We start from the raw sequence: 115343 nt of genomic DNA on the forward strand, positions 1-115343 counted from the left end.
AAATGCAAAAACCCCCGCCTTTTGGGCGGGGGTTTCTGGCTTAGGGAGCCTGACGATTACCTACTTTCACACGGGAATCCGCACTATCATCGGCGTAGAGTCGTTTCACGGTCCTGTTCGGGATGGGAAGGGGTGGGACCGACTCGCTATGGTCATCAGGCAAAGAGGGTTGTTCTGCTGGCGTGGCCAACAGAACCAATCTTGGAAGAAGCAGTAATTTCGTTGGGTTGTGAGGTTGTATCTCACACATACGCGGTAGTTCAACCGCTGTACGTCGAGTGCCTTGCACTCGACGTTCGACATTCGTAAAGCGCTGAAGCGCTAACGACTGTCGAAACAGACTTGTTATAGGATCAAGCCTTACGGGCAATTAGTATCAGTTAGCTGAACGCATTACTGCGCTTACACACCTGACCTATCAACGTCCTGGTCTCGAACGACCCTTCAAGGGGATCTAGTCCCCAGGGATATCTCATCTTAAGGCGAGTTTCCCGCTTAGATGCTTTCAGCGGTTATCTCTTCCGAACATAGCTACCCGGCGATGCCACTGGCGTGACAACCGGTACACCAGAGGTTCGTCCACTCCGGTCCTCTCGTACTAGGAGCAGCCCCCTTCAAATATCCAACGCCCACGGCAGATAGGGACCAAACTGTCTCACGACGTTTTAAACCCAGCTCACGTACCTCTTTAAATGGCGAACAGCCATACCCTTGGGACCGGCTACAGCCCCAGGATGAGATGAGCCGACATCGAGGTGCCAAACACCGCCGTCGATATGAACTCTTGGGCGGTATCAGCCTGTTATCCCCAGAGTACCTTTTATCCGTTGAGCGATGGCCCTTCCATACAGAACCACCGGATCACTATGACCTGCTTTCGCACCTGCTCGACTTGTCGGTCTCGCAGTTAAGCACGCTTATGCCATTGCACTATCAGCACGATTTCCGACCGTACCTAGCGTACCTTCGTACTCCTCCGTTACGCTTTGGGAGGAGACCGCCCCAGTCAAACTGCCTACCATGCACTGTCCCCGACCCGGATCACGGGCCAAGGTTAGAACCTCAAACAAACCAGGGTGGTATTTCAAGGACGGCTCCACCGAAACTAGCGTTCCGGTTTCATAGCCTCCCACCTATCCTACACAGATCGGTTCAAAGTCCAATGCAAAGCTACAGTAAAGGTTCATGGGGTCTTTCCGTCTAGCCGCGGGTAGATTGCATCATCACAAACACTTCAACTTCGCTGAGTCTCGGGAGGAGACAGTGTGGCCATCGTTACGCCATTCGTGCAGGTCGGAACTTACCCGACAAGGAATTTCGCTACCTTAGGACCGTTATAGTTACGGCCGCCGTTTACCGGGACTTCAATCAAGAGCTTGCACCCCATCATTTAATCTTCCGGCACCGGGCAGGCGTCACACCCTATACGTCCACTTTCGTGTTTGCAGAGTGCTGTGTTTTTATTAAACAGTCGCAGCCACCAGTTTATTGCAACCCCTTCACCCTCCTGGCGCAGGCCAGTCAAGCTACAAGGGCGTACCTTATCCCGAAGTTACGGTACCAATTTGCCGAGTTCCTTCTCCCGAGTTCTCTCAAGCGCCTTAGAATACTCATCTCGCCCACCTGTGTCGGTTTGCGGTACGGTCATCGTTAGACTGAAGCTTAGAGGCTTTTCTTGGAACCACTTCCAATTGCTTCGCTCCCGAAGGAGCTCGCGCCACACCCTTGAATTGCGCACCCGGATTTGCCTAAGTGCCTTCTCCAATGCAGCGACCGGGACTTCCAACACCCGGACAACCTTCCGCGATCCGTCCCCCCATCGCATCTAACAATGGTGCAGGAATATTGACCTGCTTCCCATCAGCTACGCATTTCTGCCTCGCCTTAGGGGCCGACTCACCCTACGCCGATGAACGTTGCGTAGGAAACCTTGGGCTTACGGCGAGGGGGCCTTTCACCCCCTTTATCGCTACTCATGTCAGCATTCGCACTTCCGATACCTCCAGCACCCTTTACAAGGCACCTTCGCAGGCTTACGGAACGCTCTCCTACCATGCGAGCAAAGCTCGCATCCGCAGCTTCGGTATATAGCTTAGCCCCGTTACATCTTCCGCGCAGGACGACTCGATCAGTGAGCTATTACGCTTTCTTTAAAGGGTGGCTGCTTCTAAGCCAACCTCCTGACTGTTTTAGCCTTCCCACTTCGTTTCCCACTTAGCTATATTTGGGGACCTTAGCTGGCGGTCTGGGTTGTTTCCCTCTTGACACCGGACGTTAGCACCCGATGTCTGTCTCCCGTGATTGCACTCTTCGGTATTCGGAGTTTGCTATGGCGGGGTAATCTGCAATAGACCCCCCAACCATGACAGTGCTCTACCCCCGAAGGTGAGACACGAGGCACTACCTAAATAGTTTTCGGAGAGAACCAGCTATTTCCAAGTTTGTTTAGCCTTTCACCCCTATCCACAGCTCATCCCCTAACTTTTCAACGTTAGTGGGTTCGGACCTCCAGTACGTGTTACCGCACCTTCATCCTGGCCATGGATAGATCACTTGGTTTCGGGTCTACGCCCAGCAACTGAACGCCCTATTCGGACTCGCTTTCGCTACGCCTGCCCTATACGGTTAAGCTTGCTACTGAACGTAAGTCGCTGACCCATTATACAAAAGGTACGCCGTCACCCCTTTCGAGGCTCCGACTGTTTGTATGCATGCGGTTTCAGGATCTATTTCACTCCCCTCCCGGGGTTCTTTTCGCCTTTCCCTCACGGTACTGGTTCACTATCGGTCGATCACGAGTATTTAGCCTTGGAGGATGGTCCCCCCATCTTCAGACAGGATTTCACGTGTCCCGCCCTACTTGTCGCACACCTAGTTCTTTCATACTGTTTTCGCCTACAGGGCTATCACCTGCTATGGCCGCACTTTCCAGAGCGTTCGGCTAACAATACAAATAAAGAGTGCAAGGCTCATCCCATTTCGCTCGCCACTACTTTGGGAATCTCGGTTGATTTCTTTTCCTGCGGTTACTTAGATGTTTCAGTTCACCGCGTTCGCTTCGCATGACCTATGTATTCAGTCATGGATACTCCAAAAGGAGTGGGTTTCCCCATTCGGACATCTACGGATCAAAGCTCGTTTGCCAGCTCCCCGTAGCTTTTCGCAGGCTACCGCGTCCTTCATCGCCTGTGATCGCCAAGGCATCCACCACATGCACTTGTTCGCTTGACCCTATAACGAGTCTGTCTCGTTATAGGTTGAGTTCTCGCGTTGTGCCGTATTCCAAAATCGAGTCGAACATAGAGTTCGAATCATCTTGAGATACATCGATACAATCACAACCCGGATAGTTTCCACGTCCATCTCAAGACGCTTCTGCTATCCAAATTACTTACTTCTTCCAGATTGTTAAAGAACGACAGCCGATACTTTCGTACCGCTCTGACTGGCTCAATCGCCAATGAGAAAAACTCGAACCAAACTTCATTCGAATGTTTGTCATTGAGGATTATCGAAAGCGGCCGGCATTATAACCGATTAAACCGCTAACAGACAGTCTTTCTGTCTTTATCAACAGCCGATAAGCGTGAGCGCTCAATTTTGCGAGAAGCTCTGGAAAGGAGGTGATCCAGCCGCACCTTCCGATACGGCTACCTTGTTACGACTTCACCCCAGTCATGAATCCTACCGTGGTGACCGTCCTCCTTGCGGTTAGACTAGCCACTTCTGGTAAAACCCACTCCCATGGTGTGACGGGCGGTGTGTACAAGACCCGGGAACGTATTCACCGCGGCATGCTGATCCGCGATTACTAGCGATTCCAGCTTCATGCACTCGAGTTGCAGAGTGCAATCCGGACTACGATCGGTTTTCTGGGATTAGCTCCCCCTCGCGGGTTGGCAACCCTCTGTTCCGACCATTGTATGACGTGTGAAGCCCTACCCATAAGGGCCATGAGGACTTGACGTCATCCCCACCTTCCTCCGGTTTGTCACCGGCAGTCTCCTTAGAGTGCTCTTGCGTAGCAACTAAGGACAAGGGTTGCGCTCGTTGCGGGACTTAACCCAACATCTCACGACACGAGCTGACGACAGCCATGCAGCACCTGTGCGCCGGTTCTCTTTCGAGCACTCCCGCCTCTCAGCAGGATTCCGACCATGTCAAGGGTAGGTAAGGTTTTTCGCGTTGCATCGAATTAATCCACATCATCCACCGCTTGTGCGGGTCCCCGTCAATTCCTTTGAGTTTTAATCTTGCGACCGTACTCCCCAGGCGGTCAACTTCACGCGTTAGCTACGTTACTAAGGAAATGAATCCCCAACAACTAGTTGACATCGTTTAGGGCGTGGACTACCAGGGTATCTAATCCTGTTTGCTCCCCACGCTTTCGTGCATGAGCGTCAGTATTGGCCCAGGGGGCTGCCTTCGCCATCGGTATTCCTCCACATCTCTACGCATTTCACTGCTACACGTGGAATTCTACCCCCCTCTGCCATACTCTAGCTTGCCAGTCACCAATGCAGTTCCCAGGTTGAGCCCGGGGATTTCACATCGGTCTTAGCAAACCGCCTGCGCACGCTTTACGCCCAGTAATTCCGATTAACGCTTGCACCCTACGTATTACCGCGGCTGCTGGCACGTAGTTAGCCGGTGCTTATTCTTCCGGTACCGTCATCCCCCGGCTATATTAGAACCAAGGATTTCTTTCCGGACAAAAGTGCTTTACAACCCGAAGGCCTTCTTCACACACGCGGCATTGCTGGATCAGGCTTTCGCCCATTGTCCAAAATTCCCCACTGCTGCCTCCCGTAGGAGTCTGGGCCGTGTCTCAGTCCCAGTGTGGCTGGTCGTCCTCTCAGACCAGCTACTGATCGTCGCCTTGGTAGGCCTTTACCCCACCAACTAGCTAATCAGCCATCGGCCAACCCTATAGCGCGAGGCCCGAAGGTCCCCCGCTTTCATCCGTAGATCGTATGCGGTATTAATCCGGCTTTCGCCGGGCTATCCCCCACTACAGGACATGTTCCGATGTATTACTCACCCGTTCGCCACTCGCCACCAGGTGCAAGCACCCGTGCTGCCGTTCGACTTGCATGTGTAAGGCATGCCGCCAGCGTTCAATCTGAGCCAGGATCAAACTCTTCAGTTTAAACCTGTTACTGTTTTCGGTTCTTTCGAACCGGTCGCTCACTCAAAGCTGACAGGAATATGAATCACTTCATAAACCTGACTTACTTTAGTGTGAGACTCTTGATACTTTCGCTATCTGATCCGAAGATCAGCTCGCTTCCATCAAGCGCCCACACTTATCGGCTGTTAATTTTTAAAGAGCATTTCTGCGAGAAACCTGAAGTTTCTCAGCAGCGCTGCGTTTTCAGCAGCAGAGAAGCGAGATTATGAACCGTCTTTTTCAGTCAGTCAACAACTTTTTGAACTGCTTCGTTGCGGCGACTGCGGTTTAATTTCGTGTGCACTGGAGTCGCTACAACCGATCCCAACCGCACCGCTTCCCTTCTTCCTCCGCGCTGCGTTTCCGTTAGCGCGAAAGAGGCGTGATTCTATGCACCTGCCCCGGTCTCCGCAAGCACTTTGTGAAAATATTTTTACAAGCGGGCCCGGGACCGTCGAGCCGCCCCCCACGGGTGGCCACGGAAGCCGCTCGACTCGATCCGGGCGAGATAGCGTTTGAGCGACCTCGCCCGCATCGAGCGTAACGCTGCGTCGCTCACCTCCCCACCATCGCCCTCACCACCCCATCCCGCCGAATCAACCCGTGATACAGCGCCGCCGCAAAGTGTGCGAGGAACGTCACGAAGAACAGGTAAGCCAACACCCGGTGCGCAACCCTGAGCCAGGCAAACGTCACCGCGTCGGCCGAGACCAGCGCCGGCAACTGCACGCCGCCACCCAGCGTCACCGGATACCCGCCCGCCGACAGCATCGCCCATCCGATCAGCGGCATCGCCAGCATCAGCGCGTACAGCGCGATATGCGACCCATGCGCGGCAAGCTTCTGCCACCAGGGCAGATCCTCGGGCAATGCGGGCGGTTTCGACACGAACCGCACCACGATCCGCACGCAAACCAGCACCAGCACGGCAATCCCCAGCGGCTTGTGCAACGCCACCAGGAAATCGTGCCGCCCGGAAACCGACGCCACCATCCCCACCCCGATGAACAGCATCGCGACGATCATCGCGGCCATCACCCAATGCAGCAGCCTCGCCGGCAAGCTAAACGTCGTCGTAGCCTTCATCATCGTCCCTCCGCACTCAGTCGCGCCGCGCCGGCCACGCCGGCCTCTTCACTCGTCCGGCGCAGATACGAATCCGCATACGCCGCGGACCGCGCCGCCAGCAACGGATCCCCCGACACCTGAATTCCCTGCGGCAGCACCGTCGGGTCGTAATTCACGTCCCGGCACGGCCCGCTGTCCTGCGGCTCCACGCGATCGAGCACGAGCGTCCCCGCGTCGATCGTCGTCCGCTGCGCGGGCCAGGCCTTCGTCGCGTCGTCCACCGGGTCGCCGGGCTCGGCCAGCGTGACCAGCAGCTTCCACTTCTGCGCACCGTCCGCGATGCGCCGCGTCAGGTCCTGCTGCAACACGTTCGGATCCGCGGCCGTCGCGACGTCGCCGGCGCCCGTCATCTGCTCCGGCACGACGCGCCACCGCACCGCCTGGCGCTTGCCGGCAGCATCGACGAAGTAGAACGCGTTCAATCCGTAATAGCTTTCGGTGACGTAGCTCGCGCTCGGCTTCGCACCCTTCACCCATGCGCGGAACGCTGCCGTCTCCGGATGCGCGCCGAAAAACGCCTTCACCTTCGCCGGATCGGGCTTGCCCGTCGCCGGATCCGGCCGGGTCGCCAGCAACTGCGCGTAGAACGCCTTCGGCGTCGCCACCGGAAACACAGGCATCGCGTTCATCCCGGTCCGCCATTGCTGGCCGTCCGGTGCGGTGAGCTTCAGCGCGAGGCTGCGGATCGGCACGCTGCTGTCGGGCGCATACGGATTCCCGCCCGGCAGCGCGAAGCGCCCGACCACCGGCGTGCGCACCGCCTTGAAGAACGGCGCGACCGAATACGCGCTCGCGGCGCCGTTGCCTTCGAAGTAACCGGTCACGCACACGCCCTTCGCGTGATTGCGCCGGAAGCCTGGATGCTCGCCGCCGGCCGTCTGCAGCGCGTCGACGAGCCGGTGCGGGGTCAGACGCGCCGGCGCAAGCCAGCCGCCGACATACCCGAACGCCACGGCCACGCCGGCCACCGCGCCGCCGATCACGGCCCAGCGCCACCACCCGCGCCCGGGTTCGCTCGGCGGCGAAGAAGAGGAAGATTGCTTCATGGATGCACTCCCGATCGTCTGATCATTGTCGAACGCGTGTAGGACGCCACCCGCGCCGCTTTATTCCATGAAGAAATTTTTCGTATGCTGACGGAATAAGCGACGCCGACCGGCGTCCTACGCGGCATCTCCACGCTTATCGGCTCGCGCCCCGGCCATGCCCTCAAACGCCCCCGACGACGACGCATTGCGCGAACTCATCCCCAGGCTGCGACGCTTCGCGCTCTGGCTGGCGCGCGACGTCCACGCCGCCGACGATCTCGTCCAGTCGACGCTCGAGCGCGCGCTGTCGCGCTGGGCAAGCCGCCGCGACGACGCGTCGTTGCGCAGCTGGCTCTTCACGATCCTTTACCGGCAGTTTCTCGACGGCAAACGCAGCGCGAAGCGCTACGCATGGCTGCTCGGCCGCATTCGCGACGACGACGAAGCGCACTGGCCGTCCGCCGAACGTGAGGTGGCCGCACGCGCGACGCTCGAGGCGTTCGGCCGGCTCTCCGACGAGCAGCGCAGCCTGCTGCTGCTCGTCGCGGTCGAGGGCTTCACGTATCAGGAAGTCGCCGACCTGCTCGGCGTGCCGATCGGCACCGTGATGTCGCGACTCTCCCGCGCACGCCAGGCGCTGCGCCAGCTCAGCGACGGGGAACTTCCCGCTCCTTCTCTCCGCGTGATGAAATGAACCACCTCCGTCCCGACGAACATGATCTCCAGGCCTATGTCGACGGCCAGCTCGACGACGACGCGCGCGCCGCGGTCGAGCGATATCTCGCGCTGCATCCGGAGCGTGCGGAACAGGTAAGGCAATGGCAGCAGGATGCGCAACGATTGCGGGCCGCGCTCGAGAGCGTGCGGATGCCCGGTCACAATCCTGAGCTCGATCCAGCTGCGATTCGGGCGAAGCGTGTGGAGCGCTCGCGGATGCGATTCGCGATGGCGGCTTCGTTCGTGTTCTGTATCGGGCTGGGGACGTTTGGCGGGTGGCAGGCGCATGGATGGAACGCGCCGCCTCCGATCGCGCCGATGAGCGATGCGGTCGAGGCTTACCGGATGATGGTCGTCGATCAAGCCGCGAAGGTGGATTTTCGGCCAACCCGTGCGGGAGATTTGCAAGGGTGGCTCACCAGACGCGTCGGCGCGTCGGCGCGGCTGCCGGATTTGAGTGCGGCCGGGTTCAGGCCGGTTGGCGGGCGGCTGTTTACGACGGACAGCGGAGCCACTGCCGCGATGGTGCTCTATGAGGACGATGCCGGGCGGACACTGAGCTTCTATCTCCGGCCGGCGGAATCGAAACACCGGCTGCTGTCGGCCGGGCAACGCGTGGATGGGCCGTTGCTCGCGCGGTACGGGTCGGTGAACGGGCTCAATTTCGCGGTGGTCGGGCCGGCCGGAAGCCTCGCGGAGAAAGCGATCGCGCAGGCGCTCGATCAGCAGACTTGAGCGGTACGACGCGCGCGCGGCTGGTGATCGGTGGGCGGCCGTCGACGCCCCGAATGATGCGGCTTCTGACTTGAGCGTGCTTACTGTCACCACTCGCTTGCACAGCGTTTCGACTGACTTTCGCGGTTTGTTGTCCACACCGAAACAACACCGGCACCCTCGCCCTTTTGGAATCACAGGGTTTCGAGTCGCTGCGGAACGGGATATCCACATCAATCATGTCGACACCGCGCGCGGTCATCGGTCGACTCGCTCATCTTCGGCCTGCACAGTGTTTCGGATTGTTTTGGCGTGCAATATCCACAACCGCAAGGTACCGCGAACATCTGAACCGAATTCGATTACCTTATCCGTCGAGCGCACAGGCCTTCGAGTGATTTGACTTCTCGATATCCACAAGGCATCCACGACGACGGACCGCACCAGCACCGTCCGCATCGTCTGCTCTGTTCCGGCAAAGCCCTGCCAGACAAGACATTCGGGCTAACGTTGCCGTCTTCAGGCCGAGCAGCGTCGCGATATCGAGCTGGACGGAACCCCGATTGACCTTGTCGAAATTCAACCTGGTCATCTCTCTCCCCGAGGCACTCGTCCTCCTACCCTTCTTCCTGCCTTGCAATCAATTCCCTCAGGCATTCAGCACAAGTTGCCGTCAATTACCCGATAGCGGATTCCACCGACTCGTCATCGTCGAACCGATAGACGCCGCCCCCTCATGCTTCCCGCCCAACGCCAGAATTTTCGTCTCTTCGGATTCGAGCATGTAGCCCGGAAATTCGATTTCATCACGCACCAGCGTCGATGGCACGACCCGGTGCCCACTCTTGCCGTTGCTACGATCGTTGACGAGATCGGACACGGCCCGAGTCACGAGCTCACCTCCGACATGTCCGTGGTATGAACAATTCACCAGCGGCATCATTTCACCTTTGCCTTGAAACCCAGCTTTCCGAGATACCTCATCTGACCCAAGGGTCCCGCGGAACATGGCGTGCCGACTCGATAGCGATGATGGTAGTACAGGTGAGCATCCACCTCCGAGACCGGCCTTCAGCGCTCGCGTTTCTCTGACCAGCTAATCAGGCGTTGCGGGATCCGGAAGACCCTGCGCCGCGTCGTGACGTCCGTCATGTCGCACGACGATGACGTGATTGTCATAACGGATCCTCGTACAACCGCGGCCACATCGGCCATGAGCCCCGGTACGCGGCCAGCAATATCCACCACCAGCGGTTCATCGACGAGGCCTGTCGAGAACCTGGCGACTTTACAGATGCGAGCGTTCGGGCTGGTCACTGGCTTCGACTTCGCGTGATTCATCCACCGCGCGCAGTGCATATCCTTCCCGGATCACAGTCGACGGACTGTGCTTATCCAAAGGTGTTAACAGGGTTCGTATATATACGTAGTGATAGTTAACAAGCCCACCGCTCCACAGTGGATAACTTCCGTAACACCATGAATTTTCAACATGAAGCAGAATGCATAACCACAGGTGATGCACAGGAAAATCGCTGTGCATCACAGAACAACTTTCCGCCGATTCACAGCCGCGGCGACATATCCTCAATCGTTCCACTGTGAATCCAGAGGCTTGCCCGACGGTTATCCATAGCGCGCTGTGGATAAGTTGCGGCGCCGGTCCGCCCGCTATCGAACCATGGCAATCAGATACAGCCCGCCGAGGATCATGGCGACGCCTCCCCATTGCGCGTACGACACACGCTCGCCGAAGAACAAGATTCCAGCCAGAAAGACGAGCACGAACGTGAGCACGGTAAACGGATATACGACGGTGAGCCCGGCCTTGCTCAACGCGAAGATCCAGAGCACCGTGCCCGCGCCGTAGCAAAGCAGCCCGCAGTGGGGATCAACCCGGATGCGATCGCAATTCGCTTCGCGCACGGTGCGCCGCCCATGCGCGCCATGCTCGATCGAATAAATTTCACAAAAGGGACTTGCGCACCTCCAAAACCCTCTCTATAATTCGCGGCTTCTTAGGCTCGTAGCTCAGTTGGTTAGAGCACCACCTTGACATGGTGGGGGTCGTTGGTTCGAATCCAATCGAGCCTACCAACGAACAAAAGAAGGGGTCTGGCAGCACGCATTGCCTACAGGCAATCCGGCTCGCCAACATACAAACGCCACGCGGCAACATCGCGTGGCGTTTTTCTTTTTGCGGCACGAAATCGTGCATGCCTGGGCGATGCGTCGTGCGGCAAGCAGCGGGTAATCGGCAAGGCAGGGCGTAGAGCACCCGCTCGTCGAGCATCAATGCAGATGCTTCAACTTGTCAGGATTCCGCACGACATAGATCGCGACGATTTTCCCGTCTTCGATCTCGAGCGCCGTGGTCTGCAGCTCGCCGTCGGCCTCCAGCGTGACGAAACCCGGCAACCCGTTGATGAACCCGGCCCGCACGAGCTTCGACGCATGCGTGGCGAACAGTTCGGCCAGGTATGCGTGAACCTTCATCACGCGCTCGAAGCCGAACACCGGCTTGCCCGCGGCCGCGCGCTTGCCGCCGCCGTCCGAATGCAGGCTCACGTCCTCGGCGAGCATCGCGCCGAGCGCGCGCATGTCGCCGCTGCGTGACGCCGCGAAGAACGCCTCGGCCAGTTCAATTCCGCGCTGCTTCTCGACATGAAACCGCGGCCGCGCCTCGCGCACATGCGTGCGCGCCCGCGCGGCGAGCTGCCGGCATGCGGCCGGGTCACGCTGGATCGTCGTCGCGATCTCGTCGAACTCGAGGCCGAACACGTCGTGCAGCAAAAACGCCGCACGTTCGAGCGGCGACAGCCGTTCGAGCGCGAGCATCAGCGGCAGCGTGACGTCCTCCTGTTCATCCTCCTCGACGACTGGCTCCGGCAGCCACGGGCCGATATAGGTCTCGCGCTGGTGCCGTGCGGACTTCAGCTGATCGAGGCACATGCGCATCACCATGCGGCGCAGGAACGCCTCGGGCACGCGCACCTCCGTGCGATCGACGCCCATCCAGCGGATGAACGCCTCCTGCACCATGTCCTCGGCGTCCGCGACGGAACCGAGCATCCGGTACGCGACGCGGATCAGCGTGCGACGCAGCGGATCGAAGCTCGCCGCTGCGTCGGCCCGGTCTTCGGCGCTGCCCGCGGCCGGATCGAGGCTGGTCATCAGGCCACCATCTTCGCGGCAGCGGCTTTCGCTTCAGCCGGATCGATCCACAGCCCGAAGCCGACGGCCAGCCGGTTCCAGCCGTTGATCACGTTGATCATCACCGTGAGTTTCACCTGCTCCTCCTGGCTGAAGTGGTCGTTGAGCGCCGCATACGCGGCTTCGTGCGCGCCATGGCCCTCCGACAGCCGCGTGAGCGCGTCGGTCCAGCCGAGCGCCGCGCGTTCGCGGTCGGTGTAGCAGGGCGCTTCGCGCCACGCGGCCAGCAGATTGATGCGCTGCTCGGTCTCGCCTTGCTCGCGGGCCTCGACGGTGTGCATGTTAAGGCAGTTCGCACACGCGTTGATCTGCGACGCGCGGATCTTGACCAGCTCGATCAGCGTCGGCTCGAGGCTCCCGGCAGCGGCGACCGATACGGCCATCCAGTTCTTCATCAGCGCGGGGGCGGCGGCGAACGGATTGAGTTTCGCAGTCATGGTTCCTTCTCCTTTCGTGTGGGTTCCGGCGATATGACGAGCGAGGCCCCCGCGCGTGTGACATCGGCGCGAAAAATTTTTCAAAAGCCGGGAAGCGCACGGAGGGCAGGGCAGTCGAACATCGCACCGACGGCCGTGATGCCAGCGTGCGGATCGGGGCCGATATCGACCGCATGGCGCCGTTGCGCCGGTGAACGCGGGTCGTCGACCTTTCATGCGTGCCGCGCGACTGTCACGAGGCGGCGGTAATGCCGACGCGCAGGCATGCCCATTGCGATCGCCTGCCGGGCCCCGCCATCACGGGCATCGACGGTTCGCCAACGTCGCCGCTCGAAGCGCGAGTGCTTTCATTTGTCTTTCGCACTTGTTTCGCCCGAAATCCGATTCGCGACGTTCACATTTCTGGCCCATACTGTTCTGCACGGGCAGATGATGTGACGCCGCACCAGCGGCCCGGCGCGCGCGCCGGCTGCCCGACATCGCAGCAATGAAGGTCGCACGCCAGCCGCGCGCATCCGAGCGCAAGGCTTTCCTTTTTCCGGCAACGCAACGCAGCGAATCGCGACGTGGACGGTAAACCGATGAGCCTCCTTGCATCCCAGCTTCAGCGCCGTTATCAGGACGTGCGCGCCCATAGTGTCGCGTTGACGGCGACGCTATCCGCCGAAGACCAGGCCGTGCAGTCGATGCCCGACGCGAGTCCGGTGAAATGGCATCTCGCGCATACGACCTGGTTCTTCGAAACCGTCGTACTGATGCGCCGCGTGGATGGCTACGCGCCATTCGACGACGCATTCCAGTTCCTCTTCAATTCCTATTACGAAGCGCTCGGCCCGCGCCATCCGCGGCCGCAGCGCGGGCTGCTCACGCGTCCGTCGCTCGACGAGGTGAGTGCGTACCGTCAGTACGTCGACGACGCGATGCTGCGCGCGCTCGACGGCGCCGATCCGACGATGCTCGCCACGATCGCGCCCGAGATCGAACTCGGCCTGCATCACGAACAGCAGCATCAGGAACTGATCGTCACGGACATGCTGCATGCGTTCTCGTGCAACCCGCTCAAGCCTGCGTTCCGGCCGCTCAATCGCGCCGATGGGCACGCGGCCCTGGCCGCGGGCGATGCCGGCCCGTTGCGCTGGCTGCATCAGCCGGGCGGGCTCGTCGAGATCGGCCACGACGGCGACGCGTTCTCGTTCGACAACGAACGGCCGCGCCATACGGCGCTCGTGCGTCCGTACGAGATCGCGAACCGTCTCGTGACGAATGCGGAATTCGCGGCTTTCGTCGCGGACGGCGGCTACGCCCGCCCTGAATACTGGCTGTCGGACGGCTGGGCGACGGTGCAGCGGGACGGCTGGCGAGGGCCCGCGTACTGGATTCCGGACGACGACGGTGGGCCGGAAGCCGTACACGCATGGCGCGCGTTCGGTCTGCACGGCGTGGAGACGCTCGCGCCCGATGCGCCCGTGTGTCACGTGAGCTTCTACGAAGCGGCCGCGTACGCGGAGTGGGCCGGCGCACGTCTGCCGACCGAATTCGAATGGGAAGCCGCATTCGGCGCGGATGGTATTCAGCAGATGCTCGGGCACGTGTGGCAGTGGACCCGTTCGTCCTACGAGCCGTATCCGGGCTTTCGGCCGCTCGCGGGAGTCGCCGCCGAATACAACGGCAAGTTCATGGTCGGCCAGCAGGTCCTGCGCGGCAGCAGCATCGCGACGCCGCCGGGGCACGAACGGCCGACGTACCGCAATTTCTTTCCGCCGGCCGCGCGCTGGCAATTCACGGGAGTGCGACTTGCGCGAGACGTCTGATCTGACGGCCACGAGCGGTGGCCTGCAACCCGCCCGCGATTCGCGGCCGAGCGCGTTCGAGCGCGACCTGATCGACGGACTGTCGCGCACGCCGCGCAGCATTTCGCCGAAATACTTCTACGATGCGGCCGGGTCGGCATTGTTCGACAGCATCTGCGAGCTGCCCGAGTACTACCCGACGCGTACGGAACTCGGCATCCTGCGCGATCGCGCGGCCGAGATCGTGCGGCGCGTCGGCCCGCATGCGGACATCGTCGAATTCGGCGCGGGCTCGCTCGAGAAGATCCGCGTGCTGCTCGACGCGTGTGCGGACAACTACGCGAACGCGCCGGCGCGCTACGTGCCGATCGACATCTCGGCCGACTACCTGCACGGCGCCGCGGCGCGGCTGCGTGACGCGTATCCGTGGCTCGACGTCGCGCCGATCGCGGCCGACTACACGAAGGCCGAGCAACTGGCCGAACTGACGGAGACGCCGCGCCGGCGCATCGGCTTCTTCCCCGGCTCGACGATCGGCAACTTCTCGCCGGAGGAAGCCGACGCGTTCCTGCGCGACGCCGCGCGGCTGTTGCGCGGCGGCGGCCTGCTGGTCGGCGTGGATCTCGTGAAGGACGAGCGCACGCTGCATCGCGCGTACAACGACGCGCAGGGCGTGACCGCGCGGTTCAACCTGAACCTGCTCGCCCGCGCGAACGCGGAACTCGGCGCGGACTTCGATCTCGACGCGTTTTCGCATTGCGCGTTCTACGACCGCGAACGGCAGCGCATCGAGATGCATCTCGTCAGCGATATCGCGCAAACGGTGCACGTGCGCGGCCACGCGTTCCGCTTCGAGGCGGGCGAGCACATCCACACCGAGAACTCGCACAAGTTCACAATCGGCGGCTTCCATGCGATCGCGCGCCGTGCGGGCTTCGAGCCCGACACCGTGTGGACCGACGCGGATAGCCTGTTCAGCGTGCACTGGCTGCGCAGCGTCGACGATATCCGCGCGTAACTTCGTTCGATTCGCGTGCGGCGAGCGGCGCCGGCGCGTTTTCCGGCAAAAATTCCCACCTTTACCGATTCGATGCGCCGTTGCAACGGCGTGTCGAATCGCCCGCCACCCCTGTCCTGCAACGCTTTGCGCCCCGCCGTAAACGTCCGTTACCGGTCTCGCAGACCGGTTTCACCTGTGTCGGCGCCCGATGCCTAGACTCCGAACCGTAGTCACATGACGCACGACACGTGCAGGGAGTCGCGAAATGAGCAAGAAACTTATCCTCGGTGCAGTTCTCGGTGTAGCGGCGCTGGCAGCTTCGGGCGTCGCATCGGCCCACGTCGACCTGTCGGTCGGGATCGGTGTGCCAGGCGTCTATGCGGCGCCCGAGCCGGTCTACGTCGCGCCGCCGCCGCCGGTGATGTACGCGCCGGTGGGCTATCGCGACGACGACTGGCGTGCGCGTCAATGGCGTGAACACGAGTGGCGTCGCCGTGAATGGCGCGAGCACGAGTGGCGCGAGCGCGCCTGGCGTGACGGCGACGGCTGGCGCGGCCGCTGGAACTGAACCGGGCGGCCGGCTCACGAGAATACTGATCACGACGACAAGAGGAGAGTGATCGCATGATGCCCATTCGACACATCAGGTCGTGCGCAGCGGCCGCCGTCGTTGCGCTCGCAACGATCGGCAGCGCGCACGCGGCAGGCTGCATGAAGGGCGCGGTGGTGGGCGGCGTCGCCGGCCACTACGCGGGACATCACGCCGTGGTCGGTGCGGTCGGCGGCTGTATCGTCGGCCACCACATGGCGAAGAAGCACGAGCAGGAGATGGCGGCGCAGCGCAAGGCCGCCGCGCAGGGCGTGCAGCCGGCGCAGTAAGCGCGCTCACCGGCGGAAACGGCGCGACAGCGCCGTTCCCGCCTTTCATCTTGCTTCGTCCGACGACGGCCGGCCGCGCATTCCGCGCACGCATCCGGCATGTCGCACATTGATCCGACGAATGCGCATCACGCGCACCGTTACGATCATTTACAACGTCGAGTCGCGCGGAAATCGCGTGTTCCTAGAATGCAATCATCCGAACACGCTCCAGGGAGCAAACAATGAAAACGCAACGATATCTGTCCGTACTGGCCGCCGCGCTCCTCGCACTCGGTGCCGTTTCCGCGAATGCCGCGGCCGGTGGCAACGGTGGGGGCAACGGCGGTGGTCATGGCGCTGGCGGCATGGGCGGCAACGCCGGCGGCATGTCCGGCGGCCATATGAGCGGCGAAGCGCTGAGCAACTCGAACGGCTTCCGCTCGGGCGACCGCGACAAGGGCCTCGCGCGTGCAGCCGACCGCTCCGACACGATCGCCGATCGTGCAGGCACGCAGCCGGGCCACGGTCATGGGCACACGCACGGCCATACCGCGCATGCGTCGACGTCCACGCATCACGCACATCGCAACGCGTTCGGCCGCACGCTGTAACTGCGGCGCACGCATGTTGAGGAAGGGCGCTTCGGCGCCCTTTTTTCATGGCGGTGGCGAAACGGAGGTGTCGCGCGCCGGCGTCGCATCGACCCCGATTTGCAACCACCCGTAACGACGCGCACGAACCCGCGAGGATACGAATCGCTTTCATTCGGATGACAAACGGATTCGCCGTAACCGGATCGATGAAATGAAAAAAGGGCGGCTCGTCGCCGCCCTTCGTTTCAGCGTCCCGCGCCCGCCAGGGGCGCGACGGCTGCAACCGGCTCGAACAACGCATCGGCCTGCCTGACGCGCACGAACCGCGCGGCCTCTCCGCCGTCCACCAGCGCACGGAAATGCGCCTCGCCGCACACGAGCTTCGCGCGCTCGTGCTCGCTCGTCACGTCGCCGTCGGCATTCGGCGTATCGACGACGAAATACAGCCGCTCGCCGCCGTCCTGCTCCGCGAGCACCGCCCAGTCCGGGTGATAGCTGCCGAGCGGTGTCGGCACGCGGAACCACGCGGGCAGTTTCGCGTACAGCTTCACGCCGTCGTGCGCTTCGAGCGCATCGGCGAATGCACGCTCCGCGTCGGTCTCGCACACGACGGCCTCGTGGATCGACTTGCGCGCATCGGGCCGCAGGTTGCGCAGGTAGCCGGTCAGCGCCTCGCTCTCGAACGACTCGAGCGCATGCACGTGGCGCTCGCCAAGCTTGCGGTACGCGATGCCCGCAACCAGCGCGAGCCGCTTGCAGCGGTTGATCGCATCGGCTGCCAGCGCGATGAACTGCTGCGGATTCACGCGGAAGTCGTCGAGCCGGCCGCTGTCGGCCAGAATCGTCGCGAGAGAGCGGCGCGTGAGCTGCGTGCGGTCCTGCAGTTCGGTGAGCAGGTCGGGAAGCGGCAACTCGCCTTCGTCGATCAGCACCGTGCCGGCGCCCGCCACCTCGATCGCTTCGATGCCGGCCTTGCCGATATCGATCTCGGCCTTGCGCCACTGCAGCCGTGCGCGCGCGATGTCCGGCGCGTCGCGCAGCGCGGCCGTGCAATCGCGCACGAGCTTCGCGTTGTCGAACTCGACGCTGTACACGGTGCGATGGCGGATGCGGTCCCACAACGCCCGGAAGTCGTCGCCGAACACGACGGCCTTGCCCGACGCATCGCGCCGCAACGCGATCGCGCGACGCTCGTCCGCATTGCGCACCGCGAAGCGGCCCGACAGCTTGCGCAGCGTCGCGACGATCGGCGCGCGCAGCGACTCGAACGCGTCGGGCAGCACGAGCGCGCTCTGGCGCAGCGCATCCTTCAGCCGGTCGAGCACCTTGCCCTGCGCGTCGACGTAGCCCTGCTCATGCAGATGCGTCCACAGCGCGCGCGACAGCTCGATGCCGAGCGCGTGCGCGGGCCCGTCGCCTTCCTGCACCGGCAGTGCCGCGAACTGGTGTTCCTCGACGATCCCGAAACGAATGCCCGTATCGGCCTCGATTTCCTTCTGCAGGTTCTCCGCGAACGACTCGTAGCGCTCGGTCGCGATCACGGTGAGCGTGTTCACGCCCGGGTCGCGCACGCGTTCGCCGTCCTGGTCGACCGCGAGGCGCAGCCCGCGGCCGAGCGTCTGGCGCCGCTCGCGTTCGGTCTGGATGTCGCGCAGCGTGCAGATCTGGAACACGTTCGGGTTGTCCCAGCCTTCCTTCAGCGCCGAGTGCGAGAAGATGAACTTCAGCGGCGTGTCGAACGACAGCAGCGCTTCCTTCTCGCGCATGATGAGGCCGTATGCGCGCTCCGCGTTCTCGCGCGCCGCGGCGCTGCTTTCGCTCGTGTCGGTCCAGCCGCCCTTGCGGTCGATCGAGAAGTAACCGTTGTGCGCGCGCTCGACTTCGAGCGCGACGTCGACGCCGTCGAACAGCGCACGGTAGGCCGGCACGCGCGCCGCGCGCGCATATTCCTCTTCGAAGATCAGCGCGTAGTCGCCCTTCACGGGCATCCCGTTCTCGTCGTAGCGGCGATAGCGCTCGACCGAATCGACGAAGAACAGCGACAGCACCTTCACACCACGCTCGGCCAGACGCAATTCCTTGTCGAGGTGCTCGCGGATCGTGCGGCGGATCATCTCGCGCTGCACGGCGAGCGTGTCGATGTCGCCGAACGCCTCGCCGAGCGACAGGAACGCCTCGCCTTCCGGATGGCGCAGCTCGACGTATTCGGCACCCTTCACCGCATGCACTTCGCCGATCCGCAGCCCCGCGTACAGCGCGCGCTTGGTCAGGCGTTCAAGATCGTCGCCGTCGGTCGCCGACACGATCTGGCGCTTCACGCCGGCCGCGGTCGCGACGTCGAGCTCGATGCGCGCGCTGATCGCGCCGCGCCGGTTCGACACGCTGACAAGCCGCACGTACGGCTTGTTGTGCGCGTCCTCGACGATCGCCGACGCGATCTCGATCTGCTTGACGAGCTTGCGCTCGTACGCGTCGACCGCGTCGAGCCGGTACACCATGTGGTGGCGGTCGACGTGCGTCGCCGAATAACGCAGCGTGCAGAGCGGCGCCATCGCGGCGAGCGCTTCGCGCCCGCGCCCCTCGAGCCCGCCGTCGACGCTTTGCGGCTCGTCGACGATCACGATCGGCCGCGTCGCGCGGATGAGGTCGATCGGCTTCTCGCCGCCGGTCTTCTCGCTGTCCTTGTAGAGGTTGTTGATCTCTTTCTTGTTGATCGCGGCGACCGTCATCACCATGATCTGGATCGCCGCGCTCGCCGCGAAGTGGCGCACCTGGCCGAGCTTCGCGGAGTCGTACAGGAAGTAGTCGTACGGCACGCCCGCGTACAGCGCGCGGAAATGGTCCTCGGTGATCGAAAGCGTCTTGTGCACGCCTTCCTTGATCGCGATCGACGGCACGACGATCACGAACTTCGTGAAGCCGTAGCGGCGGTTCAGCTCGAAGATCGTGCGCAGGTACACGTAGGTCTTGCCGGTGCCGGTCTCCATCTCGACGGTGAAGTCGCGTGAGCCGGGCAAGCCGGACGGCGGCAGCCCGCCGCGCAGCTGCACGTCGGCGAGATTGCGTGCGAGCGCGTCGTCGGTCAGCGACAGCCGGTTGCCGACGCCTTGCTCGGACACCGCGAAGCCGAGCGAGCCTTGAGCCGCGGCCGTGGTGCCGGGCGCGGCGTTCGCGAGCACGCTGAAGTCGCCGCGATACGATTCCTGGCCGCGAAACAGGTCGCAGACGGCGTCGATCGCCTCGCGCTGGTAGTCGAGATCCGCTTCGAAATGCAGCCGCATCACAGGCTCCGCACGCGCTTCACGCCATGCTGTTCGAGCAGCGCGGCGAGATTGAGCTTCGCGACGTCGTCGACGAAGCCGCTGTCGCGGAACAGGCACGTGACATCGCGCGTCGCGCCGGTCGCGTCGAGCAGTTCGACGATGCCGTCGGCGAGCGGGCCCGCGTCGTCGCGCGAAATGCGCGCATCGAAGCACGCGACGATCGAGCGGCCGATCACGTGCACGGTCTTGCCTGCGACCTGGTGATGCTCGACCGGCGTGCACAGGTCGAGGCCGAGCTTCAGCGTCAGCTCGGCGAGCAGGTCGTCCTCGCTGCGGCCGGTCTTCACGTGCTCGACGGACGCGAAGAGCGCATGGTCGAAGTCGTCGCGGCGCGGATCCCACTCGATCACGTTGGTCGTGTCGAGCCGGTACACGCGAAAGCCCAGGTCGCCATAGCTTTCCGGATAGTCGCGCGCCACTTGCTGGGCCGCGCGGCGCAGGCGCTCCTTCGTGATTTCGGCGAGCGTCGGCGGCTTCTTCAGCTTCGCGCAGAAATCGGCGGCCGCCAGCTGCGTCTTGTCGCGGCGGTCGAGCGCCTCGGGCAGTTGCACGAGGATGTAGCGGCGTGCGCCGCCGTCGGTCGCGTTCACCTGCATCACCGCGTGGCCGGTCGAGCCGGAGCCGGCGAAGCAGTCGAGCACGATATCGTCGCCGCGCGTGCACCAGCCGATCACGGCCGCCGCGAAATCGACCGGCTTCGGCTGGTCGAACGGGATGCCGAGCGTCTTCAGCAGCGCGTCGTCGGAGCCGGCGAACGGCAGCACCGACGGCACGTTCTCGTACATGTTCTCGTCGAGGTAGTAGATCCGCTGCGGCTGCGTGGTTTCATCCGGACCGAATTCGATCTGGCCACGCTCGATCAGCGCCTGCATCGTCGCGGGCGGGTTGCGCCAGCCGCGCGCCGGCATCGCGCACGGCTTGCCGGTGACCGGGTGGATCAGCGGCGTGAAATACTCTTCCGGCGCCTTCTTCTTGTTCGGCCATGCCATCGACACGAGGCGGTACACGCGCCCGTCGGCCGACAGCCGGTCGTACATCACCTCGCCGCCCGACAGGTTGGTCTGCGCCTTCATCCATGCGCGGTAGGCCTTTTGCGCATCCTTCACGTTGCCGCTGCGGTACACCGCGTCGTGCGCGGCATCCAGCATGCGCTGCGCGTTGCGCTTCGGGCGCCTCAGCGGCGCCTGCTCGAGCAGCGTCTCCGCGTTGCGCGCGAACAGCACCAGCGATTCGTGCTGGTACGCCACGCCGCGCGCATCGCCCTTCGGGTTGCGCTTGTCCCACACGGCGACGCCGAGCTCGTTCTCCTCGCCGAAGATCTCGCGCAGCATCAGCACGAGCGCATGCACTTCATGCTCGTCGATGTGCACGGCGATCAGCCCTTCGTCGGACAGCAGCGCGTGCGCGAGCTTCAGGCGCGGGTACATCATGTTCAGCCAGTCGGTGTGGAACCGGCCGTTCGCCTCGGTGTTGGTGCTGCGCTTCACGCCTCCTTCGGTCTGGCCCGTCATCGCCAGGTAGTGGCGGATGCTGTCGCTGAAGTCGTCCGGATAGACGAAATCGCTGCCGGTGTTGTACGGCGGGTCGATGTAGACGAGCTTCACCTTGCCCGCGTAGCTCTTGTGCAGCAGCTTCATCACGTCGAGGTTGTCGCCCTCGATCACGAGATGGCGCGTGTCGTCCCACGCGACGCTGTCGCCGGGGCACGGACGCAGCGTGCCCGTCGACGGCGTGAGCGCGGCCTGGCGCGCGCTGCGCTTGCCGTGCCAGTGGAAGCCGTAGCGCTCGTCGGCGTCGCCGACGGTGCGCTCGCCGACCAGCGCCTTCAGCGCGTCGACGTCGACCGACGCGCCGTCCGGGCCTTCGGTCACGAGTTCGGGGAACAGCGCCTTCAGGCGCGCGACGTTGTCGGCGGTGAAATCCGTCGACATCGCCTGCGGGCTCGCCGCATCGAGTTTCTGCATCGTTTTTTCCATCGGAGCCCGGCCGTGTGCGCCAGGACGTCGGGCGCACTCACGGCACCGGCGGCAATGGCCACCCGGGCAAACCCGAAACGCTAGCGAGTCGGTCGGCGCAGGTCAAGCACCGATGTGAGGCGATCGTGCGGGCATCGGCCGCGATCGCCCGTCCGACGGGCCGCAAGCGGCTTCGGGCCGGGTTGTCGCGGCGCCGCGCACATGGGGCTTCCGGGATACCCCGCACCGGCCGAAAACGACGAAAAAAGGGCACGTTCAGCGCAATGCGCCGGCGTGCCCGCATGGAGAATCCCGAACGAAGGGTACGGCCGGGGCGCGCCCCGGCCGCGGGGTCAGAAACGCGTGCGGATGCCCGAGGTCAGTTCGAGCTGGTTCTTCGCGCCGAACGTCGACGACACCGTGTAGCCGCCATGCAGCTTCATGTAGTCGCCGGCCAGGTACAGCTCGGTGCGCTTGCTCAGGTGATAGAACACCGACCCGTAGATCGTCTCCTTGAAGCCGTTGCCGACGCCGTTCGTCAGGCTGAACGCACCGAGGTTCGCGTTCGGCACGAAGCCGTCCGAGTTGTACGCGGCGTTCTTGACGCGCATCTGCTGGTAGCCGAGCTCGTAATCGAGCGGGCCCTTCGGCGCGATCTTCATCGACACGGTCCACGAATCGTCGTGCCGCTGGCCGAGCGAGCCTTGGTCGCCGTTGTAGCGGAAGTAGCCGGCATTCAGGCGCACGATGCTGAACGCGTAGTTGCCGCCGACGGAGAACGTCTGGTTCGTGAAGCCGCCGTGATTCACGTGGTTGTAGAAGCCCGACACGGCGAACGGCCCACCGTTGTAGCCGAGCGCGACCTGGTACGCGGAGCCGGTCGCGAACGCGGTCGAGTTGCTGAACTGGTAGCCGGCGCTCGCGAAGATGCCGTTGCTGAACAGCTTCTTCCACGCAAGGCCGTTGTTGTAGCGCGTGCCGGTCGGGCCGGCCGCGTAGAAGATCATCTGCTTGAAGTTGTTCGAGTTGGTCCAGCCGCCTTCCTCGGTCGTGAGCTTCGCGGAACCGTACGCGTCGCCGTAGATCGCCGATGCGTCGCGTGCGATCGTGTTCTGGAAGCCGGCCGTCAGCTTGCCGAAGCGCTCGTCCTCGACGCCGACCCACGCGTCGCGGTCGAAGATCTGGCCTTCGTCTTCCATCTGGCCGTTCGCGACCACGTATTCGCTTTCGAGGCGGAAGATGATCTTCGTGCCGCCGCCGATGTCCTCGGCGCCTCGCAGGCCCCAGCGGCTGCCGCTGAACCACGGTTCGCCTTCGTTGCCCATGCCGATCACGTGATTGCCGTTCGCGTCGGCGTGGGTACGATAGGTCGGAAAGCTCAGGTCCATCAGGCCGTAGAGCTGCACGCTCGATTGCGCGTGCGCCTGGGTGCCGGCGCACAGGCCTGCCGCCGCGATGGAAAGGGCAAGGGTTTTTCGTTTCAAGATCGTCTCCTCCGAGCTGCCGCATTGAAATCTGTTCGTTGGCAGTACGTAATGTATGCCGGTTGTTGCCGGCCACAGCGAGGGGGCCGGCGTGTAGCATCGTAGAGGGTGCAATCCTTCACGCCGCTTTCCCGGAGGAAAGAATCGGATCGGTGAAAACACCGAACGCGCAATAATCGTGAATCGGGCAGGCGGGCGAACGCGAGCCTGGCCGGCAGCCAGCGGCTGCCGACACGTTACGTGCTACGAATCGAACCTGGAGGCAGGCCCGTCAGTCCTGCGCGTTCTTCTCGCGCAGGATGTAGCCGAGCCCGCGCAGCGTGATGATCTCGGCCGAGCTGCCCGCGAGATGCTTGCGCAGCCGGTGGATGTAGATGTCGATCGCATCCGCGCTCGGTTCGTCGTCGAGCGCGAACACGCTGTCCATCAGCCGCACCTTCGACACCGTCTTGTTCTGCTGCAGCATCAGCGTCTCGAGAATCGCATGCTCGCGGCGACGCAGCGCGAGCACCGCGCCCCCGCAACGGAATTCGCGCGTGCCGAACGCGTAGACGAGATCGCCGCACACAAGCTGCGTCGTGCCGACGCCCGCCTGCCGGCGGATCAGCGCGCGGATCCGCGCGACCAGCTCGCGCGACTCGAACGGCTTGACCACGTAGTCGTCGGCGCCCGCGCCGAAGCAGTCGACCTTGTCGTCGACCGAGCCGTGCGCGGTCAGCATCAGCACCGGCACGTTGTCGTTGCGGCGCCGCAATCGCGCGAGCACTTCCTTGCCGCTGATGCCCGGCAGCCGCATGTCGAGCAGCACCGCGTCGTAGCGTTCGGTCTTCAATACCGTGTCCGCGCGTTCGCCGTCGCCGACGCAGTCGACCGCGAAATCCTCGCCGCGCAGCAGGTTCACGATCCAGTGCGCGAGTTCGGCGTTGTCTTCGACCAGCAGGAGTTTCATGGCGACTTCTCTTCAGGCGTATGCGGGCAGCCGCACGGTCACGACGATACCGCGATTGCCGGGCCCCGGCGCGAGCGACGCGCTGCCGCCATGCGCCTGCGCGATCTCGCGGACGATCGCGAGGCCCAGGCCCGAGCCTTCGGTGTCGGCCGACACGCGGTAGAACCGCTTGAACACGTGGGGTCGCGCTTCGGCCGGAATGCCGGGGCCGTTGTCGACCACGTCGAGCACGACGGCGTCGCCGTCGCGCCGCGCGGCGACCGTCACGCAGCCGCCCGGTTGCGTATAGCGCACCGCGTTGTCGACGAGGTTCATCACCAGCGCGGTCAGCAGGCTGTCGCTGCCCGCGACGTCGAGCCGCTCGCCGAGATCGGCGCCGAGATCGATGTCGCGCTGCTGCGCGAGCACGATCGTTTCCTCCAGCACGCTCGACACGACGGCGGCGAGATCGACGCGATGCGTGAGCAGCGTCGACGGCGTCGCTTCCGCGTGCGCGAGCAGCAGCAGCTTGTCGGTCACGTCGGCCATCTTGCGGCTGCTGCGCTGCATGCTGTCGAGCACCGACGCGAGCTCCACATCATTGTGCTCGCGCTGCTGCGCGTACTGGATTTGCGTGTCGAGCACGGCGATCGGCGTACGCAGCTGGTGCGCGGCATCGGCGATGAAGCGGCGCTGCGTGGCCGTATGCGTATTGAGCCGCGCGATGCACTGGTTGATCGCATCGACGATCGGCCGCAGCTCGTGCTGCAGCCGCTCCGGGCGAATCGGCTCCAGTTCCATCGGCCCGCGGTCGGCGACGTCGTCCTTCAGCTTCATCAGCGGGCGCAGCTCGAGCGTGAGGCCCAGATAGACGAGCACGACCGCGAGCACCAGCATCAGCGACAGGCGCACGAGTTGCGGCCGCCAGATCGTCGCGATCATCGCGTCGTACGAGCGCGTCGTCTTCGCGACGACCACCGTGACCGTCTCGATCTTGCCCTCGTTGTACAGCTGGCGGTCGTAGACCACCGCGCGCAGCGGCACGCCGTCGAGCGCCGTGCCGTACAGCGTCGGCTCGATGCCGTGCCGTTCGGGCAGGGCGAGCGCCGGATTGCCGGCGAGCAGGCGCTCGCGGCTGTCGACCACCTTGTAGTAGACCGAATCGGCCGACGGCGACTCGAAGATCTCCAGCGCGGCGGGCGGCACGTCGGCCGCGAGGTAGCCGTCGCGCCATTCGACGTCCTCGCCGATCGTGCGCGCGGACGCGACGAGCGCGCTGTCCTGCACGAGCCCGGCTGTGGTCCGCGCGGTGTCGTACGACATCGCGCCCGCGATCAGCACGAACACCGCGAGCGGCAGCAGCAGCCACCACAAGAGCCGCCCGCGCAGGCTGTGCGCCATTCCTTCTCCTCAATGCAGAACCGCGCCGGGGCAACCGGCGCGGTTCTGGCGTGTCATCCGATGCGTGCGCTGCTCAGAACGCGGCGGGGCGCCACTTGAGCAAGCGCTTCTCGAGCCAGGTCAGCAGGTAGTCGGCGGCCAGCGCGACCACGGCCAGCACGATCATCGCCGCGAACACGCCGCTCGCGTTGAACGCGCCCTGGGCGGTGGAGATTAGCAGGCCGATGCCCTGCTTGGAACCCAGGAATTCGCCGACGACCGCACCGACCAGCGCGAATCCGAAGCTCACGTGCAGGCTTGCGAGAATCCACGAGAGCGCGGACGGGATCACGACCGACGTGGTGATCTGCCGGCGCGACGCGCCGAGGATCTGCGCGTTCGCGATCAGGTAGCGGTCGGCTTCGCGCACGCCCTGGAACGCGTTGCCGAACACGACGAAGAACACCATCACGACGGCCAGTGCGATCTTCGACGCCATCCCGAGGCCGAGCGCGATCACGAAGATCGAGCCGAGCACGACGCGCGGAATCGAGTTCGCGATCTGGATGTAGAGGCCGAACACGTCGGCCATCAGCTTGTTGCGGCCGAGCACGATCCCGCAGATCACGCCGGCGACCGAACCGATCACGAAGCCGATGCCGGTTTCCTCGAGCGTAACCCATACCTGCGTGAGCAGCGGCCCCTGCGACGTGCCGTTCGCGAACCAGTCCTGGAGCTGCGCGAAGATCAGCGTCGGCTGCGAGAAGAAGAACGGATCGATCCACTTGAGCCGCGCGGCGAGTTCCCAGCCGCCCAGCACGAGCACGAGCACGGCGATCCGCAGGCCGATGATCAGTTGCCGGCGGCGACGTAGCCGGGTTTGAGCGGCGCGCGACTCGTCCTCGAGCGACGTTGCCGGAATGGCGGTGGGGGGAAGCGTCATGTCGGTCATGCTCCTGTCCTGTCCTTGCTGCTGTCAGCCGATCTGCACTTCTTCGCGCAGGTCGTGCCAGATGTCCTTGGAAATTTCGATGAAGCGCGTGTCGTAGCGAATCTCCGACGTGACGCGCGGGCGCGGCAGGTCGATCTCATACACGCGCTTGAGCGTCGCGGGGCGCGCGGTCAGCACGAACACGCGGTCGGCAAGCGCGATCGCCTCCTCGAGGTCGTGCGTGACGAACACGACCGAGCCCTTGTTCGCGGACCACAACTGCAGAAGTTCATCCTGCATCAGCGTGCGCGTCTGCATGTCGAGCGCGGAGAACGGCTCGTCCATCAGCAGGATTTCCGGCTGGTTGATGAAGGTCTGCGCGAGCGCGACGCGCTTGCGCATCCCGCCGGAGAGCTGATGCGGATAGTGTTTCGTGAACTTGTCGAGGCCGACCTTGCGGATCCATTCCTCGGCCTGCGCGTACGCAACGTCCTTCGAGCGGCCGCGAAACAGCGGGCCCGCGGCGACGTTGTCGATCACGTTGCGCCACGGGAACACGGCGTCGGCCTGGAACACGAAGCCGATGCGCGGGTCGATCCCGTCGACCGGGCGGCCCATCACGCGCACCTCGCCCGACGCCGGCTTGAGCAGGCCGGTGATCAGGTTCAGCGTGGTCGACTTGCCGCAGCCGGTCGGCCCGACGATCGCGATGAACTCGCCGCGTGCGACGCTCATGCTGAAGTCGCGCAACGCGACGGTGGCCTTGCCTTCCGGCGAAATGAAGCGGCACGACACATTGCGAAACTCGATCGCCGGTGTGCTCGGGGAAACTGCCTGATTCATCGCATTCGTCCTGCGGGTGAGGAGGGCGCCGCATCGTGGCGACGCCGGGCCGGTCAGCCGGGCCGGAACGGGGAACGCGCAACGGCGGGATCGCCGCCGCCGGCGCCTGTGCCGATATCGATTACTTCGCGTTCACGAAATCATTGGTGTAGGTGCGCGCCAGGTCGATGTGCTTGCCCTTCACCGACGGGTTGAATGCCGAGAGCACCTTCAGCACGGTCGCCGGGCCGTCGGCCGGCATCTTCGCGTCGGCCGTGTACATCGGCAGCGACGCCTTCAGCGCGGACACGTACAGCGCCTTGTCCTTCTGGTAGTCGGCCGGCATCTTTGCGGCGATCTCCTCCGCGCTGTGCGTGTGGATGAACTGCATCGTCTTCGCGAATGCGTGCGCGAGCTTGGTGGCCTCGGCCTTGTGCGAATCGGCCCACGCCGACTGCACGTACAGGCTCGCGGCCGGATAGGTGCCGCCGAGCGCGGCGCGCGTGCCGTCGACGGTGCGCATGTCGACGAGCACCTTCGCGTCGCCCATCTTCTCGAGCGCGGACACCGTCGGCTCGGTCGTCATCCCGGCGTCGATGCGGCCCTGCTTGATCGCGGCGATGAAGCTCGCGTCGGCGCCCACCGGCAGCATCGTGTACTGCGTCGACGGCACGCCGTGCGCGAGCGCGAGGTATTGCGTGAGGAAGCTCGTCGACGAGCCGAGGCCGGTCACGCCGAGCGTCTTGCCTTTCGCGTCGGCCATCGACTTGAAGGTGGGGGCGGCCTTGGTCGACACCATCTCGACCTCGCCCGGCACCTGGCCGAACACGGCGATCGCCTTCACTTCCTTGCCTTTGCTCTGCAGGTCGATCGTATGGTCGTAGAAGCCGACGACGCCCTGCACGGCGCCCGCCAGCAGTTCGTTCTCGGCATCGACGCCGGCCGGTTGCGACAGCAGTTCGACGTCGAGCCCTTCGGCCTTGAAGTTGCCGAGCTCCTGCGTGAGCCGCGCGGGCAGGTAGATCAGCTTCGCGATCCCGCCGACCATGATCGTGATCTTGCCGCCGTCGTCGGCGAAAGCGGGATGAGCGGCGAGCGCGCAGCTCAGGCTGGCTGCAACGGCGAGGGTGCGGAGGATGGGTCGCATCGGGGTCGTCTCCTTCGTTGTGTTCGTATGGCGCGATGCTTGCTGCATCGTCATGACGAGTATAGGGAGGCGAAACCTTCCGCAACCTTTCGTGAGCTGGCGATTCCTTTAGGGGTTTTCCAGCAACGAAGGGCCGGAACAGGCGGGAAACGGGGCGGGACGCGCTCAGCGCCAGCCGAGCAATACCCGCCCCATCGCATCGAGCCCCATGTCGAACAGGTGCGACACGAACGGCACGAGGTTCGGGATCATCAGTTGCACGAGCAACAGCCCGACCAGCATCGTGACCGGAAAGCCGATCTGGAAGATGCCGATCTGCGGCGCCGCGCGGTTCAGGATCCCGAGCGCGAGGTTCGCGATCAGGAGCGCCGCGACCACCGGCAGCGCAAGCAGCAGCCCCATCTCGAACACGGTCGCGCCGAATGCGGCGACCGTGCGCCAGCCGGGCGCGTGCAGCAGGTCGGCCGACACCGGCAGCGACTGGAACGATGCGGCCAGCGCCGCGAACACCTGCAGGTGGCCGTCCACGGCAAGGAACGCGAGCATCGCGATCGCGTTCAGGAAACGGCCCATCGCCGGCGTCGCGCCGTTCGAATGCGGGTCGAAGAAGGTCGCGAAACCGAGTCCCATCGACAGGCCGATGAAGTCGCCGGCCGCCTCGACGGCCGCGAACACGATCTGCATCGTGAAGCCCATCGCCACGCCGATCAGGAACTGCGTGACGACGATCCAGATGCCCTGCGCGGAGAACACGGTGACGGCCGGCATCGCGCCGAGGGTCGGCGCGACGACCAGCGCCATGAACGCGGCGAGGCCGATCTTCACGCGCACGGGCACCGCCGCGTGGCCGACCATGGGCGCCGTCGCGACGAGCGCGAGCATCCGCACGAACGGCCACAGGAAAGCCGTCAGCCATCCGTTGAGCTGCGCGTAGGTGACCGAGAACATCGCGGAGTAAAGGAGCCGGGCGCGCGGCTCAGCCAGCGCCGAGCGTCGCGACGTGCAGCAGCGTCTGCCGCAGGTAGTCGAGCATCGTCGTCAGCATCCACGGGCCGGCGATCACGAGCGTCGCGGCCACCGCGAGCAGCTTCGGGATGAACGACAGCGTCGATTCGTTGATCTGCGTCGCGGCCTGGAACAGGCTCACGACGAGGCCGACCGCGAGCGCGACCAGCAGCAGCGGGGCAGCCAGCAGCAGGCCGACCATCATCGCCTGGTGCGCCAGCGTCATCACTTGTTCGGGCGTCATCGCGCGCTTCCTCCGCTTACGTGAAGCTCTGCGCGAGCGAGCCGATCAGGAGCTGCCAGCCGTCGACGAGCACGAACAGCATCAGCTTGAACGGCAGCGACACGGTGGACGGCGACACCATCATCATCCCCATCGACATCAGCACGCTCGCGACGACCATGTCGATGATCAGGAATGGGATGAAGATCGTGAAGCCGATCTGGAAGCCGGTCTTCAGCTCGCTCGTGACGAACGCGGGGACCAGCAGCGACAGCGGCACGTCTTCCGGGCCCTGCATCGGCGCGGCCTTCGAAATCTTCGCGAACAGCGCGAGATCGGTCTCGCGGGTCTGCTTCAGCATGAAGCTCTTGAACGGCGCGACGCCACGCTGCACGGCCTGCTCCATCGGCATCGCGCCGTCGGAGAACGGCTTGTAGCCGTCGGCGTACGCGCGGTCGAGCACCGGCGACATCACGAAGAAGGTGAGGAACATCGCGAGGCCGACCAGCACCTGGTTCGGCGGCGTCGTCGCGGTGCCGAGCGCCTGGCGCAGCAGCGACAGCACGATGATGATGCGCGTGAAGCTCGTCATCATCAGCAGCATCGCCGGCAGGAACGACAGCATCGTGAGCAGCAGCATCGTCTGCACGCTCAGCGAATAGGTGGTGCCACCGTTCGGGCCCGGGCTCGTGTTGAACGCGGGCAGGCCGGCCGCCTGCGCGCATGCGAGCGCGGGGGCGAAGCCGAGGATCAGCACGGGCGCGAGGCGCGCCGCGTGACGCAGGAATTCGTGTTTCATCGAGATGCGAATACGGAAAGAGGGCGCGACGCCATGTCAGCGGTCCTTGCCGCGCCCGAAGCGCTTCGCGGCTTCGCCCGCGAGCGCGTCGCGAAACCGCGCGCCGAACGTGCCGCTCTGGCCGCGTTCGTCCGATACGGGCTGGGCGGAGGCGTCGGCAGACGCCGGCGCCGTCGTGACCGCCGCCGAGCCGGCCGGCAGCGTATGCAGCAGCCGCACGTTGCCCGGTGCGACGCCGAGCACGAGCCAGGTATCGCCGATCTCGACGATCGTCGCGCTTTCCTTCGCGCCGAGCCCGACGCTCGACACGACCTTCAGCGGGCCGCCGCGCCGCGCGGGCTGGAAGCCGAAGCGGCGCGCGAGCCACGCGCAGCCGAACACGAGGCCGATCACGACCGCGAGCCCGACGAGCGTCTGCAGCACCGCGCCGACGCCGAGCGACGGCACGGCCGAGCCGACTGTCACGCTCGACGCGATGGCGCCGGCGTTGTTCACCGCGTTCATGTCGGCGGCGCCGGCCGGCGCGCAGACGAACGACGCGACGATGGCCAGCGCCGCCAGGCTCGGCCAAGGATGCACGCCGCGGCCGGACTTCATGACGGTCACCGATTCAGCTTCCGGATGCGTTCGGCCGGCGTGATGATGTCGGTCAGCCGGATGCCGAACTTGTCGTTGACGACCACGACCTCGCCCTGCGCGATCAGGCAGCCGTTCACGAGCACGTCCATCGGCTCGCCGGCGAGGCCGTCGAGTTCGACGACCGAACCCTGCGCGAGCTGCAGCAGGTTGCGGATCGCGATCTTCGTGCGGCCGAGCTCCACGGTCATCTTGACCGGGATGTCGAGAATCATCTCGATGTCGTTGTGCGTCGAGCTGGCCGCGGCCTTCGACAGCGGCTGGAACACGCCGGCGCCGGTCGCGCCCGCCTGCACCGGCTGCTGGTTCTGTTCGGCGAGCGCGGCGGCCCAGTCGTCCAGGCCCGATTCCTCTTCCGCCGCGGCGGGCGCCGCCTGCACGGCTGCGGCCGATTCCGCGAGTGCCGCGTCGGCGAGCGCCTGCGGGTCGAGTTCGGGCGTCGGGTTCAGCTCACTCATATCCACCTTCCTTCATCGTGTCGCCCGCGCTGATCATCTTCTGCACGCGCAACGCATATTGACCATTGAAAATGCCGTAGCCGCATTCCATCACCGGCACGCCATCGACCTTCGCCGTGATCGTGTCCTCGATCTCCAGCGGCAGCACGTCGCCCGCACGCAGGTTCAGGATCTTCTCGAAGGTCGACGGGATCTCGGCGAGATCCGCGCTCAGCTCGACCTCGGCCGACTGCACCTGCTGCGACAGCACCCGCACCCAGCGGCGGTCGACCTCGAGCGCCTCGCCCTGGATCGGCGACGCGAGCACGTCGCGGATCGGCTCGACCATCGAGTACGGCATGCAGATGTGCAGCGTGCCGCCCGTCGGCCCGAACTCGATCGAGAACTGCGTGACGATCACGATCTCGTTCGGCGTCGCGACGTTCGCGAACTGCGTATGCATCTCCGAGCGCACGAATTCGAACTGCAGCGGCCGCACGCTCTTCCACGCGGTCGTGTAGTGCTCGAACACCAGGTTCAGCAGCTTGCCGATGATCCGCTGCTCGGTGGCCGTGAAGTCGCGGCCCTCGACGCGCGTGTGAAAGCGCCCGTCGCCGCCGAACAGGTTGTCGACGACGAAGAACACGAGGTTCGGGTCGAACACGAACAGCGACGTGCCGCGCAGCGGCTTCACGTGCACCAGGTTCAGGTTCGTCGGGATCGGCAGGTTGCGGGTGAACTCGCTGTACTTCTGCACCTTCACCTGGCTCACGGAGATTTCCGCCGTGCGCCGCATGAAGTTGAAGATGCCGATCCGCAAGAGGCGCGCGAAGCGGTCGTTGATGATCTCGAGGCCGGGCATCCGGCCGCGGACGATCCGCTCCTGCGTCGCGATGTTGTAGGGGCGGACGCCCGACGTGTCGCGCTGCTCGTCGACTGAATCGGTTTCGCCCGTGACGCCCTTGAGGAGGGCGTCGACCTCCTCCTGGGACATGAACTCCTGGTGGCCCATGCGCGCTCCTTGTCCGGCCGCGTTATTGGACGACGAATTCGGTGAACAGCACGTCGTCGACCTTCGCGCGCTGGTTGCCCGGCTGCGTCGGCTGTTCGATCAGCTCCCGCAGTTCCGTCGCGAGCGAACGCTTGCCGTCCGGCGTCGCGAGATCCTCGGGATGCTTGTTCGACAGCGCGAGCAGGATCCGGCTGCGGATCTCCGGCATGCGCGCGGTCAGCTGCTCCTGCGCCTTCGGGTCGGTGAGCTTCAGCGACAGGCCGACGCGCAGGTAGTGCTGCACGCCGTCGTCCGACTGCAGGTTCACGGTCAGCGGGTCGAGCGGGAAGAACACCGGCGCGGCAAGCGGCGCCGGTTCGGCGGGCGCGCTCGCATGGCCGACGCCTGCCTTGCTCAGGAACACGTACATGCCGCCCGCGGCGGCGGCGGCCGCGCCCAGCGCGATGACGGCGATGAGCGCGATGCGCTTGAACTTGCCGGACGAAGCCGGCTTGTCGGCGGTCGGGTTTGCGGTCGTGGAGGCCATGTGAGTGCGTGCGTGATGTCTCGTAGCATGCATTGTTCGGCATCCGGGCCGAGCCCGATGGGTGGAAAAGAGGGGGGAATTGCGGCTATCTCAGCCGATTGTCGGCCGGGTGTCGGCTCGATGCAGGGCGGGAACGGCGGGGCGAGGCGCGGCCGGCGGGCGCCGGGGCAGCGAGGCGGAGCGGGCTGACAGCGGCGCCCGCCCGCGCATCGTCAGATCGGCAACAGCGACAAGAGCGGCGCGATCAGCACCATCGCGACGCCCGCGATCATCATGGTGAGGCTCGACACGACGCCTTCCTCGCTGCCGATCTCGCGCGCCTTCGCGGTGCCCACGCCGTGGGCGGCCGCGCCGAACAGCGCGCCGCGCGCGAGCCGCGTGCGCATCGGCACCAGCGCGAGCACGATTTCGCCGAGCAGCATCCCGCAGATGCCGGTCGCGATCACGAAGAGGGCGGTGAGGTCCTTCGGTGCATGGATCTTGTCGGATACGGCGAGCGCGAACGGGGTCGAGACCGAGCGCGTCATCAGCGAGCGCTGCAGCTCGGGCGACAGGTGCAGCAGCTTCGCGAGCAGCAGCGACCCGCATACGCCCGCGCCGATCCCGACCGCGACGCCGACCGACAGCGACAGCCAGTGGCGGCGGATCAGGTCGCGGTACTCGTAGATCGGCACCGCGAACGCGATCGTTGCCGGGCCGAGCAGCCACATCAGCCAGCGCGTGTCGCGGAAGTAGACCGAATACGGGATGCCGGTCAGCAGGACCAGCAGCACCAGCACGCCAGGCACGAACACGAGCGGCGAGAACAGCAGCGTCTTCCTGTACGCGTAGAGCCGCTTCGACACGAAATACAGGACGACCGTCAGCACGAAGCAGCCGACGGAGATCGCGGTATTCACCTGGTCGGCGGACAGGTTCGACAGCAGCGCAGGCATCCCGGGCCCCGGCTCAGTGGGCGGTCACGGCGGCGAGGCGCGCGCGGCGGCGCTCGGCGAACACGCGCTGCGCGGCAAGCCGGCGTTCGAGCTTAGCGGCGAGGTCGACCGCCACCGCCACCGCGACCATCACGAATGCGGTGCCGGCGAGCATGACCAGCGCGATACGCCAGCCGTCCTCGCGGAACAGACCGCCGTACTGGACGGCCGCGACGGCGGCCGGCACGAAGAACAGCAGCATGTCGGACAGCAGCCAGTTCGCGCCGTCCTTGACCCACGCGGGCGCGACGCGGCCCGAGAACAGCAGCGCGAGCAGCACCGCGAGGCCGATCACGCCGGACGGCACCGGCAGCCCGACCGCGCGCACGGTCCAGTCGACGGCCATCCACAGCACGCCAAGCGCGGCGGCCTGAAGCACGATCCGGCCCGTACGCGCAACGTTGCCCGAAGCGGCAGGGCGGGCGGCGGCAGTGGCGATCGGCTTGTTCATGGCGGGCTCCATACAGGTATTTCGTCGATGGTGTGAGTATAGGGTTTCCCCTAACCATAAATAAAATGACTTGTCTCTATCCTTGTCATTCCAATTCGGAATTCAGTTGTGTTCGCTGCACCAATCTGGGGAGTGATCGATGGAATTGCGCGCGCTGCGGTACTTCGTCGAAGTGGTCCGTCAGCAAAGTTTCACGGCGGCCGCCGATCGGCTATTCGTCACGCAGCCGACCATCAGCAAGATGGTGAAGGCGCTCGAGGACGAGATCGGATCGCCGCTGCTGCTGCGCGACGGCCGGCAGATGGTGCTGACCGACGCGGGGCGGATCGTGTTCCAGCGCGGCCAGGATGTGCTAGCCGCGCAGGCGCAGCTGCAGTCGGAGCTGAAGGATCTCGGCACGCTCGGGCGCGGCGAACTGACGATCGGCATTCCGCCGCTCGGCGGGTCGCTGTTCACGCCGATCATCGCCGCGTACAAGCAGCGTTATCCGAACATCGAGCTGAAGCTGTTCGAGCAGGGCGCGCGGATGATCGAGGCCGCGCTGATGTCGGGCGAGCTCGAGCTCGGCGGGCTGCTGGAGCCGGTCGATCCCGCCACGTTCGAGCGGTTGCCGATGGTGCGCGCGCCGCTATGGCTCGTCGCGCCGCGCGAGTCGCGCTGGGAGGACCACAAGGCCGTGCCGCTCGCCGATCTCGCGCGCGAGTCGTTCGTGTTCTATGCGGAGAGCCTCGCGCTGCACGATGCGGTGCTCGACGCGTGCCGGCAGGCAGGCTTCACGCCGTCGATCGTGAGCCGTAGCGGACACTGGGATTTCATGGCGGCCCTCGTGCACGCGGGCGTCGGCATCGCGCTGTTGCCGGAGCCGTACTGCCGGCGGCTCGACGCGCGGCAGTTCACGTGCCGGCCGATCGTCGAGCCGGAAATCACGTGGGCGATCGCGCTCGGCTGGCTGAAGAAGGGTTATCTGTCGCACGCGGCGCGTGCGTGGCTCGAGGTCGCGCGGGCGACGCTGCCGATCGCGTCGGGCGACGATCTGGCCTTCGGCGGATTGCTGGCGCGGGAGTGAGGCCGCGACGGAAGAGGAACGGGGGGAGGGGCCGGCGCGGCCCCCCAGCGCGTTCAGTGCCCCATCGCCGGTCCCGCGCCCTTCTTCGGCTTCGTGATCCACACGAGCGCCGCGAGCGCGATGAACACCCCCGCCGACAGGTGGAAGAAGTCGTTGGTCGCCATCATGAAGCCTTGCTGCGTGACGAGCTGGTTGAGCTGCGCGTTGGCCGTCTGGCCGACGATCCCGAGCTGCGCGAGCGCGCCCTGGTAGTCGGTCGTGTTTTGCGCATAGATGCTCACCGATTCCGACAGCCGCGCGTGATGGTAGATCGCGTCGTTCTCCCAGAACGTCGAGCTGGCCGCGGTGCCGATCGCGCCGGACAGCGTGCGCAGGAAGTTCGACAGCCCCGACGCGCTCGCGAGCCGCTCGTCGGGGATGCTCGACAGCGTGATGGTCGTCATCGGCACGAAGAAGCATGCGACGCCGATCCCCTGCACGAGCCGCGGCAGGATCACGTGGTTGAACGGCACGTCGAGCGTGAACGTCGAGTTCCAGACCGACACGCCGGCGAACACGATGAACGCGAAGCTCGCGACCATCCGCAGGTCGAGCCGGTGCATGTTGCGCCCGATCAGCGGCGACAACACGAGCGCGAGCAGCCCGACCGGCGCGGTTGCGAGGCCGGCCTTGCCGGCCGTGTAGCCCATCACCGTCTGCAGCCACAGCGGGAAGATCACGACCGAGCCGAAGAACGCCATGAAGCCGAACGAGATGATCATCGCGCCGAGCGCGAAGTTGCGGTCCTTGAACAGCGACAGATCGACCACCGGTTCCTTCTCGGTCGCCTCCCACACGAGCATGAACGCCAGCGATACGACCGCGATCAGCGCGAGCGCGACGATGAAGGTCGAGTTGAACCAGTCGCGGTCCTTGCCGAGGTCGAGCATCATCTGCAGGCACGACACGCCGATCACGAGCAGCGCGAGGCCGACCGCGTCGATCCGCTGCTTCGTCGTCTTCGTCTCGCGGCCGCGCAGCAGGAAATACGCGCAGGCCGCCGAAAAGATCCCGATCGGCAGGTTGATGTAGAAGATCCACGGCCACGTGTAGTTGTCGCTGATCCAGCCGCCCAGCAACGGGCCGAAGATTGGCGCGACGATCACCGTCATCGCCCATAGCCCGAGTGCGAGCCCGCGCTTCGCGGGCGGATAGGTGCGCATCAGGATCGTCTGCGACAGCGGCACCATCGGCCCCGACACGAGGCCCTGCAGCAGCCGGAACGCGATCAGCGTCTCGAAGTTCTCCGCGAGGCCGCACAGCGCCGACGCGATCGTGAACGCGAGCACCGACAGCGTGAACAGGCGCACTTCGCCGACCCGCCGCGCGAGCCAGCCGGTCAGCGGCACCGCGATCGCGGACGCGACCGAATACGACGAGATCACCCACGTGCCTTCGCTCGTCGCGACGCCGAGGCTGCCCGAGATGGTCGGCACCGCGACGTTCGCGATCGACGTGTCGAGCACTTCCATGAAGGTGCCGAGCGCGAGCCCGACGGTGAGGAGCGCGAGCGCGCCGCCGGTCAGCGGCGCGGGTTCGGCGGCACGGGGCGCGGCGGATGCCGTGGTGGCGGACATCGGAATCTCCTAGACGCGGCGCGCGCAACGCGCCGGCACAGCGCACGGGCGCACGATACCGCGCGGGCCGGCTGGTTGGAACGGGTGAGGGAAGAGACGGAGCACGTGCCTTGTCATCTTCTGCCCAGACAGAGAAATAAGCGAATGCTTAACCTAGACATGGGGCCTCCGCACTCAGCAGTCCGGTTCGTCGGGCTTCGGGCAGCCGGTGTCGCCGGGCCCGTTGGCGATGAACCGCTGCAACAGGCCGGTGAGCAGCGCGAGTTCGTCGGCCGAAAAGCCGGCAAGCTGCGCGTTCAGCGCGGTCGCGATCAGCGACGGCAGCGCACGGGCCGCTTCGGCGCCGCGTTCGGTCAGCGTCAGCTCGATCACCCGGCGGTCCTGTTCGCTGCGCGAGCGTGCGATCAGGCCCTTGCGCTCGAGACGGTCGAGCATCCGGGTCATCGAGCCGCTGTCGTACGACATCTTGCGCGACAGCTCGAACGGCGTGCGCGCATAGCCGCGCGACAACAGCAGGATCACGCCGATCTGCTGCGCGGTGAGGTCGTACGGCTCGAGTGCGCGGTCCATTCGCTCGACGAGCGCCTGCCGAGCCTTGGTCAGGTAGTAACCGAGGCTCGTTTCCAGTGCGATGGTGTCGGGATCGTAGAGGCCGCCGTTCATGCGAATTGCGCGCGCAGCAATAGTGCGTTTCAGGTCAAAACGCGCCCAGTATCTTGAAAATTGATTGCTTAGTCAATATTATTTCAGGCAACCAGTTACGACGTGCATGTTGCACTGCCGGAGACGATGTTCTGACCGCTTAGCCCGCGCTGCCGGGCACCCGAGGATGTTCGCGATGCTGTTCCTGAAAAATGCCGCCGGCGCGCTGCGCCGCAACCTGACCGATACCGCTCATCATGTGTTCTCCGGGCCGCACCGCGGCTGGAAGATCGCGCTGTACGTGACGATGCTGGTGGTGCCGGGCGGATCGATCGCGGCGCTCGGGTTCGCATGGTTCGATCATCGCCGGCAGCGCAACGCGAAGCACACCGCCCGCCGCACGAGCCAGCCGGCGGCAACGGAGCCGTCGACATGGCGGTCCGCCGCCGCCGAACCTGTGCCGGTGCCCGTGCACTGCCACTGACACCGCACCACCCCCGTCATCCGGACTGAACGCCGGCTGCATCCCCGCGGCCCGGCGCCGTCCGCGCCGCATTCGTCGCCCGTCCCGCGCGCAAGCGATCCGTAATGACCGGTAAACCGGCCGGCCGCGCCGGTAACACATTCGTGCCGCCGCGCACCGTACCCTAAGGGCTGCGCAGCTTTCCCGCCGTCAGTTACCATTTGTCCGCCAGCGGCACGACGACCGCATCACGCGACGCCGCTCGCTGGCCGTCGCGCCCAGACAGGAATACCACGATGCCGTACGCCCCCCTCCCGCGCGCCCTTCGCCCGCTGAGCGCCGCCGTCGCCGTTGCGACGGTCGTGCTGCTCGCCGGCTGCGCCGTCGGGCCCGACTATCACCGGCCCGACACGTCGATCCCCGCCGCCTTCAAGGAAGCGCCGGCTGGGTGGAAGGTCGCGCAGCCCGCCGACCGGACCGACCGCGGCCCGTGGTGGACGGTCTACAACGATCCGCAGCTCGACGCGCTGATCGGCAAGCTCAACACATCGAACCAGACCATCGCGCAATCGGCCGCCGCGTACCGGCAGGCCCGCGCGCTCGTCGCCGAAGCGCGTGCCGCGTACTTCCCGACCGTCGGGCTGACCGCGTCGGGCTCGCGCTCCCGCACGGGGCGCACATCCACGTCGAGCACGTCGGGTTTCGGCAGCACCTCGTCGATCAGCAATAGCTACAGCGTCGGTCTCGATGCGAGCTGGGAGCCCGACCTGTGGGGCAAGGTGAGCCGCAGCGTCAGCGCGCAACGCGCCGGCGAGGCAGCCGCCGCGGCCGATCTCGCGAACGCGCGGCTGTCGCAGCAGGCGCTGCTCGCGCAGACCTACTTCCAGCTGCGCACGTCCGATGCGCTGCAGAAGCTGCTCGACGACACCGTGAAGTCGTACGGCGAATCGCTGAAGCTCACACAGAACCAGTACGCGCAGGGCGTCGCCGCGCGCGCGGACGTGATCCAGGCGCAGACGCAGCTGCAGAGCGCGCAGGCCGCGTCGATCGACAACGGCGTCGCGCGCGCGCAGTACGAACATGCAATCGCGACGCTGATCGGCGAACCGGCCTCGACGTTCTCGCTGCCGCCGAGCCCGCTCTCGGCGCAACCGCCGATCATGCCGGTCGACGTACCGTCCGCGCTGCTCGAGCGCCGGCCCGACATCGCGGCGGCCGAGCGTCGCGCGGCTGCCGCGAACGAGCAGATCGGCGTCGCGATCGCCGCCTTCTTCCCGACGCTCACGCTGTCGGCCACCGGCGGCTTCCAGAGCTCGGTGTGGTCGCAGCTGTTCACGCTGCCCGCGCGGTTCTGGACGGTCGGCCCGCAGCTCGCGGCAACGCTGTTCGACGCCGGCCTGCGCGCCGCGCAGACCGATGCCGCGCGCGCGACCTACGACCAGGACGTCGCCGCGTACCGCCTCGCGGTGCTCACCGCATTCCAGGATGTCGAGGACAACCTCGCATCGCAGCGCATCCTCGCGCAGGAAGTCGACGTGCAGCGGCAGGCCGTCGACAGCGCCGAGCACGCGCTCGCGATCGTCACGAACCAGTACAAGGCCGGCACGGTCGCCTACCTGAACGTGCTGACCGCGCAGACCACCGCGTTTACCGCGCAGCAGAAGCTCGCGACGATCGGCGGCCAGCGGATGGTGTCGTCGGTCGGGCTCGTGAAGGCGCTCGGCGGCGGCTGGGATGCGTCGGACATGGCGCGCGAAACGGGCGACGTGGCTGCGCCCGCGCCGGTGCCGGCATCCGCTGCGGCAGCGCCGGCCGTAACCGCACCGTCGGCCGCCGCACCGCTCGCGCAGAAGTAAGACGGGAAAAGGCGAACACGGCGCGCGCGTCAGCGCACCGCATCACCGAAGATCAGCGACACCTGGTTGTTGCCGATCGGATGGCCGAGCAGGTTCAGCAGCCCGGCGAGGTTCGCCTGCTGCTCGGGCGCCGCATGCGCGGTGCCGCGAAACGAGCCCTGGCCGGAACCGAAGGTGCCGTGCCCGTCGAGGAATAGCGGGCCCTGCGTCGTCGACAGGTCGAGATCGGCGTCCGCCCCCTTCGCCTGCAGCACCGCCCGGTACGACCCGAGCGGCTTCACGCGCGACACGCGCGAACTCATCGAATCGATCGTCACCGTCAACTGGCCGAACGCGTTGTTGCCGATCATCCGCCAGTCGGTCCAGCCGAGCCGCACGTCACCCTGCAGGTCGAGCGTGTTGAACGGCGTGCCGAGCCCGGCGAGCAGCGACGCGGGCACGGCCATCGAGCCGGCCGACAGCACCGCGCCGCGCCACGTCGCGTCGAGCGTGACGGCGTCGGGCATCGCCTCGGTCTGCCGCATGCGCATCTGCACGCGCCCGGTGAGGAGCGGCCAGAAGCCCGTGGTCCACTCGACCCGGCCCGGCAGCAGCGTCGCCGCGCTCTGGTCCGCGCCCGGCGCGAGCATCAGCGTGCCCGAACCGTGCCACAGCGATCCGTCCGGATCCACGAGATTGACGTGCCCGCCGGTCGCGCGCGCGAACTGCGGTGCGATCCAGGCGGCAGGCGCGAGCGCGACGAGCGTCAGCGCCGTCGCAAGCGAGCCTGCCACCACCCACGGCAATGCGGCGACGAGCCGCCGGATCCCTGGCCTCATCGGCCGACCGTCGCTTGTTTCATCCACTGCGTCATTTCTGCGTCGAGGGTTGCATCACGGCGGTCAGGTCGACCTGGCCGTCTTCCTTCAGCGCGGTCACGTGCGCTTCGCCGACCTGCACCTTGAACTGCCGGCGCGCGTCGTCGAGCCACTGCGTCCACACCGGAAACGGCACGTTCTTCATCTGGACCTGCACGCCGTTGCCGACGACCTGCACCTGCGCGCCCTGCAGCCCGTGATCGGAGAGCGACGCGGTGAGCGCGTCCTTCAGCGCCAGGCCGGTCGGCGCGACGCCTTGCGCGGCGGCCGTCAGCGACTTCGCCTCGGTGGCCTGCGCGGTCATCTGCGCGAGCTCGCGGCGCATCGTCGGCAGTTCGTTGCGGATCCGCGCGCGGCCTTCCTGCGCGGGCGACCACAGCACCGAATACGCGATCGCGACGGCCAGCACGGCGCCGCCCCAGCCGAGCAGCGTCCGCTCGCGGGGCGTGCGTTCGCCCCAGAACTGGGCAAGCGTCTGGTTCAGTTGTTCGGTCTTCATGAGCGGCTCCGGATCGTCCATTTGCCGGTGCTGCTGTCGACTTCGCCGGACAGCCCGTTGCGCGCGAGACGCTGCGGGAAATCAGGGTCGACCTTGACCTCCGGCTTGAAGCCGACGTCGAGCCGCCGGTCGTGATAATCGAGCGACGCGATTCCGTTCAGCGGCAGCGCGCCCATCGAACGCGACAACCCGCTCGACAACGCGAGGAAATCGTTCGGCGACAGCTCGCCCGCCGCGAGGCGCAACTGGTCGAGCTGACGCTGCATCTGCGCGGGCGGATCGAGCACCGTCGTCGTCTTCGGAAAGGCCGACAGCAGCGTCTCGGTGATCTGCGCGGACAGCGCGTCGCGCTCACGCGACAGCTTCCACCAGTGCAGGTTCATCCCGATCACCGCGACGCCGAGCGTGGCCGCGACGAGTGCGATCGGCACGCGCAGGCGCTTCACCGTCGCGCGGTCGAAGCGCCACGGCTGGGATTCGAATTCGAACTGGCACAGATCGAAGCGCTCGGTCAGCGCACGCCGCGCGAATGCGTCGAACGACAGCGGCTGCGCGCCGGGCAGCAGCGGGCCGTCGGCACGTCCGACCGACGCGAGGCGCGGTTCCGCACCCGGTTCGCCGAGTTCGTACAGCTCGACGTCGCCACCACCGGCGAGCGCGGCCAGCGTGCCGCCCGCGCGTGATGCCGGCGCCGCGAAACCTTCGCCGAGCGCACCGCGCGCGATCGCAAGCTCGAGACGCGGCGCACCGGCCGAGGCCGGCAGCGCGCCGGCTTCCACGAGCACGGGTTCGACCGTCGTCGCGAGGCCGAGCACCGCGGCCACCGCCGTCGGGCGGAGGGGCGGCTCGGTCGCAGTCGTGATCGCGTCGGCCGGCGTGGCCTCACCGTCGGCAGGCGCAGCGTCGGCCGCCGGCGCCCGCGGCGCGGGCAGGCAGCGCGTCGCGGGCACGGCGCTCAGGTGCCGGTGGCCGGCCGCGGTGAACGCGTCGCAGATCGCGCGGAACCAGGCGCGATCGACGACGGCCAGCACGCGGCGGCCGTCAGGCAGCGCGACCGGATCGAGCGCGATATGGCAGCCGAGCGGATCCTGGATCAGCTGGTCCTCGACGATGTTGGGCAGCGCCTGGCGCAGCTTCGGCCCCTTGAGCGGCGGCACGGTCGCGGCCAGCAGCAGCACGTCGCGCGCGGCGACGATCAGCACCGTCGCGTTCGCGCGTGGCAGCAGCGCGAGCGCGGCGCGGCCCGCGCGCTGCACCTGGCCGGCCTTGTCCACGAGCGTGAACGGCAGCTCGGGCCACTGCCATTCCTGCAACGGCACGGCCGGCTCGCGCGGCGGCAAAGAAACAATCAGCGTGCTCAAGAGCTCCTCTCCCGAATGGCGTCGTTATAGCTGGTCGCGGATGCGCACGACCCGCGTCGAGTGCGTGGTCGAATCACGATACACGAGCGAGGTGCGATCGACCTCCGCGCGATCGTGCTGAATCCGGCCATGCACGATGAAATAACTCGAATTGACGTCGACGAGGCTCGAGTCGATCGTCACGTTCGGCGCGCCGGCACCGCGCAGCGCGAGCTGCACGTCGCCGACGTTACGGAAAAACACGGTCTCGCGGCGCGCCACGAGAGCCTGCGCGGACGACACGCTCATCCCCGGCACCAGCGCCGCGATCACCTCGGCGGGCGCGGTGTTCATGTTCACCGGCGTGGTGGTCGGCAGCACGGTGACGAACGGGCGCAGCCGCGCGACCATTTCGGGCGTCACGCCGTCGACGTCGAGCAGGCTGTCGACGCCGGTCATCACGAGCGGCGCGGGCCCGCGATCGCTGTCGGACATTCCCGGTTCGTCGGTGATGTTGCCGGTCATGTCGCCGCCGGGCACCGGCGCGGTCGCGGCCGTACCGGCGCCGGGCAGCGTCGGCGTCTGGAAGCGCGTCGCCGAATGCATCAGGCCCGCGCGCATCTGCAGCGCGATCCGCTTCGCGAACGCGCCGTCGTAGCCGAGCGTCGTCAACAGCCGCTGGAACGCCTGGAGCTGCATCACGTTGAGCTGCAGCACGCCGGGCGCCGGCGACGACACGAGGTTGCGCAGGTTGTACTTCGCCTGCGCGTCCTCGATCGATCCGGAGATGTAGGTGTCTTCGCCGCCGTTGTCGTTCGGCGCGCCGATCCGGCCGAGGAAGTCGGACAGCTTGGTCTTCGCGATCGGCACGGCCCAGATCCCGCCGAGATAGGTGATGCCGGGCGCCGTGTCGCCTTCGGAACGCAGGATCATGCGCGTCCAGTCGAGCGCGCCGCGCGCGACCCACTGCGCCTGCGCGATCACGCGCTGGTTCTCGATGCGGCGAATCTGCACCTGCTGACGCCACAGCATCCCCGACACGAGGATCGCCGACAGCGCGACGACGAGCAGCGCCGTAATGATCGCCGCGCCGCGCTCGCGGCGAGTGCGGGCATGCGCGCTTGCGCTGCCGCGAGCGGCGAACCGGGAACGGTGAGGGCGCGCGCGCATCGTCATTCCCCGACGAGGAAGATGCGCGTGACGGGCACGCGCAGCGACGTCGCACCGATGCTGACCTGCAGCCCCGTCACCGCGCGCGTCGGCGGCGCGTTGCCGATCTGCGGCACCTTCAGCGCATCGTTGTTCTGCGACAGCGCGTCGCTGGCCGCCTGCAGGTTGGTGGTCCAGCCGACGCGCGGCACGTACAGCTTCGCGTCGATCGCACCGACGCCGCCCATCAGCGCGACCCAGCTCCAGCCGTCGACGCTGCTGTCCTTCAGCACGTCGCGCAGGCGGTTCGCGTCGTCGAGCGGCGGCGACGCATAGCGCACGACACGCCCGCCGGCGATCCGGTAGCGGACCACTTGCAGCCGTGGCGCGGCGCCCGGCACGTCGAGTTCGCGGACGATCTGCAGCGTGTTGCCGGCGACGCCGATGGCCGGCTGGCCGGCTTCGTCGTCGGTGGCGGCGAGCCGCGCGTCGATGCGCATCTGGTCGAACATCTGCGCGAAGATGCGCTCGTCCTCCATCGCGGACGCGACCTTGTCGCGGCCGCGCATGATCTGGTCGAGCCCGCGCCACGAGAGGATCGCGACCACCGCGAGGATCGCGATCGCGATCATCAGTTCGATCAGCGTGAAGCCGCGCACGCGGCGCGAGCCGACGGAACGCACGGGCCGGCGCCGCATCGGCGCGTCAGAGCGGACGGCTGGTTTCATTCGCGACCACCGTCACCATTTGCGCGAGCACGCCGGCTTGCCCCGGCATGCTCACCGACACCTGCACGCGCCGGAACACCGGGTTCGGCGTCGTGCTCACGCGCTGCGTGCAGACGAGCTGCACGTTGCCTTGCGAGCAGTCGAAATTCTGCTCGCCGACCTCCGGCCACGCATGCGTGAGCCGCAACTGCGCGAGTGCGTTGTCGGCACTCCAGCCGGCGAGCAGCCGGCGATGGAGATCGGACGCATTGGTCGCCATCGTGCCGACCGCGCGGATCGATGCGGCGAGCGCGACCGCGATGATCGCGAGCGCGACCAGCACCTCGATCATCGTGAAGCCTCGGGAAGAAGCCGGGAAGGGCAGGCGACGACGCATCGTCATTGCACCTCGTAGCGGCCGTTGCCGGTGCCGACGATCGTCGCGCTGCCGACCGCCGAATGCAGCGTCACGCGCACCGGCGTGTCGACGCTTTCGATGCCGAACACGACGCGGCTCGCGCGCACGTCGGATCCGGGGTAGTCGATATCGGCGCCGGTGACGCCGCCGTCCCAGTCGCGCGGGCGCAGCACGTCGTCGTGCAGCGTGCGCCAGCCGTCGGGCGAGCTCACATCGAAACGGAAGCCGTGCGCGGTCGGCTGCCACGCGATCGGGCGCGCGCGCACCTGCGCTTCGTCGCCGGCCGTTTCGAACAGCAGCGCGATGCGCTGCGCTTCCTCGCGCAGGTCGGTACGCGGATTGCGCGTGAGCGACAGCGACGCGAGCGACACCAGCAGGCCCGCGATCACGAGCACGACCAGCATCTCGAGCAGCGTGAAGCCGCGCGCACGCGCTGCGGTCACGGGCACACCGCGACGAACGCGACCGTCGCGGGCATCGCGGCGAGCGGCGCGCAAGGGCGTGCGAAGGGCGGGCATGAAATGAGGAACGGGGAGAACGTCGGTCCGGTCAGCGCAGGCTTACTGCCACGAACCGATGTCGGAATCGTTGCTCTCGCCGCCTTCCTTGCCGTCGGCGCCGTAGCTGAACACGTCGATCTCGCCGTGCACGCCCGGGTTCAGGTACTTGTACCCGTTGCCCCACGGATCGTTCGGCAGGCGCTCGAGATAGCCGCCGTCCTTCCAGTTGTTCGGGATCGGATCGGTGGTCGGCTTCTGGGTCAGAGCGTTCAGGCCCTGTTCCTGGGTCGGATAGCGGCCGTTGTCGAGACGGTACAGCTTGAGCGCCTGCATGATCGTGCCGATGTCCTGTTTCGCGGCGATACGGCGCGCCTCGTCGGGACGGCTCATGATCTTCGGCACGATCAGTGCCGCGAGGATCCCGATGATCGCGACCACCACCATGATCTCGATCAGCGTGAAACCGCGCTGACGGCGCACGGCCGCATTACGGCGAGTGATCCACGTTTGCATGACTGACTACCTCTTTCCAAAAAATATCGTCGATTGAGTGACGCACCCTGCGGATCGCGGCATGCCTGCCTGACGGCAAGCTTCCGATACCCCGGGCGCGGAGCACGCATTGTAAGGCGCGCATTGCCGAGGGCTTTCACCCAACGCAAATTTCATATACATCCGTACAATAGCGCGCATGAACGCGCTCTCGATCCGGATCCTCTCCCTAGCCCTCTTCGCGGGTTTGTGCGCGACGGCCACCTACTGGGTCGTCACGCTGTCGGCCCGCGAAGCGCCGCTGCCCGCCGCCGCCGCGCGGTTGCCGATCCGCACCGAGGACGCCGCCGCGCTCTTCGGCGGACAGCTCGACAAGAATCCCGTGCAGGACATCCACCTGTTCGGCATTCTCGCGCTCAATCATGGCGGCGCCGCGATCGTCGGCGTCGGCGGCGAACCGCCGCGGGCCGTGTCGCTCGGCGCGGAAGTCACGCCCGGCGCGAAGCTCGCCGAAGTCCGCAGCCGCTCGATCATCGTCGACCGCAACGGCGCCCGCGCCGAAATCCAGCTCCCCGCGAACACACCGTCCCCCGCGATCTACATGCGTTGAACGGCGGCGGCCCGACCGACGCTCGGGCCGTCACTGCACCATGTTGTTCAGCTCGATGATCGGCAGCATCACGGCCAGCACGATCACGAGCACGATGCCGCCCATCGCGAGGATCAGGAGCGGCTCGAGCAGGCTCGTCAGGAACATCGTGCGCCGCTCGAGTTCACGCGCCTCGCCTTCCGCCGCGCGGTCGAGCATCGTCGTCACGTCGCCCGTCGCTTCGCCTGAACGGATCAGGTGCACGAGCACCGGCGGAAACGTCTTCACGTTGTTCAACGCGCGCGACAGCGCGGAGCCTTCGCGCACGCGCACGATCGCATCGTCGATGTTCGCGCGCATCGCGCGGTTCGACAGCGTCTCGCCGGCCGCCTGCAACGCGCGCAGGATCGGCACGCCGGCCGCGGTCAGGATGCCGAGCGTGCTCGCGAAGCGCACCGTGTTGTAGCCGCGCACGAGCTTGCCCGCGAGCGGCGCGGTCAGCACCCAGCGGTCGAACGCGAGCCTGGGCCCGTCGCGCGACAGCGTCGCCTTCACGAACCACACGACGAGCGCGACCACGATCAGGATCGCCCACCACCAGTGCCGCACGAATTCCGACAGCGCCATCATCACGACGGTGAGGATCGGCAACTGCTGCTTCGTGCTCGCAAACACGTTGACGACCTGCGGCACCACGTAGCTCAGCAGGAACGTCACGATGCCGAATGCGATCAACGTGACGATGCCCGGATACGTGAACGCCAGCAGGATCTTCTGCTTGAGCGCGTTGCTCTGCTCGATGTAGTCGGCCAGGCGCGACAGCACGATGCCGAGCTTGCCCGTATGCTCGCCCGCTGCGACGAGCGCGCGGTAGATTTCCGGAAAATCGCGCGGATGCTGGCCCAACGCATTCGCGAGCGAATGGCCGCCGAGCACCTCGGCGCGGATCGCGGCCATCAGTTCGCGAATGTAGTCGCGCTCGGCCTGCTCGGTCAGCACGCCGAGCGCCTCGTCGAGCGGCAGGCCCGCGATCAGCAGGCTCGCGAGTTGGCGCGTGAGGATCGCCTGCTCGCGCTGCGACAGCTTGCGGCCGAACGCGAGGCGCTGCGAGCGCGCCCCGCGCGTTGCGCTGGCGGCCGGCTCGACGACGAGCGGCGTGAGCCCCTGCGTGCGCAGCTGGCCGCGCGCGGCACGCGCGCTGTCGGCATCGATGACGCCTTTCTGCGCGTGTCCCGCCGCATCGATCGCTTCGAAACGGAATGCCGGCATCGCGCTATGCGCCTCCCGTCACGCGCAGCACTTCCTCGAGCGACGTCGCGCCGGCCGCGAGCCAGCGTTCGGCGTCGTCGCGCAGCGTGCGCATCCCTTCCGCGCGGCCGGTGGCCAGAATCTCCGCATCGGCCGCGTTGCGATGGATCAGCGCGCGGATCGAGTCGTCGACCAGCAGCAGCTCGTATACGCCGCGCCGGCCCGCGTAGCCCGAATGCCCGCACTTGTCGCAGCCGACCGGATGCCACAGCGTGCGCCCATCCTCGTGCCGCTCTTCCTTGCAGACGGGGCAGAGCTGCCGCACCAGGCGCTGCGCGAGCACGCCGAGCAGCGACGATGCGAGCAGGTACGGCTCGACACCCATGTCGGTCAGACGCGTGACGGCCGATGCCGCATCGTTCGTGTGCAGCGTCGCGAGCACGAGGTGGCCCGTCAGCGACGCCTGCACCGCGATCTGCGCGGTTTCGAGGTCGCGGATTTCGCCGATCATGATCACGTCCGGATCCTGGCGCAGGATCGAGCGCAGCGCGCGGGCAAAGGTCATCCCGATCCGCTCGTTCACCTGCGTCTGGCCGATGCCGCCGAGGTCGTACTCGATCGGGTCCTCGACGGTCATGATGTTGGTCGTCGCGGTTTCGAGCCGCGACATCGACGCATACAGCGTCGTCGTCTTGCCCGAGCCCGTCGGGCCCGTGACGAGCACGATGCCGTGCGGTCGCGCGATCAGCTTGTCGAACTGGACGAGCGTGTCGCGGCCCATCCCGAGCGCTTCGAGATTCAGGCGCTTCGCATCCTTTTCCAGCAGACGCAGCACCGCGCGCTCGCCGTGCCCGGTCGGCAGCGTCGACACGCGCACGTCGACCGGCCGGCCGCCGACGCGCAGCGTGATGCGGCCGTCCTGCGGCAGGCGTTTCTCGGCGATGTCGAGCTGCGCCATGATCTTGATCCGCGAGATCAGTGCGCCATGCAGCGCCTTCTTCGGGCGCACGACGTCGCGCAGCGTGCCGTCGACGCGAAATCGCACGACCGATGCGTTCTCGAACGGCTCGATGTGAATGTCCGATGCCTGTTCGCGCGCCGCTTGCGTGAGCAGCGCGTTGATCATCCGGATGATCGGCGCGTCGTCTTCCGATTCGAGCAGATCCTCGACTTCGGGAATGTCCTGCATCAGGCGCGACAGGTCGACTTCGCCTTCAACCTCGCCGACCACCTGCGCGGCGCTGCCGTCCTGGCGCGCGTAGGCCTGGTTGATCGCCTGCGCGAGTTCGTCGGCCGGCACGCGGTGCACGGAGATCGAGCCGAAGTTGCGCGCGATCTCCGCGAGCGCGGCGTCGCTCGTGCGTTCGCTGATCCACACCTCGAGCGTGTCGTCGAGCTGGTGCGCGATCAGCACCTGGCCGCTCTTCGCGAAGCCGTACGGCAGCAGGCGCGCGGCGAGCGGCGACGGCGGCTGCCGTTCGCCCGGCGCACCGTCGTGGGCGGAGGACGCGAGCACGTCCGTCACTGCGAAGCTCCCGGCGTGGCGGTCAGCGGTTGTTGCGGCACCGACTGCTGCGGCACGCTCTGCGGTTGCGCGGGCGTCGCCTCCGGCAACGGCTGGGCCGGAACCGGCGCCACCTGGCGCTGCATCTGCTGGCGACGCATCTTGTCGAGGTCGAACAGGTTCCCGGCGGGCGTGCCGCCCTGGCTCGGACCGAGCGGCATCGGCGGGACGACCGGATCGTCCTTGTCGCGGATCACGTTGTTGTCCGACTTGTACGCGCCCGTCACGCCCTGGATGTAGTCGTAGCGGTTGGCAGTGACTTCCTGCGCGGTGCTGCGATCGGAGATGATCACCGGGCGCAGGAACACCATCAGGTTGGTTTTCGCGCGCACCTTCGATTCCGAACGGAACAGCTGGCCGATCCACGGAATGTCGCCGAGCAGCGGGACCTTGCTGTTCGATACCTGGTAGTTGTCCTGCATCAGGCCGCCGAGCACGATGATCTCGCCGTTGTCGGCCAGGATCGTCGACTGGATCGAGCGCTTCGTGAAGGTCGGGCCGGTCTGCGCGTTGGTGGTACCGCTGACGACCGCCGAATCCTCCGTGTAGAGCTGCAGCTTCAGAATCCCGCCGTCGGTGATCTGCGGCTTCACGTGCAGCGTCAGGCCGACGTCGCGACGGTCGTAGGTATTGAATGCGTTGCTCGTCGTGCCGCTCGTCAGGTTCGAATACGAACCGGTCGCGATCGGCACGTTCTGGCCGACGACGATCTTCGCTTCCTCGTTGTCGAGCGTGATCAGGTTCGGCGTCGACAGCACGTTCGCGTCGCTCACGCCCGCGAAATACTGCAGCAGCGCGCCAAGGCCCTGCACGCCGAACATGTTGTGCAGCCAGCCGATGTTGAGGCCCGGGGTCAGCGTTGCGAGGTTGGCCGCCAGGCCGGGCCCGGTGCTGCCCGCCGCGCCCGTCGTCAGGTTGACGATACTGTTACCCAGGCCGAGCTGGGGGCTCAGGTTCGTGCCGCCGAGAAACTGGCCGCTCGCGACCTGCCACTGGATGCCGAGGTTGCCCTGCGTCGTCGAGTTCAGCTCGACGATCAGCGCTTCGATATAGACCTGCGCACGCCGTGCGTCGAGCTGATCGATCACCGAGCGCAGGTTCCGGTAGACCGGATCGGACGCGGTGATGATGAGCGAGTTGGTGGCCGCGTCGGCCTGGATCATCCCGCCCGGCTGGTTGTCGTCGCCCTTGTCCTTGTCGCCGCCGAGCAGGCCACCGCTGCCGAGCCCGCCGCTGCCCGACGCGCCGCTGCCGTACGACGATGACGACGAACCGCCGAGGCCGCCCGACGGCAGCGGCGGGGTGCCCGACGTACCGGTCGAGAAGTTGCCGCTCGACGACGAGCCGCCGCCCTGGTTGAAGCTGTTCGCATCGTTGGACGACGCCGACGAGCCGCTGTCGTTGCTGCTCTTGCCGAGCATCCCGCGCAGCGTCTTCGCGAGCTTCACGGCGTCGGCATTGCGCAGCGGCACGACGTGCATGTTGCCGGGCACCGCGCTCGGTGCGTCGAGCTGCTGGGCGAGGCGTTTCGCGGCGACCAGACGCGCGCTGCTCGAGGCGCGGAGCAGCAGCGAGTTGGTGCGCGGATCGGCCGTGACCGTCACCTTCAGCGTCGCATCGCTGTTGCCGATCGCGCCCGGGTCGAGCATCTTCTGAAGCTGCGCGGCGAGGTCGATCGCGTTCGCATTGCGCAGCGGCACGACCTGCACCTGGGCGCCCGCGGCGTTGTCGACGCCCGCGATGATCTGCGCGATGCGGCGCACGTTGTCCGCGTAATCGGTAACGACAATCGTGTTGTTCGCGGGGTAGGCCGTGACCGTGTTGTTCGGCGAGATCAGCGGCCGCAGGACCGGCAGCAGGTTGTTCGCCGATTCGTTGTGCAGCTCGAACACCTGCGTGATCACCTGGTCGCCACGCGCCTGCGGTTTATTGCCGACGTAGGTCGGCACGCCCTGCAGCTTCGCATCGGCCTCGGGCACCACCTTCAGCACCCCGTGATCCTGCACCAGCGCGAAGCCCTGCATGCGCAGCGCCGACTGCAGCGTCTTCAGCGCCTGGTCTTCCGGTACCGACCGTTCGGCCACGAGATTGAGCTGCCCCTTCACGCGGGGGTCGACGATGATCGTCTTGCCGGTTGCGGCGCCGATCGCCTTGGCGACCTGGTCGATATCCGCATTCACGAAATTGAGCGTGACCTGAGCGTAGGCGGCCTGCGAGACGATGATGCCTGCGACCATCAGGGTCGTGGCGATGCGCCGCATAACGAAGCGATTTCTTGTCATGGATGAATGGGTCGATGCCGGCTCAGGCCACTTCCGGCGGTAGTGCTGGGATCCAAGTCCTAAAGGCGCGACATTAGCAGTTTTTCATGTCCGAAATATCACATTGATCCGAGGACTGTCTCACATACGACATGTATCCGGCACACCGTATGCAATATGTAAGATTTCGGCAATGCCCCGGCATTCAGGCCATCGCCGTCGTTTTGCGATGAATCGACACGAAAATGCGGTATAAACGGGCTGCCGCCTTTTGCTTGTCGCCACGTGACGGACTGTCTGTATGATACGGGCGGCGCGTTTCCAGTCGTACGAATAACAGACACGGGTTTTCCCGATCCTTGCGTCATTTCCTTTTCGTTTCCGCAACATGAACAGACGGTTCGCTTCGATCGCGTTGATCGCCGCCGGCGTGTGGTTCGCCTGCGGAAACGCTCGCGCGGATTGTTTCGACGAGGCCGCCCGGTACCAGAAGGTCAATCCGCTGATCCTGCGCGCGATCGCGTGGCAGGAGTCGCGCAACCGGCCCGACGCGCTGAACAAGAATACGAACGGCTCGGTCGACTACGGCCTGATGCAGATCAATTCGATCCACCTGCCGACGCTGTCGCGCTACGGCATCGGCCGCGACACGCTGATGCAGCCGTGCAAGAACGTCTACATCGCCGCGTGGCACCTGCGCCAGAAGATGAATCGCTACGGCAACACATGGCAGGCCGTCGGCGCCTATCATTCCGAAACGCCGTCGCTGCGCGACAAGTACGCGCGGCAGATCGCCTCGATCCTGGCGCAGTGGAAGCTGCTGCCGCCCGAGCAGTGACGCCGCGCCGCAGCGCCAGCTGACGCCGTGGCGCTCGGCCGGCGCGCGTTTGATGCACAATGCGCATCTCACGCCGCGGTTTCGACCGGCTCCGGGCCGATCGCGCCCCGCCAGGGCGCCGCGGCCGCTTTTCCCTCTTTTCCGTTGGTGCAAATCGTTATGAATCCGGCAATGAACCAGCCGTTGCCCGTCACCGTGCTGTCCGGTTTTCTCGGCGCCGGCAAGACCACGCTGCTCAATCACATCCTCGCGAACCGCGCGGGCCTGAAAGTTGCCGTGATCGTCAACGATCTCGCTGCGGTCAACATCGACGCGTCGCTCGTGCGCGATGCGCAGGCGCTGTCGCACGTCGAGGAACGCCTCGTCGAGATGTCGAACGGCTGCATCTGCTGCACGCTGCGCGACGACCTGCTCGTCGAGATCCGCAATCTCGCGGCGGACGGCCGCTTCGATGCGATCGTGATCGAATCGACCGGCATCGCGGAGCCGATGCCCATCGCCGAAACCTTCACGTTCGTCGACGACGACGGCGCGTCGCTATCGAGCGTCGCGCGCCTCGACACGCTCGTCACCGTGGTCGATGCCTACAATTTCCTGCGCGACTACGGTTCCGACGACGCGCTCGCGACGCGCGGCATCGCCGCATCGGACGAAGACGATCGCACGCTCGTCGAGCTGCTGATCGAGCAGATCGAATTCTGCGACGTGCTGGTGATCAACAAGGCCGACCTCGTCGGCGCGGACGAACTCGCGCGCCTGCAGCACATCCTTGCGCGGCTCAACCCGCGCGCGCACCAGGTCGTGTCGACGTTCGGCAACGTGCCGCTCGACGAAGTGCTGAACACCGGCCGCTTCGATTTCGACGAAGCCGCGAACGCGCCGGGCTGGCTCGCGTCGCTCGATCACGATCACACGCCTTGCGACGATCCCGAGTGCCACGATCCGCATCACGCGCACGTGCATGGCGAAGCCGACGAATTCGGCATCGGCAACTTTGTTTACCGCGCGCGCCGGCCGTTTCATCCGGCGCGACTCTGGGCGCTGCTGCATCAGGAGTGGCCGGGCGTGCTGCGCAGCAAGGGCTTCTTCTGGCTTGCGACGCGCAACGACATCGCCGGTTCGCTGTCGCAGGCGGGCGGCGTGTGCCGGCATGGCCCGGCAGGTCTCTGGTGGGCCGCGCAGGATCGCGCGGAATGGCCGGACGACGACGAGTTGCTCGCCGAAATTCGCACGGAGTGGCAGGGCGACCTCGACGACCGCTCGGTCGGCGATCGCCGTCAGGAACTCGTGCTGATCGGCATCGGCCTCGATGCCGACGCATGGCGCGCGAAACTCGACACGTGCCTGCTCACCGATGCGGAATTCGCGCTCGGCGCGGCGCAATGGACCGCGTTCGACGATCCGTTTCCGGTGTGGGATGTCGATGCGCATGACGACGAAGATCCCGGCGACACGCAGATCGTGCACGCGTAATACGCGGTAAAACCCGGCGAAGACGGTCAGTGAAAAGTAACCGTTAAATCTTGCAAGAGTGACGCGAACTGTGGCAAAAATGTCGCGCGCCCCCAACAAAAAACCCGCCTTCCGGCGGGTTTTTTTCCTGGAACAGGCGCTGAATTAACGCTTGTTGACGGCGTCCTTGAACGCCTTGCCAGCCGTGAACTTGACCGTCTTGGCTGCCGGGATCTTGATGGTTTCGCCCGTCTTCGGGTTGCGGCCCGTACGTGCTGCGCGCTTGCCCGAACCGAAGCTGCCGAAGCCGATCAGCTGAACCGCATCACCCTTCGACACGGCCTTCTTGATGACTTCGAGCAGCGTGTCCAGCGTTTCGCCGGTTTGAGCCTTGCTGGCGCCCGTTTGGGCGGCGACGGCGTCGATCAGTTCCTGTTTGTTCATTAAGGTTCCTTTTTCAGGTTAGGTTTGACACGAACAGCGCGAACGCGCCGATTATACGTGCGCGAACCGTGCCGTCGAGAGTCAGACTCCGACGGCACAGCGCCGAATCCTGGCCCGCGCGACGTGCCGTCCGGCTTGCCGGCGGCCACCCCGCGGTACGGCGTTGCTATGATAGCGCAGCGCAAACCCAATAACGACAAGGGTTTCAAAGATTTTCATCGGTATTTCGCCGAATGAATCGTCGATTGCCCGTTTTTTGACCTGCGCCAACCGGACAGGGTACGCAGCCGGGTCCGCCGTCGCGCAACGCCGTTGGTTTTTGCCAACGGCCCGCCGGACGCCTCCGCGCAATCCCTTGCCAGGCTTGGCTGCCACGTTTTTTGTTTCGCATGCCCGACCGACTCGTTCCCGCCACGCTCGCGTTTCGCGACGACGGCATCCTCGTCTCGCCCGAGTACGGCGACATCTATCACAATGTCGCGGGCGCGCTCGCGCAGGCGAGCCACACGTTCATCGCGGGCAACGCGCTCCCCGCGCGCTGGCAAGGCCGCCGCACGTTCACCATCGTCGAAACGGGATTCGGCGCGGGCGCCAACTTCCTCGCGACCTGGGCCGCCTGGCGCGACGATCCCGCGCGCTGCGAGCGGCTGCATTTCGTGTCGTTCGAGAAACATCCGTTTTCGCGCGACGACCTGCGCCAGGCACTCTCCCATATAGTTGCGAACACAACCATCTCGACAGAAGCGGAGATGCTCGCCGATGCGTGGCCGATGCTCGTTCCAGGGTTTCATCGCCTCGAATTCGACGCCGGCCGGGTCGTGCTCACGCTCGCGCTGGGCGACGCGCGCGAGATGCTGCCGAAACTGGTCGCACGCGCCGATGCGTTCTATCTGGACGGCGTAGCGCCCGCGAAAAGTCCCGATCTCTGGTCGGTCGATGTGTTCCGCGCACTCGCGCGCGTCGCCGCCGACAATGCGACCTTTGCGACGTATTCGAGCGCGGGCGTGGTGAAAAAGGCGCTCCTCGAAGCGGGTTTCACGTACCGCGAGATCACCGGGTTGGCCGGCAAGCATGCGATGCTCGCGGGCGAATATGCACCGCGCTGGCGGATGCGCCGGCACGAACCACCACGCGCATTGCCGGTTGCCGCGCGCGATGCGATCGTGATCGGTGCGGGCCTGGCTGGCTGCGCGATCGTCGAACGGCTCGCCGCACGCGGCTGGAACGTCACGCTGATCGAGCGGCACGCGCGGATCGCGAGCGACGCATCGGGCAATCCGGCCGGTGTATTTCATCCACTGATGACGCGCGACGACAACGTCGCGAGCCGCCTCACACGCAGCGGTTTCCTGCATGCGCTCGCACGCTGGCGCGCGCTCGAGCAGGCAGGCCATGCGTTCGCGCGCAGCACGCGCGGGATGATTCACCTCGCGGAATCGGGCGACGATTTCGTGCGGATGCGCGATGCGTTCGACGCGCTCGGCGCACCGTCCGATTATGTGTCACTGCTCGACACCGACGCCGCACGCGCGCATCTGAACCTGCCCGTCGCACACGGTGGCCTGCTGTTTCCGCACGGCGGCGCCGTATGGCCGGCAGGGCTCTGCGCCGCGCAAGTCGCGGCGGCCGGTGAGCGCGTGAAGCTGCTGGCCGGCACCGAAGTCGATCGACTCGAGCGTGATGGCGACACGTGGCGCGCTGTCGACGCGGCAGGCGCAACGCTCGCCGAAGCGCCGGTCGTCGTGCTTGCGAACGCGGGCGATGCCGTGCGTCTCGCCGGCCTGCGGCATGTCTCGTTGCAGCCGGTGCGCGGCCAGTTGACGCTGCTGCCGCCCGGCAGCACGGCGCCGCTGCCGTGCCCGGCGATCGGCGACGGCTATGCGGTGCCGCTCGACGACGGCACGCTGCTGATCGGTGCAACGTTCGAACCCGACGACCTCGATCCAGCGATGCGCCCCGCCGGACATATCGAAAATATCGAGCGCGTGCGGCATCTGCTGCCCGGCCTGATCGGCGAGTTGCCGGACGTCGGGACGCTGCGCGGGCGCGTCGCATTTCGCTGGGTCGTCGCCGACCGTGTGCCGGTGATCGGCCCGCTTGCGGACGAAGCGCAGACCGTCGCGAACGCACGCGCACTGAGCGGCGCGAAGGCGCGCGACCTGCCTCGCACCGCGGGCCTCTATGGCGCATTCGGCTACGGCTCCCGCGGCCTGGTGTGGGCGGCGCTCGGCGCCGAGCTGATCGCGTCGCAACTCGAAGGCGAGCCGCTGCCGCTCGAGCGTGAGCTCGCCGATGCCGTCGACCCGGCCCGGTTCCTGATCCGCGCGCTGCGCGGCCGCCAGATCGGCTGATCTCGTCAGCCGAATCCTCACAGTGCTTCGATCTTTTCGCGCAAGGTTATCCACTCGATGCTGTGGATAACCGCGCGGAATCCACGCGCGGTTCGTGTGTAATCACAGTGGACGTAAACTGAGCAACTCGGCACAGCCGTCGAGCGGCCCAAAAGTTGCTCAACTCAAACCTCTGTGAGCAAACAGCCTGTGCAACGGGTTATGGCTGTGCCAACGCTTTGATCTTGTTGCGTAAACCGAAGTTATCCACAGAACTGTGCAAGCCTTGTTAACTTCTACTACGTATATATACAAGTAAACCATTGAAACCAAAGACCCTGTGGCGCCTCACAGGGCCGCGAGTCGATTCGATCGGCTCCGGAGCGAAAAAGCTGTGGCACAATCGGTTTCCTTCGCGTTCGTTCGGCCAGGCGCCGAACGTGCTTCAATGGAACGGTCTGCTCGATTTCGAATCTGAATCTTCGAGACTGCGCAGTCCGTTCACACACCAGGCCGACAATCCAGATCGGCAGCCTGAACGACAGTTCCGCCGGACGGCGGAAAAAGGCGGATCCCATGTCCCGCCGTCGTCGACCACAACAATCACATTCGGGGCGATACCCAGCCGGCGTGCATCTCATTTCTGACGCTTGACCCCGCGCCGCTGGCGATTGCTTCCAAAGGAGAAGTCACCACGATGAAGTCGGCGTTTTCATTCCTGCCCAACTGGCCGCTCGCACCGGATGCCGTGTTCTGGGCCGGGCTCGTGTTGTTCGCGGCCGGTCTGTGCGGCGAGCTGTGCTACCGCGCATGGCGGTTGCCGCGCATCACCGGCTATGCGGTGATCGGCCTCGTCGCCGGTTCGTTCGGATTCGGCGTGATCGACGCGAGCACCGACGAAACCTCCCGGCTGCTGATCGACGTCGCGCTCGGGCTGCTGCTGTTCGAGCTCGGCAGCCGTCTCGACCTGAAATGGATTCGCCGCAATCCGTGGCTCATTGCGTCGAGCCTTGCCGAGGCGACACTGACATTCGTGCTCGTGCTGTTCGTGATGCTCGCGCTCGGCGTGTCGGGCATGGTCGCGCTCGTGCTGTCGGCGATCGCGATCGCGACGTCGCCGTCGATGGTGATCCAGCTCAAGACCGAACTGCGCGCGGAAGGGCAGGTGTCGCAGCGCCTCATCACGCTGACCGCGCTGAACAGCGTGTACGCGATCGTGCTGACCAAGCTCGTCACGAGCTGGCTCCACCAGGAGGCGTACGGGAACGTTTTCGCGACGATCCTGCAACCCGTCTACCTGATCGCCGGTTCGTTCATCGTCGCGTACCTGGTCGCGCGTGCATGCAATTACCTGTTCCGCCACATGACCTCGACGATGCGCGACGAGCATTCGTTCGTCGCGCTGTTCGGGCTCGTGATGCTGGCGATCGCGGTGGCGCAGGCGCTGAAGCTGTCGACGCTGCTCACGCTGCTGCTCGCCGGCATCATCGTGAAGAACCTCGAAGCGCGGCCGCAGTTGTGGCCCGAGCATTTCGGCACGGCCGGCTGGCTGCTGACGGTGGTCCTGTTCGTGCTGACGCTCACGTCGTTCACGTGGGGCGACATCGCACTCGGCGGGCTGCTCGCGATCGTGCTGATCGTCACGCGGCTCGTTGCGAAGCTGGCCGGCGTCGTCGCGTTCGCGAAGCCGAGCGGCATCGGGATGAAGCAAGGCATCGCGCTCGGCATCGCGCTCACACCGATGTCCGCGCTGTCGTACCTGCTCGTCGACGACACCTACCAGCTCTATCCGAATTTCGACCCACACCTGCGTGCGATCGTGATGTGCACGATCGTGATCCTGCAGCTCGTCAGCCCGTTCGTCGTCTACCGCTGCCTGTCGGCGGTCAGCGAACGCAGCGACGGCAACTGATTTCCGGAACCTGCCATGGCACTCGAAACTTTCGTCAATTCCGAACCGTTCACGTTCGGCGTCGAACTGGAGATCCAGGTCGTCAACACGCACAACTACGACCTGACCAAGGCGGCATCCGACCTGATGCGCCTGATCCAGGACGAGACCTTCCCCGGCAACATCACGCCCGAAATCACCGAGAGCATGATCGAGCTGTCGACCGGCATCTGCCATTCGCACGAACAGGCGGTCAGCGAGCTGCACGCGATCCGCGACGTGCTCGTGAAGGCGGCCGACCAGCTCAACGTCGGGCTCGCCGGCGGCGGCACGCACGCGTTCCAGCAGTGGAGCGACCGCCAGATCTACGACGCGCCGCGCTTCCAGTACATCTCCGAGCTGTACGGCTATCTCGCGAAGCAGTTCACCGTGTTCGGCCAGCACGTGCACATCGGCTGTCCCGATCCGGACAGCGCGCTGTTCCTGCTGCACTCGATGTCGCGCTTCATTCCGCACTTCATCGCGCTGTCCGCGTCGTCGCCGTTCGTGCAGAACGTCGATACCGGCTTCCATTCGGCGCGCCTGAATTCGGTGTTCGCGTTCCCGCTGTCGGGCCGCGCGCCGTTCGTGCTGACCTGGGACAGCTTCGAGGAGTACTTCACGAAGATGGTCAACACGGGCGTCGTCAACTCGATGAAGGACTTTTACTGGGACATCCGGCCGAAGCCCGGCTACGGGACGATCGAAGTGCGGGTGATGGACACGCCGCTGTCGGTCGATCGCGCGGCCGCGATTGCCTGCTACATCCAGACGCTCGCGCGCTACCTGCTGACCGACCGGCCGCTGAAGCTGTCGGAGGACGACTATCTCGTCTACACATTCAACCGTTTCGAAGCGTGCCGCTTCGGGCTCGAGGGCACCTGCGTCAATCCTCAGACAGGTGAGCGCCGCACGATCGCGGAAGACATCCTCGACACGCTCGACCGGATCGCGCCGCATGCGGCCGCGCTCGGCTCGCGCGCGGCGCTCGACGAGATCGGCGCGCTCGCGAAGGCGCGGGTGAATGACGCATCGTGGTTGAGAACCGTTTTCAAACAGGAAAAATCGCTGAACGAGACGGTCCGTCAGCAGTGCCTGCGCTGGCGTGAATGAAAAAATGTTTTGCAGATTACAGGCTCGACCGCGCGCCGATTCGCTGAACGCCGTTCGACGCCGATTCGTGCGCAGCGCGTCGCCAGTCGTCCTGAAAATCTGTGGATAACCTGATATTCCGCTTCAAAGTCAATGCTCTGCGGGATGGATAACCCGGTGGATCGGTACCATCGGCACGATGGCCGATTCCAACAGGAAAATGTTTGCGCGTTCGGTTGTGGGGTCGGCAGAGATTGCCGGCACAACGAAAAAATCCGGTTATCCAGCGATTTTCCACAGATTGAAGGGGATAACTTAGCTGTGCGATTTTCCGCTCTCGCTTAGAATGTCGGCTTTGCGGACACCGGAACGACCCGTGTCTCACCGGTCGCCGCGAACGCGACCGCCGCGTGTGCCTCGCGACGGCCGTGTCGACGCTCTTCAACGAGCGTCTGTTTTGAGATAGACATTCGATCTCCACACTACGGCTGCTCGGCGATCCGGGCGGCGGCAAAGCGAAAAGACTATGAGCGAAGGCGTTTACGGGAATCAGGCTTCGGGACGTGTGACCCACAGCTTGCTGCGGTTGAGTACGGCCATGCGAAGCCAGGCATGGGATTGGGCGGAAGGTGCAGGCCTCACGCCGACGCAGGGCGAGATCCTCGTGCTGCTGCTGCAACGCAAGGGCCCGATGCGGCTCGGCGAGATCGCCCGCGAGACGCAACTCACGGCTGCGACCACCAGCGACGCGGTCAGCACGCTCGAGACGAAGGGGCTCGTCGAGAAGCGTCGCGCACTGGACGACGGCCGTGCGCTCGCCGTGCGCCTGTCGGCCCGCGGCCGCACCGCGGCGAAGAAGGCGCTGCAATGGCCTGAATTCCTGACGAAAGCAGTCGGCAAGCTCGGCGCGGACGAGCAGGGCACGCTGTACCGCGCGCTGCTGAAGACGCTGCGCGAGCTGCAGGTGGCCGGTGCGACGCCGCCGCAGCGCATGTGCCTGACGTGTGCGCATTTCCAGCCGGGCAAGCAGTCGAAGAAGACCGTGCATCACTGCGCGGCGCTCGATCTGTCGATGGCCGACAGCGATCTGCGTCTCGACTGTTCGGTGCACGAAGAAGCCGACGCGGCGACGCAAAAGAAGACCTGGAAGTTGTTCGCCGGCTGACGTCCGTCGATCGACCGGGAGGCCGATGATGAACGCTGAAGTGGTGGCGATCCGCCACGTGCATTTCGAGGACCTCGGCAGCTTCGAGCAGGTGCTCGGAGAGCGCGGGCGGCGGGTGCGATACGTCGATGTCGGATCGTCGCGCGTCGAGGCGCTCGACGCGCTCAAGCCGGCGTTGATCGTGATGCTCGGCGGGCCACTCAGCGTGTACGAGGATGCGCAGTATCCGTCGATCGCGCCGCTCGCGGCACTCGTGCGCCAGCGCATCGATGCCGGACTGCCGATCCTCGGCATCTGCCTCGGGGCGCAGTTCATCGCCCGCGCGCTCGGTGCGCGCGTCTATCCGGCTGCGCAGAAGGAACTTGGCTGGGCGCCGCTGACGCTCACCGACGCGGGCCGCGCGTCGCCGCTGCGTCACCTCGACGGCGCGGCGACTTCGATGCTGCACTGGCACGGCGATACGTTCGACCTGCCGGGCGGCGCGATCCATCTTGCATCGACACCGGCGTGCCGCCATCAGGCGTTCGCGTGGGGGCAGCACGTGCTGGCGCTGCAATGTCATCCTGAAATCCGCTCCGACCGCTTCGAACCCTGGCTGATCGGCAACGCCGGCGAAATCGCGTCGACGCCCGGCATCGACGCGCGCCAGTTGCGCGCCGACACCGTTCAGCACGGTCCTGCGCTGGAGACGGCCGCACGACGCATGTTCGGCGAGTGGCTCGACAGCGTCGGGCTTTGATCCCGGGCGAGCGGCACCGCGCGTGACCGGCCCGCGGGCATTGCGGGTCGGCGCACCGCCGCACGCCGCGTGCGCGTTGCCTCGCGGCCGGCTGCACGCCGGCCCTGCCTGACCATCCGCTTACTGCCGAGCCGGCTACGAGCAGGCTTCGAGCCCGCATGCTACGCTGGTCCGCTGTTTCCCTTTCCTGGCGAGCGGCATCCATGACTGCGTTGTTTTCTCCGTTCACGCTGCGCGGCGTGACCCTTCCGAACCGGATCGTGATCTCCCCGATGTGCCAGTACTCGGCCGAGCGCGGCGAGGCGACCGACTGGCACATGATTCACCTCGGCCATCTCGCGCTGTCCGGTGCGGGCTTGCTCTGCATCGAAGCGACCGCCGTTGAACCCGACGGGCGCATCACGGCCGGCGACCTCGGCCTGTGGGACGACGTGACCGAAGCGGCGCTCAAGCCGGTGCTGGCGGCGATCCGCAAGCATTCGCCGGTCCGTGTCGCGATGCAGCTCTCGCATGCGGGGCGCAAGGCGTCGAGCGAGGTGCCGTGGAAGGGTGGCCAGCTCGTGTCCGTCGCCGATGGCGGCTGGCTGCCGCATGCGCCGTCGGCGTTACCGCACAAGGACGGCGAGACGCCGCCGCTCGCGCTCGACGCGGCCGGCCTGAACCGGATCCGCGAGGCGTTCGCTGCCGCAGCGAAGCGCGCCGCGCGCCTCGGCATCGATGCGATCGAGGTGCATGCGGCGCACGGCTATCTGCTGCATCAGTTCCTGTCGCCGCTTTCGAACCAGCGCACCGACGAATACGGCGGCTCGCGAGAAAACCGGATGCGCTTTCCGCTCGAGATCTTCGACATCGTGCGCGCGGCATTTCCGGCGGACCGGCCGGTGGGCGTGCGCGTGTCGGCGACCGACTGGGTCGAGGGCGGCTGGGAACTCGAGGATACGATCGCGTTCGCGCACGAACTGAAGGAGCGCGGCTGCGACTGGATCGACGTGTCGTCCGGCGGCGTGTCGCCGCTGCAGAAGATCCCGCTGTCGCCCGGCTACCAGGTGCCGTTCGCGAAGGCGGTGAAGCGCGCGGTCGGGATGCCGACGATCGCGGTCGGCCTCATCAACGAGCCCGCGCATGCGAACCAGCTGATCGAGGCCGGCGACGCCGATTTCGTCGCGATGGCGCGCGCGATGCTGTACGACCCGCGCTGGCCGTGGCATGCGGCCGCCGAGCTCGGCGCGCAGGTTTCGGCGCCGCCGCAGTACTGGCGTTCGCAGCCGCGCGAGCACAAGGCGTTGTTCGGCGACATCGCATTCGGCCAGCGCTGAGCGGCATGCGCGCGATATTGCGCGCGATGTTGAACGAAGCAATCGTGAACGTGTAGGATGCGGGTGATTCGCCGCATGCCCCGACGCGGCACCAACCGGTGCCGCGTTTTCGTTTCGCGCGACGCAGGGCCGCGCAAATCGAAAGCGCGGCTGTCTTCCATTCAAGTCGTCTTCAAAGGATTCGTTCGATGAGTTCACGCAGGATCGCGGTGCGCCGCTCGGGAGTACACGGCAAGGGCGTGTTCGCGGTGGCGCCGATCAAGGCCGGCGAACGCGTAGTGGAATACAAGGGCGAGCGAATTTCGTGGAAGGAAGCGCTGCGCCGCCATCCGCACGACCCGAACGAGCCGAACCATACGTTCTACTTCGCACTGGAAGAGGGCGGCGTGATCGACGGCAAGATCGACGGCAACAGCGCGCGCTGGATCAACCATTCGTGCGCGCCGAACTGCGAGGCCGAGGAGATCGAGGGCCGCGTGTTCATCCATGCGCTGCGCGATATCGGGCCAGAAGAAGAGCTGTTCTACGACTACGGCCTCGTGATCGACGAGAAGCTGACGAAGAAGCTCAAGCGCGAATACGCGTGCCATTGCGGCGCGGCCGCGTGTCGCGGCACGCTGCTCGCCACGCCGGACGACGACGGCAAGAAGAAAAAGAAGAAGGACAGGAAGTCAGAGTCCGGCGCGAAGGACAAGAAAAAGAAGAAGTGACCGGCGCGGCCGCGCATCGTGCGCGGCTGCTTCACCCTCACCAGGATGGCCGCCGCGCGGCCGTCCGTCCTGCCCGATACGGGCCAGCGCGCGCCTCAGTGCGTCGGCGCGGCGGCCGGCGTCTCGCTCGCCGGCTTCGCGGTGCGCTTGGCGAGCGGCACCCGCACCACGAAACGCGAGCCGCCTTCCGCTGCATCCTCGTACGACACCGTGCCGCCGTGCATCGCGATGATGTCGTGCACGATCGCGAGGCCGAGCCCGGCGCCCGTCTCGACGCCGTTGCCGCTCTGCGCATCGCCGCGGAAGAAGCGCTTGAACAGGTCGGCCTGCTGGCCGGCCGGCACGCCCGGGCCGTTGTCCTCGACGACGATCTCGGCGGCTGGCTGGCCGTCCTCGAGCGCGCCGCGTGCGACGTTCACCGTGATCCGCGCGCCCGCCGGCCGTGCGAGCGGCACGTATTTCAGCGCATTGTCGAGCAGGTTCGCGATCACTTCGCGCAGCAGCACGGGGTTGCCGCGCACGTTCAGCGTTTCGTCTTCGCCGGGATCGTCGCTGCGCTGGAAGCCGAGATCGACATGCGAGGCGAGCGCGCGCGGCACCCACTCGGCGCCCGTCTCGAACGCCATCGCGGCCAGGTCGACGTCGACGAAACGCGCGGCCTGTTCGCCCGGCTCCGCACGCGCGAGCGACAGCAACTGGTTCGACAGCCGCACCGCGCGGTCGGCGGCCGCGCGCAGTTCGCGCACGGCGGCGTAGGTCTGCTGCGGGTCGCGCGCGACGGCGGCCTGTTCCGCATGCAGCTTCACGGCCGTGAGCGGCGTGCGCAACTGGTGCGCGGCATCGGCGATGAACTTTCGCTGCGCGTCGAGCGCGGTCTTCAGGCGGCCGAGCAGCGCGTTCATCGCGCTCGTCAGCGGCCGGATCTCGAGCGGCACGTCGGTTTCGTCGACCGGCTCGAGCGACGTGTGGGTCTGCCGGTTCAGCGAATCGGCGAGATGCGTGAGCGGGCCGAGCTGCTGGTTCACGACCCGCCACACGATGCCCCAGCCCGCGAGCAGCAACAGCAGCAGCGGCATCATGATCGCGACGAGGAATTCGGCCGCGATCCGGTAACGGTGGCGCACCGGCTGCGCGACCTCGACCACCATCGGCTTGCCGCCCTCGACATTGTCGACACGCACCTGCGCGACGCGCACCGCGCGATTGTCGTACTCGGCCTCGAACACGTACGCGTGATGCATGCGGCGCACGTTGATGCCGCGCAGCGGCAGCTTCGGGTCGCCGGCGAGTTCCTGTTCGCCGTCGCTGATCCGGTAGATCAGCGCCTCCGCCGGATCGGAGAACATCGCCTGCGCGAGCGGCGGCACCGTGAACGGCGCGTCGGGGCCGGCGATCTGGATCTGTTTGGAGATGGCGGTGGCGAGATCGGCGAGCGAGCGGTCGATCACGTGCTGCGTGTATTGCCACGCGAGCCAGTAGGCGATCAGGCCGCTCATCAGCGCGAGCATCGACAGCGGCGCGGCGAGGCGCCGAAGCAGCGAGCGGCGCAGGCTGGTGGTGACAGCCGGATCAGAAGACATTTCGACGGGCAAATGGATAAGCGCCGCTCACGGGGAGCGGCGCGGACGTGCGTCGGACGGCGACGCGGGCAGGGCGGCTTGCCGGCGGCACGCGGCCGGCCGGCGTGCGGCGCCGCTCAGACGCTCGCGGTCTGGCGGATTTCCTGCAGCAGGTAGCCGAAGCCGCGCACCGTGACGATTTCGACACGGCACTGCTCCAGTTTCTTGCGCACCCGGTGCACGTAGACTTCGATCGCGGTGTCGCCGAGATCGCCGCCGAAGTGCGTGAGGTGATCCTGCAGCTGGGCCTTGCTGACCACACGGCCGTGACGCAGCAGCAGCATTTCGAGCACCGCGAATTCGCGCGGCGACAGTTCCAGCGGCTTGTCGTCGTTGAAGATGCGGCGATCGACGCCCGACAGGCGGACGCCGCCGAGCGACACTTCCGGACGCGGCATGTCGCTGTGCGGGCCGCTGCGGCGCATCACCGCGCGGATGCGCGCTTCGAGCTCGGCCGGCTCGAACGGCTTGAGCATGTAATCGTCGGCGCCGGAGTTCAGGCCCTGAATCCGGTCGTTCAATTCGTCGCGCGCGGTCAGCACGATGACCGGCGTGTGGCGATTGGTCTGGCGAAAGCGTGTGAGCAGCGTCATACCGTCGATGCCCGGCAGGCCGAGGTCGAGGATCACGAGTTCGTGGCGGTTTTGTGCCAGCGCCTGTTCGGCAAAGATGCCGTCATGCACCATGTCGACGGTGAAGCCAGCCTGCTCGAGGCTGCTCTGGATACCGCGTGCGATGGGGCGGTCGTCTTCGATCAGAAGGAGTCGCATGAAGTTCGCTCAAGTACAATGGGTTGGCGGTTCAGGCACGCGGACAGCACGACGCCGTTTCCACAGGGGCGACGCATCGCCTGACAATCAAGCATGGCGGCCAGCGAACGATTAAATCCAATCATGTCCGATATTTCGATTCACGACCTCGAAGCCGCGATCAATTTCTGGCGCGCCCGCTCGCCGTCGAGCGGCGACGAACTCAAACTCTGCGAAGAGGCCAGCGCGCTCTCCAAGCCGTATGCGCTGCTGATTGTACAGCGCGAAGGCGCGCTGCAACTGGAAGGTTTGGACCCCAAGGCGCGGAAAGCGTACGAGACTTACGTGCGCCTTAAGGATGGCTTGGAAAGCTGAAGGCTTTCGCTGAGTACATCCTAGAAAACGTTCATCGAAATGAAAAGTTGACGCGCCGCGCGTCGAAAGATGCGCGGCGGTAGAGGAAGGTCTCAGGCGGCCGGATCGGTGTGTGCGCACACCTGGTCGATGAACGTCGCGAGCGCGATGTCGCGTTCGGTCAGGCCGTCCGCGTCGTGGGTCGACAGCGTCACGTCGACGCGGTTGTACACGTTGAACCATTCCGGATGGTGGTTCATTTCCTGCGCCTTGATCGCGACACGCGTCATGAAGCCGAAGGCCTCGTTGAAATCGGCAAAGCGCAGGCTGCGCTGGATCGCGTCGCGGCCCGGCACGGCCGTCCAGTGAGGCAGGCCTTCGAGTCGGGTCTTGCGTTCTTCTGATGTGAGCTTGTGAATCATGTTGCACCTCGTTCGGTAACGGCGCCCGCACGCGGGCAGAGGCCACGCGGCAAAACCGGTACCGGTCATTGTTTCATAGTTGCGGGATGGCCATCCGGCAACGGGCATCCGGGAGCGGGCGCCGGCGCGGGAATCATGCCGGCGTGGCTCGCGGCCTTACGCGTCGGCGTCGTCCGGCCAGCCTTCGCCCGTGCCGCGATGCAGCACGAGATCGCGGTCGACCACCGCGCCGGCCGGGAACTCGGACAACGGGGCCAGCCGGTCGGCCAGCGCACGGCCATCGACGTCAGCCAGCGCGAACAACTGCGCGAAATCATCGATCACGAAGTAGGTCTTCTGGAACGTGTCGATCCGGTAGCGCGTGCGCATCACGCGCTCGAGGTCGAAACCGAGCCGGTTCGGCGCCGCGCTTTCGAGGCTGTACAGGCTCTCGCCCTTGCTCGACACGATCCCGGCGCCGTAAATCGACAGTCCGTTCGTGCCATTCGTGTCGCGGATCAGTCCGAACTCCACCGTATACCAGTAGAGGCGCGCCAGGCGCGCGAGCGCCGCTTCGTCGTCCGCGACCGCGAGCGCGGTGCGGCCGTATGCCTGCATGTAGTCAGCGAACACCGGCTCGATCAGGAGCGGCACGTGGCCGAACAGGTCGTGGAAGCAGTCGGGTTCCTGCAGGTAGTCGAGCTGATCGGGGCGGCGCATCCACCAGGTGACCGGAAACCGCCGGTTCGCGAGGTGCTCGAAGAACACGCGATCGGGCACGAGGCCCGGCACGGCGACGATCTCCCAGCCGGTGGCCGGCTTCAGCTGGCGATTCACGTCGGCGAACGACGGCACGCGATCGGCCGGCAGGTCGATCTTCCCGAGCCCTGCGATGAACGCGCCGCATGCGCGTCCGCGCAGCAGCGCCGACTGGCGCGCATAGAGCTGCTGCCACACCGCGTGGTCGACCTGGCCGTAGCGTTCGAGCGGCTGGTCGATGGTGAAATCGGCGCGGGTTTCGAGGCCCGCGTCGAACTGCTCCTGCAGTTTCGCGGTGACGACGGTGGACATGGTGAGGCTCTGCACGCTGTGGTTGGGAACCATGCAAGTGTAGAGCGAGTGGCGTGCGGAATGAGCGCAAAGATGGCGTGAATTCGCCTGTTGATGCGATAATCGCGCATCAAAACAGGAATCAATGCGGAGAACGCTCATGCTGGAACTCGATCACTTCGATCTCGCGCTTCTCGACGTGCTGCAGCGCTTCGGCCGTGCGACGCACCAGCAGCTCGGCGAGGAGGTGCCGCTGTCGCCGTCGCAGATCGGCCGGCGGCTGCAGCGGCTCGAGGCGGCCGGCGTGATTGAAGGCTACCGCGTGATGCTGCGCCCCGAAAAGCTCGGGCTCGGCGTCACGGCGTTCACGAGCCTGAAGCTCAAGCACCACGGCGATTCGATCATCGAGCAGTTCCAGCAACAGATCGACGTGTTGCCCGAAGTGCTCGAATGTCATGCGGTGGTCGGCGACGCCGACTATCTGCTGCGGATCGTCGCGCCGGATCTCAACGCGCTGTCCCAGTTCGTGATGAAGAAGCTGATGCGCGTGCCGGGCGTCGACAGCGTGCGCTCGAACATCGTGCTGACGACCTTCAAGCGCAACGGCGCGCTGCCGCTCGCGCACCTGGCGCCCGGCGCCGCCTGACGCGGCGGCCGGGCCGGCGGCGGGGCGCGAGGCGCCGCCGCGGACAGGGCCAGATCAGGCCGCTTCGGATCGTGCGTCGGCGTTCAGCAGGTCGACGTACGCGACCGCGACGAGATCCTCCTGCGCCACGCCGAGCTTCTCGAACACGTCATGGGCCTCGGCTTCGCCGCCGGCTTCGTCGTCGTCGGGACCGAGCACCACTTCCAGTTCGATGAAGTCGCCGAGGCCGTCGACGCGGTCGAGATGGATTCGCGTGCGGCCGACGAGGTACACGTGCCGTTCCTTCGTCACGATTCCGCGCGTGGTGAGCGCGGTCGCGAGCAGCGAGTGCATCGCGTCCGGGTTCGTCACCGGGCTGCGCGTGTAGTACGACGCCTTCGGCCCGTCACGGTCGTCGCGCTGGTAGAAGATCAGTTCGGCCGGCGTGCCGTCCTCGAAGCGGCGCAGCTTCAGCCGGCCGCGCGGCACGTCGTAGAAGAAATCCTGCTGGCGGTAGAAGAGCGGCGCTTCGGCGGCGAGCCTGGCCGCCTGTTCGCGCAGCCGGTCGAATTCGCGGGCGCGGGCTTTGATCTCGATGTTGCGGGCCATGCGGGTCTCCTTCAATCAGGGGTCTCGCGGTGTGCGAAGGCACAATCTAGCAAAAAGCCTGCGATGGTGGCGTGACGCGCAAGCGGGAAGCGGCGACGCGATGCGGGGCACGCGATTCGAGCCCGTTCGCGATAACACCCGTCACCTGCGGGCGTCGATTGGACACCCGCGGCGCGTCGCACGCCTGCGTCCTGAGCCCGATGCACGACCGGCCGCATCGGCATCAGCGGCATTCATATCGCCCATTGGGTCTCGATCAGCCGCAGCGCGGCGGCGATCGCCGGTTCGGCGCGCCGCGCGGCGAGCGTCACGAAGGTCAGCTCGGTCGGCACCGTCACGTGTTCGACGATGGCCAGCGCATGCGCGTGCGCTTCGGCCAGCGCGGTCGAGTCGCGCGCGAGCGTCAACCCGATCCCCGATTTCACGAGATCGAGCATCGATTGCTCCTGGTCGACCTCGGCGACCTTCACAGGTTGCGCGCCGGCCGCCGCGAACAGCCGCGACAGCAGCCGGTGATGGGCGGACGCCGGCGGCGTCCAGATCCACGGCAGCGCAGCGAGCGCGCGCCAGTCGTGCGCGCGCTGCACGCGCTCCTTCCAGCCGGCCGGCGCGAGCACGCGGTACTGGAAACGTGTGAGCGTGATCGTGTGGAACAGCGTGTCGTCGCGCGGATCGTCCTCGTCGGGCCGGCCGATGTAATAGCCGACGTCGAGCGCCTGCGCACGCACCTGTTCGAGCACCCAGCCGGACATCCCGTGCCGTAATGCGGTTTCTATCTGCGGATGGGTTTCGACCAGCGCGCGCAGGAAGCCGCCGAGCCGCAGGAAGCCGGGATCGAGGATCGTGCCGATCCGCAGCCGGCCGCGCACCTCGTGCCGCAGCGCAGCAGCGGCGCGCTGCACGTCGGCGGCCGCGGCCAGCGCGCGCTCGGCGTGCGGCAGCAGGGTCTGGCCGTCGCGCGTGAGCGCAAGCCCGCGCGACGTGCGCGTAAACAGCGTGACGCCGAGCGTTTCCTGCAGATGCTTGATCTGCAGGCTGACGGCCGGCTGCGTCAGGTGCAGCTGCACGGCGGCGCGCGTCAGGTTGCCTTCGCGGGCGACCGTCGCGAACGCACGGAGCAGGGTGAGATCCATCGTCGTGATATGAGTGCAGCTTATAACGCGATTCAGCATAACTCATTGGATCGGCGGCGGGCGGCCGGAGTACGCTTCATCGACCGCATCGCCCGCGCCGCACTATGCTGAAAGCGACGCGCGGAATCGCGCGCGCGGTGCACAACAATTGATGGAGACACTCGTGAGTACTCAACGCACGCTCGAGGGCGAGTTCGATTACGTGATCGTCGGCGCGGGCACCGCGGGCTGCGTGCTCGCGAACCGCCTGACCGAGGATCCCGAGATCCGCGTGCTGCTGCTCGAGGCCGGCGGCAAGGACGACTATCACTGGATCCACATCCCGGTCGGCTATTTGTATTGCATCGGCAATCCGCGCACCGACTGGCTGTACAAGACGCAGCCCGAGGCGGCGCTCAACGGCCGCGCGCTGTCGTACCCGCGCGGCCGCGTGCTCGGCGGCTGCTCGTCGATCAACGGGATGATCTACATGCGCGGCCAGCGCGAGGACTACGACAGCTGGGCGCAGGAAACCGGCGACGCCGGCTGGTCGTGGGACAGCGTGCTGCCGATCTTCAAGCGCAGCGAGGATCACCACGCGGGCGCGAGCGATGCGCACGGCGCAGGCGGCTACTGGCGTGTCGAGAAGCAGCGGCTGCGCTGGGAGATCCTCGAATCGTTCGCACAGGCCGCGCAGCAGACGGGCATCCCGGCGACCGACGATTTCAACCGCGGCGACAATGCCGGGGTCGGCTATTTCGAGGTGAACCAGAAGCGCGGTGTGCGCTGGAATACGTCGAAGGCGTTCCTGCGGCCTGCGACGACGCGCCCGAACCTGACGGTGATCACCGGCGCGCATGCGCAGCGCGTGATCTTCGACGGGCGGCGCGCGGTCGGCGTCGAATATCGCGGCGGTGGCACCGACTACGTCGCGCGCGCGCGGGCCGAAGTGCTGCTCACCTCCGGCGCGGTGAATTCGCCGCAGCTGCTCGAATTGTCGGGCATCGGCGCGGGCGCACGGCTGCAGGCGCTCGGCATCGACGTCGTGCAGGATCTGCCGGGTGTCGGCGAGAACCTGCAGGATCACCTGCAGTTGCGGATGGCATTTCGCGTCGAAGGCGTGCGCACGCTCAACACGCTGTCCGCGCACTGGTGGGGCAAGCTGATGATCGGCGCCGAATACGCACTGCTGCAGCGCGGGCCGATGTCGATGGCGCCGTCGCAGCTCGGCGCGTTCGCGAAGTCTGATCCGGACGATCCCGCGCTCACGCGCCCCGATCTCGAATACCACGTGCAACCGCTGTCGCTGGAGCGTTTCGGCGAGCCGCTGCACGGCTTCAACGCCTTTACGGCGTCCGTCTGCCATCTGCGGCCGAGCTCGCGCGGCAGCGTGCACATCGCGAGCCCCGATGCGGGCGCGGCGCCGTCGATCGCACCGAACTATCTGTCGACCGACCACGATCGTCATGTCGCGGCGAATGCGCTGCGCCTCACGCGGCGTATCGCGTCCGCGCCGGCGCTCGCGCGCTACCAGCCGGAAGAGATCCTGCCGGGCAAGCGGTACCAGACCGAAGCCGAACTGATCGAAGCGGCGGGTGCGGTCGGTACGACGATCTTCCATCCCGTCGGTACGTGCCGGATGGGGCGCACGGATGACGAGCGTGCCGTCGTCGACAGCCGGCTGCGCGTGCGCGGCATCGCCGGGCTGCGAATCGTCGATGCATCGGTGATGCCGTTCATCACGTCGGGCAACACGAATTCGCCGACGCTGATGATCGCCGAGCGCGCGAGCGACATGATCCGCGCCGATCGACGTGCTGCGCACGACGCGACGCAGGTGCGAACGGAAGCGACGATGACGGCTGCATGACGCCACGCTGACAGGCACGACAGCGGGCCGTCATGCGGGTGCCCGCTGATTCGCTATGCGAAACAAGCCGGCGTGCGGATCGCAACGGATCGACGACACGCAATGCGATCGTGCCGCAAGCCGCGCATTGCGCGCGCCTTCTCGTTGCGCGACGACATGACGCGCGGCGTAACGTGCCCGCGTTCGCGCAGGCACGCGTCGTGCGATTGAGCGACCTTCGATGATGCGCGCGTCAAAAAAAACGCGTCGAAATTCGCGCTCAGCCGCGTGTCATATGGCGGCCAGCCCTATAAGTGCAAATCCCGATGATTGCACTGCACCAACGGCGCGACAATGTTGCGCAGTGTGCATACGCGTCGGCGCGGGAGACCACCCTCGAGGCGTAATTCGGCGCCCGGGGGGCAGCCCGCTGATCCGCGGACCTGTTCGCGGACGCTTCTCGCGAATCTTCCCGGTGCTTCGCCTGACTTCGTACGGAAGGGAACATGATTCTCGGCGACACGATTCTCGAAACACGCGGACTGACGAAGGAATTCAGGGGCTTCACCGCCGTGAACGGTGTCAACCTGCGTGTGCGGCGCGGTGCGATCCATGCGTTGATCGGACCGAACGGCGCGGGCAAGACCACCTGCTTCAACCTGCTCACCAAGTTCCTGACACCGACGGCCGGCCAGATCGTATTCAACGGCATCGACATCACCGACGAGCGGCCCGCGCAGGTTGCACGACGCGGCGTCATCCGCTCGTTCCAGATCTCGGCCGTGTTCCCGCACCTGACCGCGCTGCAGAACGTGCGTATCGGCCTGCAGCGCGCGCTCGGCACCGAATTCCATTTCTGGCGCAGCGAACGCACGCTGAAGCGGCTCGACGACCGCGCGATGGACCTCCTCACGCAGGTCGGCCTCACCGATTTCGCGCAGGTGCCGACCGTCGAGCTCGCATACGGCCGCAAGCGCGCGCTCGAGATCGCGACCACGCTCGCGATGGAACCCGAACTGATGCTGCTCGACGAGCCCACGCAGGGGATGGGCCACGAGGACGTCGATCGCGTGACCGCGCTGATCAAGAAGGTCGCGAGCGGCCGCACGATCCTGATGGTCGAGCACAACATGAACGTGATCGCGGGCATCTCCGACACGATCACCGTCCTGCAACGCGGCGAGGTGCTGGCCGAAGGCTCGTATGCGGAAGTGTCGAAGAATCCGCTCGTGATCGAGGCCTACATGGGCAGCGCCGACGCGGCGCTCGCGGGGGCGCACGCATGAAGCACAGCGAACGGGAGGAACGCGAATTGAGCGGCGTCGAGAGCGGTACGCCCGCGCTGGAGATCACGGGCCTGGAGGCCTGGTACGGGGAATCCCACATATTGCACGGCGTCGACCTGACGGTGCATCGCGGCGAGGTCGTCACGCTGCTCGGCCGCAACGGCGCGGGCCGCACGACGACGCTGCGCGCGATCATGGGCCTCACGGGCCGCCGCAGCGGGTCGATCAAGGTCGCGGGCAACGAGACGATCGGCCTCGCGACGCACCGCATCGCGCATTTCGGCATCGGCTACTGCCCGGAGGAGCGCGGGATCTTCTCGAGCCTGTCGTGCGAGGAGAACCTGATGCTGCCGCCGCCGATCGGGCCGCGCGACCACGCGATGTCGATCGACGAGATCTACACGATGTTCCCGAACCTCGCGTCGCGCCGGCAGAGCCAGGGCACACGGCTGTCCGGCGGCGAGCAGCAGATGCTCGCGGTCGCGCGGATCCTGCGCACCGGCGCGAACCTGCTGCTGCTCGACGAGATTTCCGAAGGCCTCGCGCCGGTGATCGTGCAGGCGCTGGCGCGAATGATCGTCGCGCTGAAGGCGCGCGGCTACACGATCGTGATGGTCGAACAGAATTTCCGCTTCGCGGCACCGCTTGCCGACCGGTTCTACGTGATGGAGCACGGCAGCATTGTCGAGCATTTCCGCGCGGCCGAACTGGAAAGCAAGATGCCCACCCTGCACGACCTGCTCGGGGTGTGACGCCGCCCCGTCTCTCTCGCCGCTAGCCGTGGCGGCTTCGAACAACCACAACGCATCAGAACAACAGGAGACGTCAATGAAAATGAAGACCCTCGCACACGCCTGTCTCGCACTCGCGACTGCCGCGTTCACCACCGGCGCCGCGCAGGCCGCGGATACCGTGAAGATCGGTTTCATCACCGACATGTCGGGGCTTTACGCCGATATCGACGGGCAGGGCGGCCTCGAGGCGATCCGCATGGCGGTTGCCGACTTCGGCGGCAAGGTGCTCGGCAAGCCGATCGAGGTCGTCTATGCCGATCACCAGAACAAGGCCGACATCGCCGCGTCGAAGGCGCGCGAATGGATGGACCGCGGCGGGCTCGACCTGCTGGTCGGCGGCACGAACTCCGCCACCGCGCTCGCGATGAACCAGGTCGCGGCCGAGAAGAAGAAGGTCTACATCAACATCGGCGCGGGCGCCGACACGCTGACCAACGAGCAGTGCACGCCGTACACGGTCCACTACGCGTACGACACGATGGCGCTCGCGAAGGGCACCGGCTCGGCGGTGGTGAAGCAGGGCGGCAAGAGCTGGTTCTTCCTGACCGCCGACTACGCGTTCGGCAAGGCGCTCGAGAAGAACACGTCGGATGTCGTGAAGGCGAACGGCGGCCAGGTGCTCGGCACGGTGCGCCACCCGCTGTCGGCGTCGGACTTCTCGTCGTTCCTGCTCCAGGCGCAGTCGTCGAAGGCGCAGATCCTCGGCCTCGCGAACGCGGGCGGCGACACGATCAACTCGATCAAGGCCGCGAAGGAATTCGGCATCACGAAGACGATGAAGATCGCCGCGCTGCTGATGTTCATCAACGACGTGCACAGCCTCGGCCTGGAGACGACGCAGGGCCTCGTGCTGACCGACAGCTGGTACTGGAACCGCGACGCGGCATCGCGCCAGTGGGCGCAGCGCTACTTCGGCAAGATGAAGAAGATGCCGTCGAGTCTGCAGGCGGCCGACTATTCGTCGGTGACGACGTACCTGAAGGCCGTGCAGGCGGCCGGCACGACCGACTCCGACAAGGTGATGGCCGAGCTGAAGAAGATGAAGATCAACGACTTCTACGCGAAGGGCTTCATTCGCCAGGACGGCAGCATGATTCACGACATGTATCTGATGGAAGTGAAGAAGCCGTCGGAATCGAAGGAGCCGTGGGACTACTACAAGGTGCTCGCCACGATTCCGGGCGACCAGGCATTCGGCACCAAGCAGGAATCGCGCTGCGCGATGTGGAAGTAAGCGCGACATAGCGGCGCGTGGTGGCGGCCGCAGCGATGTGCCCGCTGCGCCGCCCGTGCGCGCGACGGCTTGAACGTTGCGCGCGCAACGAAACTCATTCTGACGGCTAAGTCGATGGAAATCTTTGGCATTCCGTTGCCGGCGATGCTGAGCCAGTTGCTGCTCGGGCTCGTCAACGGCTCGTTCTACGCGATCCTGAGCCTCGGGCTCGCGGTGATCTTCGGGCTGCTCAACGTGATCAACTTCGCGCACGGCGCGCTGTTCATGCTGGGCGCGATGCTCGCGTGGATGGGGCTGTCGTACTTCGCGTTGCCGTACTGGGCGATGCTCGTGCTCGCGCCGCTGATCGTCGGTGCGTTCGGGATCCTGATCGAGCGTTCGATGCTGCGCTGGCTGTACAAGCTCGATCACCTGTACGGGCTGCTGCTCACGTTCGGGCTCACGCTGGTCGTCGAAGGCGTGTTCCGGTCGATCTACGGATCGTCCGGCCAGCCGTACGACGTGCCGTCGCAGCTGTCCGGCGCGACCAATCTCGGCTTCATGTTCCTGCCGAACTACCGCGCGTGGGTGGTCGTCGCGTCGCTCGCGGTGTGTCTCGCGACCTGGTTCGTGATCGAGAAGACGCGCCTGGGCGCCTATCTGCGCGCCGGCACCGAGAACCCGAAACTCGTCGAGGCGTTCGGCGTGAACGTGCCGATGATGATCACGCTCACCTATGGCTTCGGGGTCGCGCTCGCGGCGTTCGCGGGCGTGCTCGCGGCGCCGGTGATCCAGGTGTCGCCGCTGATGGGCCAGCCGATGATCATTACCGTGTTCGCGGTGGTCGTGATCGGCGGGATGGGCTCGATCCTCGGCTCGATCATCACCGGCCTGCTGCTCGGCGTGATCGAGGGCTTCACGCGCGTGTTCTATCCGGAAGCATCGGCCACGGTCGTGTTCGTGATCATGGCGATCGTGCTGCTGTTCCGCCCGGCGGGCCTGTTCGGCAAGGAAAAATGATGCAGAGAAAAGTGCTCTACGGCGTGCTGCTCGCGGCACTGCTCGTCGCGCCGTTCATCGGTGCGTATCCGGTGTTCGTGATGAAGGTGCTCACGTTCGCGCTGTTCGCGGCCGCGTTCAACCTGCTGATCGGCTATACGGGGCTGCTGTCGTTCGGTCATGCGATGTTCCTCGCGACCGCCGGCTATGTGACCGGCTATGCGATCCAGACGCTCGGCTTCACGCCGGAGCTCGGCGTGCTGGTCGGTACCGTTGCCGCGACGCTGCTCGGGCTCGTCGTCGGCCTGTTCGCGATCCGCCGGCAGGGCATCTACTTCGCGATGATCACGCTCGCGTTCGCGCAGATGGTCTACTTCATCTACCTGCAGGCGCCGTTCACGCACGGCGAGGACGGCCTGCAGGGCGTGCCGCGCGGGCACCTGTTCGGGGTCGTCGACCTGTCGAACGACGTCGCGCTCTACTACGTCGTACTCGCGGTGATCGTCGCGGCGTGCGCCTTCATCGTGCGGATCGTGCACTCGCCGTTCGGCCAGGTGCTCGTCGCGATCAAGGAGAACGAGGCGCGCGCGATCTCGCTCGGCTACGATACCGATCGCTTCAAGCTGCTCGCGTTCATCCTGTCGGCCGGGCTCGCGGGGCTGGCCGGTTCGCTGAAGGTGCTGGTGCTCGGTTTCGAGACGCTGTCCGACGCGTACTGGACGATGTCGGGCCTCGTCGTGCTGATGACGCTCGTCGGCGGGATGGGCACGCTGTTCGGCCCGTTGCTCGGCGCGGCGCTGATCGTCGCGCTGGAGGACCGGCTCGGCGACATCGGCGAATGGCTCGCGTCGGCGACCGGCATCGGCTGGTTCCACTCGCTCGGCGAATCGGCGACGATCGTCACGGGGCTGATCTTCATCGCATGCGTGCTTGCGTTCCGGCGCGGGATCGTCGGCGAGATGGTCGCGCGGGTGAAGACGCTCAGGCCGTCCTGATTGCATCGCAGCGGCCGTTGCGGCGCGTTGATGCGAAGCACCATCCGGCGCAGCCGGGAAGGGCGTTTCGGCGGCCTCGCGCCGGTGCCGCGCGGCAAGGCTGGTGCCCCATTTTCGTGCGGCGATGCACCATAGGGGTAAATGCTAAGTTGTCGCAGGGTGAAAGGTCCTTTAATCTTCGTTTCAGTTCTGATGCACCGCGAAACGAATTTGCAGGTGGAGAACGAGGAGACAATCGAGGCACAAAGTGCCCGGACCCCAAAAGCGCTGTTGGACGGAATCCAACAGCGCTTTTTCATTTGGTGCGCGAATTTCCATTGCTGGTGCAAAGGCGTGCCGCCACATTCTGGCCGACCGCGCTCGCGTCTCATCCCGTCTTCCTCCGTTTTCGTCCTTCCTTCCTGCCGGTCGATCGCCGCTGGCGCGCAGCCACGTGCATTGCCGTCCGGGCTTACCCGGTTGGCGTGCGCAAAAAGCGTCCGTTACACTCAGCTTTCGCCGACCGTGCGGTCGGGAAAACGGTCGGCAGTTCTCCTACAAGCAAAATGCAGAAGAGGGAGTGCGGTTGGATGAGAAGCGCGGGACGATGGGTCGGGGTGCAAGGGGCGGCTGGCGCCGCTCGTTCGGGGTCGGCGGTGCACGGATATACCCCGGCGTTCACGAGCCGTCCTGCGGCCGGCATGCGCGTTCCGGTGCGATTTGCCGGCACGACGGTCTCCGCGGTCGTTGCGTTCGCATCCGACGTGTCGTTCGCGTTCGCATGAACGGCCGATTTTTCGATCCTGCATCGCCCGCTTGCGGAGCCGAACCCGGCCCGGCCGGCCGACCTTCCGATGATCGTTGCGTCCGCATCGATCGTGTCTCGCGCAACGTCGCATTTCTCCGGTTGGTTCATCCAGACGACATTACTGCCGCGCATCGTGGCGGTCGCACGACCGTTTCGGAACGCGCCGCGGCGCGTGCGCGCGCGGTATCACCGGGGCTTGATGGCGGTTCAGGCGTTTCACGGGAAAACGAGTGTAGGCGCGGTACGGCGAGATAGTTAAATTATTAACTTGTTTGAGGACCGGGAGCCGCCCGAGCGACCCGCGGATTTTTCGAGCAGCGTTTGGAGACAACATAAATGAAGATGAATCGATGGATGGAGGTTCTGCTTGCCGCGGGCCTCGTGTGCGCGGCGGCCACGGCGTCGGCGCAGGTGAAGATCGGTGTAACGCTGTCGGCCACCGGGCCGGCCGCGTCGCTCGGGATTCCGGAAAAGAACACGATCGCGCTGCTGCCGAAGGAAATCGCGGGCAAGAGCGTCCAGTACATCGTGCTCGACGATGCGTCCGACACGAGCCGCGCGGTGCAGAACGTGCGCAAGCTGATCGACGAGGATCATGTCGACGCGATCATCGGTTCGTCCGTCACGCCGAATTCGCTCGCGATGCTCGATCCGATATCGCAGGGCAAGACGCCGACGATCTCGCTCGCGGCGAGCGCGCAGATCATCTCGCCGATGGACGCGAAGCGCGCATGGATGTTCAAGGTGCCGCAGAACGACCAGCTGATGGCCGATGCGATCGCCGGCTACATGGCGAAGCACGGCGTGAAGACGGTCGGCTTCATCGGCTTCGCCGATGCGTACGGCGACAGCTGGTACAACACGTTCAATGCGGCTGCCGCGAAGAACGGGCTGAAGGTCGTGTCGAACGAGCGTTACAACCGCACCGACGCGTCGGTGATGGGGCAGGTGCTGAAGCTGATGGGCTCGAATCCCGATGCGGTGCTGATCGCCGGGTCCGGCACGCCGGCCGCGCTGCCCGCCAAGACGCTGAAGGAGCGTGGCTACAAGGGCAAGGTGTATCAGACGCACGGCGTCGCGAACAACGACTTCCTGCGCGTGTGCGGCAAGGATTGCGAGGGCGAGATCCTCCCGGCCGGCCCGGTGCTCGTGACCGACCAGCTGCCCGATTCGAACCCGGTGAAGAAGCCGGCGCTCGGCTACAAGGCCGCGTACGAGAAGGCGTACGGCGCGGGGTCGCTGTCGACCTTCGGCGGCCACGCATGGGATGCGGGGCTGTTGCTGCAGCGTGTGATCCCGGAAGCGCTGAAGAAGGGCCAGCCGGGCACCGAGGCGTTCCGCGAGGCGCTGCGCGCGTCGCTCGAGAGCGTGAAGGACCTGCCCGTGTCGCACGGCGTGATCAACACGACGCCGACCGATCACAACGGCTTCGACACGCGTGCGCGCGTGATGGTGCAGATCGTCGACGGCAAGTGGAAGCTGCAGGCCGAGTAAGCACCACGTGAAACCGGCGGGCGCGGCGCGAACGGCGCCGTGCGCGCCGTCGGCAGCGGAGCGGGCCTGACGGGCCGCTCCCGTGCCGCATGGAATCACCGGGGCCCGCCGCGTGGCGCCCGACGCGCCGATTTTGCCGTTCGTGCGCCGCGGCCATTCCCGTCTTTCGTTTCTTCGCAGCATTTTCGATACCCGAAACGTATGGATCTCTCGATTGCGGCGATCCTCGCGCAAGACGGCATCACGACCGGCGCCATTTATGCATTGCTGTCGTTGGCGCTCGTGCTGGTGTTTTCCGTCACGCGGGTGATCTTCATTCCCCAGGGCGAATTCGTCGCCTACGGTGCGCTCACGCTTGCGGCGCTGCAGGCGCAGAAATTTCCCGCCACCTGCTGGCTGCTGTTCGTGATGGGCATCGCGTGCTTCCTGCTGGAAGTCGGTGGCCTGATCCGCCATCGCGAACGCCGTCATCAGCTCGGCCGCACGCTCGCGACGCTCGGCAGCCGCTACGTGCTGCTGCCGCTCGCGGTGTTCGCGATTACGCGCGGCTTTGCCGCGCAGCCGATGCCGATGCTTGCACAAATCGCGCTGACGCTCGCGATCGTCGTGCCGATGGGGCCGTTCGTCTACCGGCTCGTCTATCAGCCGATCGCCGAAGGCACGACACTCCTGCTGCTGATCGTGTCCGTCGCCGTCCATTTCGCGATGGTCGGCCTCGGGCTCGTGATGTTCGGGGCGGAAGGCTCGCGCACCAACGGCTTCGCGGATGCGTCGCTGTCGGTCGGCAGCATGACGGTGTCGGTACAGAGCATCCTCGTGGTCGTGACCGCGCTGGTGCTGATCGGCGCGCTCTACGTGTACTTCGGCCGCACGATCGCCGGCAAGGCGCTGCGTGCGACATCCGTGAACCGGCTCGGCGCGCGGCTCGTCGGCATCGGCACGACCGAAGCAGGGCGGCTCGCGTTCACGCTGGCGGCCGGGCTCGGTGTGCTGTCCGGCATCCTCGTCGGTCCGCTGACGACGATCTATTACGACTCCGGCTTCCTGATCGGCCTGAAGGGTTTCGTCGGCGCGATCATCGGCGGGCTGGTCAGCTATCCGCTCGCGGCCGCCGGCTCGCTGCTGGTCGGCGTGCTCGAATCGTATTCGTCGTTCTGGGCGAGCGCGTACAAGGAAGTGATCGTGTTCACGCTGATCATCCCGGTGCTGCTGTGGCGCAGTTTCGCGACGCCGCACACGGAAGAGGAAGAGGAGTGACGCGATGAAGACGATGGTACGCAACAAGACTTTCTGGGTGTTTCTCGTGGTGCTGTTCGCGCTGCCGGTGCTGCCCGGCGCGCTGCAGGTGCCCGAATACTGGATCACGCTGCTGAACTACATCGGCCTCTACGCGATCGTCGCGATCGGCCTCGTGCTGCTGACGGGCGTTGGCGGCATGACGAGCTTCGGTCAGGCCGCATTCGTCGGCATCGGCGCGTATGCGACCGCATTCCTGACGACGCGCTACGGCGTGTCGCCGTGGCTCGCGCTGATCGTCGGCGTCGTGCTGACGGCGCTCGTCGCGCTCGTGCTCGGTGCGGTCACGATGCGCCTGTCCGGGCACTTCCTGCCGCTCGGCACGATCGCGTGGGGTCTCGCGCTGTTCTATCTTTTCGGAAACCTGGAACTGCTCGGCAAGTACGACGGGATCAACGGGATTCCGGCACTGAACCTGTTCGGCATCGAGCTCGGAAGCGGCCGAAGCCTGTACTTCCTGATCTGGGCCGTCGTGCTGGCCGCGATCGTGTCGGTGCAGAACCTGCTCAACAGCCGGCCAGGCCGTGCGATCCGCGCATTGCGTGGCGGCGGCGTGATGGCAGAGGCGATGGGCGTGAACACCGCGTGGATGCGCGTCGTGATCTTCATCTACGCGGCCGTGCTCGCTGCGGTTTCGGGCTTCCTGTACGCGCACTTGCAGCGCGCGGTGAACCCGACCCCGTTCGGCCTGAACCACGGGATCGAATTCCTGTTCATGGCCGTGGTCGGCGGCGTGTCGCACGTGTGGGGCGCGGTGCTCGGTGCCGCGATCCTCACCGTGCTTCAGGACTACCTGCAGACGCTGTTGCCGAAGCTGCTCGGCTCGGAGGGCAACTTCGAGATCATCGTGTTCGGCGTGCTGATGGTGCTGCTGCTGCAGTACGCACGCCAAGGCGTGTGGCCGTTCGTCGCGAAGCTGTTTCCGCGCGGGCCGCGCGCGCATGTGCCCGACCATGCCGATCCGCTGCCGCAGCGCGCGAAGCCGGTGGCGGGCGAGCCGCTGCTCGTCGTCGACAACGCGCGCAAGCAGTTCGGTGGCCTGGTGGCCGTCAACGACGTCAGCTTCGAGGTGAAGGCGGGACAGATCATCGGCCTGATCGGCCCGAACGGCGCCGGCAAGTCGACCACGTTCAACCTCGTGACCGGCGTGCTGCAGCCGACCGGCGGCACGATCACGTTCCGCGGCGAGCGGATCGACGGGCTCACGTCGCGCCAGATTGTCCGGCGGGGGATCGGTCGTACGTTCCAGCACGTGAAGCTGCTGCCGACGATGACGGTGCTCGAGAATGTCGCGATCGGCGCGCACCTGCGCGGCCATACGGGCGTGTGGCGCAGCATCGCGCGGTTCAATGCGCACGAGGAAGCGCAGCTACTGGCCGAAGCGGCACGACAGATCCGTCGCGTCGGGCTGGAGAGGCACATGTACGACGAAGCCGGCAGTCTCGCGCTCGGCCAGCAGCGGATTCTCGAAATCGCGCGCGCGCTTTGCTGCGATCCGACGCTGTTGCTGCTCGACGAGCCGGCCGCCGGGCTGCGCTACCAGGAGAAGCAGCAGCTTGCCCACCTGCTGCGGCGCCTGAAGGCGGAAGGAATGAGTGTGTTGCTCGTGGAACATGACATGGATTTCGTGATGAACCTCACCGACCGGCTAGTGGTGATGGAATTCGGCACGCGGATCGCGGAAGGACTGCCGCAGGACGTGCAGCAGGATCCGGCGGTGCTCGAAGCGTATCTGGGCGGGGTGGAATGATGGCGGAGACGACGATGCCGATTCTCGACGTGCGCGGCCTGGCGGTGCGATACGGGAAGGTAGAGGCGTTACACGGAGCGGCGATCAAGGTCGGCGCCGGACAGATCGTCAGCGTGATCGGCCCGAACGGGGCCGGCAAGTCGACGTTGCTGAACGCAATCATGGGCGCGTTGCCGGTGACCGGACATGCGACAGGGGCAGTTGTGTACCGTGGCAAGGACGTGGGCGCGCTGCCGGTCGAACAGCGTGTCGCGCGGGGAATGTGCCTTGTGCCGGAAAAGCGCGAGCTGTTCAGCACGATGACGGTCGAGGATAACCTCGTGCTGGGCGCGTATCGCCGCAAGCTCGCAGGCGAGTCGAACTTCCTCGACCAGCTCGATCATGTGTTTGCGCTGTTTCCGCGGCTCAAGGAGCGACGCAAGCAGGCAGCCGGCACGCTATCGGGTGGTGAGCGACAGATGCTCGCGGTGGGCCGCGCGCTGATGGGCAAGCCCGATCTGCTGATGCTCGACGAGCCGAGCCTCGGGCTGGCGCCGCTGATCGTGAAGGAGATTTTTCATATCATCAGCGCGTTACGCGGCACAGGCGTCGCGACGCTTCTGATCGAGCAGAACGCTCGGGCTGCGCTGCAGATCTCGGACTACGGCTATGTACTGGAGACGGGGGAGTTTGCGCTTGAAGGACCGGCGGCGGAGCTGGCGCAGAATCCGCGCGTGATCGAAACATACCTGGGGCTGGTGAAAAAAACGGCTTGATGGGTGGGGCGGTCGGCGGGAAACGTGCGGCGTGTTTCACGTGAAACACGCCGCTTTTGTTTTCCGGGAGAGGGGCGATGCCTCGGCGAATCGGGCGTGGGGATAAGTGCCGGAGCGACATGCAGAAACCCTGTGACGAGAGTGGGGGCCTCATCGCGCCGGGTTGCACAGGGCCGTGAGCGCTGTACGCGTGACAGTGTTCTATCGACATGAGCCAAGCGGCACAGGGGATAAGCTCGGGCAGGTCGATCCGAAATGCTGTGATGGCACAGCGATGGCGGAGGTCGCAAACCACTGCCGGGTGCGCGATTTTGCACAGTATGACGATGTGCACTGAGGCTGCAGCAGCGCCGCCGAAGCAGGCCGCACGGCACAGCTCAGCCGATCGGGCAAAAAAAGTGGCCAAATGAACCGGCCCTACCATTCGGACGGTCTTCGGGTGAAAAGCGAACCCGCTATAATTCGGCCCATACATTTCTCAGATAGGTTCGTGCGCAGTTCTGCGCCCGGAATCCACCATGCTTTTTCCCACAGAATTTGACGTCATCGTCGTCGGTGGCGGGCACGCCGGCACGGAAGCCGCATTGGCATCGGCCCGTATGGGCGCGAAGACGCTGCTGCTGACCCATAACATCGAAACGCTTGGCCAGATGAGCTGCAATCCGTCGATCGGCGGCATTGGCAAGGGCCATCTGGTCAAGGAAGTCGATGCGCTCGGCGGCGCGATGGCCGCCGCGACGGACGAGAGCGGTATTCAGTTCCGGATCCTCAATTCGTCGAAGGGCCCGGCCGTGCGCGCGACGCGTGCGCAGGCCGACCGCATCCTGTACAAGGCTGCGATCCGCCATCGGCTCGAGAACCAGCCGAACCTGTGGCTGTTCCAGCAGGCTGTCGACGACCTGATGGTCGAAGGCGATCGCGTGGTCGGCGCCGTCACGCAGATCGGCATCCGCTTCCGCGCACGTGCGGTCGTGCTGACGGCGGGTACGTTCCTCGACGGCAAGATTCACGTCGGCCTGAACAACTACACGGGCGGTCGCGCGGGCGATCCGGCGGCCGTGTCGCTGTCGGCGCGCTTGAAGGAGTTGAAGCTGCCGCAGGGACGCCTCAAGACCGGTACGCCGCCGCGTATCGATGGCCGCTCGATCGACTTTTCGAAGCTGGACGAGCAGCCGGGCGACCTCGATCCGATCCCCGTATTCTCATTCCTGGGCCGTGTAGAGCAGCATCCGCAGCAGCTGCCTTGCTGGGTTACGCACACGAACGAGCGCACGCACGACATCATTCGCGGCGGCCTCGACCGTTCGCCTATGTATACAGGCGTGATCGAAGGTGTCGGCCCGCGTTACTGCCCGTCAATTGAGGACAAGATCCACCGATTCGCATCGAAGGAATCGCACCAGATCTTCCTCGAGCCGGAAGGGCTGACGACCAACGAGTTCTATCCGAACGGGATTTCGACGAGCCTGCCGTTCGACGTGCAGCTCGAACTCGTGCACTCGATGCGCGGCCTCGAGAACGCGCACATCCTGCGCCCCGGTTACGCGATCGAATACGACTACTTCGACCCGCGCGCGCTGAAAGCATCGCTCGAGACGAAGGCGATCAACGGGCTGTTCTTTGCGGGCCAGATCAACGGCACGACCGGCTACGAAGAAGCGGCCGCACAAGGGCTACTGGCCGGTCTGAATGCGGGCCGCTACGTGCAAGAGAAGGAAGCTTGGTGCCCGCGTCGCGACCAGGCCTACCTTGGCGTGCTGGTCGACGACCTCGTCACACGTGGCGTGGCCGAGCCGTACCGGATGTTCACGAGCCGTGCCGAGTACCGCCTGAGCCTGCGTGAAGACAATGCGGACATGCGCCTGACCGAGATCGGCCGCGAATTGGGCCTCGTCGACGACGTGCGCTGGGACGCATTCAGCCGGAAGCGCGACGCTGTTTCACGTGAAACCGAACGACTGAAGTCGACGTGGGTTACGCCGAAGACGCTGCCGCCTGAAGAGGCGACCGCGTTGCTCGGCAAGGCGATCGATCACGAGTACAGCCTCGCCGAACTGCTGCGCCGCCCCGGTATCAGCTACGACGGTGTGTGCGGCCTGAAGGACGGTGAATGCGCGCCTGCAGAGTCGCTGGCCGACGATCCGGTGCTGCTTGAGCAGATCAAGGAACAGGTCGAGATCGGCATCAAATATCAGGGCTATATCGAGCGGCAGGCCAGTGAGATCGAGCGCAACGATGCGAACGAGAACACACGCCTGCCGGACGGTATCGACTACCGCGAGGTGCGCGGCCTGTCGTTCGAGGTGAGCCAGAAGCTGAACGAGTTCCGCCCGGAAACGATCGGCCAGGCATCGCGGATCTCGGGCGTCACGCCGGCAGCGATCTCGCTGCTGATGGTGCACCTGAAACGCCGAGGCCTTGGCCGTCGTAACGGCACCGCCGCAGAGGCGACGGAACAGGGGGGCGGCACCGTCCCGACGCAACAATGACGGCGCGTCGCGCGCCGGCGGTTAATCGGGACGTACTTGAACAGATGCTCGTCGACGGCACGGCCGAGCTCGGCATCGCATTGACGGATGCACAACGGAACCAGCTGCTCGACTATGTCGCGCTGCTCGGCAAGTGGAACGCGGTCTACAACCTGACCGCGATCCGCGACCCGAAGCAGATGCTGATCCAGCACATTCTCGATTCGCTTTCCATCGTTCCGCATCTGCGCGACCGTGCATCGGCGCGCGTGCTCGACGTGGGTTCGGGCGGTGGGTTGCCCGGTATCGTGCTGGCGATCGTCCAGCCGGACTGGCAGGTCACGCTGAACGATATCGTGCAGAAGAAGTCTGCATTCCAGACGCAGATGCGCGCCGAGCTGAAGCTCGCGAACCTGTCTGTCGTCACCGGGCGTGTCGAATCGCTGCAGCCGGGTATCGAAGTGCCGGAAAAATTCGACATGATCGTATCCCGCGCTTTCGCGGATCTATCCGACTTCGTTAAACTTGCTCGACATCTCGTCGCGCCCGGTGGATCGATCTGGGCAATGAAGGGTGTCCATCCGGACGACGAAATTGCACGGTTGCCGGAGGGCAGTCATGTAAAGCAGACGATGCGGCTGGCGGTACCGATGCTCGATGCCGAACGGCATCTGATCGAGGTCACCGTCGACGAAGCGAATTGAAGGCGCGCGGTAGCGCGCCGTTTGTTTGAAGGTAAAGGGAACACACCAACGATGGCAAAGATCTTCTGCGTTGCGAACCAGAAGGGGGGCGTCGGCAAGACGACGACATCGGTCAATCTCGCCGCAAGCCTTGCAGCGCAGGAGCAACGAGTCCTGCTGATCGATCTCGACCCGCAGGGCAACGCGACGATGGGTAGTGGGATCGACAAGGCCGCCTGCGAGTCGACCGTGTACGAAGTGCTGGTCGACGGCGTATCGGTGACGGAAGCGCGCGTGCGTCCGGAAGGCGTCACGTACGACGTGCTGCCGGCCAACCGTGAACTGTCCGGTGCCGAGATCGAGCTGATCAGCATCGATAACCGCGAGCGACGGTTGAAGGGCGCGCTCGAACGCGTGGCCGACGACTACGACTTCGTGTTGATCGATTGCCCGCCGACGCTGTCGCTGCTGACGCTGAACGGGTTGTGCGCGGCGCATGGCGTCGTGATCCCGATGCAGTGCGAATACTTCGCGCTGGAGGGGCTGTCGGATCTCGTCAATACGATCAAGCAGGTTCACGCGAACATGAACCGCGACCTGAAGATCATCGGCTTGCTGCGCGTGATGTTCGATCCGCGCATCACGCTGCAGCAGCAAGTCTCCGATCAATTGAAAGCGCACTTCGGCGACAAGGTGTTCGACGCGGTGATTCCGCGCAACGTGCGCTTGGCGGAAGCGCCAAGTTACGGGTTGCCGGGCGTCGTATTCGACCGCAACTCGCGCGGTGCGCAGGCGTATATCCAGTTTGGTGCCGAGATGATCGATCGCGTGCGCGCGTTCGAGGTGTCGTGATCCGGACATGAGCGAAGCGAGGAAGAAAGACATGAACGCGGTACCAAAGAAGAAGGGCTTGGGACGTGGCCTCGAAGCGCTGCTCGGCGGCAGTGCGGACATCACCGAAGCGGTGAAGATCGAAGGGGCGCCGAACACGCTCGCGCTCGGCAAGCTGCAGGCGGGCAAGTACCAACCGCGGACGCGGATGGACGAAGGCAGCTTGCAGGAGCTGGCGGCCAGCATTCGCGCGCAAGGCGTGATGCAGCCGATCCTGGTACGACCTATTTCATCTGACAAATACGAAATCATCGCGGGCGAGCGGCGTTTCCGCGCGGCACGCCTGGCCGGCCTCGACGAAGTACCGGTGCTCGTGAAGGACGTGTCCGATCAGGCCGCCGCCGCGATGGCGCTGATCGAGAACATCCAGCGCGAGGATCTGAATCCGCTGGAAGAGGCGCACGGTATCCAGCGCTTGCTCGACGAGTTCGGTTTCACGCACGAACAGGCGGCCGAATCGGTCGGCCGCTCGCGCAGCGCGGTATCGAACCTGCTGCGTCTGCTGAACCTCGCAGCGCCGGTGCAGACGATGCTGCTGGCCGGCGACCTCGACATGGGCCACGCGCGTGCGCTGCTTGCGGTCGATGCCGCGACGCAGATCACACTCGCACACCAGGTCGTCAACAAGCGCATGTCGGTGCGCGAGACCGAGAAGCTGGTCGCGCATACGACGAAGGAAGCGCCGGCGGTGAAGGCGCGCGCGAAGGATGACGGCGGCCGCGACACGCGTCGTCTCGAGGAGGAGTTGTCCGACCTGCTTGCGTCGACGGTGAAGATCAAGCTCGGCCGCCGCGGGCGAGGGCAGGTGATGATCGATTTCGGCAACCTCGACGCGCTCGAGGGCATTCTTGCGCGCTTGCGCGGCAACGTCGCGGCCGAAGAATAACGAGGCACGATCGATGGAAAACACGGGCGCACCGGCGCCGCGCCGGTGGCTCGGCTGGCTTTTGCAGGAACCCGTACTAACGGTGCTGGCGCTTGCGCTGGTTGTTCTGCAATGGTTGCGTCCGCAACCAATTGCCGCGCTGGTCGGTCTCGTCGACTGGCAGACCGTCGCGACGCTCGCGGGTCTGCTGATGCTGACCAAGGCGCTCGAGCTGTCCGGGTGCCTGATGTGGCTCGCGCATCGCATCGTGCATCACGTGCATTCCGAGCGCGGGCTTGCGATGCTGCTCGTCGTGTTCGCGGCGGCGCTCGCGATGTGGCTCACCAACGATGTCGCGCTGTTCGTCGTCGTGCCGCTGATGGTATCGCTGCGCACGTTGACGCCGCTGCCGTTCCGGCGGCTCGTGATCGTGGTCGCGCTGGCCGTCAACGCGGGGTCCGTCGCGACCCCGCTCGGCAATCCCCAGAACCTTTTCCTGTGGCAATTGAGCGGCGTGTCGTTTGGCCGCTTCGTCGTCACGCTCGGGCCGCTCGCGCTGGCGTTGATGGCGCTGCTGCTCGTGCTGACGGCGTGCGCGTTTCGCGCGAAGCCGCTCGATCTGTCGGGAGACGTCCAGGCCGTTCCCGTGCAGCGCATGCATGCGTTGCTCGCGGCGGTGCTGTTCGGTGCGTTCGTGCTGCTCGCCGATGCGCACAATCCCGTGCCGGGTCTGATCGCCGTCGTGATCGCACTGCTGGTGGCGAGACGTGATGCGGTCCTGAAGATCGACTGGCTGCTGCTGCTGATCTTCGTGCTGATGTTCGTCGTGCTGCGCAGCGCGGCTGCGCTGCCGGTCGTCCACGATGCGATCGCGCGAACCCATCTCGATTCGCCGCTGCGTGTGTTCGCAGCGGGCGCGGTGGTGTCACAGGGAATCAGCAACGTGCCGGCGGCGATCCTGCTGTCGGAATTCACGCGCGACTGGCGGGCGCTCGCGTTCGGCGTATCGGTCGGCGGCTTCGGTTTCGCGATCGGTTCGCTCGCGAACCTGATCGCGGTGCGTCTTGCGAAGGAGCCTCGTATGTGGCTGCCGTTTCACCTCGTGTCGATTCCGTTCGCGATCCTGAGCGCGGCGCTGGGTGCGTGGTTGCTCGTTCACGGCTGAGCGCTGCGGATCAGTGTGGCTTACGCGTGCCGCAAGCGTGGCGGGGAGGGCGCACAGCGTTCCCGGTCGTTGCGAAGGCGGTCCTGTTGATAAGTGTTGTGCCACCACAGTCGAACGACTGTGGTGGCACAACAACTGATTGCAGGCATAGGCGTGTTCACGTTCAAGCGCATTTCGCGCATCGCGCTCGACGTGGCGGTCACAGTGCTTCCTCTGTTACCCGTCGCCGCGTCGGGTCATTTCCCGTGATCGCGTCACAGCAGGATTTCTGCTGCGATCACGTCGCGCCGGTGTCGCCCGCACCAGACTTCGTTGTCACCTCATTTCATCGCGACCGCGCTTTTTCGGGCAAGAAATGCCGGCGCAAAAAGCCGACCTTACAACTGTCATCGTACGTCATCGACGCGCGCGCTTTTTCACATCATGAGGCGTCGTTTTACGCAGGTTTTTGTCGCGTCTAAAGCCTTGAATCACCTGCAACTATCGCTTACAATCGCCCGGATTTGTTAGCTAGGCACCCCTGAAAGCTTTCAGAAAGCTTGGGGCCGGGTTCAAGGATTTTGCGGAAGATTGCGATGGCGGGTCAGGCGCCGAACGACAGGCACGATGATCACCGAGCGCAACGCACCGCTTCAGCGGCCGGCGAGCGGCGCGAGCCCGATGGCGACGACTGGGATGCCGAGCTGCAAGATAACAACATCGTTCCGCTCACGCGGACGGAAGCCGAGAGGCTGTTCGGTTCGAACGTGAGCAAGCCGCCGCGCGTAACCCCCTACAAGGTGGTGATCGCGCAGGTGGTCTTGTCCCTGGTTGCAACGCTGGCGTGGTGGCTGTTTTCGAAGTCGCCGGGCGCCGCTGCGCAATCCTCGTTTCTGGGCGGGGCGATCGGCTGGGTGCCAAGCGCGTTGTTCGTGGCACGACTGAAGGCAGGTGGTTCGGCCACCGTGATGAGCTGGGTGATGGGCGAAGCCCTGAAGCTCGGCGTGACGATCGGGATGTTTGCCGCAGTGGCGTACGGCTATGCCGGCGTGCATTGGCCGGCGCTCCTCGTCACCTACCTCGTCGTGCTGAAGACGTACTGGATCGCGCTGGCCTGGCGGTAAGCAACAAGCAGCGTGCGGTTTCGACAATGAACCGCACCGGCCCGTTCCCGCAATAGCGTATTGCGGAACGGGGCAAAACGATTTTCGACAATTTGGGTGGCATTAACGATATGGCAGCTAGCGAAGGCACGCGCGGTCCGGATCCGTCCGAGTACATTGCGCACCACTTGCAGAATTTCTCCACCTCGCATCAGACGTCGATTTTCGACATCCACGTCTGGAACCTCGACACGCTGTTCTGGTCGATCGTGTGCGGTATCGTGACGATCGTCCTGCTGCGTCTGGCCGCCCGCAAGGCGACCTCGGGCGTGCCGGGCCGTTTCCAGTGTGCGATCGAGATGCTCGTCGAAATGGTCGAGGATCAATCGAAGGCCATCGTCCACGGCAACCGCACCTTCATCGCTCCGCTCGCCCTCACGGTGTTCGTGTGGGTCGCGCTGATGAACTCCCTCGACTTCCTCCCCGTCGACCTGCCGGGCCGCGTCATCGGCCTGCTCGGTCTGTCGGACGTGATTTCCCACCATCGCATCGTCCCGACGGCCGACCTGAACGGCACGCTCGGCATCGCGCTCGGCGTGTTCGTCCTGATGATCTACTACAGCATCAAGATCAAGGGCGTGGGCGGCTTTGTGCATGAGCTGCTGTCGGCCCCGTTCGGCGCGCACCCGCTGCTGTGGATCCCGAACCTCGCGTTGAACATCGTCGAATATCTCGCAAAGACCGTTTCCCTCGGCATGCGGCTGTTCGGCAACATGTACGCGGGTGAGCTGTTGTTCCTGTTGATCGCCCTGCTCGGCAGCATGTGGAGCTTCGGTGGCGACGCAACGTTCCTCGGCTTCGTCGGTCACGTGATCGCGGGTAGCGTCTGGGCAATCTTCCACATCCTGATTGTTCTGTTGCAGGCATTCATTTTCATGATGCTGACGCTGGTGTATCTCGGCCAGGCGCACGACAAGCACTAAGCGCGGCGTGCAAAAAAGAGTTTCCGTTTTAGTTTTTTAAATCTCAGTTCCAAGTCTTTTCACAAAGGAGTGATCATGCAAGCTTACATCGCCAACATCCAGGGTCTGACCGCCATCGGTATCGGCATCATCATCGGCCTGGGTGCAATCGGCGCCTGTATCGGTATCGCGCTGATGGGTGGCAAGTACATCGAAGCCTGCGCACGTCAGCCGGAACTCATCAACCCGCTGCAAACGAAGATGTTCCTGCTGGCCGGCCTGATCGACGCTGCATTCCTGATCGGCGTTGGTGTCGCAATGCTGTTCGCGTTCGCGAACCCGCTCCTGTCGAAGCTCGCAGGCTAAGGTTCCTCGGAAATATGCGCCCGGCGTGAGCCGGCGCAGGGCGGAACGGAGACTTGGGGCGCTGATCGAATGCAACTCGATGAGCGCCTTACCGTTTCATTTTTCCGGAATAGCAGATAAGGAAACACCGTGAATCTCAACGCAACTCTGTTTGCGCAAATGGTCGTGTTCCTGGTCCTCGCGTGGTTCACGATGAAATTCGTGTGGCCGCCGTTGATCAACGCCCTCGACGAACGTTCGAAGAAGATCGCCGACGGCCTCGCCGCCGCGGAGAAGGGCAAGGCGGAACTCGACGCAGCGCACAAGCGCGTGGACCAGGAACTCGCGCAGGCCCGCAACGACGGCCAGCAGCGCATCGCCGACGCTGAAAAGCGTGCACAGGCGGTCGCCGAGGAAATCAAGGCCAACGCCCAGGCTGAAGCCGCCCGCATCGTCGCCCAGGCGAAAGCGGAAGCAGAACAGCAAATCGTGAAGGCGCGCGAAGCGCTGCGTGGCGAAGTCGCCGCGCTGGCCGTGAAGGGCGCCGAGCAGATCCTGAAGCGCGAAGTCGATCAAACGGCCCACGCCCAACTGCTGAATCAACTGAAAGCCGAGCTCTGATCATGGCCGAACTTGCAACCATCGCCCGCCCTTACGCAGAAGCGCTGTTCCGCGTGGCCGAGGGAGGTGACATCGCCGCCTGGTCCACGCTCGTGCAAGAGCTGGCCCAGGTTGCGCGTCTGCCGGAAGTGCTGTCGGTCGCGTCGAGCCCGAAGGTGACGCGCACGCAAGTGGCCGAGCTGCTGCTTGCTGCGGTGAAGTCGCCGGTCGCGGCTGGCGCCGAAGCGAAGAACTTCGTGCAGATGCTGGTCGACAATCATCGCATCGCGCTGCTGCCGGAAATCGCCGAGCAGTTCGAGGCGCTCAAGAACGAACGCGAAGGTGCAGCCGACGCCGAGATCGTGAGCGCGTTCCCGCTGAACGGCGCGGATCTCGAAAGCCTCGTCTCTGGCCTCGAACGCAAGTTCAAGCGCAAGCTGAAGCCGACGGTCGAAGTCGATTCGTCGCTGATCGGCGGCGTGCGCGTGACGGTCGGCGACGAAGTGCTCGACACCTCGGTTCGCGCGCGCCTCGCATCGATGCAGGCTGCCTTGACCGCCTGAGCGCCACGCCGGCACGCAACAGAATTGACTATCAGGAGCGAATAATGCAACTCAATCCCTCTGAGATCAGCGAGCTGATCAAGAGCCGGATCCAGGGCCTTGAAGCGAGCGCAGACGTTCGCAACCAGGGCACCGTGATCTCCGTGACCGACGGTATCGTGCGCATCCACGGCCTGTCGGACGTGATGCAGGGCGAAATGCTCGAGTTTCCGGGCAACACGTTCGGCCTCGCGCTGAACCTCGAGCGCGACTCGGTCGGCGCGGTGATTCTCGGCGAATACGAACACATCTCGGAAGGCGACGTCGTCAAGACGACGGGCCGCATTCTGGAAGTCCCGGTTGGTCCGGAACTCGTCGGCCGCGTGGTCGACGCGCTCGGCAACCCGATCGACGGCAAGGGCCCGGTCAACGCGAAGCTGACCGACGCGATCGAAAAGATCGCCCCGGGCGTGATCTGGCGTAAGTCGGTGTCGCAGCCGGTGCAGACGGGCATCAAGTCGATCGACGCGATGGTGCCGATCGGCCGTGGCCAGCGTGAGCTGATCATCGGCGACCGTCAGTGCGGCAAGACCGCGGTGGCGCTCGACGCGATCATCAACCAGAAGGGCAAGGACCTGATCTGTATCTACGTCGCGATCGGCCAGAAGGCTTCGTCGATCATGAACGTGGTTCGCAAGCTCGAAGAAACGGGCGCGATGGAATACACGATCGTCGTCGCCGCTACGGCTTCGGATTCGGCAGCGATGCAGTATCTCGCACCGTACGCCGGCTGCACGATGGGCGAATACTTCCGCGACCGCGGCCAGGACGCGCTGATCATTTACGACGACTTGACCAAGCAAGCTTGGGCATACCGTCAGATCTCGCTGCTGCTGCGCCGCCCGCCGGGCCGTGAAGCATATCCGGGCGACGTGTTCTATCTGCACTCGCGTCTGCTCGAGCGTGCTGCTCGCGTGTCGGAAGAGTACGTCGAGAAGTTCACGAACGGCGAAGTGAAGGGCAAGAGCGGCTCGCTGACGGCACTGCCGGTCATCGAAACGCAGGCTGGCGACGTGACCGCGTTCGTTCCGACGAACGTGATCTCGATTACCGACGGCCAGATCTTCCTGGAAACCGACCTGTTCAACGCAGGCATCCGCCCGGCAATCAACGCCGGCGTGTCGGTGTCGCGAGTCGGTGGCGCCGCTCAGACGAAGGTCGTGAAGAAGCTGTCGGGCGGTATCCGTACCGACCTCGCGCAGTACCGTGAACTGGCCGCATTCGCGCAGTTCGCATCGGACCTCGACGAAGCGACCCGCAAGCAGCTCGAGCGCGGCCGCCGCGTGACGGAACTGCTGAAGCAGCCGCAGTACCAGCCGCTGCAGGTTTGGGAACTGGCCGTGTCGCTGTACGCCGCGAACAACGGCTACCTCGACGACCTCGACGTGAAGCAAGTGCTGCCGTTCGAGAAGGGCCTGCGCGACAACCTGAAGACCAGCCACGCTGACCTCATCAAGCGCATCGAAGACACCAAGGATCTCTCGAAGGACGACGAAGGCGCGCTGCGCGCGGCGATCGAATCCTTCAAGAAGTCGGGTGCCTATTGATCCGCGAGTGACACACTGAGGCCGCGCGGGTGCTGATGCGCCCGCGCAGCTTCGGTCAAGGAGCAAGCTATGGCTGGAATGAAGGAAATTCGCGGCAAGATCAAGAGCGTGCAGAACACGCGCAAGATCACGAAGGCGATGGAGATGGTGGCCGCATCGAAGATGCGCCGCGCGCAGGAACGCATGCGCGCCGCTCGTCCTTACGCGGACAAGGTCCGTGCCATCGCCGCGCACATGAGCCGCGCGAACCCGGAGTACCGCCACCCGTTCATGGTGGCAAACGACGGCGCGAACACGGCCGGCATCATCCTCGTCACGACGGACAAGGGTCTGTGCGGCGGGCTGAACACCAACGTGCTGCGTGCGACGGTGCAGAAGTTCAAGGAGCTGGAAGAGAAGGGCCAGAAGGTCGAAGCCACGGCGATCGGCAGCAAGGGCCTCGGTTTCCTGAACCGCTTCGGCGCGAAGGTGATGTCGCAGGTCGTGCACCTCGGCGACACCCCGCATCTGGACAAGCTGATCGGCGCAGTGAAGACGCAGCTCGACCTGTATTCGGAAGGCAAGCTGTCGGCGGTTTATATCGCTTACACGCGCTTCGTCAACACGATGAAGCAGGAAGCCGTGATCGAGCAGCTGCTGCCGCTGTCGTCGGAACACTTCGAAGCCGATGACGGTACGCCGGCTACGTCGTGGGACTACATCTACGAGCCGGACGCGCAGGCAGTCGTCGACGAACTGCTCGTGCGTTACGTCGAGGCGCTGGTGTACCAGGCCGTCGCTGAAAACATGGCGTCCGAGCAATCGGCGCGGATGGTCGCGATGAAGGCCGCGTCCGACAACGCGAAGACGGTGATCAGCGAACTGCAGCTCGTATACAACAAGAGCCGCCAGGCCGCGATTACGAAAGAACTGTCGGAGATCGTCGGCGGCGCAGCTGCTGTTTAAGCGCGCGCCACGGACGACAACTGCGCCTTTGCGCGAGTAAAGAATCAGGTATTTAAAGGAAAAGCGATGAGTACTGCTGCTTTGGTAGAAGGCAAGATCGTACAGTGCATCGGCGCCGTTATCGACGTGGAATTCCCGCGCGACAGCATGCCGAAGATCTACGACGCGCTCATTCTCGATGGCTCGGAACTGACGCTCGAAGTCCAGCAGCAGCTGGGCGACGGCGTTGTCCGTACCATCTGTCTGGGTGCATCCGACGGCCTGCGCCGCGGTCTGACCGTGAAGAACACGGCAAATCCGATCTCGGTGCCGGTCGGCAAGCCGACCCTCGGTCGTATCATGGACGTGCTCGGCCGTCCGATCGACGAAGCCGGCCCGATCGTGAGCGAACATACGCGTTCGATCCACCAGAAGGCTCCGGCGTTCGACGAACTGTCGCCGTCGACCGAGCTGCTCGAAACGGGTATCAAGGTTATCGACCTGATCTGCCCGTTCGCAAAGGGCGGCAAGGTTGGCCTGTTCGGCGGTGCTGGCGTGGGCAAGACCGTCAACATGATGGAGCTCATCAACAACATCGCGAAGGAACACGGCGGTTACTCCGTGTTCGCGGGCGTGGGCGAGCGTACCCGTGAAGGGAACGACTTCTACCACGAAATGAAGGACTCGAACGTTCTCGACAAGGTCGCGCTGGTGTACGGCCAGATGAACGAGCCGCCGGGCAACCGTCTGCGCGTTGCGCTGACCGGCCTGACGATGGCCGAGCACTTCCGTGACGAAGGCCTCGACGTGCTGTTCTTCGTCGACAACATCTACCGTTTCACGCTGGCCGGTACCGAAGTGTCGGCACTGCTCGGCCGTATGCCGTCGGCAGTGGGCTATCAGCCGACGCTGGCTGAAGAAATGGGCAAGCTGCAGGAACGCATCACGTCGACCAAGAAGGGCTCGATTACGTCGGTTCAGGCCGTGTACGTCCCTGCGGACGACTTGACCGACCCGTCGCCGGCAACCACCTTCGGCCACCTGGACGCAACCGTCGTTCTGTCGCGTGACATCGCTTCGCTGGGTATCTACCCGGCGGTCGACCCGCTCGACTCGACGTCGCGCCAGATCGACCCGAACGTGATCGGTGAAGAGCACTACTCGATCACCCGTCGCGTTCAGCAGACGCTGCAGCGCTACAAGGAACTGCGCGACATCATCGCGATTCTGGGTATGGACGAACTGTCGCCGGAAGACAAGCTGTCGGTCGCGCGCGCTCGTAAGATCCAGCGTTTCCTGTCGCAGCCGTTCCACGTCGCTGAAGTGTTCACGGGCTCGCCGGGCAAGTACGTGCCGCTGAAGGAAACGATCCGTGGCTTCAAGATGATCGTCGACGGCGAGTGCGACCACCTGCCGGAACAGGCGTTCTACATGGTCGGCACGATCGACGAAGCCTTCGAAAAGGCCAAGAAGATCCAGTAAAGGTCGGGTGTAACGCAGCGGGCGCCCGTGCGTTCGTGAAGGATGTCTCGATGGCATCTTTTCACGGACGGGCGCCCACGTAATACGCTCAACCAGGAGTCGATATGGCAACCATCAAAGTAGACGTCGTCAGCGCGGAAGAGCAGATCTTCTCGGGCGAGGCGAAATTCGTCGCGCTGCCGGGCGAAACGGGTGAGCTGGGTATTCTGCCGGGTCACACGCCGCTGATCACGCGGATTCGTCCGGGTGCGGTGCGCATCGAAGTCGAGGGCGGCAACGACGAATTCGTGTTCGTCGCAGGCGGCATTCTCGAAGTGCAGCCGGGCGCCGTGACGGTGCTCGCCGATACCGCGATCCGCGGCAAGGACCTCGACGCGGCGAAAGCCGAGGAAGCGCGCAAGCGTGCCGAGGAAACGCTGCAGAACGCGAAGTCGGACCTCGACCTCGCAAAGGCGCAATCGGAGCTCGCGACCGCGATGGCGCAGCTCGAAGCGATCCAGCGTCTGGCGAAGATTCGCAGCCGGCACTGAGCCGCGCGCGCGTATCCCGCGAAAGAAAGCAGCCTTCGGGCTGCTTTTTTTTCGTCCGTCGTTTTCGTCGGTTTTTTTGCGGGCCGGATCGTATCGTCCGGTCGTGCTATTTCATCCGCCCGCCGCGATTTGATGTCAGAGTGTCGTCAGCAGAACGCGGCATCATCCGCGCAGAGGCAGTCCGCCGCGATCGTGGCGGAGCAGGCGCGCGCGTTAGCCGCGTGCGGAGCCGATCAGATAAAAACGGACGGAGACATCGATGGCAGCAGACCTTGGCAAGGGGGCGCTGATCGCGCCCGAAAACGGACTGTCGTACGTGCGCGGCGCGACCGACGTGCCGCTATCCGAAGCGACGATCGGCCGGTTCCTGCTCGACACGGCGGGCCGCTTTCCCGATCGCCCGGCCGTCGTGTTCCGCGAACAGCAGGTGCGCTGGACCTGGCGCGCGTTCGCGCACGAGGTCGACGTGCTCGCGGCGGGCCTCGCCGCGCTCGGGATCGTGAAGGGCGACTGCGTCGGCATCTGGTCGCCGAACCGCAGCGAATGGCTGCTCACGCAATTCGCGACCGCGCGCATCGGCGCAGTCCTCGTCAACATCAACCCGGCCTACCGGCTTGCGGAACTCGAATACGCGCTGAACAAGGTCGGCTGCAAGGCCGTGATCGCGGCCGAGCGCTTCAAGACGTCGGCGTACGTCGAGATGCTGCAGACGATCGCGCCGGAGCTCGCGGGCGCGACGCCGGGCGACCTGCATGCGGCACGCGTGCCGAGCCTGCGCACGGTCGTGTCGATGGGCGAGGTCGCGCCGGCCGGCATGTTCCGCTTCGCGGACGTGATGGCGCGCGGCCGCGACACGCTCGATGTCGCGCGGCTCGACGCGATCGGCGCGACGCTCGCGGCCACCGATCCGATCAACATCCAGTTCACGAGCGGCACGACCGGCAGCCCGAAGGGCGCGACGCTCACGCACCGCAATGTCGTCAACAACGCGCGCTCGATCGCGATGGCGATGCGCTTCACCGAACAGGATTCGCTCTGCATCCCGGTGCCGCTGTATCACTGCTTCGGGATGGTGCTGGCCGTGCTCGCGTGCGTGTCGACGGGGGCCGCGATGGTGTTCCCCGGCGAGGCGTTCGATCCGGTCGCGACGCTCGCGGCCGTCGCCGAGGAGCGCTGCACCGCGCTGCACGGCGTGCCGACGATGTTCATCGCGGAGCTCGATCATCCGGACTTCGCGAAGTTCGACCTGTCGACGCTGCGCACCGGGATCATGGCCGGCTCGCCGTGCCCGATCGAGACGATGAAGCGCGTCGTGTCGCAGATGCATCTGTCCGAGATCACGATCGCGTACGGAATGACGGAGACGAGCCCCGTGTCGTTCCAGAGCTCGACCGACGACCCGCTCGAGAAGCGCACGACGACGGTCGGCCGCATCCAGCCGCACCTGGAGGTGAAGATCGTCGACCCAACCGGCGAGATCGTGCCGGTCGGCGCGACGGGCGAGCTGTGCACGAAGGGTTACTCGGTGATGCTCGGCTACTGGGACGACGAAGCGAAGACGCGCGAGGTGCTGGTCGACGGCTGGATGCATACGGGCGACCTCGCGACGCTCGACGCCGACGGCTACTGCAACATCGTCGGCCGGCTGAAGGACATGGTGATTCGCGGCGGCGAGAACGTGTATCCGCGCGAGATCGAGGAATTCCTGTTCAGGCATCCGAAGATTCAGAGCGCGCAGGTGTTCGGCGTGCCCGACGCGAAATACGGCGAGGAGCTGTGCGCGTGGATCGTGCTGCGTGCGGGCGAGCAGATGACCGAGGATGACGTGCGCGCGTTCTGTAGCGGCCAGATCGCGCACTACAAGATTCCGCGCTACATCCGCTTCGTCGACGAGCTGCCGATGACGGTGACGGGCAAGGTGCAGAAATTCGTGATGCGCGAACGGATGATCGACGAACTGAAGCTCGACGTGCAGAAGACTGCTTGATACGAGCAAGCGGCCCGGCGGCGGGACGAACGCGGCGGCCTGCGGGCCGTTGCGTTTTCGATGGACGAAAAAAAGCGGGCTTATTAGCCCGCTAAAAACCACACGCTACGGGGTTAGCGCGAGGAGACCAAAGATGAAACCGAGTCCGGCGGGAGCCGGAAACGACTCCAACAGGGATGCCCCTCGGAAGGGCTTCGGTACGTGACCGACTGGCTCGCAGCGCTTCGCGTCCGCTCACACTTGGCACACGAGACCGCATCCGTGTTGAAACCGTTGAGCCCATTGTGGGCGAATTAATGATCCCTCACGGTAACAAAGTGTTTCAGGTTGTAACGCCCGCCAGATAAGGCTTTCCGGGATTTTTTTCTGTTTTCGGGGTCCTGAAGAAGGTCATATTTACTCGTCATTTCCGCAGAGTTTTCATCGGGTGCGCATAATGCGTTTTTCATGCGTATCGGCGTCGATGAAATGCCGATTTACACGCCGGAATGTGCATCGCGCGGCAGATACCGCACATGACGATTCATTCGTCGGAAAGATTTTGAAACGTGATTGAGGCACGCGATAGTCGGCCATTCGGCCGGTTTTCGCGATTTCACGCCGGCCACGCGCCACGCCGATGTGTAACGGCGGGGTGCGCGGCCGGCGGCGGCAACGGGTCCACGTCGTTATCGGACGCCCGTTCCGCGAGCGATCGTGCTCACTTCAGCCACTTGTCGGAGATCGCCTGGTATTCGCCGGACGATAGCGCCAGATGCAGCCACTGGTCGACGTACTGCTGGAAGACGACGTCGCCGCGCGGCACCATGTACGCCTTTTCTCCGAACTGGAACGGCTTGTCCGGATGCACGGAGCACAGGCCCGGATTCAGCTTTTGCTGCAGCAGCGTCTCGGACGCATCCGTCACCATGACGTCCGCCTTGCCCGCGAGGATCTGCTTGAAGATCGTCACGTTGTCCGGATAGACGCTCAGGTTCGCATGCGTGAAGAACTGCTTCGCGAAGCGCTCGTTGGTGCCGCCCGAGTTCACGATCACGCGGGTCTCGGGCCGGTCGATCTGCGCGACGGTCTGGTACTTGTCGGCGTCCGCGCAGCGCACGATCGGCGTCTTGCCGTCGACCACGTACGGCTGCGTGAAGAACACGCGCTTCTGGCGCTCGAGTGTCGTCGACACGCCGCCCACCGCGACATCGCACTTCGCGACGAAGTCGTTGGTGAGGTTCGACCAGCTCGTCTTCACGAACTCGGCCTTCACGCCGAGCGATTTCGCGAGCGACTCGGCCATGTCGATGTCGATGCCCTCGAAGCGGCCGTCCGCGCGGTAGTACGAATACGGCTTGTAGTCGCCCGTCGTGCACACGCGCAGCGTGCCGCGTGCGACCACGTCGTCGAGCCGCGAGCCGACGGCCGCGGTGGTCGGGGCCGCCGTCGTGGTCGTACCCTGCGCGTGCGCGGCGGCGCAGCAAAGCATGGCAGCGGCGAGCGTGGCCAGCGTGGCGAATGTCTTCATCGGTCTCCTCCTTCGGTCGGTTCGATATCAGCGTCCGATCATAACGGAGCCATCGCGCGCGTCATATGGCCGCCATCGCATCGGCATACGCAGCCGTGCGGCCGCGCTCCGGTAAAATGCCGCTTTGCCTTCGCTCGTCGCTCCTACCGTGGCCCATACCCTGCTCAACGACACCTTCCTGCGTGCGCTTCTGCGCGAGCCGACCGACTACACGCCGATCTGGCTGATGCGTCAGGCCGGCCGCTATCTGCCCGAATACAACGCGACGCGCGCGCGCGCCGGCAGCTTCCTCGGCCTCGCGAAGAATCCCGACTACGCGACCGAAGTGACGCTGCAGCCGCTCGAGCGCTTCCCGCTCGACGCCGCGATCCTGTTCTCGGACATCCTGACGATTCCCGACGCGATGGGCCTCGGCCTCGACTTTCAGGTCGGCGAAGGGCCGAAGTTCGCGCATCCGGTGCGCACCGAGGCCGACGTCGCGAAGCTCGCGGTGCCGGACATCGAGGAGACGCTCGGTTACGTGACGGGCGCCGTGCGCGAGATCCGCCGCGCGCTGACCGACGGCCAGGGCCGCCAGCGCGTGCCGCTGATCGGCTTCTCGGGCAGCCCGTGGACGCTCGCGTGCTACATGGTCGAAGGCGGCGGGTCGGATGATTTCCGCACGGTGAAGTCGATGGCGTATTCGCGCCCCGACCTGATGCACCGGATCCTCGACGTGAACGCGCAGGCCGTGGCCGCGTACCTGAACGCGCAGATCGAAGCCGGCGCGCAGGCCGTGATGATCTTCGATACGTGGGGCGGCGCACTCGCGGACGGCGCATATCAGCGCTTCTCGCTGGACTACATCCGTCGCGTGGTCGCGCAGCTGAAGCGCGAGCACGACGGCGAGCGCGTGCCGGTGATCACGTTCACGAAGGGCGGCGGCCTGTGGCTCGAGGAAATCGCGGCGACCGGCGTCGACGCGGTCGGCCTCGACTGGACGGTCAATCTCGGCGCCGCGCGCGAACGCGTCGCCGGGCGCGTCGCGCTGCAGGGCAACCTCGACCCGACGATCCTGTTTGCGCCGCCGGCCGTGGTGCGCGAGCAGGCGCGTGCGGTGCTCGACAGCTACGGCAATCACCCCGGTCACGTATTCAACCTCGGCCACGGCATTTCGCAGTTCACGTCGCCCGACCACGTCGCCGAGCTCGTCGACGAAGTGCACACCCACAGCCGCAAGATCCGTAGCGGATCGGTGGGCTAAGCGCAAGCGCTGCCATGCTGCACTGCGGGGTGGCGGCGTTTCGCTGTCGGCGCTAAACAGGGCGCAACCCCGCACCGGTTGCCGATTCAAGGCTTGTCAAGACTTGACTTATGCACATTTTCCACGTTGCAGCGCGGTAGAGCCCTGTATCGGTCGAAATGTCTCGCTATGGTTCCGTAATTTGAATAGCAGCCTTATGGAATAAGGCTCCGCGGGGCGCGGCCGACGGCGGCCGAAAACAGCGGGAAGCACGGCCCCGCGCGCTTCGCGGCTGTTGAACGGCGAGTTCTCAACAAAGTTATCCACAGGCTGGTCAGGGTATACGGCGATTCCTAATGCGAATCCAAAACTTAGCGCCGAATCTGAAGTTTTACTTTAAGTTCGCCACCGTGGCGCGGACCCGGGTGCAATTCGCCGGTGCGCCCCGTGCTGTCGCCGGAGCGCGGTGATGGGCGGCACCTACCTCAGGGTCGCCCTCGACCATCCGCTCGCCACCCTGTTCGACTACCGCTGCGACGTCCAGCCGGCGCCTGAGCCCGGCACCCTGGTGCAGGTGCCGTTCGGCAAGCGGCAGGTTGTCGGCCTCGTCTGCGAAGTGACGACTCACACCGACGTGCCGCCGTCCCGGTTGCGGGCGATCGACGCGATCTGTACCGAGCTGCCGCCGCTCGCGCCGGATTGGCTCGCGCTCGTGTCGTTCGCGGCCGACTATTACCAGCGCGGTCGCGGCGAAGTCGCGCTGCCGGCGTTGCCGCAGGCGCTGCGCGACGCGGAGCGCTGGGGCCGGCTGCTGGCGCCCGAGGTGCGCTACCGGCTGACCGAAGCCGGCCGCGCGGCGCTGCCCGACGCACTGCCGGCGCGCGGGGCCGCGCTGCGGCGGCTCGCGCAGGCGCTCGCCGACACCGATTCGATGACGTTGCCCGATGCGCGGGCGTTGCATCCGAAGGCCGCCGCCACGCTCGACGACTGGGCGGCGCACGGCTGGGTCGCCATCGAGGAAATCGGCTGGGCCGACGCACCTGTGCCCAAACCTGTGGATAACCTGTCGACAACCAGTGGACGAACTGTGCCGCCGGCGCTCACCGACCAGCAGGCGGAGGCGCTCGACGCGATCCGCGCCGCGCAGGGCTTCGCGCCGTTCCTGCTGCATGGCGTGACCGGGAGCGGCAAGACCGAGGTCTATCTGCATGCGCTCGCCGCGCTGCTCGATGCGCGGCCCGACGCGCAGGCGCTCGTGCTCGTGCCCGAAATCAACCTGACGCCGCAGTTCGAGGCCGCGTTCCGCGCACGCTTCGCGGGCACGCTCGCCGACGACGCGATCGTCACGCTGCACAGCGGGCTCGCCGAGGGCGAGCGTGCGCGCAACTGGCTCGCCGCGCACACGGGCCGCGCGCGGATCGTGCTCGGCACGCGGCTCGCGGTGCTTGCTTCGCTGCCGACGCTCGCACTGATCGTCGTCGACGAGGAGCACGAGCCCGCATACAAGCAGCAGGAAGGGCTGCGCTATTCGGCGCGCGATCTTGCCGTGTGGCGCGCGAAGCATCTCGGCATTCCGGTCGTGCTCGGCTCGGCGACGCCTTCGCTCGAGAGCTGGTGGCAGGCCGATCAGGGCCGCTACACGCGGCTCACGCTGTCGCGCCGCGCGGTAGCCGACGCGACGCTGCCGACCGTGCGGCTGATCGATCTCGAAGAGGAGCGGCGGCGCGGGCGCGCGTCGATGGGCGGGCTGTCGGGGCCGCTCGTCGCGGCGTTGAAGGCGCGGCTCGAGCGCGGCGAGCAGAGCCTCGTGTTCCTGAACCGGCGCGGCTACGCGCCGCAGCTCGCATGCGACGCGTGCGGCTGGGTCGCCGGTTGCCCGCGCTGCAGCGCCTACGTCGTGCTGCACAAGCCCGAGCATGCGCTGCGCTGCCATCACTGCGGCTGGGAAGCGCGCATTCCGCGGTCGTGCCCGGAATGCGGGAACGTCGATATCGCGCCGCTCGGGCGCGGCACGCAGCGCATCGAGGAAGCGCTCGCCGAGGCCGTGCCGGGCGCACGGATATTGCGGATCGACGCGGACAGCACGCGACGCAAGGGCAGTGCGCAGGCGCTGTTCTCGGACGTGCACGCCGGTGAAGTCGACATCCTGGTCGGCACGCAGATGATCGCGAAGGGGCACGACTTCCAGCGCGTGTCGCTCGTCGGCGTGCTCAATGCCGACACCGCGCTGTTCTCGCACGACTTCCGCGCGAGCGAGCGGCTGTTCGCGCAGCTGATGCAGGTGAGCGGCCGCGCGGGGCGCGCCGGATTGCCGGGCGAGGTGCTCGTGCAGACGCGTTACCCGCGTCACGCGCTGTATCACGCGCTCGGCCGGCAGGATTACGTCGGCTTCGCGAATTCGACGCTCGGCGAGCGCCGCGACGCGCATCTGCCGCCGTTCGTCTACCAGGCGCTGCTGCGCGCCGAAGGACGCACGCTCGATGCGGCGCTCGCGTTCCTGCTGCAGGCCGCGGCCGCGTTGCCGGGGCTGCCGGGCGCCGATCGCGTGACCGTCTACGACGCGGTGCCGATGACGATCGTCAAGGTCGCGAACGTCCACCGCGCGCAGTTGTTGCTCGAAAGCGCGTCGCGGGCGGCATTGCAGCATGCGCTGCGCGCATGGCAGCCGGAACTGCGTGCGCTGAAGGGCGTGCTGCGGTGGAGCGTCGAGGTCGATCCGCTGGATATCTGAGCGCTGCGCGCGCGGCCGGCGCACCGCTCGCCGATACCGAGCCGGCCGGAACCGGCAACCTGCGCGAGCCGCCTGCCGGCCCGTCCCACACCCACCTGAATTCCCTGTCACCCCGCGCAGTGCAACCCGCTTTTCCCCTCGGTGGTGCACGCCGAGGGTTGCCCACGCGCGCCGACTCGCCCCGATCAGGGAAAACACCGATCCGCCGACCACGGGCAACCCCTAGGTTGCAACTTCATAAGTGGCTGATTATATTGAGTAACTTGAAGGTGCAACCGATCCATCAATTCGGTTGCACCTTTTTATTGCGTGCCGTAGGATTTCGCGCATCCTCTCACACCACATCGCCGGACTCGCACCGGCGCACGAACCCACCATGGCAAGCACGACTCTCGGCGTCAAAGTCGACGACCTTCTCCGCTCGCGCCTGAAAGACGCGGCAGCGCGTCTCGAGCGCACTCCCCACTGGCTGATCAAGCAGGCGATCTTCGCGTATCTCGAGCGGATCGAGCACGGCCAGCTGCCGCCTGAACTGTCGGGCAACAGCGGCGTGACGGAGCTCGCCGACGGCCAGGCGACGGACGGCGACGACGACAACTCGCCGCATCCGTTCCTCGAGTTCGCGCAGAACGTGCAGCCGCAATCGGTGCTGCGCGCGGCGATCACGGCCGCGTATCGCCGCCCCGAGCCGGAATGCGTGCCGTTCCTGCTGGGCCAGGCGCGCCTGCCCGCGAACCTGCAGGCCGACGTGCAGACGCTCGCGACGCAGCTCGTCGAGGCGCTGCGCGAGAAGAGCTCGGGCGGTGGTGTCGAGGGGCTGATCCACGAGTTCTCGCTGTCGAGCCAGGAAGGCGTCGCGCTGATGTGTCTGGCCGAAGCGCTGCTGCGCATTCCCGATCGCGCGACGCGCGATGCGCTGATCCGCGACAAGATCAGCAAGGGCGACTGGCGCTCGCACGTCGGCCACGCGCCGTCGCTGTTCGTGAACGCGGCGACCTGGGGCCTGATGATCACCGGCAAGCTCGTGACGACCAATAGCGAAGCGGGCCTGTCGTCGGCGCTCACGCGCCTGATCGGCCGCGGCGGCGAGCCGCTGATCCGCAAGGGCGTCGACATGGCGATGCGTCTGATGGGCGAGCAGTTCGTCACCGGCGAGACGATTTCCGAAGCGCTCGCGAACAGCCGCAAGTACGAAGCGCGCGGCTTCCGCTACTCGTACGACATGCTCGGCGAAGCGGCGACGACCGAAGAGGACGCGCAGCGCTACTACGCGTCGTACGAGCAGGCGATCCATGCGATCGGCAAGGCCGCCGGCGGCCGCGGCATCTACGAAGGCCCGGGCATCTCGATCAAGCTGTCGGCGCTGCACGCGCGCTACTCGCGCTCGCAGCAGGACCGCACGATGAGCGAGCTGCTGCCGCGCGTGCGTGCGCTCGCGCTGCTCGCGCGCCGCTACGACATCGGCCTGAACATCGACGCGGAAGAAGCGGATCGCCTCGAAATCTCGCTCGACTTGCTCGAAGCGCTCTGCTTCGATCCGGAGCTGGCCGGCTGGAACGGCATCGGCTTCGTCGTGCAGGGCTACCAGAAGCGTTGCCCGTTCGTGATCGACTACCTGATCGACCTCGCGCGCCGCAGCCGTCACCGCCTGATGATCCGCCTCGTCAAGGGCGCGTACTGGGATACCGAAATCAAGCGTGCGCAGGTCGACGGCCTCGAAGGCTATCCGGTCTACACGCGCAAGATCTATACGGACGTGTCGTACCTCGCGTGCGCGAAGAAGCTGCTCGCGGCGCCCGACGCCGTCTACCCGCAATTCGCGACGCACAACGCATACACGCTGGCCGCGATCTATCACCTGGCCGGCCAGAACTACTACCCCGGCCAGTACGAATTCCAGTGCCTGCACGGGATGGGTGAACCGCTGTACGAGGAAGTCACGGGCCGCGACAAGCTGAACCGTCCGTGCCGCGTGTATGCACCGGTCGGCACGCATGAAACGCTGCTCGCGTACCTCGTGCGCCGACTGCTGGAGAACGGCGCGAACACGTCCTTCGTGAACCGCATCGCCGACAAGACGGTCTCGGTGAAGGAACTGGTCGCCGATCCGGTCGACGAGGCATCGAAGGTCGTGCCGCTCGGCGCGCCGCACGCGAAGATCCCGCTGCCGCGCAACCTCTACGGCGACGAGCGTCCCAACTCGATGGGCCTCGACCTGTCGAACGAACATCGTCTCGCGTCGCTGTCGTCCGCGCTGCTCGCGAGCGCGCACCATCCGTGGCGCGCGGCGCCGATGCTCGCCGACGACGCGCTCGCCGACGCCCCGGCGCGCGACGTGCGCAACCCGGCCGACCAGCGCGACCTGGTCGGCACCGTCAGCGAAGCGACGGCCGAACACGTGAGCGCGGCGCTCGCGCACGCGGTGGCCGCCGCGCCGATCTGGCAGGCGACGCCGGTCGATGCACGCGCCGACTGCCTGGTGCGCGCTGCCGACCTGCTCGAAGCGCAGATGCACACGCTGATGGGCCTGATCGTGCGCGAAGCCGGCAAGTCGCTGCCGAACGCGATCGCCGAAATTCGCGAAGCCGTCGACTTCCTGCGCTACTACGCGGCGCAGATCCGCGACGAATTCTCGAACGACACGCACCGCCCGCTCGGCCCCGTGGTCTGTATCAGCCCGTGGAACTTCCCGCTCGCGATCTTCATGGGCCAGGTGGCGGCCGCGCTCGCGGCCGGCAACACGGTGCTCGCGAAGCCGGCCGAACAGACGCCGCTGATCGCCGCCCAGGCCGTACGCCTGCTGCGCGAGGCCGGCGTGCCGGCCGGCGCGGTGCAGCTGCTGCCGGGCACCGGCGAGACCGTCGGCGCGGCGCTGGTCGCCGATCCGCGCACGCGCGCGGTGATGTTTACCGGCTCGACCGAAGTCGCGCGCCTGATCAACAAGACGCTCGCCGCGCGCCTCGACCCGGACGGCAAGCCGATTCCGCTGATCGCGGAAACGGGCGGCCAGAACGCGATGATCGTCGACTCGTCGGCGCTCGCGGAGCAGGTCGTCGCGGACGTGATGCAGTCGTCGTTCGACTCCGCTGGTCAACGGTGTTCGGCGCTGCGCGTTCTGTGTCTGCAGGACGACGTCGCGGACCGCACGTTGACGATGCTCAAGGGCGCGATGCACGAGCTGGCGCTCGGCAACCCGGACCGGCTGTCGACCGACGTCGGCCCGGTGATCGACGCCGAAGCGAAGCAGACGATCGACACGCACGTCGCGGCGATGAAGGAGAAGGGCCACGCGGTCACGCAGCTGTCGTCGCCGGAAGCTTGCGCACACGGCACGTTCGTGCCGCCGACGCTGATCGAGATCGGCAGCATCGACGAGCTGAAGCGTGAAGTGTTCGGCCCGGTGCTGCACGTCGTGCGCTATCGCCGCAGCCAGCTCGACAAGCTGCTCGAGCAGATCCGCGCGACGGGTTACGGCCTGACGCTCGGCATCCACACGCGGATCGACGAGACGATCGCGCACGTGATCTCGAACGCGCACGTCGGCAACATCTACGTGAACCGCAACGTGATCGGCGCGGTGGTCGGCGTGCAGCCGTTCGGCGGCGAAGGGCTGTCGGGCACGGGCCCGAAGGCCGGCGGCGCGCTGTACCTGCAGCGCCTGCTCGCGACGCGTCCGTCGGGCCTGCCGCGCTCGCTCGCGCAGATGCTGATCGCGGACGGCGCGGTCGAAGGCGACGCACGCGGCAACCCGGCGGCGGCGCTCACGACGCTGCGCGACTGGCTGATCGAGCAGCGCGAGCCGGCGCTGGCCGCACGCTGCGACGGCTATCTGGCGCAGGTGCCGGCCGGTGCGACCGCAGTGCTGACCGGGCCGACGGGCGAGCGAAACACGTATACACTCGGCCCGCGCGGCACGGTGCTGTGTGTCGCGGCCACGCCGGGCGGCGCGCGCGCGCAGTTCGCGGCGGTGCTGGCGACGGGCAACCGCGCGCTGTTCGCCGGCGCGGCGGGCGAGGCGCTGGTCGCCGCGCTGCCGGCGGCGCTGAAGGGGCATGCGGCCGTGCGCAAGCAGGCCGACGCGCCGTTCGATGCGGTGCTGTTCGAAGGCGACAGCGACGAACTGCAGACGCTCGTGAAGGACGTCGCGCAGCGACCGGGCCCGATCGTGTCGGTGCAGGGCGTGTCGGCGGGCGCGTTCGAGAACGGCGACGCGGAAGACTACGCGCTCGAGCGCCTGCTCACCGAGCGCTCGGTGAGCGTGAACACGGCCGCGGCGGGCGGCAATGCGAATTTGATGACGATCGGCTGACCATCCTTGCCGTTCGGATCAAACAAAGGAAGCGGCAAGGCGATCCCGAAGCCGCTCCATTTACCCTGGTACCAAGGAGATGCTATGCAACACACGATGAAAAAGCTGGCAGGCGCGACGTTCGTCGCCGTCATGTCGCTTGCGGGGACGGCCCATGCGGACGACGTGAAGATCGGTTACGCAGGGCCGATGACGGGCGCCCAGGCTCACTACGGCAAGGATATGCAGAACGGGATCGCGCTCGCGCTGGAAGACTTCAACGCGACGAACCCGAAGATCGGCGGCAAGGCGGTGAAGTTCGTGCTCGAGACGCAGGACGACCAGGCTGACCCGCGCACCGGCACGACGGTTGCGCAGAAGCTCGTCGACGACGGCATCAAGGGTATGCTCGGCCACTTCAACTCGGGCACGACGATTCCCGCTTCGCGTATCTACGCAAACGCCGGCATTCCGGAAATCGCGATGGCGACGGCGCCGGAATACACGCAGCAGGGTTACAAGACGACCTTCCGCATGATGACGTCCGACACGCAGCAGGGCTCGGTGGCGGGCACCTTCGCGGCGAAGGATCTCGGCATGAAGAAGATCGCGATCGTCGACGACCGCACGGCCTACGGCCAGGGTCTCGCCGACCAGTTCGAGAAGGCCGCGAAGGCTGGCGGCGCGACGATCGTCGACCGTGAATTCACGAACGACAAGGCCGTCGACTTCAAGGCGATCCTGACGAAGCTGAAGGCGGCGAAGCCGGACCTCGTCTACTACGGCGGCGCGGATTCGCAGGCAGCGCCGATGGTCAAGCAGATGAAGACGCTCGGCATCACCGCACCGCTGATGAGCGGCGAAATGGTGAAGACGCCGACGTTCCTGAAGATCGCGGGCAACGCGGCCGACGGCACGATCGCATCGCTGGCAGGCCTCCCGCTCGAGGAAATGCCGGGCGGCAAGGGTTACGCCGACAAGTACAAGAAGCGCTTCGGCGAAGACGTGCAGACGTACTCGCCGTACGCGTACGACGGCGCGATGGCAATGCTCAACGCGATGAAGAAGGCCGACTCGACCGATCCGGCGAAGTACCTGCCGGTGCTCGCGAAGACCGACATGGCCGGCGTCACGTCGTCGCACGTCGCGTACGACGCGAAGGGTGACCTGAAGAACGGCGGCATCACGATGTACAAGGTCGAGAAGGGCGAGTGGAAGCCGCTGAAGAGCATCGGCGGCAAGTAAGCATGGCGTGAGTCGCCGGCGGCGTCGAAGGGCGCCGTGCCGGGCATCATGTGAAGAAGCCACCGGGCCGTCGGGTCCGGTGGCTTTTTCTTTGGCGTCGGTGGTCGGTTCGGCGCCCGTCAGGCCGCGTAAGCGCGCTGCAGCAGCGCGGCGACGTCGAGCGCGTGCGGATCGAAGCCGCCCGCGATGCGGCCCCAGTCGGGCGCGGCAAGCCGCGTCGCGATGAACGCGTCGGCGACGGCCGCGGGCGCGTCGCGCCGCAGCAGGCAGGCCTGCGCGACGAGCGCGAGCCGCTGCGCGAACACGCGGGCCGACGCCTCGAGCGTATCGGCCGGTGCCGCGAGCATCGCGCGCAGCGCATCGAGTGCCGCGCGTATGCGGGGCTCGCCCGCGCAGAGGTCGGTCAGCTCGGCGAAGAGCGCCGCGGCCGCGTCGGGTTCGCGCGACACCGCGCGCAGCACGTCGAGGCACATCACGTTGCCGGAGCCTTCCCAGATCGAGTTGACCGGCGCTTCGCGGAACAGCCGCGCGATCGGGCCGTCGTCGACGTAGCCGTTGCCGCCGAACACTTCCATCACCTCGCCGGTCAGCTCGACCGCGCGCTTGCAGACCCAGAATTTCGCGGCGGGCGTGACGATCCGCTTCCACGCGCGTTCGCGCGGCGAGTCGTCGCGCTCGAACGCGTCGGCGAGACGCATCGCGAGCGCGAGCGCGGCTTCGCTTTCGAGCGCGAGATCGGCGAGCACGGTGCGCATCAGCGGCTGCTCGGCGAGCGCGCGGCCGAACGCATGGCGCTGGCGCGTGTACGCGATCGCCTGCACGACGCCCTGGCGCAGCATCGCCGCGCTGCCGAGCACGCAGCTCAGCCGCGTGTACGTGGCCATCTCGATGATGGTCGGAATGCCGCGGCCTTCGTCGCCGAGCATGATGCCCCACGCGTCGTTCAACTCGATCTCGCTGCTCGAGTTGCTGCGGTTGCCGACCTTGTTCTTCAGCCGCTGGATCTCGACCGCGTTCTTCGTCCCGTCGGGCCGCCAGCGCGGCACGTAGAAGCACGACGGGCCGCCGGCTGCGGTGCGCGCGACGACCAGGTGCGCGTCGCACATCGGCGCGGAGAAGAACCACTTGTGGCCGCGCAGCCGGTATTCGCCGCCGCGTCCGCCCGCACCGACGGCACTCGCCAGCGTCGTGTTCGCGCGCACGTCGGAGCCGCCCTGTTTCTCGGTCATGCCCATGCCGAACCAGATCGAGCGCTTGTCGGCGACCGGCACGTCGCGCGGATCGTAGTCGTCGCTGTACAGCTTGTCGCGCAGCAGGTCCCACAGCGCGGGTTCCTTCTGCAGCACCGGAATCGCGGCCTGCGTCATCGTCGCCGGGCACAGCGTGCCGGCCTCGATCTGGCCGTGCAGGTAGAAGCCGGCCGCGGTCGCGGCCCAGCGGCCCGGGCGCGTATCGCGGAACGCGAGCGACACGAAGCCCTCGTTGCGGTACATGCCGAGCAGCGTGTGCCACGCCGGATGGAAGTCGACGCAGTCGATGCGCCGGCCGCGCCGGTCGAACGCGTTCAGTTCCGGCGGGTGGCGGTTTGCTTCGTCGGCGAGCCGCGCGGTGTCGGCGCTGCCGAGCCGCGCGCCGTACGCGTCGAGCTGCGGCACGGCCCAGCCGGCGCCCGCGCGGGCGAGTGCCTCGCGCAGCGCGACGTCGGTGGCGAAGAGGTTATAGTCGACCAGTTCGTCGAACTGGTTCGTGATGGCATGGGTCGATTCGGTCATCGGGCTGTCTCCGGTCTCGTGCTTCGCGGTCTGCCGGTCAAACGCGTTTCCGCTGAATTTCAGAGTAGCAAATATGCCGCCGCGACATGTTCAGGTTCCGGCGCCGCCCGGCCAGTCGGCGGCGCAACCCGCGCCCGCGTTGCGCCGCCGGCCGCGCCAGTCGCGCGCGCAGGCCACGTCCGAGGCGCTCCAGCAGGCCTTCGTTCAGCTTTTGCTCGAGCGCGGCTACGCGAAGGCGACGATCCGCGAGATCGCGGCCGTCGCGGGCGTGAGCGTCGGCACCTTCTACGAATACTTCGGCGACAAGCAGAGCCTCGCCGCGCTGTGCATCCACCGGCGCGTGCTGGCGCTGGCCGACCGGCTGCGCGAAGCGGCGCATGGGCTGCGCGGCGTGCCGCGCGCCGAGCTCGCGGCCGTGCTCGTCGACCTGCAGGTCGATACGATCGCCGCCGACGCCGCGCCGTGGAGTGCGTTCTTTGCGCTGGAGCGGCAAGTGTCGCCGCTGTCCGCATACCGCCGCCATTACGACGCGTATGTCGCGCTGTGGCGCGACGCGCTTGCGCAGTGCAGCGATCCGCCGCCGGCCGCGAGGCTCGACGGGGTCGCGCGAATGGCGCATGCGGTCTGCTACGGCGGCGTGTCGCAGACGCTGCTCACGCTCGGGCCCGCGCTGGACTTCGCCGCGTTGCGGGGCGAGTTGCAGGCCGTCCTGGGCGCCTATCTGGCCGCCGCGGGCGCGTGATGCGCGGCGTGGCCGTGCATTCGGGCGGCCAGCGCAAGCCCGTCGTGAGTGTGGGCAGGCACTGGGAGGAGATGCCTGATGCGCATGCGTTGCCGGGCACATGGTCTTGGCATTGAGCCTTGCGCATGGCCGGTCATGAGAAAAATGCATGGCCGCCATGACGAACTTTCGATTGTCCGCCCTTATTGGCTCGGGCTAAATCATGCGTCACGAACCGGGCTGCGCGCGTCGCGCGGGCCGGCGCGAAGGACAATTGAAGGAGGAGTCATGCGAAGCGCCACCACGCCCCGATCGAAACTGCCGGACGTCGGGACGACGATCTTCACGGTGATCGGCCAGCTCGCCGCGCAGCACGATGCGCTGAACCTGTCGCAGGGCGCGCCGAATTTCGCGCCCGATCCGGCGCTCGTCGAGGGCGTCGCGCGCGCGATGCGCGACGGCCACAACCAGTACGCGCCGATGGCCGGCGTCGTGTCGCTGCGCGAACGCCTCGCGGAGAAGACGGAGGCGCTGTACGGCACGCGCTACGACCCGGGCACCGAGATCACGGTGATCGCGAGCGCGAGCGAAGGGCTCTACGCGGCGATCAGCGCGCTCGTGCATCCGGGCGACGAAGTGATCTATTTCGAGCCGTCGTTCGACAGCTATGCGCCGATCGTGCGGTTGCAGGGCGCAACGCCGGTCGCGATCAAGCTGTCGCCCGAGCATTTCCGCGTGAACTGGGACGAAGTGGCCGCGGCGATCACGCCGCGCACGCGAATGATCATCGTCAACACGCCGCACAACCCGACCGCGACGGTGTTCTCCGCCGACGATCTCGAACGGCTCGCGCTGCTCACGCGCAATACCGACATCGTGGTCCTGTCGGACGAGGTCTACGAGCACGTGGTGTTCGACGGCGCGCAACATCAGAGCGTCGCGCGTCACCGTGAGCTCGCCGAGCGCAGCGTGATCGTGTCGTCGTTCGGCAAGTCGTTCCACGTGACGGGCTGGCGGGTCGGCCATTGCGTCGCGCCGGCCGAACTGATGGACGAGATCCGCAAGGTGCACCAATTCATGGTGTTCTCGGCCGATACGCCGATGCAGGTCGCGTTCGCGGAGATCCTCGCGCGGCCGGAAAGCTATCTCGGCCTGTCGGCGTTCTACCAGGCCAAGCGCGACCTGCTCGCGCGCGAGCTGGCCGGTTCGCGCTTCGAGCTGCTGCCGAGCGAAGGCTCGTTCTTCATGCTCGCGCGGTTCCGGCACTTCTCGGACGAACGCGACAGCGACTTCGTGCTGCGCCTGATCCGCGATGCGCGCGTCGCGACGATTCCGCTGTCGGCGTTCTATACCGACGGCACCGACGCCGGCGTGATCCGGCTCAGTTTCTCGAAAGACGACGCGACGCTGATCGAAGGCGCGCGGCGGTTGCGGTCGCTGTAAATCGCGGGCGCGGCCCGCACCCCAAGCAGGCGACGTGTACGTCGCACGGAAAGCCACCGACGGAACCGGAGCACGTGCGAACGCACGGCGCCGGCCGACAAGCCAGGAGATCACGATGAAGCATGCACACACACTCAAGCTCGCGTTCGCACTCGCGTGCGCGCTCGGTTCCGGCGCGGCGCTCGCCGACGGGCAAACGCTGCGTTTCGGCCTCGAGGCGCAATACCCGCCGTTCGAGTCGAAGGCGCCGAACGGCGACCTGCAGGGCTTCGACATCGACGTCGGCAACGCTGTCTGCCAGACCGCGAAGCTGTCGTGCAAGTGGGTCGAGACGTCGTTCGACGGGCTGATTCCCGCGCTGAAGGGCCGCAAGTTCGACGCGATCAATTCGGCGATGAACGCGACCGAGCAGCGGCGCCAGGCGATCGACTTCACGACGATCATCTACCGTGTGCCGACGCAGCTGATCGCGCGCACCGGCAGCGGCCTGCTGCCGACGCCGGAATCGCTGAAGGGCAAGCGCGTCGGCGTGCTGCAGGCATCGATCCAGGAAACCTACGCGAAGGCGCACTGG

The 115343-nt window shown here is 65.8% G+C and carries 100 protein-coding genes, 1 tRNA gene and 3 rRNA genes (1 of these 104 running past the window's edge); 56 read left to right on the plus strand and 48 right to left on the minus strand.

The window, feature by feature from the left end; all coding sequences use genetic code 11:
• Positions 1-47: 47 nt before the first annotated feature.
• From rrf to ACT2FV_RS17155, 5 genes are all read right to left on the minus strand, one after another.
• A 5S ribosomal RNA gene (rrf, locus tag ACT2FV_RS17135) occupies positions 48-160 on the minus strand.
• Between the two features lie 189 nt (positions 161-349).
• Positions 350-3231 (minus strand): 23S ribosomal RNA (locus ACT2FV_RS17140).
• Positions 3232-3616: 385 nt separating this feature from the next.
• Positions 3617-5149, minus strand: a 16S ribosomal RNA gene (locus ACT2FV_RS17145).
• The 16S, 23S and 5S rRNA genes sit together here, the layout of an rRNA operon.
• A 576-nt stretch (positions 5150-5725) precedes the next feature.
• On the minus strand, positions 5726-6259 hold the full coding sequence (locus ACT2FV_RS17150) for a cytochrome b (protein ID WP_444504508.1): 534 nt from the start codon (positions 6257-6259) through the stop codon (positions 5726-5728).
• The gene (locus ACT2FV_RS17155) at positions 6256-7344 is read right to left on the minus strand and encodes a catalase family peroxidase (RefSeq protein WP_444504509.1); all 1089 of its coding nucleotides are present in this window, start codon (positions 7342-7344) and stop codon (positions 6256-6258) included. The genes ACT2FV_RS17150 and ACT2FV_RS17155 overlap by 4 nt, the downstream gene beginning before the upstream one ends.
• 157 nt (positions 7345-7501) lie before the next feature.
• Between ACT2FV_RS17155 and ACT2FV_RS17160 the strand changes: the two genes are divergently transcribed.
• Both ACT2FV_RS17160 and ACT2FV_RS17165 read left to right on the plus strand, forming a co-directional pair.
• Entirely contained in the window at positions 7502-8020 is a 519-nt protein-coding gene (locus ACT2FV_RS17160) for a sigma-70 family RNA polymerase sigma factor (RefSeq protein WP_124627827.1), read from the plus strand.
• A complete protein-coding gene (locus ACT2FV_RS17165) occupies positions 8017-8778 on the plus strand; it encodes an anti-sigma factor family protein (protein ID WP_444504510.1) in 762 nt (253 codons plus the stop codon). Before ACT2FV_RS17160 ends, ACT2FV_RS17165 begins: the two co-directional genes overlap by 4 nt.
• A 652-nt stretch (positions 8779-9430) precedes the next feature.
• On the opposite strand, the gene ACT2FV_RS17170 is transcribed toward ACT2FV_RS17165, so the two are convergent.
• Both ACT2FV_RS17170 and ACT2FV_RS17175 read right to left on the minus strand, forming a co-directional pair.
• Positions 9431-9637, minus strand: a complete 207-nt coding sequence (locus ACT2FV_RS17170; protein WP_444504511.1) for a hypothetical protein — start codon at positions 9635-9637, stop codon at positions 9431-9433.
• A 791-nt stretch (positions 9638-10428) separates the two neighbouring features.
• Positions 10429-10683, minus strand: coding sequence for an EamA family transporter (locus ACT2FV_RS17175; protein WP_444504512.1), 255 nt, complete (start codon positions 10681-10683; stop codon positions 10429-10431).
• Between the two features lie 94 nt (positions 10684-10777).
• Between ACT2FV_RS17175 and ACT2FV_RS17180 the strand changes: the two genes are divergently transcribed.
• Positions 10778-10854, plus strand: a tRNA-Val gene (locus tag ACT2FV_RS17180).
• A gap of 195 nt (positions 10855-11049) precedes the next feature.
• Here the strand turns inward: ACT2FV_RS17180 and ACT2FV_RS17185 are convergent.
• Positions 11050-11931 (minus strand): sigma-70 family RNA polymerase sigma factor, encoded by an 882-nt coding sequence (locus ACT2FV_RS17185; RefSeq protein ID WP_226118542.1) that lies wholly within the window; start codon positions 11929-11931, stop codon positions 11050-11052.
• A complete protein-coding gene (locus tag ACT2FV_RS17190; protein ID WP_059602222.1) occupies positions 11931-12407 on the minus strand; it encodes a carboxymuconolactone decarboxylase family protein in 477 nt (158 codons plus the stop codon). Before ACT2FV_RS17190 ends, ACT2FV_RS17185 begins: the two co-directional genes overlap by 1 nt.
• A gap of 581 nt (positions 12408-12988) precedes the next feature.
• Here ACT2FV_RS17190 and egtB point away from each other — a divergent pair.
• The 5 genes from egtB to ACT2FV_RS17215 all read left to right on the plus strand — a co-directional run bounded on the left by egtB (position 12989) and on the right by ACT2FV_RS17215 (position 16669).
• Positions 12989-14218 (plus strand): ergothioneine biosynthesis protein EgtB, encoded by a 1230-nt coding sequence (gene egtB / locus ACT2FV_RS17195; protein ID WP_444504513.1) that lies wholly within the window; start codon positions 12989-12991, stop codon positions 14216-14218.
• Entirely contained in the window at positions 14202-15215 is a 1014-nt protein-coding gene (gene egtD, locus ACT2FV_RS17200) for an L-histidine N(alpha)-methyltransferase (protein ID WP_444504514.1), read from the plus strand. Before egtB ends, egtD begins: the two co-directional genes overlap by 17 nt.
• A 247-nt stretch (positions 15216-15462) precedes the next feature.
• Entirely contained in the window at positions 15463-15765 is a 303-nt protein-coding gene (locus ACT2FV_RS17205) for a hypothetical protein (RefSeq protein ID WP_059448027.1), read from the plus strand.
• Positions 15766-15821: 56 nt separating this feature from the next.
• On the plus strand, positions 15822-16076 hold the full coding sequence (locus ACT2FV_RS17210; RefSeq protein ID WP_124627843.1) for a hypothetical protein: 255 nt from the start codon (positions 15822-15824) through the stop codon (positions 16074-16076).
• A gap of 224 nt (positions 16077-16300) precedes the next feature.
• On the plus strand, positions 16301-16669 hold the full coding sequence (locus ACT2FV_RS17215) for a hypothetical protein (RefSeq protein ID WP_059602214.1): 369 nt from the start codon (positions 16301-16303) through the stop codon (positions 16667-16669).
• Positions 16670-16896: 227 nt separating this feature from the next.
• Here ACT2FV_RS17215 and ACT2FV_RS17220 read toward each other — a convergent pair whose 3' ends face one another.
• The 17 genes from ACT2FV_RS17220 to ACT2FV_RS17300 form a co-directional block, all read right to left on the minus strand.
• Complete coding sequence (locus ACT2FV_RS17220) at positions 16897-19932, minus strand: type III restriction-modification system endonuclease (RefSeq protein ID WP_444504515.1); 3036 nt, start codon at positions 19930-19932, stop codon at positions 16897-16899.
• A complete protein-coding gene (locus tag ACT2FV_RS17225; RefSeq protein WP_444504516.1) occupies positions 19932-21950 on the minus strand; it encodes a site-specific DNA-methyltransferase in 2019 nt (672 codons plus the stop codon). The genes ACT2FV_RS17220 and ACT2FV_RS17225 overlap by 1 nt, the downstream gene beginning before the upstream one ends.
• Before the next feature lie 332 nt (positions 21951-22282).
• Entirely contained in the window at positions 22283-23413 is a 1131-nt protein-coding gene (locus ACT2FV_RS17230) for a porin (RefSeq protein WP_151048958.1), read from the minus strand.
• A gap of 271 nt (positions 23414-23684) precedes the next feature.
• Positions 23685-24362 carry a response regulator gene (locus ACT2FV_RS17235; RefSeq protein ID WP_444504517.1) on the minus strand — a complete coding sequence of 226 codons (678 nt, stop codon included), beginning with the start codon at positions 24360-24362 and terminating at the stop codon, positions 23685-23687.
• Positions 24363-24374: 12 nt separating this feature from the next.
• Complete coding sequence (locus ACT2FV_RS17240; protein WP_444504518.1) at positions 24375-25742, minus strand: sensor histidine kinase; 1368 nt, start codon at positions 25740-25742, stop codon at positions 24375-24377.
• Between the two features lie 73 nt (positions 25743-25815).
• Positions 25816-26673 (minus strand): ABC transporter permease, encoded by an 858-nt coding sequence (locus ACT2FV_RS17245; protein WP_108064675.1) that lies wholly within the window; start codon positions 26671-26673, stop codon positions 25816-25818.
• Between the two features lie 24 nt (positions 26674-26697).
• Entirely contained in the window at positions 26698-27495 is a 798-nt protein-coding gene (locus ACT2FV_RS17250; RefSeq protein WP_027788757.1) for an ABC transporter ATP-binding protein, read from the minus strand.
• Between the two features lie 121 nt (positions 27496-27616).
• Positions 27617-28621 (minus strand): ABC transporter substrate-binding protein, encoded by a 1005-nt coding sequence (locus tag ACT2FV_RS17255; RefSeq protein ID WP_124627853.1) that lies wholly within the window; start codon positions 28619-28621, stop codon positions 27617-27619.
• A gap of 165 nt (positions 28622-28786) precedes the next feature.
• Entirely contained in the window at positions 28787-29569 is a 783-nt protein-coding gene (fliR, locus tag ACT2FV_RS17260) for a flagellar biosynthetic protein FliR (RefSeq protein ID WP_174911618.1), read from the minus strand.
• A gap of 28 nt (positions 29570-29597) precedes the next feature.
• Positions 29598-29870, minus strand: coding sequence for a flagellar biosynthesis protein FliQ (gene fliQ, locus ACT2FV_RS17265; RefSeq protein WP_006750427.1), 273 nt, complete (start codon positions 29868-29870; stop codon positions 29598-29600).
• 16 nt (positions 29871-29886) lie between these two features.
• The gene (fliP, locus tag ACT2FV_RS17270; RefSeq protein ID WP_444504519.1) at positions 29887-30648 is read right to left on the minus strand and encodes a flagellar type III secretion system pore protein FliP; all 762 of its coding nucleotides are present in this window, start codon (positions 30646-30648) and stop codon (positions 29887-29889) included.
• A 36-nt stretch (positions 30649-30684) separates the two neighbouring features.
• Complete coding sequence (gene fliO, locus ACT2FV_RS17275; protein ID WP_444504520.1) at positions 30685-31254, minus strand: flagellar biosynthetic protein FliO; 570 nt, start codon at positions 31252-31254, stop codon at positions 30685-30687.
• Positions 31251-31742 (minus strand): flagellar motor switch protein FliN, encoded by a 492-nt coding sequence (fliN, locus tag ACT2FV_RS17280; protein ID WP_151048961.1) that lies wholly within the window; start codon positions 31740-31742, stop codon positions 31251-31253. The genes fliO and fliN overlap by 4 nt, the downstream gene beginning before the upstream one ends.
• Positions 31735-32733: a flagellar motor switch protein FliM gene (gene fliM, locus ACT2FV_RS17285; RefSeq protein WP_059465946.1), complete on the minus strand. Its 999-nt coding sequence runs from the start codon at positions 32731-32733 to the stop codon at positions 31735-31737. The genes fliN and fliM overlap by 8 nt, the downstream gene beginning before the upstream one ends.
• 22 nt (positions 32734-32755) lie before the next feature.
• The gene (gene fliL / locus ACT2FV_RS17290; RefSeq protein WP_059602185.1) at positions 32756-33292 is read right to left on the minus strand and encodes a flagellar basal body-associated protein FliL; all 537 of its coding nucleotides are present in this window, start codon (positions 33290-33292) and stop codon (positions 32756-32758) included.
• A gap of 179 nt (positions 33293-33471) precedes the next feature.
• On the minus strand, positions 33472-34194 hold the full coding sequence (locus ACT2FV_RS17295) for an LrgB family protein (protein ID WP_059531328.1): 723 nt from the start codon (positions 34192-34194) through the stop codon (positions 33472-33474).
• 13 nt (positions 34195-34207) lie between these two features.
• Positions 34208-34684, minus strand: coding sequence for a CidA/LrgA family protein (locus tag ACT2FV_RS17300; RefSeq protein ID WP_059602183.1), 477 nt, complete (start codon positions 34682-34684; stop codon positions 34208-34210).
• 139 nt (positions 34685-34823) lie between these two features.
• On the opposite strand from ACT2FV_RS17300, the gene ACT2FV_RS17305 reads away from it, so the two are divergent.
• Positions 34824-35750 (plus strand): LysR family transcriptional regulator, encoded by a 927-nt coding sequence (locus ACT2FV_RS17305; RefSeq protein WP_059531322.1) that lies wholly within the window; start codon positions 34824-34826, stop codon positions 35748-35750.
• A 53-nt stretch (positions 35751-35803) separates the two neighbouring features.
• Here the strand turns inward: ACT2FV_RS17305 and ACT2FV_RS17310 are convergent, their stop codons facing one another.
• Together ACT2FV_RS17310 and ACT2FV_RS17315 are read right to left on the minus strand one after the other, a co-directional pair.
• Positions 35804-37366 (minus strand): DHA2 family efflux MFS transporter permease subunit, encoded by a 1563-nt coding sequence (locus ACT2FV_RS17310; protein ID WP_124627864.1) that lies wholly within the window; start codon positions 37364-37366, stop codon positions 35804-35806.
• Positions 37367-37540: 174 nt separating this feature from the next.
• Positions 37541-38029 (minus strand): MarR family winged helix-turn-helix transcriptional regulator, encoded by a 489-nt coding sequence (locus tag ACT2FV_RS17315; RefSeq protein ID WP_059531315.1) that lies wholly within the window; start codon positions 38027-38029, stop codon positions 37541-37543.
• Positions 38030-38204: 175 nt separating this feature from the next.
• On the opposite strand from ACT2FV_RS17315, the gene ACT2FV_RS17320 reads away from it, so the two are divergent.
• Positions 38205-38492 (plus strand): multidrug ABC transporter ATPase, encoded by a 288-nt coding sequence (locus ACT2FV_RS17320; RefSeq protein WP_151048963.1) that lies wholly within the window; start codon positions 38205-38207, stop codon positions 38490-38492.
• 275 nt (positions 38493-38767) lie between these two features.
• A complete protein-coding gene (locus ACT2FV_RS17325; protein WP_151048964.1) occupies positions 38768-40327 on the plus strand; it encodes an efflux transporter outer membrane subunit in 1560 nt (519 codons plus the stop codon).
• A gap of 29 nt (positions 40328-40356) precedes the next feature.
• On the opposite strand, the gene ACT2FV_RS17330 is transcribed toward ACT2FV_RS17325, so the two are convergent.
• The 8 genes from ACT2FV_RS17330 to gspG are packed head-to-tail and all read right to left on the minus strand — an operon-like array spanning position 40357 to position 46310.
• On the minus strand, positions 40357-41145 hold the full coding sequence (locus ACT2FV_RS17330; protein ID WP_444504521.1) for a type II secretion system protein N: 789 nt from the start codon (positions 41143-41145) through the stop codon (positions 40357-40359).
• Positions 41146-41176: 31 nt separating this feature from the next.
• Complete coding sequence (gspM, locus tag ACT2FV_RS17335) at positions 41177-41683, minus strand: type II secretion system protein GspM (protein WP_059602273.1); 507 nt, start codon at positions 41681-41683, stop codon at positions 41177-41179.
• Entirely contained in the window at positions 41680-43044 is a 1365-nt protein-coding gene (gene gspL, locus ACT2FV_RS17340; RefSeq protein WP_444504522.1) for a type II secretion system protein GspL, read from the minus strand. Before gspL ends, gspM begins: the two co-directional genes overlap by 4 nt.
• Positions 43045-43068: 24 nt before the next feature.
• Positions 43069-44193, minus strand: a complete 1125-nt coding sequence (gene gspK / locus ACT2FV_RS17345) for a type II secretion system minor pseudopilin GspK (protein WP_124627872.1) — start codon at positions 44191-44193, stop codon at positions 43069-43071.
• 2 nt (positions 44194-44195) lie between these two features.
• Complete coding sequence (locus tag ACT2FV_RS17350) at positions 44196-44900, minus strand: PulJ/GspJ family protein (RefSeq protein WP_059602162.1); 705 nt, start codon at positions 44898-44900, stop codon at positions 44196-44198.
• Positions 44878-45282 carry a type II secretion system minor pseudopilin GspI gene (gene gspI, locus ACT2FV_RS17355; RefSeq protein ID WP_059602158.1) on the minus strand — a complete coding sequence of 135 codons (405 nt, stop codon included), beginning with the start codon at positions 45280-45282 and terminating at the stop codon, positions 44878-44880. The genes ACT2FV_RS17350 and gspI overlap by 23 nt, the downstream gene beginning before the upstream one ends.
• Positions 45279-45815, minus strand: a complete 537-nt coding sequence (locus ACT2FV_RS17360; RefSeq protein WP_124627874.1) for a GspH/FimT family pseudopilin — start codon at positions 45813-45815, stop codon at positions 45279-45281. The genes gspI and ACT2FV_RS17360 overlap by 4 nt, the downstream gene beginning before the upstream one ends.
• Before the next feature lie 42 nt (positions 45816-45857).
• Complete coding sequence (gene gspG / locus ACT2FV_RS17365; RefSeq protein WP_059602155.1) at positions 45858-46310, minus strand: type II secretion system major pseudopilin GspG; 453 nt, start codon at positions 46308-46310, stop codon at positions 45858-45860.
• Between the two features lie 178 nt (positions 46311-46488).
• On the opposite strand from gspG, the gene ACT2FV_RS17370 reads away from it, so the two are divergent.
• A complete protein-coding gene (locus ACT2FV_RS17370) occupies positions 46489-46899 on the plus strand; it encodes a type II secretion system protein N (protein WP_059602152.1) in 411 nt (136 codons plus the stop codon).
• A 30-nt stretch (positions 46900-46929) separates the two neighbouring features.
• Here the strand turns inward: ACT2FV_RS17370 and gspF are convergent, their stop codons facing one another.
• Genes gspF through gspD form a run of 3 tightly spaced genes read right to left on the minus strand, consistent with a single transcriptional unit; the run spans position 46930 to position 51972 of the window.
• Positions 46930-48147, minus strand: coding sequence for a type II secretion system inner membrane protein GspF (gene gspF / locus ACT2FV_RS17375; RefSeq protein WP_059602149.1), 1218 nt, complete (start codon positions 48145-48147; stop codon positions 46930-46932).
• Positions 48148-48151: 4 nt separating this feature from the next.
• Entirely contained in the window at positions 48152-49651 is a 1500-nt protein-coding gene (gene gspE / locus ACT2FV_RS17380) for a type II secretion system ATPase GspE (protein ID WP_059602146.1), read from the minus strand.
• Positions 49648-51972, minus strand: a complete 2325-nt coding sequence (gene gspD / locus ACT2FV_RS17385; RefSeq protein ID WP_444504523.1) for a type II secretion system secretin GspD — start codon at positions 51970-51972, stop codon at positions 49648-49650. Before gspD ends, gspE begins: the two co-directional genes overlap by 4 nt.
• A 367-nt stretch (positions 51973-52339) precedes the next feature.
• Here gspD and ACT2FV_RS17390 point away from each other — a divergent pair, with 367 nt between their 5' ends.
• On the plus strand, positions 52340-52789 hold the full coding sequence (locus tag ACT2FV_RS17390) for a lytic transglycosylase domain-containing protein (RefSeq protein WP_059602140.1): 450 nt from the start codon (positions 52340-52342) through the stop codon (positions 52787-52789).
• Between the two features lie 159 nt (positions 52790-52948).
• The gene (locus ACT2FV_RS17395) at positions 52949-54262 is read left to right on the plus strand and encodes a GTP-binding protein (RefSeq protein WP_124627879.1); all 1314 of its coding nucleotides are present in this window, start codon (positions 52949-52951) and stop codon (positions 54260-54262) included.
• Positions 54263-54406: 144 nt separating this feature from the next.
• Here the strand turns inward: ACT2FV_RS17395 and ACT2FV_RS17400 are convergent, their stop codons facing one another.
• Positions 54407-54685 carry an HU family DNA-binding protein gene (locus tag ACT2FV_RS17400; RefSeq protein WP_006401505.1) on the minus strand — a complete coding sequence of 93 codons (279 nt, stop codon included), beginning with the start codon at positions 54683-54685 and terminating at the stop codon, positions 54407-54409.
• A gap of 389 nt (positions 54686-55074) precedes the next feature.
• On the opposite strand from ACT2FV_RS17400, the gene mnmC reads away from it, so the two are divergent.
• The 7 genes from mnmC (at position 55075) to ACT2FV_RS17435 (ending at position 63967) form a co-directional block, all read left to right on the plus strand.
• Complete coding sequence (mnmC, locus tag ACT2FV_RS17405) at positions 55075-57036, plus strand: bifunctional tRNA (5-methylaminomethyl-2-thiouridine)(34)-methyltransferase MnmD/FAD-dependent 5-carboxymethylaminomethyl-2-thiouridine(34) oxidoreductase MnmC (RefSeq protein WP_151049753.1); 1962 nt, start codon at positions 55075-55077, stop codon at positions 57034-57036.
• 676 nt (positions 57037-57712) lie between these two features.
• Entirely contained in the window at positions 57713-58927 is a 1215-nt protein-coding gene (locus ACT2FV_RS17410; protein ID WP_151049751.1) for a cation:proton antiporter, read from the plus strand.
• A 15-nt stretch (positions 58928-58942) separates the two neighbouring features.
• Positions 58943-60058, plus strand: coding sequence for a YbdK family carboxylate-amine ligase (locus tag ACT2FV_RS17415; RefSeq protein WP_151049750.1), 1116 nt, complete (start codon positions 58943-58945; stop codon positions 60056-60058).
• A gap of 505 nt (positions 60059-60563) precedes the next feature.
• A complete protein-coding gene (locus ACT2FV_RS17420) occupies positions 60564-61202 on the plus strand; it encodes a MarR family winged helix-turn-helix transcriptional regulator (protein ID WP_059602129.1) in 639 nt (212 codons plus the stop codon).
• Positions 61203-61230: 28 nt separating this feature from the next.
• Entirely contained in the window at positions 61231-61941 is a 711-nt protein-coding gene (locus tag ACT2FV_RS17425; protein WP_151049759.1) for a glutamine amidotransferase, read from the plus strand.
• 203 nt (positions 61942-62144) lie between these two features.
• A complete protein-coding gene (locus ACT2FV_RS17430) occupies positions 62145-63257 on the plus strand; it encodes an NADH:flavin oxidoreductase/NADH oxidase (RefSeq protein ID WP_059602125.1) in 1113 nt (370 codons plus the stop codon).
• A 188-nt stretch (positions 63258-63445) separates the two neighbouring features.
• Positions 63446-63967 (plus strand): SET domain-containing protein, encoded by a 522-nt coding sequence (locus ACT2FV_RS17435; RefSeq protein ID WP_444504524.1) that lies wholly within the window; start codon positions 63446-63448, stop codon positions 63965-63967.
• Between the two features lie 95 nt (positions 63968-64062).
• Here ACT2FV_RS17435 and ACT2FV_RS17440 read toward each other — a convergent pair whose 3' ends face one another.
• Both ACT2FV_RS17440 and ACT2FV_RS17445 read right to left on the minus strand, forming a co-directional pair.
• Positions 64063-65547: a sensor histidine kinase gene (locus ACT2FV_RS17440; RefSeq protein WP_174911574.1), complete on the minus strand. Its 1485-nt coding sequence runs from the start codon at positions 65545-65547 to the stop codon at positions 64063-64065.
• Positions 65548-65663: 116 nt separating this feature from the next.
• The gene (locus ACT2FV_RS17445) at positions 65664-66356 is read right to left on the minus strand and encodes a response regulator (protein WP_006401494.1); all 693 of its coding nucleotides are present in this window, start codon (positions 66354-66356) and stop codon (positions 65664-65666) included.
• Between the two features lie 123 nt (positions 66357-66479).
• On the opposite strand from ACT2FV_RS17445, the gene ACT2FV_RS17450 reads away from it, so the two are divergent.
• Complete coding sequence (locus ACT2FV_RS17450; protein WP_006756491.1) at positions 66480-66710, plus strand: DUF3717 domain-containing protein; 231 nt, start codon at positions 66480-66482, stop codon at positions 66708-66710.
• Positions 66711-66802: 92 nt separating this feature from the next.
• Here the strand turns inward: ACT2FV_RS17450 and ACT2FV_RS17455 are convergent, their stop codons facing one another.
• Both ACT2FV_RS17455 and phhA read right to left on the minus strand, forming a co-directional pair.
• Entirely contained in the window at positions 66803-67111 is a 309-nt protein-coding gene (locus ACT2FV_RS17455; protein WP_059452552.1) for a 4a-hydroxytetrahydrobiopterin dehydratase, read from the minus strand.
• A 156-nt stretch (positions 67112-67267) separates the two neighbouring features.
• A complete protein-coding gene (phhA, locus tag ACT2FV_RS17460) occupies positions 67268-68194 on the minus strand; it encodes a phenylalanine 4-monooxygenase (RefSeq protein ID WP_444504525.1) in 927 nt (308 codons plus the stop codon).
• Between the two features lie 106 nt (positions 68195-68300).
• Between phhA and ACT2FV_RS17465 the strand changes: the two genes are divergently transcribed.
• Positions 68301-68786, plus strand: coding sequence for an Lrp/AsnC family transcriptional regulator (locus tag ACT2FV_RS17465; RefSeq protein WP_006408082.1), 486 nt, complete (start codon positions 68301-68303; stop codon positions 68784-68786).
• A 54-nt stretch (positions 68787-68840) separates the two neighbouring features.
• On the opposite strand, the gene ACT2FV_RS17470 is transcribed toward ACT2FV_RS17465, so the two are convergent.
• Together ACT2FV_RS17470 and ACT2FV_RS17475 are read right to left on the minus strand one after the other, a co-directional pair.
• Positions 68841-69374 carry a class IV adenylate cyclase gene (locus ACT2FV_RS17470; RefSeq protein ID WP_151052713.1) on the minus strand — a complete coding sequence of 178 codons (534 nt, stop codon included), beginning with the start codon at positions 69372-69374 and terminating at the stop codon, positions 68841-68843.
• A 233-nt stretch (positions 69375-69607) separates the two neighbouring features.
• The gene (locus tag ACT2FV_RS17475) at positions 69608-70507 is read right to left on the minus strand and encodes a LysR family transcriptional regulator (protein WP_174920010.1); all 900 of its coding nucleotides are present in this window, start codon (positions 70505-70507) and stop codon (positions 69608-69610) included.
• A 163-nt stretch (positions 70508-70670) separates the two neighbouring features.
• On the opposite strand from ACT2FV_RS17475, the gene ACT2FV_RS17480 reads away from it, so the two are divergent.
• The 26 genes from ACT2FV_RS17480 (at position 70671) to ACT2FV_RS17605 (ending at position 99837) form a co-directional block, all read left to right on the plus strand.
• Positions 70671-72356, plus strand: coding sequence for a GMC family oxidoreductase (locus ACT2FV_RS17480; RefSeq protein ID WP_444504526.1), 1686 nt, complete (start codon positions 70671-70673; stop codon positions 72354-72356).
• Between the two features lie 485 nt (positions 72357-72841).
• Positions 72842-73621, plus strand: a complete 780-nt coding sequence (locus ACT2FV_RS17485; RefSeq protein ID WP_059602111.1) for an ABC transporter ATP-binding protein — start codon at positions 72842-72844, stop codon at positions 73619-73621.
• A complete protein-coding gene (locus tag ACT2FV_RS17490; protein ID WP_124902807.1) occupies positions 73618-74373 on the plus strand; it encodes an ABC transporter ATP-binding protein in 756 nt (251 codons plus the stop codon). Before ACT2FV_RS17485 ends, ACT2FV_RS17490 begins: the two co-directional genes overlap by 4 nt.
• A 76-nt stretch (positions 74374-74449) precedes the next feature.
• Positions 74450-75649 carry an ABC transporter substrate-binding protein gene (locus ACT2FV_RS17495; RefSeq protein ID WP_151049191.1) on the plus strand — a complete coding sequence of 400 codons (1200 nt, stop codon included), beginning with the start codon at positions 74450-74452 and terminating at the stop codon, positions 75647-75649.
• Between the two features lie 114 nt (positions 75650-75763).
• Complete coding sequence (locus ACT2FV_RS17500; protein WP_059602103.1) at positions 75764-76648, plus strand: branched-chain amino acid ABC transporter permease; 885 nt, start codon at positions 75764-75766, stop codon at positions 76646-76648.
• Positions 76648-77622 (plus strand): branched-chain amino acid ABC transporter permease, encoded by a 975-nt coding sequence (locus ACT2FV_RS17505; protein WP_170296431.1) that lies wholly within the window; start codon positions 76648-76650, stop codon positions 77620-77622. The genes ACT2FV_RS17500 and ACT2FV_RS17505 overlap by 1 nt, the downstream gene beginning before the upstream one ends.
• A gap of 1123 nt (positions 77623-78745) precedes the next feature.
• Positions 78746-79903 (plus strand): ABC transporter substrate-binding protein, encoded by a 1158-nt coding sequence (locus ACT2FV_RS17510; RefSeq protein WP_059602101.1) that lies wholly within the window; start codon positions 78746-78748, stop codon positions 79901-79903.
• Positions 79904-80104: 201 nt separating this feature from the next.
• Positions 80105-81160 (plus strand): branched-chain amino acid ABC transporter permease, encoded by a 1056-nt coding sequence (locus ACT2FV_RS17515; protein WP_059682658.1) that lies wholly within the window; start codon positions 80105-80107, stop codon positions 81158-81160.
• A 4-nt stretch (positions 81161-81164) separates the two neighbouring features.
• Entirely contained in the window at positions 81165-82949 is a 1785-nt protein-coding gene (locus ACT2FV_RS17520) for a branched-chain amino acid ABC transporter ATP-binding protein/permease (RefSeq protein ID WP_059602095.1), read from the plus strand.
• The gene (locus ACT2FV_RS17525) at positions 82949-83704 is read left to right on the plus strand and encodes an ABC transporter ATP-binding protein (protein WP_059602253.1); all 756 of its coding nucleotides are present in this window, start codon (positions 82949-82951) and stop codon (positions 83702-83704) included. The genes ACT2FV_RS17520 and ACT2FV_RS17525 overlap by 1 nt, the downstream gene beginning before the upstream one ends.
• Positions 83705-84222: 518 nt before the next feature.
• The gene (gene mnmG, locus ACT2FV_RS17530; protein WP_151049189.1) at positions 84223-86193 is read left to right on the plus strand and encodes a tRNA uridine-5-carboxymethylaminomethyl(34) synthesis enzyme MnmG; all 1971 of its coding nucleotides are present in this window, start codon (positions 84223-84225) and stop codon (positions 86191-86193) included.
• Entirely contained in the window at positions 86190-86876 is a 687-nt protein-coding gene (rsmG, locus tag ACT2FV_RS17535; RefSeq protein ID WP_151049187.1) for a 16S rRNA (guanine(527)-N(7))-methyltransferase RsmG, read from the plus strand. Before mnmG ends, rsmG begins: the two co-directional genes overlap by 4 nt.
• Positions 86877-86927: 51 nt before the next feature.
• Positions 86928-87707, plus strand: a complete 780-nt coding sequence (locus tag ACT2FV_RS17540) for a ParA family protein (protein WP_059602087.1) — start codon at positions 86928-86930, stop codon at positions 87705-87707.
• Between the two features lie 31 nt (positions 87708-87738).
• Positions 87739-88632, plus strand: a complete 894-nt coding sequence (locus ACT2FV_RS17545) for a ParB/RepB/Spo0J family partition protein (RefSeq protein WP_059682910.1) — start codon at positions 87739-87741, stop codon at positions 88630-88632.
• A 13-nt stretch (positions 88633-88645) separates the two neighbouring features.
• The gene (locus ACT2FV_RS17550; protein WP_124902795.1) at positions 88646-89776 is read left to right on the plus strand and encodes an SLC13 family permease; all 1131 of its coding nucleotides are present in this window, start codon (positions 88646-88648) and stop codon (positions 89774-89776) included.
• 123 nt (positions 89777-89899) lie between these two features.
• Positions 89900-90025 carry a hypothetical protein gene (locus tag ACT2FV_RS17555; protein ID WP_275404634.1) on the plus strand — a complete coding sequence of 42 codons (126 nt, stop codon included), beginning with the start codon at positions 89900-89902 and terminating at the stop codon, positions 90023-90025.
• Between the two features lie 326 nt (positions 90026-90351).
• On the plus strand, positions 90352-90879 hold the full coding sequence (locus ACT2FV_RS17560; RefSeq protein ID WP_444504527.1) for an ATP synthase subunit I: 528 nt from the start codon (positions 90352-90354) through the stop codon (positions 90877-90879).
• 110 nt (positions 90880-90989) lie between these two features.
• Positions 90990-91841, plus strand: a complete 852-nt coding sequence (gene atpB, locus ACT2FV_RS17565) for a F0F1 ATP synthase subunit A (RefSeq protein ID WP_059602078.1) — start codon at positions 90990-90992, stop codon at positions 91839-91841.
• 75 nt (positions 91842-91916) lie between these two features.
• Positions 91917-92186: a F0F1 ATP synthase subunit C gene (gene atpE, locus ACT2FV_RS17570; protein WP_006482730.1), complete on the plus strand. Its 270-nt coding sequence runs from the start codon at positions 91917-91919 to the stop codon at positions 92184-92186.
• A gap of 129 nt (positions 92187-92315) precedes the next feature.
• A complete protein-coding gene (locus ACT2FV_RS17575) occupies positions 92316-92786 on the plus strand; it encodes a F0F1 ATP synthase subunit B (protein WP_006477283.1) in 471 nt (156 codons plus the stop codon).
• A gap of 2 nt (positions 92787-92788) precedes the next feature.
• A complete protein-coding gene (locus tag ACT2FV_RS17580) occupies positions 92789-93328 on the plus strand; it encodes a F0F1 ATP synthase subunit delta (protein ID WP_014895498.1) in 540 nt (179 codons plus the stop codon).
• 44 nt (positions 93329-93372) lie between these two features.
• Positions 93373-94914 carry a F0F1 ATP synthase subunit alpha gene (gene atpA, locus ACT2FV_RS17585; RefSeq protein ID WP_059602075.1) on the plus strand — a complete coding sequence of 514 codons (1542 nt, stop codon included), beginning with the start codon at positions 93373-93375 and terminating at the stop codon, positions 94912-94914.
• Positions 94915-94983: 69 nt separating this feature from the next.
• Complete coding sequence (atpG, locus tag ACT2FV_RS17590) at positions 94984-95859, plus strand: F0F1 ATP synthase subunit gamma (protein ID WP_059602072.1); 876 nt, start codon at positions 94984-94986, stop codon at positions 95857-95859.
• 66 nt (positions 95860-95925) lie between these two features.
• Positions 95926-97320: a F0F1 ATP synthase subunit beta gene (atpD, locus tag ACT2FV_RS17595; protein WP_034183838.1), complete on the plus strand. Its 1395-nt coding sequence runs from the start codon at positions 95926-95928 to the stop codon at positions 97318-97320.
• A 104-nt stretch (positions 97321-97424) separates the two neighbouring features.
• Positions 97425-97850, plus strand: coding sequence for a F0F1 ATP synthase subunit epsilon (locus ACT2FV_RS17600; protein ID WP_006477288.1), 426 nt, complete (start codon positions 97425-97427; stop codon positions 97848-97850).
• Between the two features lie 259 nt (positions 97851-98109).
• A complete protein-coding gene (locus ACT2FV_RS17605) occupies positions 98110-99837 on the plus strand; it encodes an AMP-binding protein (protein ID WP_444504528.1) in 1728 nt (575 codons plus the stop codon).
• A gap of 700 nt (positions 99838-100537) precedes the next feature.
• Here the strand turns inward: ACT2FV_RS17605 and ACT2FV_RS17610 are convergent.
• The gene (locus tag ACT2FV_RS17610) at positions 100538-101347 is read right to left on the minus strand and encodes a transporter substrate-binding domain-containing protein (RefSeq protein ID WP_444504529.1); all 810 of its coding nucleotides are present in this window, start codon (positions 101345-101347) and stop codon (positions 100538-100540) included.
• A 148-nt stretch (positions 101348-101495) separates the two neighbouring features.
• On the opposite strand from ACT2FV_RS17610, the gene hemE reads away from it, so the two are divergent.
• The 4 genes from hemE to ACT2FV_RS17630 all read left to right on the plus strand — a co-directional run bounded on the left by hemE (position 101496) and on the right by ACT2FV_RS17630 (position 110833).
• Complete coding sequence (gene hemE / locus ACT2FV_RS17615; RefSeq protein ID WP_124627913.1) at positions 101496-102590, plus strand: uroporphyrinogen decarboxylase; 1095 nt, start codon at positions 101496-101498, stop codon at positions 102588-102590.
• 448 nt (positions 102591-103038) lie between these two features.
• On the plus strand, positions 103039-105300 hold the full coding sequence (locus ACT2FV_RS17620) for a primosomal protein N' (protein WP_174920008.1): 2262 nt from the start codon (positions 103039-103041) through the stop codon (positions 105298-105300).
• 376 nt (positions 105301-105676) lie between these two features.
• Positions 105677-109609 (plus strand): trifunctional transcriptional regulator/proline dehydrogenase/L-glutamate gamma-semialdehyde dehydrogenase, encoded by a 3933-nt coding sequence (gene putA / locus ACT2FV_RS17625; protein WP_059602057.1) that lies wholly within the window; start codon positions 105677-105679, stop codon positions 109607-109609.
• A gap of 84 nt (positions 109610-109693) precedes the next feature.
• On the plus strand, positions 109694-110833 hold the full coding sequence (locus ACT2FV_RS17630) for a branched-chain amino acid ABC transporter substrate-binding protein (RefSeq protein WP_124902785.1): 1140 nt from the start codon (positions 109694-109696) through the stop codon (positions 110831-110833).
• A 119-nt stretch (positions 110834-110952) separates the two neighbouring features.
• On the opposite strand, the gene ACT2FV_RS17635 is transcribed toward ACT2FV_RS17630, so the two are convergent.
• Positions 110953-112605: an acyl-CoA dehydrogenase family protein gene (locus ACT2FV_RS17635; protein ID WP_444504530.1), complete on the minus strand. Its 1653-nt coding sequence runs from the start codon at positions 112603-112605 to the stop codon at positions 110953-110955.
• Positions 112606-112678: 73 nt separating this feature from the next.
• Here ACT2FV_RS17635 and ACT2FV_RS17640 point away from each other — a divergent pair, with 73 nt between their 5' ends.
• From ACT2FV_RS17640 to ACT2FV_RS17650, 3 genes are all read left to right on the plus strand, one after another.
• Positions 112679-113347, plus strand: coding sequence for a TetR/AcrR family transcriptional regulator (locus tag ACT2FV_RS17640; RefSeq protein WP_444504531.1), 669 nt, complete (start codon positions 112679-112681; stop codon positions 113345-113347).
• Between the two features lie 267 nt (positions 113348-113614).
• Positions 113615-114769, plus strand: a complete 1155-nt coding sequence (locus ACT2FV_RS17645) for a pyridoxal phosphate-dependent aminotransferase (RefSeq protein WP_444504532.1) — start codon at positions 113615-113617, stop codon at positions 114767-114769.
• 115 nt (positions 114770-114884) lie between these two features.
• Positions 114885-115343: the 5' portion of an ABC transporter substrate-binding protein gene (locus ACT2FV_RS17650; protein WP_124627925.1), read on the plus strand. Its footprint extends 330 nt past the window's final position; 459 of the gene's 789 nt are visible here — the first part of the coding sequence; its start codon is at positions 114885-114887; the stop codon falls past the right edge of the window.

The sequence above is a fragment of the Burkholderia sp. PR2 genome (genome assembly GCF_052372875.1).
GTDB classification, from domain to species: Bacteria; Pseudomonadota; Gammaproteobacteria; order Burkholderiales; family Burkholderiaceae; genus Burkholderia; species Burkholderia diffusa.

Coding starts and splice junctions, on each gene's coding strand:
- ACT2FV_RS17425 (WP_151049759.1), top strand. CDS start 61,231: ATGAACGCTGAAGTGGTGGCGATCCGCCACGTGCATTTCGAGGACCTC.
- ACT2FV_RS17235 (WP_444504517.1), bottom strand. CDS start 24,362: ATGAAACTCCTGCTGGTCGAAGACAACGCCGAACTCGCGCACTGGATC.
- ACT2FV_RS17645 (WP_444504532.1), top strand. CDS start 113,615: ATGCGAAGCGCCACCACGCCCCGATCGAAACTGCCGGACGTCGGGACG.
- ACT2FV_RS17580 (WP_014895498.1), top strand. CDS start 92,789: ATGGCCGAACTTGCAACCATCGCCCGCCCTTACGCAGAAGCGCTGTTC.
- ACT2FV_RS17605 (WP_444504528.1), top strand. CDS start 98,110: ATGGCAGCAGACCTTGGCAAGGGGGCGCTGATCGCGCCCGAAAACGGA.
- ACT2FV_RS17400 (WP_006401505.1), bottom strand. CDS start 54,685: ATGAACAAACAGGAACTGATCGACGCCGTCGCCGCCCAAACGGGCGCC.
- ACT2FV_RS17255 (WP_124627853.1), bottom strand. CDS start 28,621: ATGCGACCCATCCTCCGCACCCTCGCCGTTGCAGCCAGCCTGAGCTGC.
- mnmC (WP_151049753.1), top strand. CDS start 55,075: ATGCCCGACCGACTCGTTCCCGCCACGCTCGCGTTTCGCGACGACGGC.
- gspF (WP_059602149.1), bottom strand. CDS start 48,147: ATGCCGGCATTCCGTTTCGAAGCGATCGATGCGGCGGGACACGCGCAG.
- ACT2FV_RS17155 (WP_444504509.1), bottom strand. CDS start 7,344: ATGAAGCAATCTTCCTCTTCTTCGCCGCCGAGCGAACCCGGGCGCGGG.
- ACT2FV_RS17430 (WP_059602125.1), top strand. CDS start 62,145: ATGACTGCGTTGTTTTCTCCGTTCACGCTGCGCGGCGTGACCCTTCCG.
- ACT2FV_RS17440 (WP_174911574.1), bottom strand. CDS start 65,547: ATGTCTTCTGATCCGGCTGTCACCACCAGCCTGCGCCGCTCGCTGCTT.
- ACT2FV_RS17220 (WP_444504515.1), bottom strand. CDS start 19,932: ATGCGGCTGCATTTCGAAGCGGATCTCGACTACCAGCGCGAGGCGATC.
- fliN (WP_151048961.1), bottom strand. CDS start 31,742: ATGAGTGAGCTGAACCCGACGCCCGAACTCGACCCGCAGGCGCTCGCC.
- ACT2FV_RS17150 (WP_444504508.1), bottom strand. CDS start 6,259: ATGATGAAGGCTACGACGACGTTTAGCTTGCCGGCGAGGCTGCTGCAT.
- fliQ (WP_006750427.1), bottom strand. CDS start 29,870: ATGACGCCCGAACAAGTGATGACGCTGGCGCACCAGGCGATGATGGTC.
- ACT2FV_RS17510 (WP_059602101.1), top strand. CDS start 78,746: ATGAAGATGAATCGATGGATGGAGGTTCTGCTTGCCGCGGGCCTCGTG.
- ACT2FV_RS17560 (WP_444504527.1), top strand. CDS start 90,352: ATGGCGGGTCAGGCGCCGAACGACAGGCACGATGATCACCGAGCGCAA.
- mnmG (WP_151049189.1), top strand. CDS start 84,223: ATGCTTTTTCCCACAGAATTTGACGTCATCGTCGTCGGTGGCGGGCAC.
- fliM (WP_059465946.1), bottom strand. CDS start 32,733: ATGGGCCACCAGGAGTTCATGTCCCAGGAGGAGGTCGACGCCCTCCTC.
- fliP (WP_444504519.1), bottom strand. CDS start 30,648: ATGAAACACGAATTCCTGCGTCACGCGGCGCGCCTCGCGCCCGTGCTG.
- fliR (WP_174911618.1), bottom strand. CDS start 29,569: ATGTTCTCGGTCACCTACGCGCAGCTCAACGGATGGCTGACGGCTTTC.
- ACT2FV_RS17475 (WP_174920010.1), bottom strand. CDS start 70,507: ATGGATCTCACCCTGCTCCGTGCGTTCGCGACGGTCGCCCGCGAAGGC.
- ACT2FV_RS17315 (WP_059531315.1), bottom strand. CDS start 38,029: ATGAACGGCGGCCTCTACGATCCCGACACCATCGCACTGGAAACGAGC.
- atpE (WP_006482730.1), top strand. CDS start 91,917: ATGCAAGCTTACATCGCCAACATCCAGGGTCTGACCGCCATCGGTATC.
- ACT2FV_RS17470 (WP_151052713.1), bottom strand. CDS start 69,374: ATGGCCCGCAACATCGAGATCAAAGCCCGCGCCCGCGAATTCGACCGG.
- gspI (WP_059602158.1), bottom strand. CDS start 45,282: ATGACGATGCGTCGTCGCCTGCCCTTCCCGGCTTCTTCCCGAGGCTTC.
- ACT2FV_RS17635 (WP_444504530.1), bottom strand. CDS start 112,605: ATGACCGAATCGACCCATGCCATCACGAACCAGTTCGACGAACTGGTC.
- atpD (WP_034183838.1), top strand. CDS start 95,926: ATGAGTACTGCTGCTTTGGTAGAAGGCAAGATCGTACAGTGCATCGGC.
- ACT2FV_RS17525 (WP_059602253.1), top strand. CDS start 82,949: ATGGCGGAGACGACGATGCCGATTCTCGACGTGCGCGGCCTGGCGGTG.
- ACT2FV_RS17495 (WP_151049191.1), top strand. CDS start 74,450: ATGAAAATGAAGACCCTCGCACACGCCTGTCTCGCACTCGCGACTGCC.
- putA (WP_059602057.1), top strand. CDS start 105,677: ATGGCAAGCACGACTCTCGGCGTCAAAGTCGACGACCTTCTCCGCTCG.
- ACT2FV_RS17505 (WP_170296431.1), top strand. CDS start 76,648: ATGCAGAGAAAAGTGCTCTACGGCGTGCTGCTCGCGGCACTGCTCGTC.
- ACT2FV_RS17305 (WP_059531322.1), top strand. CDS start 34,824: ATGGAATTGCGCGCGCTGCGGTACTTCGTCGAAGTGGTCCGTCAGCAA.
- gspK (WP_124627872.1), bottom strand. CDS start 44,193: ATGCGCGCGCGCCCTCACCGTTCCCGGTTCGCCGCTCGCGGCAGCGCA.
- ACT2FV_RS17515 (WP_059682658.1), top strand. CDS start 80,105: ATGGATCTCTCGATTGCGGCGATCCTCGCGCAAGACGGCATCACGACC.
- atpG (WP_059602072.1), top strand. CDS start 94,984: ATGGCTGGAATGAAGGAAATTCGCGGCAAGATCAAGAGCGTGCAGAAC.
- ACT2FV_RS17540 (WP_059602087.1), top strand. CDS start 86,928: ATGGCAAAGATCTTCTGCGTTGCGAACCAGAAGGGGGGCGTCGGCAAG.
- ACT2FV_RS17295 (WP_059531328.1), bottom strand. CDS start 34,194: ATGCCTGCGCTGCTGTCGAACCTGTCCGCCGACCAGGTGAATACCGCG.
- ACT2FV_RS17630 (WP_124902785.1), top strand. CDS start 109,694: ATGCAACACACGATGAAAAAGCTGGCAGGCGCGACGTTCGTCGCCGTC.
- ACT2FV_RS17485 (WP_059602111.1), top strand. CDS start 72,842: ATGATTCTCGGCGACACGATTCTCGAAACACGCGGACTGACGAAGGAA.
- ACT2FV_RS17545 (WP_059682910.1), top strand. CDS start 87,739: ATGAACGCGGTACCAAAGAAGAAGGGCTTGGGACGTGGCCTCGAAGCG.
- ACT2FV_RS17360 (WP_124627874.1), bottom strand. CDS start 45,815: ATGCCCGCCCTTCGCACGCCCTTGCGCGCCGCTCGCCGCGATGCCCGC.
- ACT2FV_RS17245 (WP_108064675.1), bottom strand. CDS start 26,673: ATGACCGACATGACGCTTCCCCCCACCGCCATTCCGGCAACGTCGCTC.
- ACT2FV_RS17210 (WP_124627843.1), top strand. CDS start 15,822: ATGATGCCCATTCGACACATCAGGTCGTGCGCAGCGGCCGCCGTCGTT.
- ACT2FV_RS17350 (WP_059602162.1), bottom strand. CDS start 44,900: ATGAAACCAGCCGTCCGCTCTGACGCGCCGATGCGGCGCCGGCCCGTG.
- ACT2FV_RS17465 (WP_006408082.1), top strand. CDS start 68,301: ATGCTGGAACTCGATCACTTCGATCTCGCGCTTCTCGACGTGCTGCAG.
- atpA (WP_059602075.1), top strand. CDS start 93,373: ATGCAACTCAATCCCTCTGAGATCAGCGAGCTGATCAAGAGCCGGATC.
- ACT2FV_RS17370 (WP_059602152.1), top strand. CDS start 46,489: ATGAACGCGCTCTCGATCCGGATCCTCTCCCTAGCCCTCTTCGCGGGT.
- ACT2FV_RS17390 (WP_059602140.1), top strand. CDS start 52,340: ATGAACAGACGGTTCGCTTCGATCGCGTTGATCGCCGCCGGCGTGTGG.
- ACT2FV_RS17640 (WP_444504531.1), top strand. CDS start 112,679: ATGCCGCCGCGACATGTTCAGGTTCCGGCGCCGCCCGGCCAGTCGGCG.
- ACT2FV_RS17415 (WP_151049750.1), top strand. CDS start 58,943: ATGGCACTCGAAACTTTCGTCAATTCCGAACCGTTCACGTTCGGCGTC.
- ACT2FV_RS17600 (WP_006477288.1), top strand. CDS start 97,425: ATGGCAACCATCAAAGTAGACGTCGTCAGCGCGGAAGAGCAGATCTTC.
- ACT2FV_RS17160 (WP_124627827.1), top strand. CDS start 7,502: ATGCCCTCAAACGCCCCCGACGACGACGCATTGCGCGAACTCATCCCC.
- rsmG (WP_151049187.1), top strand. CDS start 86,190: ATGACGGCGCGTCGCGCGCCGGCGGTTAATCGGGACGTACTTGAACAG.
- ACT2FV_RS17395 (WP_124627879.1), top strand. CDS start 52,949: ATGAATCCGGCAATGAACCAGCCGTTGCCCGTCACCGTGCTGTCCGGT.
- ACT2FV_RS17455 (WP_059452552.1), bottom strand. CDS start 67,111: ATGATTCACAAGCTCACATCAGAAGAACGCAAGACCCGACTCGAAGGC.
- ACT2FV_RS17330 (WP_444504521.1), bottom strand. CDS start 41,145: ATGAGGCCAGGGATCCGGCGGCTCGTCGCCGCATTGCCGTGGGTGGTG.
- phhA (WP_444504525.1), bottom strand. CDS start 68,194: ATGGTTCCCAACCACAGCGTGCAGAGCCTCACCATGTCCACCGTCGTC.
- gspM (WP_059602273.1), bottom strand. CDS start 41,683: ATGAAGACCGAACAACTGAACCAGACGCTTGCCCAGTTCTGGGGCGAA.
- ACT2FV_RS17165 (WP_444504510.1), top strand. CDS start 8,017: ATGAACCACCTCCGTCCCGACGAACATGATCTCCAGGCCTATGTCGAC.
- gspD (WP_444504523.1), bottom strand. CDS start 51,972: ATGACAAGAAATCGCTTCGTTATGCGGCGCATCGCCACGACCCTGATG.
- ACT2FV_RS17215 (WP_059602214.1), top strand. CDS start 16,301: ATGAAAACGCAACGATATCTGTCCGTACTGGCCGCCGCGCTCCTCGCA.
- gspG (WP_059602155.1), bottom strand. CDS start 46,310: ATGCAAACGTGGATCACTCGCCGTAATGCGGCCGTGCGCCGTCAGCGC.
- ACT2FV_RS17325 (WP_151048964.1), top strand. CDS start 38,768: ATGCCGTACGCCCCCCTCCCGCGCGCCCTTCGCCCGCTGAGCGCCGCC.
- ACT2FV_RS17185 (WP_226118542.1), bottom strand. CDS start 11,931: ATGACCAGCCTCGATCCGGCCGCGGGCAGCGCCGAAGACCGGGCCGAC.
- ACT2FV_RS17205 (WP_059448027.1), top strand. CDS start 15,463: ATGAGCAAGAAACTTATCCTCGGTGCAGTTCTCGGTGTAGCGGCGCTG.
- ACT2FV_RS17250 (WP_027788757.1), bottom strand. CDS start 27,495: ATGAATCAGGCAGTTTCCCCGAGCACACCGGCGATCGAGTTTCGCAAT.
- ACT2FV_RS17420 (WP_059602129.1), top strand. CDS start 60,564: ATGAGCGAAGGCGTTTACGGGAATCAGGCTTCGGGACGTGTGACCCAC.
- atpB (WP_059602078.1), top strand. CDS start 90,990: ATGGCAGCTAGCGAAGGCACGCGCGGTCCGGATCCGTCCGAGTACATT.
- ACT2FV_RS17310 (WP_124627864.1), bottom strand. CDS start 37,366: ATGTCCGCCACCACGGCATCCGCCGCGCCCCGTGCCGCCGAACCCGCG.
- ACT2FV_RS17300 (WP_059602183.1), bottom strand. CDS start 34,684: ATGAACAAGCCGATCGCCACTGCCGCCGCCCGCCCTGCCGCTTCGGGC.
- ACT2FV_RS17445 (WP_006401494.1), bottom strand. CDS start 66,356: ATGCGACTCCTTCTGATCGAAGACGACCGCCCCATCGCACGCGGTATC.
- ACT2FV_RS17410 (WP_151049751.1), top strand. CDS start 57,713: ATGAAGTCGGCGTTTTCATTCCTGCCCAACTGGCCGCTCGCACCGGAT.
- ACT2FV_RS17320 (WP_151048963.1), top strand. CDS start 38,205: ATGCTGTTCCTGAAAAATGCCGCCGGCGCGCTGCGCCGCAACCTGACC.
- ACT2FV_RS17240 (WP_444504518.1), bottom strand. CDS start 25,742: ATGGCGCACAGCCTGCGCGGGCGGCTCTTGTGGTGGCTGCTGCTGCCG.
- egtB (WP_444504513.1), top strand. CDS start 12,989: ATGAGCCTCCTTGCATCCCAGCTTCAGCGCCGTTATCAGGACGTGCGC.
- ACT2FV_RS17190 (WP_059602222.1), bottom strand. CDS start 12,407: ATGACTGCGAAACTCAATCCGTTCGCCGCCGCCCCCGCGCTGATGAAG.
- ACT2FV_RS17435 (WP_444504524.1), top strand. CDS start 63,446: ATGAGTTCACGCAGGATCGCGGTGCGCCGCTCGGGAGTACACGGCAAG.
- ACT2FV_RS17490 (WP_124902807.1), top strand. CDS start 73,618: ATGAAGCACAGCGAACGGGAGGAACGCGAATTGAGCGGCGTCGAGAGC.
- ACT2FV_RS17500 (WP_059602103.1), top strand. CDS start 75,764: ATGGAAATCTTTGGCATTCCGTTGCCGGCGATGCTGAGCCAGTTGCTG.
- fliL (WP_059602185.1), bottom strand. CDS start 33,292: ATGCATGCTACGAGACATCACGCACGCACTCACATGGCCTCCACGACC.
- ACT2FV_RS17225 (WP_444504516.1), bottom strand. CDS start 21,950: ATGGAAAAAACGATGCAGAAACTCGATGCGGCGAGCCCGCAGGCGATG.
- ACT2FV_RS17450 (WP_006756491.1), top strand. CDS start 66,480: ATGTCCGATATTTCGATTCACGACCTCGAAGCCGCGATCAATTTCTGG.
- ACT2FV_RS17550 (WP_124902795.1), top strand. CDS start 88,646: ATGGAAAACACGGGCGCACCGGCGCCGCGCCGGTGGCTCGGCTGGCTT.
- ACT2FV_RS17520 (WP_059602095.1), top strand. CDS start 81,165: ATGAAGACGATGGTACGCAACAAGACTTTCTGGGTGTTTCTCGTGGTG.
- ACT2FV_RS17620 (WP_174920008.1), top strand. CDS start 103,039: ATGGGCGGCACCTACCTCAGGGTCGCCCTCGACCATCCGCTCGCCACC.
- ACT2FV_RS17610 (WP_444504529.1), bottom strand. CDS start 101,347: ATGAAGACATTCGCCACGCTGGCCACGCTCGCCGCTGCCATGCTTTGC.